Below are 105,767 nucleotides of genomic sequence, written 5' to 3'. Positions count from 1 at the left end.
ATTCCACATTAAATATTGATTATTATAAATATTGATCTTTTAAAGATAAGGTAGTTTGTTCCGTTCTCTCGCGGAGCGACACAAGGTGAAACACATCGAAACAGCACTCTGATTCCACATTAAATATTGATTATTATAAATATTGATCTTTTAAAGATAAGGTAGTTTGTTCCGTTCTCTCGCGGAGCAACACAAAGTGAAACAAAGCGAAACAGCAGGGATAAATCACATCAGTACTGATTATTATAAGATACCGGTTTTTTGGGATAAGGCCGGCAGTTTGTTCCGTTCTCTCGCGGAGCAACACAAGGTGAAACAAGAGAGACAACGCAACCCCGGTATTTTTTAGGGGGATAAACAATTGTTTCGTTCTGTTCGGTCTGTGCCGCTCAATAACCGAACGGAACAACACATGTAATTGATCCGGGAAACATTAGCCGGATAGCCGCTGTTTCAAACCGCTTCGTCAGCACAATCTAACTTAATTAAGTCGATCAAGTCAATCAAGCAATTATAATTATCTTTGCTGCCCGATGAGCAAGACAGTTACTCCTTACCATAACCAGCAGGGCACTAAAAAGGAGCAGGTGGCCGATATGTTTAACAATATCTCGAAAACCTACGATTTCCTGAACCACTTTTTATCGCTCGGCATCGATATTATCTGGCGCAAAAAAGCAATCAACGAGCTGAAAAAAGATCAGCCAAAACTGATACTGGACGTGGCTACCGGTACCGGCGATTTTGCTTTTGAAGCGCTGTCGATATTAAAACCCGAGAAAATTATCGGGGTAGATATATCACAGGGCATGCTGAACATCGCGCAGCAAAAAATAGATAAGCGTACCCTTGCCGGTAAATTTGAAGTAAAACTGGGCGATTCTGAAAAACTGCCTTTTGATGCGGATGCTTTCGATGCGGTTACAGTGGCCTATGGCGTCCGTAATTTTGAGAACCTTGAAACCGGCCTTGCCGATATACGCCGCGTGCTGAAACCCGGCGGCAAAGCGGTAGTGCTGGAGTTCTCCAAACCAAGGGCGTTTCCCGTTAAGCAGCTGTATAACTTTTATTTTAATTATATTACACCCGGAATCGGTAAATTATTTTCGAAGGATGCCAGGGCTTACAGTTACCTGCCCGAGTCGGTAGCGGCCTTTCCTGATGGCGCTGCCTTTACCTCGCTGATGGATAAAGTAGGCTTTAAACATACCAAACACAGGCCATTAGCGTTTGGTATTTGTTCAATTTATACGGGTATTAAATGAGTAAAAACGGTTACCTGACCATTTTTTGTTTGTTTTTTTGCTGCAGCACTGCCATTGCACAGGTACCCGCGTGGGGTGGTGGCGCCGACCAAAACGATCTGAGTTTCGGTTTTAGTTTCTCGTATATTTCCAATTATTTTAAGATCAACAAAAAGCCTGACTGGCGCGACCCCTATTTCGACCCGGGGGTTAACAGCTATATTACCGATTCGCTAAAAAGCATCAGTTCAAAAAATGCCTCCGGGTTTGCCGTCGGCTTTATTACCCGTTACCGGCTTACCGAACATATCGAGGTGAGGACAACCCCGTCGCTGGTGTTTGCCGACCGGAGCATAAGCTATACCTATCCCAAATCTTCAGACGATGTAACCAGGCAGGTGCAAAGCACTATGGTTGATTTTCCTTTGGAGATCAAACTAAAATCAGACAGGATTGATGATTTCAGGGCTTATATACTTGGCGGAGTAAAATATTCGCTGGCGATAGGCTCAAAAAAGAATTCGGACGCCGGGCAGGACCCCTTGAGTAAAATGGTTAAAAACGTGGGGGGCTTTGGTTCGTACGAGGCCGGTTTAGGCTGCGATATTTATTTCGAATTTTTTAAGCTGTCGCCCGAAATAAAGATTTCCAATTCATTTGGCAACGTGCTGGTGCCCGAAAATCATCCGTATTCCGCTCCGTTAAGCAGCCTCGGTTTGCATACCGTTACCTTTAGTTTGCTGTTTGAATAGGCTGCACTGCCATTCATTGCCAATAAATGACAGGTTATTCCAATCAAAAAACATAATTTCGCTGCGATAGTTTACCTATATATGGCTAAGATTGCATTAATAACAGGAGCTACCTCGGGAATAGGCGAGGCCTGCGCCCATTTATTCGCCCGCGAAAAGTACGACTTGATATTAACCGGCCGCCGCGGCGACAGGCTGGAAAAGCTGGCGAAGAAGCTGAACGCTAAATACAACGTAGAGATTGCCGTTTCGCAGTTTGACGTGCGAAGCATGGCGGAAGTGGCTGATAATTTAGACGGGCTGCCGGCCAAATGGAAAAAGGTGAACGTACTGATCAACAACGCCGGTTTGAGCCAGGGGCTTGACCCGATTGATAAAGGCAGCCTTGATGATTGGGATACGATGATCGACACCAATATTAAAGGCCTGTTGTATGTAAGTAAGATCGTATCCAACTGGATGATTAAGAACGGGCAGGGGCATATTATCAATATAGGATCGATTGCCGGAAAAGAGGTTTATCCTAATGGCAACGTATATTGCGCAAGCAAGCATGCTGTTGATGCCTTAAATAAGGGTATGCGTTTAGACCTGTTGCCGCATGGCATAAAGGTTACGGCAATTCACCCCGGCGCAGTAGAAACCGAGTTTTCTGAAGTTCGCTTTAAGGGAGATAAAGAGCGCGCCAAAAAAGTTTACGAAGGATTTGAACCGCTGGTAGCCGATGATATTGCAGAAACCATCTGGTTTGTTGTGTCGAGGCCGAAGCATGTAAATATTAACGATATGGTTGTGATGCCAACCGCACAGGCCAATGCCGTAACGATCTTCAGGTCGTAGCCTGAAAGTGAGTAAACTCCGGAAAGTCAGTAATGACTTACGGCTAATTCTATATATAATCCCCCGGACTTTCGGACTTTTCCGGCTTTCCGGGCTAAAAACTATAAACATGTCACTAATAAACCAAATAGACCAGGATATCAAACAAGCTATGCTGGCCAAGCAGGCAGACCGCTTACGCGGGTTGCGCGCTATTAAATCAGCCTTATTACTGGCCCGTACCGAAAAGGGCGCGGCTGAAGAACTGAGCCAGGAAGCTGAAATAAAGGTATTGCAGAAGCTGGTAAAACAGCGTAAAGAGTCGGCCGAGATATATAAAGCGCAGAACCGCGAAGACCTGTACCAGATTGAAATGGACGAGATGAAAGTGATTGAACCCTACCTTCCGCAGCAAATGACCCGTTTTGAGATTGAAGGTTACCTGCAGGATGTTATCAGCCGTGTGGGTGCAACTTCTGTAAGCGATATGGGCAAAGTAATGGGCATCGCCAACAAGGAACTGGCAGGCCGGGCCGACGGCAGGACGATATCAGAAGTGGTAAGGCAGTTGCTGGGGTAGAGCGTTGAAACGTTTGCGAAAGTTGTAGTGGTTGCAAAGTTGGGGTTTGCTCACTTGTAATATCAACATTACAACTTTTCAACTTTCAAACATTACAACAAATAAAACTTGCATCTAACAGGCAATAACCTATTTTTATAGCGGAATAATTGATGATGCTACAACCAGCCGGAATACGGGCTGATTTTTTTAAAAATTAAACTTTACAAAGCGACTATATGGATTTCGTGCTTAAAGAGGAACATGGGTTCAGTTATATCGATGAGGGCGAAGGAGAGGTTCTGTTACTGTTACATGGCTTGATGGGTGCATTAAGCAACTGGGATAAGGTAATTGAAGAATTCAGGGGGCAGTACCGTGTAATTATACCTATACTGCCGATATATGATTTACCGTTATTAACCACAGGAGTAAAAGCCCTGGCCAAATACGTTCATAAGTTTGTAAAGTATAAAAAACTTAATGATGTAACATTGCTGGGTAATTCGCTTGGCGGGCATGTTGCGTTAATTTATGTGTTATCGCACCCCAGCTATGTTAAGGCAATGGTGCTGACGGGCAGTTCAGGGCTTTACGAAAATGCTTTTGGCGGATCGTTCCCGAAGCGTGAGAGCTATGATTTTGTAAAGGAAAAGGTTGAATACACTTTTTATGACCCAAAAACGGCAACCAAAGAACTGGTTGATGACGTATTTCGTATAATAAATGACAGGCACAGTGTAATACGGATACTGGCTATGGCAAAATCGGCAATACGCCATAACATGAACAAGGATTTGCATAAGATACAGATCCCGGTTTCGTTGATCTGGGGCCGCGACGATAAAATTACGCCGCCGGAGGTAGCTGTGGAATTTAACCAGCTGCTGCCCGACTCGGAACTGCACTGGATAGACAAATGCGGACATGCGCCGATGATGGAGCAGCCCGAAGAGTTTAATAAGTACCTGAGGGGATTTTTAGATAAGATAAAAGCAAAATAAAGGCATGCTGGCAATTGAACTGATAGCTGACGCGATACCACCGGTGCATACTTCGGATAGCATCCGTACTGCGCTTGCGCGGATGGTGGATTTTCGCGTGCGCCATTTGCCGATTGTGAACGAAGAGCAGTTTTTAGGGCTGCTGTCTGAAAGCGATATGGCTGCAGAAAGCGATATGCTTACACCTGTTGGCGCCCTGGCCTTGTCGCTGGCAAATCCGTATGTTTTGGAAGACCAGCACATTTATGATGTCATCAGGTTGTTTAACGAACGGCAGTTAACTGTTGTGCCTGTGTTGAATGCCGCGCATAAATATCTTGGGCTGATTACAATTAACGCACTGACATCATATTTTGCCGAACTGACTTCGGTTGAGCAGCCCGGAGCCATCATTGTGCTCGAAATAAATAATAAAAACAATTCGCTGGCCCACATGGCCCAGATTGTGGAGTCGGACAACGCCCAGATATTAAGCTCATACGTACGCAGCTTCCCCGATTCAACAAAAATGGAAGTTACCCTGAAGGTAAACAAGAATGATATATCAGCCATAACAGCTACATTTTTACGTTACGACTACGACATAAAAGCTACCTTTAACCATACCGAGGAAAACGATAATTCGCGGGACAGGTATAATTCTTTCATGAACTATTTAAACTTATAAGAATTATCATTAGTCACTGGTCATTAGTGATTAGTGTATGGTTGAAAACTAGAATATTTGTTATGATATTGCTGCTAAAGAACTAATGACCCATGACCATGAAGATAGCAGTTTACGGCAGGCAATTTAACGACCCGGTAGTTGTACCTTATATAAGGCAGGTGTTTGATAACCTGGCGATGCATGGCGCCGAAATTTATGTACATGCGCACCTCTGCGATTTTTTGAGGGAGAATGCCATATCAACCTCATTTAAAACACTCGAAAATGTTGATAAGCTTAAAGGATTCATCGATTTATTCCTGACGCTTGGCGGAGACGGTACGCTGCTTGACATGGTCGCACTTATCCGCGATTCGGGAATTCCGGTTATCGGCATTAATTTCGGCAGGCTGGGTTTTTTGGCCAGTATCAATAAAAACGACATAGATGCAGCTATTTATGCGGTGGTTAATAAACAGTTTACGCTGGACAGCCGCGAGTTGCTTTGCATTAATTCGGAGCAGGAGATATTCGGAAAGGATAACTTCGCTTTAAACGACATTACCATCCATAAGCGCGACGATGCCGCAATGATTACCACCCATGTATTCCTGAACAAAGAGTTTTTGAATTCGTACTGGGGTGACGGTATCATTATATCAACTTCTACAGGTTCCACAGCCTATTCATTAAGCTGCGGCGGGCCGATCATCTTCCCGGAATCGAACAGTATTGTATTGACGCCGAATGCGCCGCACAACTTAAATGTAAGGCCTATAGTACTGCCAGACACCAGCGTGCTGGCTTTTGATGTGGAATGCCGGAGCAATAATTACCTGGTATCCTGCGATTCAAGGACAGCCATCATCGAAAAAACCATGCGTTTCGAAGTAAAGAAAGCCGATTTCAGGTTGAATCTCATCAGGCTGAATAATGAAAGCTATTTATCAACGTTAAGGAACAAATTGTTGTGGGGGCTCGATGTCCGCAACTATTAATAATACCTGATGGCGAAACTTATACCGGTTTTATTTTTATTTCTCCTGTCATTAAGCGTAAGGGCGCAAACCTGGGAATTTGGCGTTGCGGGCGGTGGCGCTGGCTACCTTGGCGATTTAAACCCCAACAATCCTGTAAAAATAAGCGGCATAGCTTTAAGCGGCTTTGCGCAAAGGAATTTTAACGGATACCTTGGGTTGCGGCTTAATTACACCTACGGTAAGATAGCCGCAGCCGACAGTACTTCGTCCAGCCAGCAATTCCGCGACCGGAATTTAAGTTTCAATACCACCTTAAGTGAGTTAAGCCTGATGGGCGAGTTCAACTTTATGAGCTATATCCCCGATGCGGGTAAAAATAAATATACCCCGTACCTTTTTTTAGGGATAGGTGCTTTAAATTATACACCATACGCTACCTACAATGGCCGTAAGTATAAACTGCGTGATGCACAAACAGAAGGCGAACTTAGGCCGTACCCTACCATAGCGTTGGCGGCAATTTATGGCGCGGGCTTTAAATACAATATAAGCGGCAAGCTAACCATGGCTGCCGAGGTTGGCTACCGGCAGCCCAACACAGATTACCTGGATGATGTAAGCGGAAAATATGCCAACAGGGGCTCGCTGGCCCTGTACCCCGGGGCATTGGCCGACCGGTCCGGCGAAAAGACAGGTATATACATCGGTACGCCCGGCACACAACGCGGAGACCTGCGGCCACGCGACACCTATTTCTTTGCGCAGATAAAAATCTCCTATACGCTGGTTCCGCAGCGGTGTTATTTCCAGTAAACCAGGCTCAGCAGGTTTTTAAGATTGCAGGACTTCTTCCGGGAATATGGAATAATATTGTAAATGCGGGCGTCTTAAATTCTGCAACCCAGGTCATTAGCGGGCGTCGTTTTAAATGCTACTTTGTTGCAATAAATAACTATGGTTTACGTTATAAGGTAAATCAGCAGCATAAGAGTTGCGCTGACAACCGATTATTTAACCTTAAACTTTTAACATCATGGCCGAGCTAAATCAATCCACCGGAAAAACCGGGGGCAGGGGAGCTTTAAAACGTATGCCTGTCCGGGTAGACCTGACCGCAATGGTCGATCTTGCTTTTTTGCTGATCACTTTTTTCATGCTGACAACATCGCTTACCAAGCCAAAGGCAATGGATGTTGTTATGCCTGCAGACGGCCCTCCGGGTGCTGTGTCAGATAAAAGCACCATGACGATCTGTCTCGGTGCAAATAATAAAACTGTGTTTTTTTTAGGCATGGCAGCCAGTCCGCTAACCAAGCCTCAATTAAGTAAATACGGACAAGACATGCGTAAAGCAATAGTTGATATGAGTAAGCAGGTGTATGCCTCAACCGGCAGAAGGATGATGGTGTTGATTAAACCGGGCGAGCATTCGCATTATGAAAACCTTGTGGATGCCCTTGATGAAATGAATATCACAAAAGTGCGGTCGTATGCCATTGCAAAGCTTACCGCAGAGGATAGTAACATCCTGAAACAGCAGGGGATTTACTAAGACGTTTAAAAGCAGCACAATAACAAGACAGGAGCCGGTACGGCCGGCTTTGGTTGTTTTAGCCCGATATTTTTAAAGTGATTTTAAAGCAAAAACCACTCCCTTAACCCACTACTCACCCAATCAAACCTGTCAAATATTCTTTTCCATCGTCATAATAAAAAAACTACAATTAAGTTTTTACCTTTGTCCCCGTAAAAAAACGGCGCAAGTTGCTGAATATGGGGTTGAAACCGGGTTAGTTAATATAAATAATTAATCCCGGCTACTTATTTTTAGGCCATACCATGGCTTTATGAACGTTATAATGGGATTAAAGGAACAGATTGATTTGTTAAAATTGCCGGAGCACATAGCTATTATAATGGATGGCAATGGCAGGTGGGCAAAAGAAAAAGGCAAATTAAGAATTTTCGGGCATCATAACGGGGTACTTTCGGTTAGGGATGTGGTGGAAGGGGCAACGCTGCTGAATCTGAAATATCTTACTCTTTATACCTTTTCATCAGAAAACTGGAACCGGCCAAAGCTGGAGGTAATGGCTATTATGGAGCTGATGGTAAGCACCATCCATAAAGAAATAAAAAACTTTATGGAGAAAAATGTAAGACTGATGGCTATTGGCGACTTGAACATGCTGCCCGAAAAGGCGCACAGGGAACTGAACAATGCCATTGAAAAAACCAGCGGCAACACTGGCCTGGTGCTTACGCTTGCATTAAGCTACAGTTCGCGCCGCGAAATAGTAAGCGCTGCAAAAAGTATTGCGGCCAAAGTGCAAAGTGGCGAACTGGCTATAGAAGATATTGACGAAGACACATTTGAAAATAACTTATACACCAAAGGCATGCCCAACCCTGAGTTGCTGATAAGAACAAGCGGCGAGCACAGGATAAGCAACTACCTGTTGTGGCAGATTGCCTATGCCGAATTGTACTTTACCTCAAAATTATGGCCTGATTTCCGCAAGGAAGATCTGTACGAAGCTATACTTGATTACCAGAAACGGGAACGCCGTTTTGGTATGACGAGCGAGCAGGTTAACTAAATTTTTAACTTTAACACTTTTTAACAACTGTATAAATTATTTTTAGCCCGATAAAATATTCGAATGAATAAATATATTTTCGCTATACTTCTTTCTATTATCAGCACTGTTGCGCTGGCGCAAGTCCCGGGTAACCAGCCGAGGTACGCACTTCCAAAATCTCTGCCTGCAGATAGCTTAAGCTATTTTGATCCTAAAGAGTACATTATCGGCGGGGTTGAAATTACAGGTACCAAATCGCTGGACAAGGATGTATTGCTCACCATATCCAAATTGAATAAAGGTGACCGCATTACCTTACCAGGAGAGGCCAATGCTAACGTGATTAAGAATATGTATTCGCAGGGCCTTTTTGAAGATGTGCAGTTAAACATCACCAAGATCAACCTGGATACTATTTACCTGGAGATTGCTGTTACCGAGCTTCCGCGTTTGTCGCGCCTGCACCTGACCGGTATACGCAAAGGCGAAATTGACGATGTGCAGAAGAAACTGTCGGATAAGCAATATAAAATTGTAAATGCCAACCTGATCAATACCACTACTGCCATCATAAAAAAACATTTTGGCGAAAAAGGATTTTTGAATACTACGGTAACTATTAAACAACGGAAAGACCCGGGCGATGCCAATAGTATTATACTTGATGTAAAGATTGATAAGCATAAAAAGGTTAAAATAAGCGATGTTATTTTTGAGGGAAATAAAGACTTCTCGGACAAAAAGCTGCGTAAATATTTGAGCAAGACCCGTAAAAAGAAGTTTTACAACATTTTCGGTTCTCGCAAATTCAAGCAGGATAAGTACGAGGAAGACAAGCAGAACCTGATAACGAAAATGCAGGCTAAAGGCTACCGCGATGCTGAAATATTAAGCGACAGCGTTTATAAAACCGGCCCGAATACCGTGGCAGTTAAGATAAAGGTGTTCGAGGGTCATAAATACTACTTCGGTAACGTTAAATGGAGCGGCGATGCCAAATATCCGCCGGATGTACTGAACAAAATATTGCAGATTAAAAAGGGCGACGTATTCAGCGAAGAGGAAATGAACAAAAGGCTGATGGGACCGACACCGAACAATGATGACGTTTCTTCATTTTACCTGAATGACGGTTATCTTACCTTTAACGTAGACCCTGTACAAACCCGCATTTATCATGATACGGTTGATGTTGACCTGCGTGTTTACGAAGGCCCGCAATATACCATCAACAAGGTTACATTGAAGGGTAACGACGTAACCAATGACAAAGTGGTTATGCGCGAGATCAGGACTAAGCCCGGCCAAAAATTCAATAAGGAATTATTGATACGCAGTGCCCGCGAGATTGGCCAGTTAGGAAACTTTGATGAGCAGAAAACAGAGCCAAAACCTGTAAACATTAACCCGCAGGATGGTACAGTAGATTTAGTTTACAACGTAGTGGAAAAGCCATCCGACCAGATTGAACTTTCGGGCGGTTTTGGCGGAGGCCAGCTGGTGGGTACACTGGGATTAACCTTTAATAACTTCTCGCTGCGTAATATTTTCAATCTGAAATCTTACCGTCCGCTGCCAAAAGGCGACGGGCAAAAATTAAGCTTGCGCGGACAGTCAAGCGGGCATACTTACCAGAACTTTTCATTTACCTTCTCTGAGCCATGGCTTGGCGGTAAAAAACCGATCTACTTTGCGTTATCGGCCTATACCCAATTGAGCTCGACCGGAGATTACTACGCAAAGTCAAACCCGCTTTACAATAAATTGCGTATCAACGGTGTGGGTGTAACCTTAGGTAAACGTTTAAACTGGCCTGATAACTACTTCCAGCTGAATTACTCGCTTAACTTTGACCACTACAACCTGGATAATTATACCGGTTACCTTTTCCAGAACGGTACATCGTTCAACATTAAGTTAACGCAGGAACTTAGCCGTAATTCAGTTGATGCGCCTATATATCCTACTTCCGGCTCGAACATCAGGTTCACTGTGCAGGCTACGCCGCCATACTCATTGTTCAATAACATTAACTACCGCATAGCAACACCTGAGCAGCGTTATCACTTTGTGGAGTATTACAAATTTAAATACGATGCGCAATGGTTTACAAAATTAACCGGTAAGCTGGTATTGATGTCGCAGGTGAGGTTTGGCTTCCTGGGGCAGTATAACTCGGAAGTTGGCCCATCGCCATTTGAACGTTTCAAACTGGGCGGCGACGGTATGCAGAGCTACCAGTTTTTGCAGGGTAGTGAAATTATCGGCTTAAGGGGTTACCAGAACTTCTCTATCATTCCTGAAGGTACAAACTATACAGCAGACACCAACCCCGGCAGCGCCATTTATAACAAATATACAATGGAGGTAAGGTACCCGATTATACAGGGGCAGTCTGCAACGATATTTATGCTCGGATTTGCGGAAGGCGGAAATGTTTGGAATTCTTTTAATAAATTTGACCCATTCAACGTAAAACGTTCAGTAGGAGTTGGAGCCAGGATATTTTTACCTATTTTTGGTTTGCTTGGCCTGGATTATGGTTATGGATTCGACAAGATACCGGGCATACCGGATGCTAACAGAGGCCAGTTCCATTTCTCGATTTCGCAGAGCTTAAACGGCGGATTTAATTGATTTGCTATAAAATTTGTAATGAAGAAGGCAATTTTATTATTGGCATTTACGTTACTAACACTCACCGGTGCTTTTGCGCAGCGGTTTGCTTATGTTGATTCGGACTTTATTTTAAAACACATGCCCGAATATGCATCAGCTCAAAAACAAATAGAAGCGTTGAGCGTGCAGTGGCAAAAGGAAGTTGACCAGCGTTTCCAGGAAATTGACCGCTTGTACAAAGCGTACCAGGCAGACCAGGTGTTGATGACTGCGGACATGAAGAAAAGGCGGGAAGCCGAAATTGCCGACAAGGAAAAAACAGCAAAGGACTTTCAGCGCGAAAAATTTGGTCCGGACGGCGAACTGGCAAAAAAGAGTAATGCCATAATAAAACCGGTACAGGATAAAATGGCAAAAGCTATACAGGCCGTTGCCGAAAACGATAATTTAGATATGATATTTGACAAGAACAGCGAAGTGATAATGTTATACGCCAACCCGCGTTACGACAAAAGCAACGATGTTTTGGCAAAGCTCGGCCTCAAAGGCGGTTCTCCAGTAAAATAAATTTTTAATATATTAATCCCATTAATTTTAAACACAGAACAATAACAATGAAAAAACTATTTAAAGTTGCTTTAGTGGCGGTATGCTTTTTAGCGATGGGCAACTTTGCCAAAGCTCAAACGAAGATCGGGTATATCAACTATGAAGCATTACTTCAACAATTGCCTGAATTTAAAACAGTTCAGACTACTTTAGATACTTATCAAAAACAGTTTGTTGACCAGTTGACTGCAATGCAGACTGAGCTTCAGAGCAAAGGCCAGGAATACCAGAAAACACAGGCTACCATGACCGATGCAGTCCGTACTACAAAACAGGCTGAATTACAGGATATACAAACCAGGATTCAAAACCTGAACCAGAGCGCACAGCAGCAGGTTGAAGCAAAATCGAACGAATTGCTTAAGCCTTTGAGCGATAAATGCCGCACTGCAATAGAAGCTGTAGCAAAGGAAAAAGGTTATGCTTATGTGATCAACTCTAACCAGACACAATTGATCGTTTCGCCTCCGGGAGATGATCTGATGGGTGCCGTTAAATTAAAATTAGGCTTAAAATAATAAGCGAAAGGTAAATATTGAGAAGGCGCTCTGTTATTACAGGGCGCTTTTTTATTTTTGTGCAGATGGAAAACAAACCTATTGGTATCTTCGATTCGGGCTATGGCGGCCTTACTGTATTCAGATCGATATTTGAGCAACTACCGGATTACGACTATGTTTACCTGGGCGATACTGCCCGCGCACCGTATGGTAACCGCTCGTTTCAGACCATCCATCAATATACCTGGGAGTGTGTACAGTGGCTTTTTAAACAAGGCTGCCCGCTTGTTATCCTTGCATGCAACACTGCTTCGGCCAAAGCGCTGCGCAATATTCAGCAACTCGATTTGAAAAACGAAGATCCGGAAAAGCGTGTGCTGGGTGTGATCAGGCCGACGGCAGAGGTGATCGGCGATTATTCCAAAACAAAACAAATTGCGGTATTAGGTACCAAAGGTACGGTACAGTCAGAATCGTATGTGATAGAAATTGGGAAGTTTTTTCCCGATATAACCGTATACCAGCAGGCTTGTCCGCTTTGGGTGCCGCTGATAGAGAATGGCGAATATGACAAGCCCGGCGCCGATTACTTTGTTAAAAAGTACCTGGAAGAGGTACTGGCAAAATCAGATCAAATAGATACGCTGCTGCTGGCCTGTACACATTATCCGTTAATTCAGCAGAAAATCAAAGAATACCTGCCGGCCGATATACAGGTGGTAGCGCAGGGGGATATTGTAGCCCAAAGCCTGGCAGACTATCTGCAGCGACATCCTGAAATGGAGAAAAGCATCAGCAAAAATAAAACGCAGCAGTTTTTTACCACTACTGATGACACTGCCGATTTTGACCACTATGCAGAGCTGTTTTTTGGCGCAAAGGTACATTCGGGGTATGCAGAGATAAAGTGCTAGCTACTGCTGCTTCCCTTAAACTGTACGGGAAGATAACCGCAAATACTCGCCCATTTGCGTATGCAGGACTCATGCTAAAAAGGACATTCAGCCGGCCTGTTGCAAAAATGATGGTTTCATGTACTTCGCAGTTTCACCTGTCACCTTTAATTAAATAATTAATAGCCAATTTTTTATGATGAGACCTTACGGTTGCAGCTGGAACCATTATACCAGTGCCTGAATTTCATTATAATAACGTTATATACTAACTCTATCTTTTTAATCAACTATTTAATAACAGCTAACTTAATCGCTCAAAAATCACTAAGTTTGTACCCTATTACAGAGGGGTGAATTTCTACATTACATATTTCATCATTGCTATTGGGCTATTCGGTTTTTCGGCCCTGTTTGCGCTGTTTGGTGTATATGCAGAGCGTAAAGTTTCCGCTTTTATACAAGACAGGCTTGGCCCGACGGAAACCGGCAAGTTTGGTTCGCTGCAAACCTTTGCCGATATACTCAAAATGCTGCAAAAGGAGCTGATAACTCCCGCGGCTGCCGATAAGCTGCTTTTTATTCTGGCTCCGGCTATCATCTTCATCGCTGTGTACCTTGGTTTCGCCGCACTACCATGGGGGCCTGGCCTTGCACCTGCCAGGTTAAACCTCGGCCTTTATTACATTTTTGCGGTACTGTCAATTGAAACACTCGGTATCCTGATGGCGGGTTGGGGTTCCAACAATAAATATTCTATATTGGGCGCAATGCGGTCTGCCGCGCAGATTATTTCTTACGAGGTGCCTGCCGGGTTTGCTATTATATCAGTCGTGATGATAGCCCAAACGTTAAATCTGCAGGATATATCCGCTCAGCAGGGCATCCTGTCAACAGAAGAAGTAAAGTTTGCTGGCTTTTGGGACGTTTCGTCCATAGGCGGCCTTTTCGCATGGAATGTGTTTCGGGCGCCGCATTTGCTGATAGCCTTTGTAATTTACTTTATTGCCTCGCTTGCGGAGAGTAACCGCGCGCCTTTTGATATCCCTGAGGCAGAATCAGAACTGGTGGCGGGCTTCCATACAGAATACACCGGATTAAGGTTTGCGCTTGTATTTCTGGCTGAATACTCTATGATGTTCCTGGTGTCGATGATTGGGGTAATATTGTTTTTGGGCGCATGGAATACGCCATTACCAAATATTGGCCCGTTGCACCTGGCTGGCTGGACAACCGGCGCAGGCTGGGGCATTGTGTGGATAACAATTAAAACGCTTGCCCTGGTGGGTGTACAGATGTGGATACGATGGACGCTTCCCCGTTTCCGGGTTGACCAACTGATGAACTTGTGCTGGAAAGTGCTTACCCCGCTGGCCTTCCTTTGCATGTTGGTATCCGGGATATGGAGGGTGTTTTTAATGTAGTGTCATTAGGCATTGGTCATTAGTCATTGGTGAATTTAAACCAGGCTACCGGCCGATGATATGGATGGCAAATGACGAATGGCCAATGACGAACACGATAAAAGGTATTAAAACAACACTGAAAGGGTTATCCATCACCGTCAGGCACCTTTTTGCGTCGCATAAAAAGCGGGAATTGGTGCCGGCAAGCGATAACAACTACTTTAAGCAACTGGAAGGTACCAATACCATACAATACCCCAAACAGAAGCTGCCCTCGCCGGAAGTTGGACGCTATCAGCTGGATGTAGAGATTGACGACTGCATTGTATGCGACCTGTGCGCCAAAGTTTGCCCGGTGAATTGCATCGACATCGAATCGATAAAAGCAACTGAAGCCATTGGTCAAACATCCGACGGAACAACCAAAAGGCTGTACGCGGCTAAGTTTGATATCGACATGGCAAAATGCATGTACTGCGGTCTGTGTACTATCGTTTGCCCCACAGAATGCATTGTAATGACTAACCAGTATGATAAAAGCGTTTTCCAGCTGAGTGATCTAACTTACGAATTCTCGGATATGCCGCCCGAAGTGGCGGCGCAGAAAAGGCGTGAGCTTGAACAGCAGCAGGCAGATCGGCAGGCAGCCAAATTAGCTGCCATGCAGAAAAAGGAGGGCGGGGCATGAGTTTAGTACAGCTTTTATTTTACCTGATGGCGTTTATTGCAGTGGCTTCTGCCTTGTTTGTAGCCGCCACCAAAAACCTGGTGCGCAGTATCTTTATGTTTTTCGTTACCTTGTTTGCACTGGCTGGTTTGTATGTGCTGGCACTGGCGGATTTTGTAGCGATAACGCAGGTTGTTATTTATGTAGGCGGTATATTAGTGCTCATCCTGTTTGCATTTATGCTGTCGGGTAAAGAAACTTTAAATGCGGTTGGTGAGCTAAAGCGCAAATTCATCAATATCAATAAACTGCCCGCAATTATTTTAGCAGGGTTATTTTTAGCAGTGCTGATAACCGTTATTTTTAGAATAGATGCCGATAACCTTGCCTGGATAAAAAAAGCACAGTTCACGAAAAATGTAATTTTGCCAACATCAGCAACAACTGAAAATATTGGTGTAAATTTAATGACCAGATACCTGCTGCCATTTGAGGCGGTATCCGTATTGCTGATGGTAGCCCTTATTGGTGCGGCTCATTTATCGCGGAAGGAGGGAAGTTCATTATGATATCGTTAACAGACTTCCTGATTGTGGGGGCTGTTTTGTTTTGCACGGGCATGTATATGATCGTTTCTAAACAAAATGCCATCCAGGTACTGATAGGAATTGAGCTGATGCTGAACGCAGCCATCCTAAACCTTGTCGCCTTTGGCAAATATGACAGGATGGATAATGGCGGGCAAATGTTCTCGTTATTTGCAATTGTACTGGCTGCTGCTACTACGGCCGTGGCACTGGCCATCATCTTAAATGTTTATAAACGATTTAAAACCATTGACCCGGGCCAGGTTGATAAATTGAGGGACTAAAACATGAAAAAGCTGCACTGTTTACTAGGTTTATTGTTCATAGGGTTTGGGGCGCTTGCACAGGGCACAGACACCACACGCAACCAGTCACCGGCTAACACTTCGTTCGATGCCGGGTCGTTGATGAAACCGCTGTATGTTTTAGACGGCAAAATTTATGGCGGCAATATTAATACGCTTAATACCGATGATATCAAAAGCATCACCGTTTTAAAATCGCCCGACGCTGTTAAAAGATACGGAGCCGGCGGGGCTAATGGTGTGATAATGATAGAAACCAAGGCCAATAAAACATACTTGCCCATGCAACCGCAAAGCAGTAAATCCCACGCTGCATTGCCTGATAGCGTTACCTATGTGGTTGACGGCGTGGTAACAGATAAAAGTTTAGAAGACATCGATTCGCAGGATATAGAATCGATAAGGGTAGTGAATAATAATACTGCTACCCCTGTTATCGGCGTAGCAAATGGCAAAGTTATTATGGTTACCACCAAAGGCAGCGTGGCGAAAAAATATAAGCAGGCATTATCTGCAGCGTCGCCTGCTTATAAAAAATATCTGGATGCGCATAATAACGATGATTCTGCCTTGAATTACACGGTTGATGGGACCCATTGCGATAAAGGGCTGGATTGCCTGGCGAGATTATCTAACCTCACCAAAGAAAATATTTTAAAAGTTAAGTTCTCAAAACCGGGAACAGAAGTAGCCATCACGACGAAAAAATAAGCATTGGATTTTTTACAGGCAATAGATACTCTTACCATAAAATTTACGCTGGCGGCAGTATTACTGCCCTTACTGGCCTTTGCTGTTAATATATTTTTCCCGGCCAAAGGCAGCAAAGTATCAGGCTGGATGTCAACTGCGGCTATATTGTTCAGCTGTGCGTTGTCTGTATTTGTGTTTGCAAAAGTTTGGGATACCAATCATCTTGTTCATCAAAAAGTGCTATGGTTTACCATCGGAGACACCAAAGTGTACGCCGGTGTTTTGCTGAACAACCTTTCGGTGCTCATGCTGCTGCTGGTGAATCTGATCGCCCTGCCTGTTCATATTTACTCGTTAGCTTATATGAGGGGTGATGCCGGGTACAGCCGCTACTTCGCGTATTTGAGTTTGTTTTGTTTCAGCATGCTGGCGCTGGTGGTGGTGGATAACCTGGTGCTTTTTTACATGAGCTGGGAACTGGTTGGCTTTTCGTCGTATCTGTTAATCGGTTTTTGGTTTACGCGGCACAAGGCAGTGCAGGCAAATAAAAAGGCTTTTATTATGAACAGGATAGGGGATATAGGACTATTGGCCGCTATCCTTCTCCTTTTTTCTGCTTACCACACCTTTGACATTGATAGTTTGTTCGGGCGAAACACACCTGCAGCTTTAAACCCTGCTGCGCAGCTCCCCGTTATCTGGCAGTACGCGGCGTTTGCAGGCGTCTTCCTGGCGGTCGCCGCAAAATCAGCACAGTTCCCGCTGCATACATGGCTGCCTGATGCCATGGAGGGCCCCACATCTGTTTCAGCATTAATACATGCCGCTACTATGGTTGCAGCAGGAGTATTTTTATTGGGCCGGGTATACCCGATGTTTAACGACGCGGAACTTACCTTTCTGGCAGTTGCCGGCTGCTTTACCGCATTTATGGCGGCAACTATCGCTCTTACTCAAAATGATTTAAAACGGATCCTCGCTTATTCCACTATTTCACAGTTAGGCTACATGGTGATGGCCATGGGAGTTGGCGCATATTCGTCATCTTTGTTCCACCTGGTTACACACGCCTTTTTTAAGTGTCTGCTGTTTTTGGTTGCAGGTATCGTCATACATCAAATGGCGCACATCCGCGATGATAATAAGCTTGACATCGACCCGCAAAATATTCAGAACATGGGTGGTTTGCGCAAGAAAATGCCGCTTACTTTCATTACGGCGCTCGTTGGCGGACTGGCTTTAACAGGCCTGCCTCTAACTTCCGGCTACCTGTCTAAAGATGGCATATTAATACAGGCTTTTGAATGGTCGGAGCATAAGAGCCGGGCTTTAATGCTGGTGCCGGTATTTGCTGTCATCGCCACCTGGCTTACCGCATTTTATGTAATTCGTTTAATAGTAAAGGTTTTCTTTGGCAAATTTCGGTTGGCCGAACAATACAGCGCACTCTATCTGCATATCAGCGATGGCGGCTGGTTATATAAGGCGCCCCTGGTTTTTCTGGCCATTTGCAGTTTGTTCCCTTTGTTTTCGTTTAATCCGGTAGGTTACGAGCAATCGTGGTTATATACTGGTATGTCTTATCCGGGCAAAACAGCAGAAGCAGGTTTTATCCATTTTATAGTACCGGTTTGCGTTAATATTTTTAGCTTACTGGTCATCTATGGCGCTTACACCATTTACGGAAAGAGAAAGCTAAGTCCATTTTCACAAAACAGCGCTTTATGGCAGTTATCGTTTAACGAATGGTATATCGACGCTTTTTATAAAAAGTACGTAGTAAAACCTGTGATTGTTTTGGGCCGAAGTACATTCTGGTTTGATAGGCGGGCTATCGACGGCTTTATACACGCACTGGGTAAGCTGGCTATAGCGGCATCCAAAACTGCCGCCTGGATAGATAAATTTATTATAGATGGATTTTTACATACCATAGCCGATGCTGTACACGCAATTGGTAACTTTGCGCGCCGTTTCCAGGGCGGCAAAGTGCAATATTACCTGTACAGCATGCTGGTAGTTATATTAGCAGTTTTTATTTTTCTTTTATTCAAATACTAGATGTTAGGTAAAAGGTTAAAGACGGATGGCGAATGCTTAAAGGTGAAAGGCGAAAGGTCTTTGACCGGGTTGCGTATATTTTCTCTTCCTGTATTGGCTCTTGATCCTTGGTTCCTGACTCTAACTCTTCTCTCAGCATGAACATCCTTAGCCTCCTCATATTTATTCCTGTACTGTTTGCGCTGGTGATAGCGGTATTGCCGTCGGCATGGAGACACAGCTTTAAATTTATCGCGCTGGGTGCTACGCTTGTACAACTAGGTTTGGCTGTATGGATTTATTGCAACTTTAAAACGGGCGCAGCATTTGCCGGCGTAAACCATGAAGAGCAATTTCAATTTATCCAAAAATTGCCCTGGATAAACCTCGACCTGGGCACATTAGGTAAAATGCAGATAGATTATTTCGTGGGGATAGACGGGCTTTCCATTGCATTACTGGTGATGAGTTCGGCTGTACTGGTTGTAGCCGCATTAGCTTCGTGGGAAATAAAAAGTAACCTGAAGGGCTTCTTTGTGCTGTTCCTGATCCTCGATATGGCCGTTATCGGCGTATTTTGTGCGTTAGACTTCTTCTTGTTCTATATCTTCTACGAATTGATGCTGCTGCCGTTGTACTTTTTGATAGGGATGTGGGGCGGAGCACGGCGCGAATATGCCGCCATCAAATTCTTTCTGTACACCTTGTTCGGTTCGGTGTTTATGTTGCTGGTGATGATTGGGCTATACCTTTCGGTTACCGACCCTGCCACGGGCAGGCATACCTTTAATATGATACAGATGATGAATCCGGCAAATTATCAGCCGGGTTCCGTATTCGCAGTGGTTAGCCAGCAATCAATTTTGGGCTTCTCCGCGCGATCGGTTGGTTTCATCGTATTATTTATTGCCTTTGCCATAAAGGTGCCGCTGGTGCCGCTGCATACCTGGCTGCCTGATGCTCACGTGGAAGCACCGACGCCGGTTTCTATTATTCTTGCGGGTGTTCTGTTAAAGGTTGGCGGCTATGGCATTATCCGCATAGCTGTCGGCATTTTTCCGGAGATCGCACACACCGGCGCTTACTGGCTGGGTTTGCTTGGTGTAATATCGATCATATACGGCGCATTGAACGCCCTATCGCAGCACGACTTAAAACGCATGATAGCTTATTCATCCGTTTCGCACATGGGCTTCGTACTGCTCGGCATAGCTTCCATGACGACCGAAGGCTTAAGCGGCGCGGTTATGCAGATGGTAAGTCACGGCTTTTTATCAACGATGCTGTTCTTCCTGGCGGGGGTAGTGTACAATCGTGTGCACGACAGGGGCATCACTCACTTCCGCGGCCTAACGACTATCATGCCTAAATATGCGGCATTCGTTATTGTTGCCTTTTTTGCCTCACTTGGTTTGCCAGGGTTCTCGGCATTTATTGGTGAAGCATTCTCGCTTACCGGAGCTTTTAAATCAGCATCGGTTAACGGTAACCTGCCGCACTGGATGGCCATCTGCGGATCGGTAGGCATACTGTTGAGCGCCGCCTATTTTTTGTGGACGCTACAGCGCATGTTCTTTGGTTCGCTGAATTTAAAAGGTGGTTCTGTATGGAAATCAGCTCTTACCGACCTGAATTTCCGCGAAAAGCTGACCCTGATGCCCCTGGCCTTTATTGCGCTTATATTAGGTATTATGCCTTCTTTGGTGTTCGATAAGATCAATGAATCGGTAATTACGTTTATAAATTTTCTGCAAGTGAAATAAATAGCCGTGCTGAGTTATGGAAAACCACAGGCACGCGCATCCTTTATGTACAATCCTTAAACCGGATTGAATTAACAGGATTATTTATTTAGACTAACGGATTATGTTTAAGAGATTGACGATTGCTGCGCTGGTGTTATTTGCAGCGTTGATGGTAAAGGCTGATGAAGGCCAGAAAGTAACATCAAAAGTTCAAAAAGTAACGGTTTTTTTGAACGGAGCACAGGTGACGCGCACAGCGATCGTGAATATCGTTGCAGGCACAACCGATTTAATATTTGAAAATATCTCACCAGATATCGACCCGCAAAGCATACAAGTTCACGCGAATGGTGAATTCACTATTTTATCCGTCAAGCACGAGATGAATTATTTGAGCAGCACTAGCAACAAAACCCAACAATTGCTCGATTTGCATACAAAACAGAAAAGCATCAATGACAAAATCACGATGCTAAACAATATGCTGGCGATTTACCAGGCGGAAGAAACTGTTATCGCAAAAAATCAGTCTGTTAAGGCTGAAAATGCAACGCTTGATGTTGTAAAACTGAAGCAGGCGCTTGACTTTCAAACCGAGCGGCTTACCATGCTGAAGCAAAAGGAGCAGGATGCCGGTAATCAAATAACAGTGTTATATACTGAACGTCAGCAATTTGATAACCAGATTAATGAGATAAATAATGGGCAAACTACTGCTACCAGCAATATTATAGTTGCCGTATCATCAAAAGCGGCTTTACAATCAACATTCGCCGTGAGCTATCTTACAGCAGACGCCAGTTGGTACGCCAGCTATGATATTCGTGCTAAAAACGTAAATACCCCATTAACCATTGCATATAAGGCCAATGTTTTACAGCATAGTGGCGAAGACTGGAAAAATGTAAAGCTCACTTTGTCGACTGGGTTGCCATCCAACAACGCTATTAAGCCAGAACTTATGCCATATTATCTCAATGTGTATAATGATGTTGAGCGAGCATTGCGGGGGCGGGTTGCAGGAGTTGCCATGAACAATGCCGGAGATAAGGAATCAAACCAATTGGCCGAGGTGGTAGTAGCAAACGGTAACGCAAAGTCTATCCCTGTGAGCGTGGATATGCAGGAAGCACAGACCAGTGTTGAATTTAATATCGATAATCCATACTCTGTAACAAACGACGGAAAACCTTGTCAGGTAGAAATAAACAACATAAATGTTAATGCCAGCTACCAGTACTACGCTGCACCAAAAATAAGCACAGATGTATTTTTGACCGCAAGCGTAACCGATTTAAATAAATACAACCTTTTATCGGGCGATGCTAATGTGTTTTTTGAGGGAACTTATATAGGTAAATCGAGAATAGATATGCGGGCAATGAGCGATACCCTTAACCTTTCGCTGGGAAATGACAAAGGGATTTTGATTAAGCGCACCCTCGAAAAAAATCTTACCCAAAATCAAACTTTCGGTTCCAATAAAAAAGAAACCAAAAGCTGGAGCATAGAGGTAAAAAATCGAAAAAGCCAAAAGATAGGCCTGTTGGTTGAAGACCAGGTGCCCGTTTCCCAGAATTCAGCAATCGAAGTCGAGGTACAGGAAACATCCGGCGCAAAACCAGATGCAACTACAGGTAAGGTTTCATGGAATTTAACACTAAATTCGCAGGACGATAAGAAGCTGCAATTAAAATACATGGTTAAATATCCCAAAAGCCAATCGGTAATAGTTCAATAACAATAATGCATAGCCTGATACCCTTTATACCCGGTTCCATAAACGATACGTTAAGCAGCATTCCGTTCTTTTTGCCGGAGATATATCTGACGGTATTGTTTATCCTGGTATTGGTAACAGACCTGCTTTTTGGCCGTAATTCCGAAAAGCTTTGCCGGATCATAGCATTTGCGGGGCTGTTGTTGGTGATTCAACGGGATTACCAGCAAATTTCATTGCTTTTTGTGAGCGGACGCGTTAACGGTCAATTTTTATTTGGCGAAATGTTGTTGCTTAACCGTGTAGCCATCAATTTTAAATTGATCATCGACGCACTGGCGGCTATAATGGTACTTTGTTTTGAATGGGACAACCGGCTGAAAGCCCACAGGAAAGGTCTTTCAGATTTGTATTCGATAGCCATAGGCTCCGTTCTCGCTGTACACCTAATGACAATGGCGGTGAATCTTTTATCGATTTATCTGGCTATCGAGATGGTGTCGATCGCTTCTTACCTGATGGTAGCCTATCGCAGCGAAACCAGGTTTAGTGCCGAGGCGGGATTAAAATACGTTTTGTTTGGCGCGGCATCGTCGGCCATAATGCTGTATGGCATATCGTTGCTATATGGCTTTGGCGGTTCCTTAAATCTGTTTAGCGGAAACCTGTTGCCGGGATTGATGCAGGCTAATCCGCTGGCGGTGGCTTTGGCCTTAGGGCTGGTATTAATTGGTATCGGGTTTAAGCTGTCTTTCGTCCCGGTTCATTTTTGGGTGCCCGATGTTTACGAAGGTGCGCCAACTCCGGTTACGGCGTGGTTGTCCACATTGCCAAAAATAGCAGCCTTTGCCTTATTAATTAACTTCCTGCGGCCCTTTATCTATTTTGAAAAATGGAACGGTTTTGATTTTAAGCTGGTATTAAGCATAATTGGCATCATAACCATGATAGCCGGCAACTTTGCAGCTGTATTGCAAAAGAATGTTAAACGTATGCTGGCTTACTCGAGCATAGGCCACACGGGGTTTGCACTAATGGCCGTGGTGACCTATAACTCGACAGGCGTGGCCGCTGTTATTTTTTATTTGGCTGTTTATGGGCTCGCCAACATTGGCGCATTGGCATTGGCTACCTATTTCGCCAACGCGCTTGATGCTGACGATATCAGTAGTTATAAGGGACTCGGACTTAAACATCCTGCGGCCTCTATCTGCTTTGTGATTGTGCTGATATCCCTAACAGGCTTACCGGTAAGCGCTGGCTTTACAGGGAAAGTGTTTGTTTTTTCTTCTGTATATTCAGTTTATCAGCATGATCACAACATTTGGCTCTTGCTGCTGATGATTACTGGTGCTTTAACTACTGTAGTATCGCTATTTTACTATATCAAAATCCCATTGAATTTATTTCTAAAACGTACGGAAATTTTAAAAAATACATTTACAAAATCCCAAAACGTAGTGGTTTTTGGCGTTTTTATATCTGTTCTGATTATTTTGCTGGGAATTTGGCCGCAAATGCTAAGTGATCTTCTTTAAAAACCAATGCATGGCAATATTTTTTGAATAAAACCTATTTTTTATTTGGTTTTTAATAAATAAAAATCTAATTTCAGCAACTTTTTCATCCAAAGCTTATTTGTGAGACTGTGATGAAAATTAGCTAAACAGACCAAACTAAACCATTTATAAACCTATATTATGACGAACCCGGCTTTTTGGCCGGGTTTCTTTTTTATATCAGTTGTTTGATAGTTGTTTGTGTGTAAATATCATAATTTGAACAAAAAATGATTATGATTTTCTCTGAATTTTATTGCTAAAATTATAAAATAATCATTTTTTCGCTCGACTGATGCTTTGTAAATTTCATAATTCTAATTTTCGTACAGTATTAGTGATAATATATTAATTTTTTGCCATTTTATTTATGTATTTAACTTTTTTACGATTTTTACATCGTTATAAACCTCATTTTAACGATAAATTTTACAGAAGTTTAAAAATTGTATGAAAAGATACTTTCCGTTTGCGCTTATACTCTTCATTTTGGTTCTAACTTTTATTTTTCCATCCGTTGATTTCAAGAAAACGAGCGATCCGCATTATAATACCGGCGATATAGCCTGGATGCTGATGTCGACCGCGCTTGTTTTGATTATGACACCGGGATTGGCCTTTTTTTACGGCGGTATGGTGAATAAAAAGAACGTAATCTCCACCATGCTGCAAAGTATTGTATGTATGGTGATCATCACTGTGATTTGGGGGATATTTGGTTTCAGCCTTGCATTCGGTGACAGTATCGGGGGGATTATCGGTAATCCTGCTACTTTTTTTATGATGAAGGGTATGCTGGGTGATGCTACATGGAAATTAGCGCCAACTATTCCGCTGTTATTATTTGCTATGTATCAGCTTAAGTTCGCCATCATCACACCAGCGCTTATTACAGGGGCATTTGCCGGGCGTATCCGTTTCAACTCCTACATCATCTTCCTGGTGTTGTTTGCCATATTTATATTTTCGCCACTGGCGCACGTAACATGGCATCCGGATGGCATCTTAAGTAAATTAGGAGTGCTTGATTTCGCCGGAGGAACGGTTGTACACATGTCTGCAGGATGGGCGGCTTTGGCTTCAGCCTTATATTTAAAAAAGAGGAACGATGCTGACCATGCACCGGCCCGTATAACTTACGTTATGATCGGTACTGGCTTGCTTTGGTTCGGTTGGTTTGGCTTTAACGCAGGATCAGCATTCGGAGCCAACCACTTAGCGGTTACAGCGCTGGCCACCAGCACAACGGCATCGGCTGCCGCAGGTATCAGCTGGATATTCTTTGATATGCTGCGCGGCAAAAAGCCGTCAGCCATGGGGACCTGTATCGGTGCGGTGGTTGGTTTGGTAGCTATCACGCCTGCTGCGGGGTTTGTATCGGTGCCGCATTCGCTGGCTATCGGTATTATTTCGGCGGTGGTAAGTAACCTGGTGGTTGAATGGCGTACCCGAACTTCTATTGATGATACCCTGGATGTATTTCCTTGTCACGGCGTTGGTGGCATGGTAGGGATGCTGTTAACCGGTGTTTTTGCCAACCAGAAGGTAAATGCTGGTAATGCAACCGGCGACGGTTTATTCTTCGGCCACACGCACCTGTTTTTTGTTCAGTTGATTGCCCTGGTGGGTGTTTCGGTTTTTGCATTCTTTGGTTCGCTGGCCTTGCTTAAAATAACAGATATGATATCGCCATTACGTGTATCTGCCCAGGAAGAAGAGATCGGTCTGGATATCACGCAGCACGGGGAAAAACTATAAGGTGCTTGGCTTCTGCACGCAGAATTCTTGAAATATTTTGGTGGTCTTGCTGCAAACATTCTGGCGACCAAAAGACATATTGGTACAAAAAGTAACTTTAAACAATTTAAAGTTACTTTTTGCTCTTTCCGGTTCAAAAACCCCTTAAATTTGCATTTTGAGGCCTTTTCGGTAGATTTGTACAAACCAATTTTGTATGTACAACATGCTCGTTTCACCTAAAGATGTTCAAGCTTCGTTACAGAAGCACGTATTAGCCGACGGATTTGACCTGACTTTTGATATGGAAAAAAGTAAAGGCGTTTATATTTACGATGCGAAATATAACCGGACGCTGTTAGACTTTTTTACCTGCTTTGCGTCGGTTCCGTTAGGCTATAATCACCCCAAAATGGTGGACGACGAAGCGTTCAAAAAGAACCTGATGCTGGCGGCATTGACCAACCCCTCCAACTCGGATATTTATACTACACAATACGCCGAATTTGTTGAAACCTTTGGCCGTATCGGTATCCCGGATTACCTGCCCCACGCCTTTTTTATAGCCGGCGGCGCGCTGGCCATTGAGAATGCACTGAAGGTGGCGATGGACTGGAAAGTACAAAAGAATTTTGCGAAAGGATATACCAAAGAGCGGGGCTTTAAAGTCATCCACTTTGAGCAGGCATTTCACGGGCGTTCCGGCTATACCTTAAGCCTTACCAACACCCAGCCTGTTAAAACCAGGTGGTTCGCGAAATTCGACTGGCCGCGGGTATCGGTTCCGAAAATGAATTTCCCGTATAGCGATGCCAATCATGAAGATTTGTTAAAAAGGGAAGAACTCTCGATTGCGCAAATAAAGAAAGCCTTCGAGTTGAACAAAGACGATATATGTGCCATCATCATTGAACCCATACAGTCTGAAGGCGGAGATAACCACGTACGCAAAGAGTTTTTAGAGCAGCTGCGTATACTGGCCGATGAAAACGAAGCCATGCTGATCTACGATGAGGTACAAACAGGGGTAGGCCTCACCGGTAAATTCTGGTGCCATGAACACTTTGGCGAAAAAGCACGTCCTGATATATTGGCTTTTGGTAAAAAGATGCAGGTATGCGGCATCCTGGCAGGCACTAAGGTTGACGAAATTGAAAACAATGTATTTCATGTTTCATCGCGGATCAATTCAACCTGGGGCGGGAGTCTGGTAGACATGGTACGGTCGTCTAAAATCATGACTATTATTGATGAGGATAACCTGTGTGATAATGCCGCTAAAATGGGAGCTTATTTACAGCAGCGGCTTACCGGGCTTTCTGAAAAATATTCAATTATCAGCAACGTTCGCGGCAAAGGCTTGTTAACCGCCTTTGACTTTCCTGATACAACTACAAGAAATAAGTTGATCGCCAGGGGGCTTGAGCAAAATGTAATGTTTTTAGGCTGCGGCGAGCAGAGCATCCGCTTCAGGCCCGCACTTATTATTGAGCAAAAACATATCGACCAGGGCCTGGAAATACTTGAAAAAATATCCGCCTCACTCTAATTTCAATGTAAAACAATTGATACAAAAACCTGTTTTTAATAGAAATTAGGCATATTTCCGATAATTCTGCAATAAAATGGTCAACCGGCGTTAATTACATATATGCCGGATAACATTTACTATTTTTTTTCCAATATCGGCATATTATGGGGTATTATGCTGACGGCATTGATTTAGTGCACAGTTATTATTTTAACAGGGTATTTGAAACATGAGTAAGCACATTGAAAAGTTAAAGAAGCAGCTTGTAGAGATTTCAGAAGTTGTAAATTCGTTCCAATCAGAAGCTGTACAGGTTAGAGTAGTTGACCGATTGCTGGACGCGATGATTGAAGCAGAAAGGGTAGAGCTGGAAAACTCCGACCTGCATTTAAAGAAGGCCTTTAAGCTACGCGAAAATGGTGAAAGCCACACTCAGATGAGGAATGGCAAAAAGCCCGGTGCAACCAAGGTATTGAACCAGTTACTCGCTACCGATTTTTTTGAGACGCGTCATACCATTGCTTCCATAGCCGATTACTGCAAGGAAAACTTTGATTCAGATTTTAAGACCTCGGAATTATCAGGAATATTGCTGAAACTCTCCAATGAGAATAAATTAAAAAGAGAGCGTAGCCAGGAAAATAATCGTTTTGAATACGTTAAAGCGTGATTTAGTTAATCAAAGAATAGTTAATTAGAGATTAGTTTCAGCATTTGGTTGCTAACCTCTAATTAACTTAATCAACCAACCCTTTACCGCAAATCGAAGAGACTATCCACACCCAGGATTTTTCTGGATGTAAAGCCTTCTGCATATTTAACGTTTATACTCTTACCAAACTCTCGTGCCCGCGCTTCAACTACCTGTATAAATTCAGGTGATGATATGTAAGTCTGTGGCTCTTCTGCCCACTCAGGGTTGTGAAACTGTGAGCCAAATGCCCTGATGCTTTCAATTTTTTTATCCCAGAAATCTGTTACATCAACCAGTATATCAGGCCGTATGTAGTTATCCTGTATAAAGTGCAGCACTTGCGTTGGGCGCCAGGCTTCCTGTAATTGCCCGCTGTCAGTATAGGTTTCAATCTTCCTGAGCCCTGCCAAAAATGCGGATTCTTCAACCAACTTGTTCGCACGCCCATGGTCGGGATGCCTGTCATGATAGGCGTTGGTAATCAGTATTTCCGGTTGGAATTTGCGGATCGCCCCAATAATTTTTAATTGGTATTCCCTTGTATTCTCAAAAAAACCATCAGGTATGGCCAGGTTCTCGCGGATGGATAAGCCAAGTATGCGTCCGGATTCGGCTGCTTCTTTGTCTCTTATTTCAGCAGAGCCCCTGGTGCCAAGTTCACCGCGGGTGAGATCGACAATTCCCACTTTTTTCCCCTGGGCAATATGTTTCAGGATGGTGCCTGCACAACCAAGTTCGGCATCGTCGGGATGAACCGATAAAACTAAAATATCTAATTTAAGCATGTACAATTATATGAATTATGACTGCTACCAATCAAGGTGCAAGCGTCAGCACAAAATCAAAAGAATGACATCTTTCGCGAATTGGTTTATTTTACCAGCAACTTCGATATCCGTTTTTTTACTTTAGATGTAGTTGGCTTAGTGAACGGGAAAAAGAAGTCAACTACCTGGCCGGACTTATTGATTAAAAATTTATGAAAATTCCAGCGGGGGACCGAGCCTAGCTTTCCGTTTTGTTTCTTGTCGGCAAAAAAGCTATACAAAGGATGCGCGTATGGCCCCCGGACCCTTATTTTCTCAAAGACGGGGTAGTTAACCTCCTGCACCTGGCAAAAGTCTTCCAACGCTTTTCCATCAAGCGGCTCTTGGTTGCCAAAATCATTTGAAGGAAAAGCGAGTATTTCAAAGTCGCCGTTTGGAAAATCCTTTTTTAATTGAGCAAGCTCTTTTAGCTGGGGGGTAAAACCGCACTGAGAGGCGGTGTTAACTATGAGCAGAACTTTATCCTTAAATTCAGATAAACTAATTTCCTCACCGTTTAACTGCAAAACGTTAAACTGGTAAATGGTTTTATCGGTCATTATCAATTGTTAGATGAAACATAGCCCGCCTGGTTCAGGATGGCTTCAATATCTTTTTGTTCAGCGGGGTCGTATTCTTCTTTTAAATTATGTCCGAAAATACGGGCGGCGGATTGAAGCAGGAATGCTTTGAAACCGCCTTTCAGCTCGTGTACCATTGCATAGCTGGTGTAACCGGTTTCACGGTCAATAAGTTTAATTAATACCTCGCCCTGACTAATTGTCAGGTCTTTTATTTCTTTATTAAAGATGCCTTTTATTTCAGTTTCGCAAGTGTTGATCAGTTGCTTTTGCTTATGCTTATCACCGGTTAAGGCCAGGTCTCGCTGCAGCTGCCGATAGCGCTGCCCCGCATAACGTGCATAGGGCAACACCTTCAGCACATTATAGCGCAAACGGCGGTAAGCATCAAGGTCAGCCTGACTTTTAAAAATACGTTTTTCTTCAATCTTAACCTCGTTTAAAACAATCCAGGGAGTGAGCCGGCCGCTGTCGATGGTGAGATAGGTGCGTATGGTATCATTTTTGCCTAAAATTAATGGAGCAGCCTGTTTTGTTTGAGCGCTGGACGCACCCATTAAACAACAAAACAACAGCAATAAGCCAATTAATTTCATAATTTTACGTAGAACAAAAATAATGCAAATTATTTTGGTAATTGTTATAACCGCCAATTATAATTTTTATTGCAAGGTTGTGATATTTAACGCAATAAAGGATAAATCTACACGATGAAGGAATTAGTGATAGACGTTGAAGCCGAAAAAAACGAGATACTAAAAAGATACCGGGCGTTGCTGCGGGCGTCGAAATCTACCTTGCAAAAAGGCGATAAGCGAATGATACGCAAAGCGTTCGAGATGGCGCTGGAAAGCCATAAAGACATGCGCCGCAAATCGGGTGAGCCTTACATTTATCATCCTATAGCGGTTGCGCAGATAGCCGCCGAGGAAATTGGATTAGGCACAACCTCGATAGTCTGTGCCCTGCTGCACGACGTAGTTGAAGATACCGACATGACCCTTGAAGACATTGAAAGGGAATTCGGGAAAAAAGTGGCCATGATTATTGATGGCCTGACTAAAATTTCGGGAGTTTTTGATACAAACAGCTCTTTACAGGCCGAGAACTTTCGCAAGATGCTGCTTACGCTGGCCGACGACGTAAGAGTTATCCTGATAAAGCTTGCTGACCGGCTGCACAATATGCGCACTATGGAGTTTATGCCCCGTGACAAGCAGCTTAAACTTTCATCAGAAACGGTGTACCTGTACGCCCCATTGGCACATCGCCTTGGTTTGTATGCTATAAAATCTGAACTGGAAGACCTTTCCATGAAATACATGGAAAGGGAGACCTATCAGTTTATAAAAAATAAGCTGAACGAGAAAAAAACTGAACGTGAGAAGTTTATCAGGGATTTTATCGAGCCGGTTAAAAAAGTACTTGAAGGACAAGGTTTACACGCAGATATATTCGGCAGGCCAAAATCCATTCATTCCATCTGGAATAAGATGAAAAAGAAGGCCATCCCTTTTGAGGAAGTTTATGACCTTTTTGCCATCAGAATTATTTTAGACAGCGCACCGGAAGCTGAGAAGGCCGATTGCTGGAAAGCATATTCTATTGTTACGGACCTTTACCGGCCCAACCCGGACAGGCTGCGCGACTGGATATCTTCGCCAAAGGCAAATGGTTATGAGTCGCTGCATACCACGGTGATGGGTCCGCGGGGCCAGTGGGTGGAGGTTCAGATACGTACTAAACGCATGAATGAAATTGCGGAGAAGGGCTTTGCCGCGCATTGGAAATATAAAGAATCATCTACCGATAGCGGGCTCGACCAATGGGTGCAAAAAGTGAGGGACATGCTTAAAAATCCAGACTCAAACGCGCTCGACTTTCTGGATGATTTTAAAATGAACCTGTTCTCTGACGAGATATTTATTTTTACGCCAAAAGGTGCACTGATCCAGTTGCCGTTGAACGCAACCGCCCTCGACTTCGCCTTTGAGATACACACTGACGTAGGGGCGAGCTGTATTGGTGCAAAAGTTAACCATAAGCTGGTACCGCTGGGGTATAAGCTGCAGAACGGCGACCAGGTAGAGGTAATTACATCAAGCAAGCAAACACCAAAGGAGGATTGGCTGAATATAGTCGTTACCGCCAAGGCAAAGGCTAAGATCAAATCGGCGCTTAAGGAGGAAAAACGTAAGGTAGCCGAAGACGGCAAGGAAATTCTTGAGCGTAAAATGAAAACGTTAAAGATTACTTACAATACCGAAAATATACAGAAGCTGAGTTATTTTTTCAAGCTGCCGTCTACACAGGATCTTTTCTACAATATTGCCAAGGGCACTATCGATATGAAAGACCTGAAGGAGTACCAGGCTTCAGAAAAAACGATCGAGAATAAGCCGCAGGACAGGATAGAAGCAGAACAACTGCAGGGGCTGATGCGCAGCATAAAAGCCAAAGACAGTGATATGCTGCTGATTGGCGAGGATATGCAAAAGATCGATTATAAACTGGCTAACTGTTGCAACCCGATTCCGGGCGATGATGTGTTTGGCTTTGTAACCGTGAGCGATGGCATAAAAATACACCGCACCAATTGCCCCAATGCAGCTAAGCTGATGGCCAACTATGGGTATAGGATTGTAAAGGCTAAGTGGACAAACCAACAGGAGCTGGCCTTTTTAACCGGCTTAAGAATTACAGGCATCGACGAGGTCGGCCTTATCAACCAGTTAACTACCGTAATTTCGCAGGATTTTAAAGTGAATATACGCTCTATCACCGTAGATAGCGACAATGGTATTTTTGAAGGCTCGATAATGGTATATGTGAATGATACGAATCACCTGGATAACCTGATAAGAAAGCTGAAAACTGTTAAAGGTATAACCGGTGTAAACAGGTTTGATTCGGCGATTGAGAAAGCGTCTTAATAAGTTGATTGGGTGAGTTGTTGATCGAGTTGACCGGGTTTGATAACGCAATCAACATAATAAACTTAATCAACTTTAAACTAATTTCAATAACTTTGTCCTTTAATACAGAAAAATGTCTCAACAGGAAACCATACCCATGGTTAAAAAGATTTTCGAGGCGTACCTTGAAAATAAAAACCTCAGGAAAACCCCCGAGCGTTTTGCAATACTTGAAGAAATATATTCCCGGTCTGACCATTTTGATGTGGAGTCGTTGTATATCCACATGAAAAATAAGAAATACCGTGTTAGCCGCGCAACGGTTTACAATACTCTTGAGTTGCTGGTATCGTGCGATTTGGTGACCAAGCACCAGTTCGGGAAAAACATGGCGCAGTTCGAAAAATCGTATGGTTATAAACAACACGACCATATTATCTGTATCGATTGCGGCAAAGTAGTGGAGTTTTGCGATCCGCGCATACAGCAGATACAAAGCATGATGGGCGGCCTGCTGAAGTTTGAGATAAAGCACCACTCGTTAAACCTGTATGGCAATTGCGAAAAGCTGCGAGCCGGTTTTTGCGATAGGAAAGTTCAATAAACATGAATAAGCCGGAATTAAGTAAGCAGGCGTTTTGGGATGTCGATATGGATAAGATTGACTATGAAAAAAATGCAGCGCATGTTGTAGAAAAGATTATAGAACGTGGCAGAACCGAAGACTTTGATAACCTCTTGAAATTTTACGGGTTCAAAAGAGTCGGAGAATTAGCGTTACAGGCAAATTGGTTATCAGATATTAATATAAGTTTTTGTTGCGCCCTGTTCAAAGTCAAACCAACTGATTTTAAATGTTACGAGAAGAAACAGTCGAACCGGCAACACTGGGATTTTTAAAGGCCCTGGTTTCTAGAAGATTTAATCGCTTTAAAACTCAATGCTATAAAAGGAAGGGGCGCTAAGAAAGACTTTTGGTATGTGGCGCGGCTGTTGCGAGAGTATTGTATGGATGATTTGTTAAAATTTTATCAAAATAGATTTTACTATGACGACACTTTTGCCATATTAAGATCTATCACCTACTTTGCGGATGCTGAGAGTGATATAGATCCTGAGTCCTTAGATGGCATGACTTGGGAGAAAGTAAAAAAGCCGTCGTTTTTGGAATTGACGAACGTTATAAAAAATATAAAAATTAATGGCTGTTGACGTATTATTAGGGCTCCAGTGGGGCGACGAAGGTAAAGGAAAAATTGTTGATGTATTGAGCGCAGGGTACGACCTGATCGCGCGTTTCCAGGGCGGGCCGAATGCCGGGCATACATTGGAGTTTGACGGTAAAAAGTTTGTATTGAATACTATCCCTTCCGGAATATTCTTTGAAAATACCATGAACCTTATTGGTAATGGCGTTGTGATTGATCCGATCACCCTAAAAAAAGAATTAGATAAATTGAAGGATGCCGGCCACGATTTGCTGGCCAAAGGCAACCTGATGATAGCCAAAAAGGCGCACCTGATTTTACCAACGCACCAGTTGCTCGACGCTGCCTCCGAAAAGAAAATGGGCGAAGGGAAGATCGGCTCTACCTTAAAAGGTATTGGTCCGACTTATATGGACAAAACCGGCAGGAACGGTTTACGGGTTGGCGATATTACTTTACCGGATTTTAAAGAGCGTTATCAAAAACTGGTGGATAAACACCTTTCGATGTTAAAATCGCTTTATAACGAAGCTCCTGATTTTTCGGAACGCGAAGCTGCATTTTTTGAGGCGATTGACCTGATCAGTAAATTCAAGCTGGTTGACTCTGAGCACCTGGTGAATGATTACCTGCAAAAAGGGAAAAAGGTTTTGGCCGAAGGTGCACAGGGCACTATGCTGGATATTGATTTTGGCTCGTATCCGTTTGTAACCTCATCAAACACCACTACTGCCGGCGCTTGTACAGGTTTAGGCATAGCACCTAATAAAATAGGCGAGGTGATAGGTATTTTTAAGGCTTATTGCACCCGTGTTGGCGGCGGTCCTTTCCCAACCGAACTAAATGATGAAACAGGTGAAGAACTGCGCCGTATAGGTCACGAATTCGGCGCAACTACGGGGCGCCCGCGCCGTACCGGCTGGATTGACCTGCCTGCGCTTAAATACGCCATCATGTTGAACGGTGTTACGCAAATGGTGATGACGAAAGCAGACGTGTTGAGCGGCTTCGAAAAAATTTACGCCTGTACGCATTATAACTACCAGGGCGAACAGATAGATTATATGCCTTATGATATCTGTGGCGTTGAAGCAACTCCAGTGTTAAAAGAAATAGACGGCTGGAACGAAGACCTGACCGGCATAACCGAACTCTCTGAAATACCTGCCAAACTGCAATCTTACATAGATTATCTGGAAAAAGAATTAGGTGTACCGGTTAAATATCTTTCGGTTGGTCCGGACAGGAAGCAAACGTTAACTTTGCATCCATAAAAAAATTTTATTTAACTTGATTCAAAGGCTCCGTTCAGGGGCCTTTTGATTTTACTTTTACAGCGTGATTCAATACCTGGTAAATACGGCGGAATACAAGAGGAAAGCCCTGCAATGGGCTGAAGGGTTCGATGTTTGCTGTTACCTTGACTCCAACGACTTTAATGACAACTACAGTAAGTTTGATGCCCTGATAGCTGTATCAGTGAAAGCTGAACTTAATGCGGAGCCCGGCTCTGCCTTTGAGCTGTTGCAGCAATTCAGGCAACAGCACACTGGCTGGCTGGCAGGCTTTTTTTCGTACGACCTTAAGAATGAAATTGAAGATTTGACTTCCGGTAATCCTGATAACCTCAATTTTCCCGGGATGTATTTTTTTGAGCCCGAATACCTGCTCATCTTTCAGGGTAATAAAGTTGAAATAATGGCAGCCGACCCCCATCTGACTTTCGAAGCCATTGGAAAACAGGAGATTGGCGGTAAGCGCATTTCCGCGGAATTAAATATCCAGCCACGCACGGGAAAGGCAGCTTATGTTAATGCTGTTGGAAAAATAAAGAAGCACATTAACCGCGGAGACATTTATGTAACTAACTTTTGCCAGGAGTTTTTTTCGGAAAATGCCGTAATCGATCCGCTTTCTGTATTTGTTGAGTTAAATAAGCTCTCACCAAATCCATTTTCAGCGTTTTTTAAGTTAAGAGATAAATATATACTCTGCGCCACACCTGAACGATTTTTAGCTAAGCGCGGGAATAAGCTGATATCGCAGCCAATTAAAGGAACCGCTAAAAGAGGCGTCACCGCGGCCGAAGATGAGGAGCTGATGACCCGGCTTCAAAATCATCCGAAAGAACTCCAGGAAAATGTAATGATAGTCGACCTGGTCCGAAATGATCTTACCCTGTCAGCTAGGCCCGGCACGGTTAAAACTGAAGAGCTTTATGGCATTTATAGTTTTGCCCATGTACACCAAATGATTTCGACCGTAGTATGTGAGATAGCGGATGGAATAAGCGACGCGGAGATCATTAAAAATACTTTCCCAATGGGCAGCATGACGGGTGCACCCAAAATAAGCGCGATGCGGCTGATGGAAAAATATGAGAGCAGCAGGAGGGGCGTATACTCGGGAGCTATCGGCTATTTCAGTCCTGACGGGGATTTTGATTTTAATGTGGTTATCCGTACCGTTTTGTATAATCAAGCCCGGCAATACCTGTCTTTTCATGCCGGCAGCGCTATAACCTATCATGCTGATGCTGAAAAAGAGTATGAGGAGTGTTTGCTTAAAGCACAGGCGATATTGGAGGTGCTTGGTGTAAACGGATTCAATTGGTAAATAAAATCGTTTTATTTATCTTTACATAAATGTAATGATTTAAAGTTATGGAACTCCAGTATGTTTCGGATAATGAGGGCCGGCCAACGGCAGTGCTCATTCCCATTGCTGAGTGGAATAATATTACGGCCAAACACGAGGATTTGAAAGAATTGGAAAAACCAAGGCAGGGTTCCTCTAAAGGTAAACCATCTGATTATGTAGGCTGTATATCGAAGGAAACAGCTCTTAAAATGATTTCCGATATTGAACAAAGCCGTAACGATTGGGAAAGAAATTTTTAATTGACACGAATATCCTTTTGGGATATATCGGGGGCGTTCTCCCAGCCAATGCTCATGAACTGGTTGAAGAAGCGATCTCAAGTGATTTTAACATTTCAGTAATAAACCGAATTGAAGTTTTAGGTCATCATTCCGCCAATAAAAGCCTTTGCTCCTTTCTTGACTTGTCCAAACAATATGAGTTAAGTTTACCCGTTGTCGAGCAGACAATTTTAATTCGAAAAGTCGTGAAAATTAAGTTGCCGACGCAATTATAGCTGCCACAGCTATTGTTCATAATTTTGTTTTATTAAGCCGAAATACTAAGGACTTTAAAAATATCGATGGTCTGAAAATATTAGATCCATACTCTTTATAATATTAATGGGTCACTGAAGAATCAACTCCTCCATTATCTTCTCACCGATCCTCACATTTACGGCCGATCCGTTTGCGAAAAATGCTGAATATGGCTGAGCGCTTAAAAATGGAACAAACTCTTCACCATAAAGCGCGGCTATATCACCATCAAACACAGGGTTAGTAACATTAGCCACCTGCCAGCTGATATGTTCCACCTGGTACTGCATGGTCGAAGCAGCCGTCAGCTTATTGTAGCCCCAGTAATGCTCGAAAATAAATTCTTCCTGACTGCCGGGTTGTATATCATTAAATTGAGTGCTCACTGTAGCGCCAAGTTTGTTCCATCGGCCTTTTAATTTCCACTCATATAAAAAGTTCAGATGGTTATCACCTGCCGGCGTTTGTGAATGACGCATCGGCAGGGCGCGGTAATGCTCATTGTAAAGATTATTGGCTATCAAAGCAATCATGTTTTTTGGCACAATCTCGCTGATGAAAACCGCGCCCCTTTTCCATTCCCGCCCGTCGAAATATTTTACATAGAAGCGCAGGTTTACTTCTTCAAAATCCACATGAAAAGGCCACTTTACACCCAATACCCTGGTTTGCAAAAATTCGAAGCCAACCATGCTGACCAATGCTTTGCCTTGCCAGTAATCAAGAACCGTATATGGAGGAAGGTAGGGCTCTAAAATTTCAGGCGGCACTTCGTAGTTAAGCATCAGGAGATTTTCCCAGCGCGCTTCCATGAACTTTCTTTTCGCCATATACCGGGTGTTAATGTCTGGTGTAATACTTCATTGCCTCCGGCAGCCGTTTCTGAATATCTGCAATACGGGTGGCATCGGCAGGGTGCGTGCTCAGCAGTTCGGGCGGAGCGCCGTTTTTGTTTTGGGCGGCCATGTGTTGCCAGAAGGTAAGTGCTGCATGAGGGTCGTAGCCGGCAAGCGCCATGAAAGTAAGCCCGAGGCGGTCAGCTTCTGACTCCTGGTCGCGCGAGTATTTTAGCAGGGTTAGCTGGCTGCCTACGCCGTAAAGGTTGCTGATGATGGCCTGTGTAGCCGCGCTTTGGTTAGATGAAGCTACACCAACCGCGCCTCCGATACCCTGTGCCACCATTTGCTGAGATATTCTTTCGGCTGAGTGGCGTGCTATGGCGTGGCCGATCTCGTGACCCATAACGGTGGCAAGTTCAGCATCCGTTTTTGCCAGGGGCATTAAACCGCTGTACACGGCAACCTTGCCGCCGGGCATACACCAGGCGTTTACTTCGCTGCTTTTTATGAGGTTAAATTCCCATTTGAAATTGTACTGATCGGCATAGCCATTCGTCTTTAAGTAGCCCTCAATTGCTGTTGCCAGCTGACTGCCGACATGTTTTACACGCTGGGCGTCGCTGGTGTTATTAATAACAACCGTTTTAGGGTCAGATAGTAGCTGGCTGTAGCTTTGCGCCGCCGATTGATTGATCTGGGCATCATCGGCCAATGACAATTGTTTACGCCCGGTTAACGGAACGGTTGAACAGGAATAAAGGATAGCGGAAAGCAATAAAATTGCACCAAAGGATAATTTTTTCATACGGCAGTTTTTTTCTTAAACAAATTTACGCGGGACTCTTTGCCTTTCAGTAGCCTTTCGATGTTTTTTTGGTGCGTAACCAATATCAAAAGGCATATCAGCATCCCGAATATAACAACAAGATTACTTGTGTATTTGTTGAAAAAAAATGTAACACCCACCAGGTATGCGAAACCGGCGGTGATGGAACTAAGGGAAACATAGCGCGTAATCAACAGCACTACAATAAATACAGACACGCAGAACAAGGCCGCATCGAGGTTAACTGCCAGCACCATGCCAAACAAAGTAGCTATACCCTTACCGCCCCTGAAGCCGGCAAAAATAGGAAACAGGTGGCCCATAACAGCAGCTATTCCCAATGCCAGCTGATAGCTTATTAAATTGGAATGGGGGCCTCCGGTTGTTGATACACCGATAAAATACGCAAGGCTGGTTGCTGTCCATCCTTTTAAAATATCAATAAGCATAACCGGGATGCCTGCTTTTTTTCCCAATACCCTGAATGTGTTGGTTGCTCCGGCATTACCGCTGCCGTATTCACGTACATCAACTCCGTAAAATGCCAGGCCTATCCAGACAGCTGTAGGGATAGACCCGCAGAAATAAGCCAGAATAAGCGCTGAAACAGAGTAGGTAGTTATCATTTCACCGCAATATTAATAATTTGAAGTCATATTTGAAGTTAGAAAGTCGGTAAAGTCCGTAAGCCGGAATGAAGCGTTGCAGCGGATAATTCGTTCGTTCTTCACAAAAAAGTATGTCCTTCAGCTTCCTGGAACAAGCCTTAGCTTACCGCCTTCAAACTTAAATCAATGCTTTTTACGGAATGAGTTAGAGCACCTACTGAAATGTAATCAACACCACATGCTGCATAATCGCGTATATTATCGATGGTAATGCCGCCGGAAGCCTCCGTAACAAAACGCCCGTTGATAAGATTAACTGCGTCGCGCAGACTTGCGGAATTGAAGTTATCCAGTAAGATACGGTTTACCCCCCCTGTTTCCAATACCTGCTGCAGCTCTTCCATATTTCTTACTTCAATCTCGATAGCCAGCTTTTTGTTTTGGTTTTTGAGGTATTGCTGTGTGTTTTCAATTGCCTGCCGGATACCGCCTGAATAATCCACATGATTATCTTTTATCAATATCATATCATACAAGCCGAAGCGGTGGTTAACACCGCCTCCGATTCTGACAGCCCACTTTTCGAGGTACCGTAAGCCGGGTGTGGTTTTTCGGGTGTCTAAAACTTTGGTGTTGGTGCCTTGTAAAAGATCTACTATCTGGCGGGTTTTCGTAGCGATACCGCTCATGCGCTGCATGCAATTTAGCACCAGGCGCTCCGCCTTTAAGATGTTTTGAGCATCACCTTCAACCTCAAAAGCTACATCTTTAGGTTTAACTTTAGCACCATCATTTATAAATACAGAAACTTTAAGCGCAGGATCAATAATGTGAAATATTTCCTGTGCAAGTTCAACGCCGGCCAGGATGCCTTCATCCTTTACCAAAAGTTTTGCTTTGCCTTGCGTGCCTGCAGGGATTGTGGCGAGGGAGGTGTGGTCGCCATCGCCCACATCTTCATTAAGTGAATTTAAAATAAACTGGTCGATAAGTTGCTTGTCCAAAACCTGTATATGTTAGTGTCGGGCCAAAAGTAAGAATAGTTCATGGTTCATGGTTCATAGTTCATAGAAAAAGTGATAGCGGGCGCAGATGCATATTCTGGCGACTACGGAGAGCGGATATTACTTATGCACTACTTCACCTTCTCGGTTTCGATGCGCAATTCGGTCAGCTCTGACGTGCCTCCTGTTTGCTTCAAAGTAACAGCAATGCGGTAGGGGCCTTTTTGAGTATTAAGGATCAGCACGCCAAAAACATAATTCTGGCTGGAGTTGATTTTATGCAGCACCTTTACAGAAACGGGTTTATTTTGACTAAAGAATTTATCGAGAATAATGCCTGCCTGCGTTTTGGAATACAGGTTTTCATCGTTCTGCATTGTTATTTCAACATTGGCAGCGAATAACTTAGTGAGTTCGGCTACATTTGCCTGCCGGAAAAGTTCGGCAACTTTCTCTAAAGGCCCCGTGGTAACAGGTAGCAGGTAAAGCAATATTAGTACCGGCATGTATAAAAGTTTCATAAGATATCTCCCTAAGTATTAAAACGAGCAGTAAATAATTTGGTTTTACGCCTTATTGCGATAGCTTAAGCATACTAAGTTTTGAGGCGGGGGTTTAGCGGAGATGCAATTGCGGCCGCTCGCCGGTGTAACTTAATCAATAATTATTACTAACTAAGAACGTTGCTTTTTATATTTGCATTGTGGAAAGACAAAAAAAAATCGCTTTAATTATTCTGGATGGCTGGGGTTTCGGCCGTAACGACGCCTCGAATGCTATACTCGCCGCCCAAACGCCGTTCTTTGATTCGATGCTGCAAAAGTATCCAAATTCTAAATTGGAAGCGTCGGGCACGGCTGTTGGCTTGCCCGCAGGACAAATGGGCAACTCAGAAGTGGGCCATATGAACCTTGGAGCGGGCCGCGTGGTTTACCAGGAATTGGGCCGGATACATAAGGCGGTTGATGATAATGAATTCCCGGCTAATCCGGTTATAAAGGAAGCATTTGACTACGCCAAACAAAATAATAAAGACGTACATTTTATAGGCCTTGTTTCTGACGGGGGGGTGCACTCTCATATTAAACATGTGAAGGGTTTATGCGATGCTGCCGGGGTGTACAATTTGGAAAAGGTATTTATCCATGCTTTTTTAGATGGCAGAGACACCGATCCTAAATCAGGTGGGGGGTTTATTGCTGATTTAGAGCAGTACATAGAGAACTCGAACGTAAAACTGGCATCGGCAATAGGCAGGTATTACGCAATGGACAGGGACAACCGCTGGGAGCGCGTAAAGCTGGCTTACGATCTTATGGTTAACGGCATAGGCCAACCAACAAAAGATATTGTTCAGTCTATCAAGCAATCGTATTTACAAGAGGTTACCGACGAATTTATTAAGCCAATAATCAAGGTTGACGAAAACGGCAACCCGCTTGCGGTGATTAAGGAAGGCGACGTTGTGATCTGTTTTAATTTCAGGACCGACAGGGGGCGTGAAATAACGCTTGCCTTAACTCAGAAGGCGTTTCCCGAGTATAACATGCACCCGCTGGACCTGCATTATATAACTATGACCACTTATGACGAAACGTTTAAAAATGTAAAGGTGGTTTTTACTAAGGATGATCTTTCCAAAACGCTTGGTGAAGTTTTACAGGATGCAGGAAAAAATCAAATCCGGATAGCGGAAACCGAGAAATACCCGCATGTAACGTTCTTTTTCTCCGGAGGGCGTGAGAAGGAATTTGACAATGAAAAGCGGCTGCTGGTACCCTCGCCGAAAGTGGCGACCTATGATTTGCAGCCGGAGATGAGTGCTGAAGGCATACGCGATGCGATAATTCCGGAATTGAAAAGTGGCTGGGCGGATTTTATTGTGCTTAATTTTGCAAATACCGATATGGTGGGCCACACCGGCGTATTCAGCGCCGTAGTTAAAGCTGCTGAAACAGTTGATGGCTGTACAAGAGAGGTGGTTGAAACCGGTTTGGCGAACGGATATTCGTTTATAATTATTGCAGACCATGGTAATGCTGACTATATGATTAATGATGATGGCACGCCCAACACTGCGCATACTACCAACCTGGTTCCGTGTATTGTTATTGATGACGATGTGAAACATGTGAATGACGGCAAACTGGGAGACATAGCGCCAACCATATTAAAAATTTTAGGGATCGCTATTCCTGAACAAATGGGCGGCAATGTATTGGTTTAAACTAAGGCCATATTTAGTTATCGCTATTGTTACGACCCTGGCGGCCTTGTGTTCAGGTTGCAAACCTGAGGCAAAGCAAAGCGGCGGGAAGGCAGGATACTTCGATATCAAAGGCTTTTTTACCAATGAAGCACAAGACCTGCAAAGGGTTAAGCCCCCGGTGTTAAAAACTATTGTACATAATGGCGTTAGCGAAACAAAAAAGGTGGCTATTGAAAACTGGGGGCAGGAGCTGGAGTCATTTGTCGGAGGAGATATCAACCGTCCCGCCTGGAAAAATAGTTACACCACATCAACGGGTGATGGCATTACATTGTATAAGGCTATTGAGCCCGGGCTTACAGTCCGCGAAATTATAATCAAGAAGGATGCGGATAAGATCAAGTGGATAATTATTTACACCAAAACACAAAATATCTTATACAGGAATATCGAGAAGCTAAGCTACTATCCCGACTCTCTCTACCGGATTGAAAAAAGTCAGCACGTTAAGCTGATGGGGAACAATAATTATAACATTACGGGAGTAATTATTAAATAATTATACGAAGACCTGAATAGGCTATCAAAATAAATCCCGGCTTACGATTATTTGTGGGCCAGCGCTTCGTTAAGTTTCTGCTTTGAAAGATCGATAAGGGTAGAGATGTCAGTCCGGCCGGGGTTATCTGCCAAAACTTTTTCCAGGTCAGCCACAGACGCACGCAGCGAGTTGATCGCCCTTACTTTATCGAATTGTTTTCCGGTTGCCTGCAATTTAAACACGCCATATTCGCGGTAGGCAATACCCCTCACCTGGTAATATTTGTTCCGGGTAAGATCAGGATCTATAGCGATGGCTTTAGTCAAATCAAAAATTGCACCGAGAAGATATTTTTCTTTGTCTGCGGGGCTAGTCTGATTATCTTTTCCCAGGTAGCCTTTTGCCCTGGCCCTGTAGTAATAAGCGGTTGCATCTGCAGGATTTAAGGCAATTTCCTTGGTATAGGCAGCAATGGACTTTTTATAATTTTCGCTGTGGTAATATGAATATCCCAGCATTAGCAAGGCGGTGGAGTTTGTAGAGTCTATCAGGCAGGCCCTTTCGAGCTGAGATACTGCCGCCTTAAAATCCCCATCCATTAAAGCCTGCTGTCCCAATTTTATATAGGAGTTTTGGGCAGATATGGTTTCAACGGAAGAAATTATAAGTAAAGATATAATTACTGAAATCCTCATTAACGGCCAACTAGTGATAATCAAAACAGTATAATATTAACTGCCATAGTTAGAAAATATTATGCCAGCATTGTATTTTTTGTACAGATGCCCGTAAAATAATTTATCAAAACAGAGTGCTATTATATGACTTTTTTTCATATTTATCAATAACTTTATTTTTTGGTTTTAATCCGGTTGTTTGTTTAACCTTCATGTTCTCAGTGTTTTACAAACCAACCTGATTTGCGGCGCCTGATTTGCCGGTACTTGGCATAGCAATTGAAATATTGAATAACCCGCAGGAAAATTCCTTTTTATCCTGTGCAAAAATGCCTGTATCTTTGCAGGCTGACATATTGACGTTTTTTACAAAACATAAAAGGTAGTTGATGAATTTTGATCCGTTTGATTTTAATAGTGCTTTACCGGTTATAAATGAGGATTCGGAGTTTTTTCCCCTTATGTCTACCGAAGACGAAGAGGAAATGAACAATGAGGCCATACCGGATATTTTATCGATACTGCCGCTGCGTAATACCGTACTTTTCCCCGGCGTGGTTATTCCGATAACTGTCGGCCGTGATAAATCAATTAAATTGATCCGCGATGCCAATAAAGGCAGCCGCATGATTGGGGTAGTTGCTCAACAGGATGTAGCAATAGAAGACCCTTCATTTGCCCAGTTGAACAAAATCGGAACCATTGCATTAATTGTTAAGATGCTGCAAATGCCCGATGGCAACACTACGGTTATCCTGCAAGGCAAAAAAAGGTTTATCTTAAAAGATGAAGTGCAGAGCGTGCCTTATATAAAGGCTACCATTGAACCGTTTAAAGAAGCTAAGCATAAAGAGGATAAGGAATTTAAGGCTATGGTTTCGTCGATAAAAGACATGGCCATGAGCATTATCCAGCTTTCGCCAAATATTCCGAGCGAAGCGGGGATAGCTATCCGCAACATCGAAAGCACCTCGTTCCTGATAAATTTTATCGCGTCGAACATGAACGCCGATATGATGGCGAAGCAGCGATTGCTGGAAGAACCCAGCCTGCGTGCGAAAGCTAACCTGGTGCTGGAACACTTAACCCTTGATTTGCAGATGCTGGAACTTAAAAACCAGATACAAAGCAAAGTCAGGGTTGATTTGGATAAGCAGCAGCGTGATTATTTCTTAAACCAACAACTGAAGACGATCCAGGAAGAACTTGGCGGGAATACGCCTGACCTTGAGATTGACAGCCTGAGACTACGGGCATCAAAAAAGAAGTGGGCCAAGGAAGTTAACGATCATTTTAACAAAGAGATCGAAAAGCTGGCGCGCATTAACCCTGCCGCTGCAGATTATTCCGTGCAGATAAACTACCTTGAATTGCTGCTCGACCTGCCCTGGAACGAGTTTACCAAAGATAACTTCGACTTAAAGCGTGCACAAAAAGTACTTGATAAAGACCATTTCGGCCTTGACAAGGTGAAGCAACGCATAATTGAGTACCTGGCAGTGCTTAAATTAAAGCACGATATGAAGGCGCCGATTCTTTGTTTAGTAGGCCCTCCCGGAGTTGGCAAAACTTCCCTGGGAAAATCTATAGCCAAAGCGCTCGGCCGTAAATATGTGCGTATGGCACTGGGTGGTATCCGCGATGAAGCCGAGATACGCGGCCACCGTAAAACTTATATAGGCGCAATGCCTGGCCGTATTATCCAGTCGATAAAAAAGGCAGGGGCTTCAAACCCGGTGTTTATTTTAGATGAGATTGATAAAGTAGGTAACGATTTCAGGGGCGACCCGTCTTCGGCTTTACTTGAAGTGCTCGACCCCGAACAAAACAGCACATTTTACGACCACTATGTTGAGATGGATTTTGATTTGTCAAATGTGATGTTTATTGCAACGGCAAATTCATTAAGTTCCGTACAGCCCGCTTTGCTCGACCGTATGGAAATAATAGAGGTTAACGGCTATACTATTGAAGAGAAGGTTGAAATTGCTAAACAGCACCTTTTACCAAAACAGCGGGAAGCACATGGCCTGAAAACCAAAGATGTGGTGGTGAGGCCTGAGGTGATTGAAAAACTGATTGTCGATTATACGCGTGAATCCGGTGTGCGCGCACTCGAGAAGAAAATAGGCTCGCTGGTACGCGGGGTGGCTAAGAACATCGCCCTGGAAGAGCCTTATAACCCTACCGTAAGCGCGAAAGAGGTGGAGAAAATATTGGGCGCGCCGATATATGATAAAGACCTGTACGAAGGAAACGACGTTGCAGGTGTGGTTACCGGCCTGGCGTGGACATCGGTTGGCGGAGATATTTTATTCATCGAGGCTAGCTTAAGCCCCGGTAAAGGCAAGCTAACACTCACCGGCAGCCTGGGTGATGTAATGAAGGAATCGGTGACTATCGCCCTGGCTTATCTGCGTGCTCACGCAGCCAATTTCAACATTGACCCAAGGTTGTTTGACTTATGGGATGTTCACGTGCATGTTCCTGCCGGGGCTACGCCTAAAGATGGCCCATCGGCCGGGGTAACTATGCTCACCGCCCTTACATCAGCCTTTACGCAGCGTAAAATCAAACCGCACCTGGCCATGACCGGCGAGATAACCTTGCGCGGGCGTGTGTTGCCGGTTGGTGGCATAAAGGAAAAAATACTTGCAGCTAAACGCGCCAATATAAAAGAAATAGTGCTTTGCGCATCGAACAGGAAAGATATACAGGAAATTAAGGAGGATTACATAAAAGACCTTAAGTTTCATTACGTGACTGAAATGCATGAGGTTATAAACCTGGCGCTGCTGGATGAGAAAGTAGATAACCCTCTTGACTTTACAATAAAAGAAGACAACAGGCAGCCCGTTGCCTGATCTCATTTTTGGTGGCAATATTTTGTTAATAATTCTGAATTTTTACTGAAATGTTTCAGGCGCCGGCTGGCCGGGGCGTGAAACATTTCAGCTTTAACAAGCGTATTAGGTGGTATCGTAATTGTAAATTAATTGTAGTACTATTTAAAAACCTCCTAAAGCCCCACCAAAGTGAAGAAAACTTTTGCGCTAAAAGCTCTTTTTTTATTGTTCCTTGTTACGTCATCTTTCTACCTAAAGGCACAAAACCTTGAGGCAAATCCTATTAAAAGAGATACCGTTCAGGAAGAATTTATAAAACCCCGGACCATATTTCTGGAGGCGGGTGGCCCGGGTTTAGCGCTTACCTTAAATTACGATACACGTTTTGGCGACAGGCGCGATAAGTTTGGCTACCGAGTAGGTGCGGGTTACTATAACACAGGCGCTAACTGGGTGGCATCGGTCCCCCTGCAAATAAATTATTTAGCACCATTAGGCCGTGAGGGCGGCAGCAGCTTTGCCGAGTTTGGCGCAGGTACAACGTTCGTTCGTTCTCAAGGCTCAAATAAGGGTACATTTTTTGAGTTCGACAATGTTACCGGCTTTATCGGCACCGCAACTGTTGGCTATCGTTTTCAGCAGGACAATGGGGGTATTAATTTCAGGATAGCGTTTGTGCCGGTATTGTATGATGATGGTGTAATAGCTGAAGGCGGTTTGAGCATTGGCTATACGTTTTAATTGTTGCCTTTAAAAATATTTGTAAAAGCCCTGAATTACCGGGGCTTTTACTATTTTAGACGGTTATTGCAAACAAACCGGATGAGATTTAAATTATTGCTGTTCGCCATTTGCTTTTTTTGCGCCGCGAACGTTTTTGCCCAGACACACAGTACCGAAATAGGCTTACAAACGGATAATGATTCCTACCTGATGCAGGGTTCGGACAGGTATTACACCGACGGCATCTTTTTTTATTACAGGCATGCCCAAAAGGTAAATGAAAGCAGTAAGCTTGCTAACAAAGTACTTGGTCTTGAAATAGGCCAAAAGATATTCAATCCACAGAGTGGCAGTGTTAATTATAAGGGCGCTGATCAGGCGTATCTGGTGGATCGGCCATTTGCGGGCTATCTGTATGCCGGCGCCACTTTAAACTTTTTATATAAAAATGAAGGCGCCTTGAAATTTGGGGCGCAGATTGGCATTATTGGCCCCGGGGCATTTGGTAAAGAAGTGCAGGATTACGTGCATGACCATTTCGGCTTTTATCACCCGGGGGGCTGGGAATACCAGATACATAACGAGGCCCAGTTAAATTTATCGGCAAATTACACCAAATTAATTGCACGCGACAGTTGGATAGACGCTTCATTTACCGGGTATGCAAACCTGGGTAACGGCTTTAGCGGTGCAGGCGCAGGTGGTATAGTAAGGATCGGTAATTTTAACCAGTTGTTTAATTCTGTAATTACGCAAAGTTCGGCCATACAAAAGCAGGCGGCAGAGCCGCTTCACCAGCACGAGATATTTTTTTACTACAAGCCTTTGCTCAATTATGTGCTGTATGATGCCACCATACAAGGCGGCTTGTTTGCCAGCCACGATGACCCCAATAGTCTTGAAATAACGCGTAATAAAGAACCTGTAATTTTCAGCAATCAGTTTGGTGTGGCGTTTACCACCGGACGGTTCGCTGTGGATGCTGCAGCAATTTTTCACACCAAAGAAACCAAAGAAATGGTGCGCTCGGAGCAGTGGGGCAGTGTAACCGCGTTGTATAGGTTTAAGTAGATGCTAGAGATTAATTGATTAGAGATTAGTTGATTAGGTTAAGAAAATAAAACCGGCATCTAACTAATCTCTATCACTAAATAGTTAATCCTTAAAAAGTCAATAAACAACCGACAAGTATATTTTGGAGGCTCGGTTTAGATTTGTAGTTAGCTTGATAATTTCATAAACAATCGCCAAAAGATGATTTTTCCAGAGATTCATCATCCTTTTGAAATTCATTGCGGCAGCAGCTAGCATCACATTGATGTTATCGCCTTTGATGCCTTTGTAAAAGTTACGACTTAAACGGTGATCTGCTTTCAGATGACCAATTTTAGGTTCAATGGCAGCTCTGTTTGTAAAGCCTTCCTTCAACTTTGATTTTCGATAGTTTGTTAGTTTGCTACCAAAGGTTTTGGGCGTATGGATAAGGGTACCCTCGACTTCTTTTCTACCCCGGTAGCCCCGGTCAACGAAGGCTTCTTTGAGTTTATGACCTGTAAGTCGCTGCTGTTGCTTGAGCGCCGCATCAAGCGTATGTCCGTCGTAATCATTTCCCGGGATATTCAGCGCCCCAATGATTACGCCACTATTTTGGGTGACCGTAATGGATACTTTACTGCCAAACTCATATTTCTTATGCTCTTTACCTTTGCTGATGCATACCACTTCCGGTTCGTGGAGGCTATAGACCTTGTTTTTGTCATGCCGCTTTTGTCTAAGTACCCGCTCGAATAACTCCAGTTCGCTGCTGTAACTTTCTGCAGGTAATTTTCTTTTTAGTTCTCTTACCAGTCTGCCAGCTATTGTTTTTACTTTTTTGTCTGCCTTACGTGCTTTTGCACCATTTTTAGGATGGTTCCTGAATCGCTGGTCAATACCTAGCTTCTTTAAAGTGCGGCTGTAACTTTGACGAAGTACAAGCTGTTCTTTTTCAGCTATTGCTGAACATTTTTTAATGATCTTCCGGTGTAGCTTGCTGTCAGTAGGATAAGTGATATTCTTTTCCTGGACTGTGGTATCTATGCTGGCTTTGTTTTCTTTACCGCCTTTGCCATTGATACGGATACTTTCCTTAAGGATGAGCTCAACGCCATCGGCACCGATACGGTTGCGAAAATGAACCAATTCTGATGCCTCACACGGGGCTTTTGCCGTAAAGATCTGCTCCACGCTAAAATATTGGTAATAAGCATTCTCTGCCCACTGTTCTACCACGCTTTCATCGCTCAGGTTACGGATGTGTTTCAGCATCAACAGTGCTGTCATCAACCGTATTGGTTTGGCAGGACGGCCAAAGTTTTCATTGTAATGTTTTTTGAAACTGTCCTCAAACATCTGCCAATTAATCACATCAGCCAAAATGTATAAGGGATGTTTATTAGATAATTGTTCTTTCAAGCCAGGCTGTAAAAAGCTCAATTGGGAGGAAATTACTGGTCTGTTAAGCATAAATAACTGCAAGTTTCTGACACTAATATCTATAAATCCTGCAGATTTAAACAACTAATAGTACTAACAAAATGTTGATAATCAATTAATTATACACTTTTTAAGGACTGACTAATTAACTAATCGCTATCTCCCCAATTCCCTCTTCTGCCTTCTTTTTTTGCTGAATTTATTTTTTTGGAGTCAAGCCGTGCCGCTTTAGCGGCTTTGCTTACTTTAGCAGGCTTGCGTATTTTGGGTTTTTGCAGCGACCTGGTAAGCAGCGCCACCAGTTTTTCTACAGCTTTTTCCTTGTTGAGATATTGGCTGCGCTCCTCGTCGCAAATTATTTGTACGAGGCCATCCTTGTTCAGGCGGCTTTGTAATTTAGAACTGATGAGGGATTTTTCTTCTTCAGTAAACAGCGCTGAATTCTCTACTGAGAAAAGAAGCTCAACCTTGGTAGATACCTTATTGACGTTCTGCCCGCCCTTTCCGCCACTTCGGGATGTTTTGTAAGTAATTTCTTTTTGCAGGCCGGCGCGGGTAAAATTCATTTGCAAATTTAGCGAAATAGCCGGAAATCCGCTTTTTTTAAGTACATTCATCCAATTAAGCCGCCGGGATATTGAACTACTATCTGCCCTGACCCGTTACACGGCTTCGATGATCTGTTCCTCAAAATCATTATATAAAAGTTATTAGCTAATCCGTGAAAACATACCTGCTTAAAACCGAACAAGCTATCCCTGTGAGCCTCCATGAAGCCTGGGATTTTTTCTCATCACCGCTCAACCTGGCAAAAATTACGCCGGATGATATGAAGTTTATAGTTACATCCGATTATAACGGGGATACCAAAATGTACGCAGGAATGATAATCACCTACAAGATTACGCCGGTAATGGGTATCAAAATGAATTGGATGACCGAAATAACCCACGTAAAAGAGGGTCAGTATTTTGTGGACGAACAGCGCTTTGGCCCCTATGCCTTATGGCACCATCAGCACCATTTTAAAGAAATTGAAGGCGGGGTGCTAATGACTGATATTTTAAATTATGCAATTCCCTACGGCGTGATCGGCAGGTTTACCAATGCTGTATTCGTCGGCAACAAAGTGAAGCAGATATTTGAGTTCAGGAAAAGGGCGATTGACGAATTATTTGGGGTGATGAAGCAGGCTAAAGGTTAAAGGCGAAAGGTAAAAGGTTTAGAACGGTCTTTCGCCTTTAACCTTTTACCTTTCACCAAAATTTCTACCTATAATCCAGCCTGTAAATAAAGGCCAGGGATACTGATGTGCCTACGCCGGTATTGCGGCCTGTAAGAAATCTGCCGCCGCTCAAAAACAGCGAAGTTTCCCTGGTAAACGAATGGCCAAAGCCAATGGAAGCCTGCAGAAATGAAAAATCTTTATTGGTTTCGGGTATTGCTGAAAACCGCTTGTCGTCGCTTTGTGAATAGATGCCGCTTACAGTTGCTGAAACCTGGTTTTCATAGTCGCTATCCAGCGTAATACCAAAAGTTGCATTGTAACGGTTCTGGATAGGGCCGTTGGTTCCGAAATATTGGCGCACGCCGTCGGCGGCATTAAAATAAGTTGTAAGGCTGCCCAGGTGACCGGTGCCCGAAAAAGCAAGCTTTAATTCAGCGCCTTCCTCGCCGTAACCAAGGCTGGGGTTATTGCTGTACATTGGGGTAATGGCAGTACCCTGCAATGAGAAGTAATAAACGAAATCAATATTCGCCAGGTAATACCGTAAACCGGTCTCCAGGTCGGCGAGGCCCGAACTTGTTACCGGTGGATTTGAGGCGGAAGTGTACCTGTTAAATACCAGCGGTAACGACGCTACCACTGCAAATTTGCGGCTGATGCCATATTCGCCATATAAAGTAGTACCTACCGACGAAAATCTGCCATTATCAGCAAATGGTGTCTTTACACTATTTTGGTCCCAGCCCGAATTGGCCCAGAAGTAAGCAACCGATGGCGCCAGCAACAAACGCCCGGGGCGTACGGGGAAACCGCCGTCGGCATAGCTCAGGCTATTGGCGGTAATTAAAAATATCAGCGAGAAAAGTAAAGTTCTGGTAATAGTTTTCAAAAGGCTCATGATTAATGGTTAATATTAAAACAATGCAAATGTATCCCTCATCCAGCGGCCCTCGTACACCACGTACTTTTTGCCGATTTCGTGCGCCAGGTCCCTGAAAATGATCAGGTGCTTATCCGCCGGGATTCCGTTATAAAGTATTTGTACTGTGTTTGGCGGTGCAATGTTATCCAGCATGCCCATCCCCACCAGGGTACGGCATTGCAAGGTTGATGCGAAGTTTTTCGAATCAAAATAATCCAGGTTGTTTAACACATGCTCATAAGTTAATCCCGGCCTGGTATTAACATATTTTTTAATGTCGATAAACGGCCAGTCCACTTCGTACTGCAAATCGCGTACATCGCTTAATATCGGGTTCGCTGCCGAACAGAAGTTTATACGTTTATCCACCGAAGAAGTTGCAATAGCTAAAAATCCTCCCAGGCTACCACCCACGGCAATAATGTTATCATGCCTTAATTCGGGGCGGGTATAAATAAAGTCTACCGCGCGTACACAGTCCATAATGGCGCCGCGAAGTACATATTTGTTTTTGTCTTCAATACCAAGTGTTATATAAGTTTCCTTGCGGACGTTGATGACGTCCCGACTATTGCCTTGTCCGCGAATGTTGAGCGAAAGTATAGCAATATCAGGGTCGACGCCGTATAGCGGCATTAGATTAACCTGGTAACCCGGCAATGCCAGCATCACAGCAAATTTTTTCTTTTTATTGGTTGTTTTGGGTTCGGTAAGCCAGCCGCGAATGGTCATGCCGCCGAGTGACTTCATTTCGACCAGGTAAACATTACGGTTGTCTTTGCTCGAATCGGGCATTTCCGTTACTGTAAATTCAGGGTCGACTTTGGCAAGTTCGGCCTTAGTATTATTCCAGAATTTTTCAAAATCAGATGGCTTTGCATGCTGCGAACGTACTTCGTGGGGCCTTATACCAAATGCCCTGCGGGTAGTATCGTCATAGTCAGATACGTTGATCATGAAGTTGACTTTGTAAAAACCGCTTTGCAAGCCTGAAATATCAAAACTGTAGCTGGCGGAGCTGCGCGGGCCGATATTTACATGAACTGAGTCCGACTTCATCTTCTTGCCAGCCTCGGTAGTCACCACATATTTTACACTGCCCACCTGCGGCGTGTTGTAGGTGCTTTGTACTGAAAATGTATAAGAAGCAGTTGAGCTGAAGATAGCATCACTGCTATGGGTGGTTAACTCTGTAGTTACCGTTTCTTCCTGTGCAAAAACGTGTACTCCGGTCAGCATAACCAGTGCAATTGCCATTACCAGTATCTTATTCGTAAATTTTGCCATCATATTTTCAACTCAATAATTGGGTGCCGGCTAAGGCCGCCATAAAGATAAATGCCCCGTTGTACATTTAACGGTCAGGTATGGCTATTACCGTGCCGAAATTCCCAATTTTCCACAGTGTGTAAATAAAAATGCCTGTTGTATGTTTATTGCCCGTTAAAACGGTGATATCATTAATTAATTATTGCCTCTCAGTTATCATAAGTGGGAAAACAAATCAACAGTTGTTTCCCTAAGGTATCCGGAATTTCTCGCGCAGCCACAGGTTCTGAAACATAAAATAATTAAAATCAACCTCGTGTGTGGAGTTCGGTACACATACAAACTCCTTGTTTGTGCTGCTGATATGGTTATATAACGCCATACTGCAGCGGGGCGGACAAAACTGGTCAAGCAAACCTATGCCCATTAGTACCGGGCACTTAACCATCGGCGCAAAGTTCTGCGGATCGTAATAATCGAACGTCGCATAAAATTTTTCCCATGAGAAACCCGGGTGCTGGCTCTGGTATTTGCGAAAAACCTTAAACGGAAATACCTGGTGTCCATAAGATTCAGATATACTGTAACCGTCGCGAATATCAGCGTAAAGTGGTACCTGCATTGTAAGCAGCTTCACCCTTTTATCAAGTGCTGCGGTTATCAGTGCCAGCGAGCCGCCCTGGCTGCCACCTTCCACAAAGATTTTTGATGTATCAATACCTAAATTGCTGTGCGAATATAAAAAATCGACACCCCGAAGACAATCCATATACACGCCGCGGTAAATGTATTTATCCTTATTTTCGATGTTGATCACCGAATAATTATCTGTGCCGACGTTAATTACATCCCTGCTGTTGCCGTTTCCCCTGACATTTAGATCAAACGCGATAAAGTCGTCGTTATCCATATTAGGTTTCAGGGTAACAACATAGCCCGGCACCCGGTAGTGTACCGGGAACTTGCTCCCATCGCGCGGAATAACCAGCCAGCCCCGGATCACAATCCCGCCAAATGAACGCATCTCGACTGAATAAACTTTTTTTGCGTTAGTCGAAAGGTCCTTTCGCTCTGTAACGTGGTATTCTGGTGGTACCGCTGCCAACTGAGCCCGGGTTTGATCCCAAAAAGCGTCAAAATCTGCAGGCTTATGCAGCCGCGACGTAATCTTTTCGGGGTTAACGCCAAATACCCGGCGCAGGGTATCGTCATATTCCGGCATATTTACCATAAAGCTGATACGGTAAAAGCCGGTTTGCATTTTTGGAACGGTAATGCCGATGTCTCTGCCGGCGCCGCCTTTCAGATTAACGCGAAGTGAATCTTCCGCTACTTTTTTACCTTCGTCGGTTGTCACCAGGTACGAGATATGGCCGTTTTGATGCTGTTTGGTGTTATTGCGTACCTGGAGTTTATACCTGATGGGTTCGTTACCGTTAAATAAGGCATTTTTATTTTGCGGGATTGCCGTCAGTACCACATCCCCGGTTTCCTCTGTCTGTTGGGCAGCCGCTTTAAACGACGATGCCGCGAGGATAAACGCAGATAAATAAATTAAATAGTTAACTCTTTTCATAACTATAACTTTATAACTGCCAGCAGTGAGCCTCCGTAGCCTACGCCGGTGTTTACGCCAAATGGCACATAGAAGCCGCCCACAAACGCAGAAAACCGCCGGGTAAATGTATGCCCGTAGTTTAACTGTGGTTTAAAGAAGGAATAATCGTGCGCCGCAAAAATATTTTCATTAAACTCTTTGTTCGAGCTGAAGGATCTCCACAATAAAATATCGAGGCTAAACTGGTCATGCCTTGATACCGGGTAGCCCACGCTACCTAACAGGCTGACCTGGTCGGGGCCCTGGGTATCGTAATACTTGCGGTAGCCGAGTTCAAGGTTGAAATAACCTTTTTTAGATACATCTTTCGGCAGGTTGCCGCAATACATCAGCTTAACCTCGCTGCCGTAAGCGCTCAAGCCCAGTGGCGAGGGCCCGTTGTGAATGTTATATAAGGGCACGATAGCCGAGACGCCGATCGAAAAAAATCTTACAAAATTAGTGTTTACCAGGTTATAGCTAAAGCCAACAACTGCATCTCCCAACCCGGCGTCTACCAATTTATAGCCGGGAGCCACTATGTTTTGCTGATATAGATAAGGTATGGTGGCAATAACATCCAGGCGGCGCGATATGCCATAGCCAATAAACAAATTGCTGGAGTACGATGTAAAGCTGGTTCCGGGCGCACCCTTAATTACATGGTCCTTATCGTCAAATCTGTCTGTCTGGCGATAATAGGAAAAAGTAGGCACTATAACATTACGATATTTACCGATAGGAAACCCGGCAAATGTTTTAAAAGGCAATATTAAAACAAAAAACAAGTAAGCAAAAAGGCTTATGATGAAAGATCTTTTCATTACAAATTGATACCGCGGTTTACAGTTTTAGTCGGTAATGCCTTTGGGGCGTGGCTTATATTTTACTAAAAAGTTCGACCGCCTGATATAATGGTTTAATGGTTCCTCAACTAATTTAAACAGTGTTACTGAAATGATGTTTAATACGATAAAAATGAGTATAAGGTTCACTGTATCATTTTGAAACGGGGATATCCAGTCTTTTTGCCACTTATCATACATCTCAAAAATCGAGTCGTTCGCTTTATTGATATTACTGAGAAGTACGTCATATATCCAGCCTAAGTGGATCAGGTAAAAGATATAGGAGCTTTTGCCCAGTAATTCTATAAATGGCAATGCCAGGAATTTTTTAAACAGGGTTTCTTCTGTAAGGATGCCATAAAAAAAGAAGGCTACCATTATGCAAAGCACATAATTGTTGGTGATAATGCCTATTGGGGTTTCCAGCCCGGCCAGCCAGGGCGCTATAGGTTTTTGCAGCGCCATTATGAATACGCAAACAAATATCATAATAAACCCGCCGTAGGTAAAGCTGATTTTATTAGTGCGTGTAAAGCCATTTTTTAATACATACCTGGCCAGCTGCACGCCTACAAAAAATTCGAAGCACCGGCCAAAGAAAGTAAAACACAGCACAAACGTATAGTTGCCAAAAAAGCCATGCCAGTTAACATCTTTAAAGATGAACGTCATCATGATGGCAAACAGGGTAATAACAACCGGCTGAATGTAAAATTTATTATACTTTTTGGCGATGAGAAAGATGATTGGCGCGGAGAAATAAAAGCATTCCTCGACAGTTAGGCTCCAGCCCTGCGCTATGCCTGTATCCCAATATTGGTAAAAAAAGCCGCGCACAAAGGTGATGTTCATAAACATCAGTCCAACCGGGTGCGAAGACCCTTTGGTTATTTTTACATCGCCGGTTGCGAAATAATAAACAAATGCCGCTACCGTAAGCAGGAAGTACATCGGGTAAATACGTGCCACGCGGTTTTTTAGATACTGCAGAAACCACTCTTTGGTTAAATGAAAACTGTTGTAATAGCGGAACGTGATCAGGAAACCCGACAATACAAAGAAAATGCTTACGCCGATATGGAACTCAGCAAAAAAACGCTGGAAAATATGGGGAAATCCGCCGTCGAAAATATAAGAAAAGTGGGAGATGAACACCAGGTAAGCCGCCATTGCGCGTACACCTGTAAGGGCGGGGATGTAATTCTGTAATGATTTTTGTGACAAACCGCTAAAATGTTTAATTTTTCTAAGATAAACCTATTAACGGCCCGTATACGCAAAAAGTTAATCTAAGGGTGTGGAAAAGTTAATTTTTTTACTGAGGAGAAAGTATCATTACTTATTCATTAATGCCATAGGGTGATTTCAAAAACAATACAAGGGTGTGTTTCCGTACAGTTCACTTCCTGAACTCCACTTCATATTCTGAAACATAATCATTCTTCCCTCCATCGTTGTCCTTAAAAAATAACCGTGCTTTTTGCCCCATTTTTAGAGATGAATATTTGTTAGCCGGATTGGCTTCCTGGCTTAATGGTTGAAGCGATGGATACCAAAGAGTGTGGCCTGGTTTATCTATCAGCAAAACAGGATTTGTCCATTGCTGAGAGTTTGTCCCGGCGCCAAGATCGCGGTTTTTATTGAAAGATATATAGATACTGCTGCCTTTCCATGAAGGGCCTTCGGCTTTAGCCATCAACATCACCCAGCAGTTTAGGTATGTGTTCCAGCTGACGGATGGACCCCAGTAGTATTTAGCGGCAGGAGAGGATGCCGGGCCGCCGCCGGCTGATTGCGGGATCTGTATCGTTGTGACAGGTTTACCAACTCCGTTGTATGGAACGGTAAATGCCTTACCATCCCAGCGTTTGGCCTTGCCTGCCGGATTATCTAAATCAGAAAGGGCAATGCGGGCTATGCTTATGCACTGCCCTTTCCACTCATCAGCTGGTTTGTATGTTTTCTCGTTATAAACCCCGGGGTAGCCATATTCGCCGTAAAATAAATACAAATATTTGCCGCTGGCAACGGCTGATGGGTCGCCGGTGCCGCCCGCAAAATTCGCTGCCGTGTTATACGGGCGCAGGATCAGCCGGGGCTGCTCGTCCTCTATAAAAATACCCAGGTCTTTCCAGCTCAGGCCGCCATCAACAGATTTCATAATACCAATGCGGCACACTGCAGAAGGGGATGACGGCCCTTTTAAGCCCTGCGGCCATTTATAGTTTTTATAACCTTTCCCGGTTTTTGCATCGTAAGGCAGGGTTTCCGGATAGTTCTCGTTATGATACAAGGCATAAAGCGTTTTATCAGACCTGTCTCTTACATCCTGGTAAACCGACTCAAACCAGACCGCCCCATGCAGGCCCGGACTCAGTTTGGGAGCGTTGGGCGGAAGCTTAGGCTCTGTAAAATGCCGCTCTTTGGTGTTGAAGACTTCATCGATGTTGCTGCCAATTGCATATTTTAAATTGTGCGACTCGCCCCAAAGCGGGTCCTCACCATACTTGCCCGGGAATATCATAAACTTATCACCCACCCAAACCTCCGACATATTGCAATCGACGAAGGATTTAAAAACAAATCTAGCGGTATGCCTTAGCCTAACCTGCGGCTTGAAGGGGGCGGGCTTTGAAATAAATGAATAGACTGTGATTAAGCCAAACAAAATTACTGCGACATATATTCCTTTTTTCATAAATGCAGCGTTAAAAATGCAACTTCGGTACAATGTAATTATTCTGCAAATAAAAAGGCCCTGAGCCTGAAGTTGTTTTTAAAAAAAGACTTCAGCCTCAAGGCCAACGGTTCTATACTTTGAATTATTGTCCGCTTCTGCCAATCCTCCGCTTCAGCTCAGCTATAGGCATAGTGATCATCCTTCCCACCGGTTCCTTACCACGGTAGGTTATCACTCTTAACTGGGTAGCGTCCTCAGGCACCTCCAAAGCGGACATATATTTAGGATAAAACCTGTCAGGATATGAATTATCAAAACTGTAGTAAATATCCAGGTTGGGTATTTCGGTGGTCAGCTCAACATTCATCTTGTCGCCGTTCATGGTGGCTTTAAAGTCCGGATCATACATGGCCGGTGCGTATTTTATTTCAGCCTCGTTTAAACGTGCGAACTGTTTTTCAACCTTTGGATAAAAGTTATTCCAGTCCTTTTTAGCCTTTGGCGACCAAACAGACTCTGATATAGCCATGCCCCGCGGCCAGGTCATGTACTCTACCTGGCGGAAATTAAATACCTGTTCAGTCCACAGGTTAGCTTGTCCGCCTAAAATTAATTTCGCGTCCGCGCTGTCAGGAACCGGCTCAAACTGGTATGATTTATTTAAGCGCAGGGTAGCGTATACATGAGGCTCCATTACGCGGTCGCTTTGCATATAATCCAGGTAAGCGAAGGTGGTTGGGCTCATAACTACCTCGTGACCCAGCCTCGAGGCGGTGATGCCGCCTTGTATACCGCGCCAGCTCATTACCGCTGCTTTAGGGCCAAGGCCGCCTTCTATGATCTCGTCCCATCCCATGAATTTTTTACCTTTTGATTCAACGATGGTTTCCAGGCGTTTTTCAAAATAGCTCTGCACCTCTTCCATATTTTTGAGGTTTTCCTTCGCCATTAAAGCTTTAACGTCAGCGCTCTGTTCCCAAAAATTCTTAGCGCATTCGTCGCCGCCTAAGTGTATGTAATCAAATGGAAACAACTGAGCAATTTCGCCCATCACTTTATCAAGAAACGCATAAGTTTTTTCGCTGGCAGGGTTAAGGGTATTGTCAACCAAAGCTTTGATACCCTCCTTGCTGAAATCCATCATATGCTCGCCCGAGCGTACCTGATAGTTTTCGGCGCCAGGTGTGCATGACAATTCAGGATAAGCAACTACAGCTGCTAAACTATGACCGGGTACGTCAACTTCCGGCATAATATTCAGGAAATGCTCTTTGCCGTATTTAACCAGCTCCTTAATATCATCCTGTGTATAAAAGCCGCCATAAGTGCGGGGCTCATCGGGTGTTGGTTTAGAAAAAGTACCAAACTCGCCTACCTTTTTAACGTTGTAGGCGCCAACGGTAGTCAGGCGAGGCAGGCTTTTAATTTCTATGCGCCAGCCTTCATCGTCGGTTAGGTGCATATGCAGCAGGTTAAATTTGTAACGCACCATCTGGTCAATGTATTGCTTAACTTCTTCTTTGGTGAAAAAGTGGCGCGAAACATCTAACATCAGTCCCCGCCATGCAAAACGCGGGTAATCGGTTATCTCAACATGGGGGATCGTCCACCTCATGTGATGTACCTCGGCGCTTTCAATCTCTTTAGGTAACAGCTGCATTAAGGTTTGTACACCATAAAATAAACCTGCGGGCTCGTTGGCGCTGATAACCACTCCTTTGCCGCTTACCCATAGCTTATATCCTTCTTTACCTAAGGTAGTATCGGTTTTTGCTGTCAGCAAAAGCTTGATGGTTGCCGGCGCAAACGAATTACCTTTAATTGTTACCATTGCGCCGGTGGCAGTGGTCAGCTTTTTGCGCAGGTAGTTGGTTACAGGCATCACGTCTTTGTTGAGCTTTGCCTGTATGGTAATGTTTTTTGGCAGTATAAACTGGCCGGGCTTTGTAACTGTCTTTACCGGCTCCGGTATGATGGACAGCGTGCTTTTGACAGCCTGTCCAAAGGATAAAAATGAAACAAAACAGCAACAGAATGCTAAGGATAGTTTTTTCATAATTGAATTATAAAGAGGTTTTATTGGCAGGGATATCTGACTGCAAATTAAACTTTTTAATTTTATTTAAAAAGGGTTGGGTGTATAAAAGTTGACAGAGCCTGACAATGCCGCTAACCAGGCAATGGTTGTTCGGAAATAAGGCTCCGAAAAATCGTCAGCCGGATAAAGACGAATACGAATTTATGCTGAGCCAGGCGGAGAAGCAGTTGGATTAAGCTGAATGAGATTAAATGATCAGAGAAGCCCCTGAGTTCAAGGGCCCGGACTTTTAAAACTTAATCTATTGCAAACACCCCAATCAACTTAACCGACAAATTTCCTACCTTGCTTTTCCAACTAATAAAACCCATATATGTCATCTGATAGAAGAAAATTTATTAAGCAGCTAGGCGGCACGATCATGCTCACCTCTGCTTCACTTTCAAGTTTAGCAGCGCAGGAAGATCATGAACGCCGGCTTTTACAGGCGCAGAAACGGTACAGTGCCAATGATAAAATAAGGATTGCCACCATAGGGATGGGAATAATGGGTTTTAATGATACGCGTGCGGCATTGACTTGCCCGGGTGTTGAACTGGTTGGCGTTTGCGACTTATACCAAGGGCGCTTGCAGCGGGCAAAAGAAGTACACGGCAGCAATATATTCACTACAAATAATTACCACGAAATACTCGACCGCAAGGATATAGATGCCGTTATTATAGCCACCAGCGATAACTGGCACAGTACTATTGCCAATGCAGCCATGCGCAAAGGTAAGGCGGTATACAGCGAAAAGCCTATGGTACATTACCTGAACGAGGGGCTCGGCGAAATAGCAACCCAGCGGGAAACTAAAGCCGTTTTCCAGGTTGGCAGCCAGCGCGTAAGCAGTATTGCCTTTCAGAAAGCTAAAGAGCTTTACCAGGCCGGCGCTATCGGGCAGATCAATTCTATCGAAGCCTCTTTTAACAGGCAAAACTCTTTGGGCGCCTGGCAATATACCATTCCGCTTGATGCGGGGCCGCAAACTGTAGATTGGGCGGCATTCCAGGCCCATGAAAAAATTAAACGCCCTTATGACAGCAACAGGTTTTTTAGATGGCGAAACTACCGCGAGTATGGAACCGGTGTAGCCGGAGACCTTTTTGTACACCTGCTGACCGGTATTCATTTTATTACCAATTCAAAAGGGCCGGACAAGATATATGCTATTGGCGGTACCTATTACTGGAAAGACGGACGGAATGTGCCCGATGTAATGACAGCAGTTATTGAATACCCTGCGACAAAGGAGCATCCGGCATTTCAGGCAAACCTGCGGGTGAACTTCATTAGAGGAGAGGGCGAGCGCTCGTCTACCAAAATTATCGGTTCGGAAGGGGTGATTGACCTGCAGGACGACCAGGGCTTTACCATCCATAAAAGTAAGATGCCTGCCGCGCCGGGCATAGGCGGATGGGATTCGTTAGATACATTTCCGCAGGCCATGCAAAAGCAACTAATGGATAATTACAACGCCAAATATCCGGCAGCCGATCAGCGTGCCCCAAATCTTCCGGATGTAACCTATCACTCGCCCGAAGGCTATAATTCATCAAACGACCATTTTGCCAACTTTATGGATTCCATCCGCACCGGCAAGCCTGTGGTAGAAGATGCGGTGTTCGGTTTCCGCGCTGCTGCGCCTGCGCTGGCCTGTAACGAAAGCTATTTCCACAACAAAGTTATCCACTGGGATGCAGAAAAGATGATGGTAGTTGGCAAGTAATCAGTTGATTATTTGTACTCCGGCGCGCCTGCCTGCGATCTGTCAATACAAACTTTATTTTGCGGCCTGTAATACTGTAATTGTTTTAACGGTATATTTAGAGCTTAAAACCGGTGTGCTTAAATAAAATATGAATAAAATATACGCGGCAATTGGCATGCTTGCGCTTTTATTGTGCCTTGCCGGCGAAGGATACGCTCAGCAGGCTTTAATTAGTGCAGGCAACAAAAAGGAGCTAAACAGGCTTGCCGGCCAATCGCGGCAAAAGTTCAATTCAGCCCGCAAAAAAGCGCTGATTCTTGCAAAAAAAAATCGCTGGCCGGTTAAAACCTACACTCCTGATGGCGGTGTCATCAGCCTGCAGGGTGTAAACAGCCTAGGCTTTCCAATTTATTTAAAGACCGATAACAATACTACTGCGGCGGCAACCACTCAAACAAATGCGGTAAACCCGGGCGGAGCAGCAGGTTTAAATCTTTCCGGCTCAAGTACAGCGTTAAACAATAAGCTGGCCATTTGGGACGGCGGTTCGGTTTTTCGTACTCACCAGGAGTTTTTTGGCAAAACCATCACGCTGCATGATTCAACATCCGGCGTGATCGACCATGCCACGCACGTGTCCGGCACTATGATAGCAAAGGGCGTTTACGCTCCCGCAAAAGGAATGGCCTATAATGCCAGCACCCTGCAATCATACGACTTTGATAACGATGTATCCGAAATGAGTACGGCCGCCACCGGGGGGCTATTGCTCTCTAATCACTCCTATGGCGATGCTGCCGGATGGTATTATAACAGCTTGCAGAGCCGCTGGGAGTGGTATGGCCTGCCTGGCGATACAGTGGATTATAACTTCGGATTTTATGGAAGCCGTACGCAGGACTGGGATAAAATAGCCTACAATGCTCCGTATTACCTGATCGTCGAGTCGGCGGGCAACAGCCGGTCAGAAAATGGCCCGGCAGTAGGACAGGATTATTATGGCTATGCCAGTAAAACTAATCAAACCTTTGTAGATAAAGGCGCCCGCCCGGCAAATATCAGCAGTAACAATGGCTATGATATTATCGCCACAACAGCTAACGCCAAAAATATCCTCACGGTCGGCGCCATAAATCCGCTTCCGAACGGACCCGCATCGGCAAGCGACATCAGCATAGCTTACTTCAGCGGGTACGGCCCTACTGACGATGGCCGTATTAAACCCGATATAGTAGGCGACGGTATTGACGTGCTGTCTGCAGGCAGCAGTAGTACAACCTCGTACATTACACTGTCGGGCACCTCAATGTCAGCTCCTAACATTACGGGTTCGCTATATCTCCTGCAGGAATATTATGCGCAGAAAAATGGCGGCAAGTTTATGAAAGCAGCCACGCTGAAAGGCCTTGCCTGCCATACCGCATTTGATGCCGGAAATGCAGGTCCCGATTACATCTACGGTTGGGGACTGCTGGATATGCGCAAAGCTACCCAGGCCATCACCGACAATGAAAATAAAAGTCTGGTAAGAGAAAATACATTACAGCAAGGGCAGAAACAGACTTTTAACGTTGTTGGATCAGGCCAGGGGCCGCTGGCAGTAACCATTTCCTGGACGGATCCGGCCGGGACAGCAACCCCCGAGGGCACGGTAAACAGCCGCACGCCAAAGCTGGTGAACGACCTTGATATTATGGTAAGCGACGGGACGAACATATTTAAGCCATGGGTACTGGACCCATTGCATCCGTCGCTTGCTGCAAAAACGGGGGATAACATCCTGGATAATATCGAACAGGTTTTTATCCCTAACCCAGTGCCCGGCAGGGCGTACACCATAACCGTATCACACAAAGGCACGCTGCAATCAGGCTCGCAGGATTACTCACTTATCACTACCGGGGCAGGAGGTGCTACCTACTGCGCGTCAATGCCCCTGTCAACGGCTGATTCACGGGTAAATAACCTGACCCTGGCTAACCTTAACTTTACCCCACCGGCAGGCTGCACCAGCTATTCAGACCATACGGACAAAATCATCCAGCTTGAGCTGGCAAAAACATATCCGCTAAGTTTAACGCTTGGTACCTGCGGCGCCGATTTTAACAAAGCCGCAAAGGTTTATATCGATTGGAATGGTAATGGTGTGTTTGATAATAACGAACTGGTTGCAACCTCGGGCATTATAAATGGCACGGGTACCTACTCCGCCAACATTACCGTACCTGCTACGGTGGCGGTTGGTAACCTTACCATAATGCGGGTCGTACTGGTTGAAACCAGCGACACATCTGTGATAAAACCATGCGGTACTTATACAAAGGGCGAAACGCAGGACTATACCGTTCAGTTTTTACAGACAGGAACGGATGCCGGTATCACAGGTATAGTGAGCCCCGCAGCGACCGGTTCCTGTGCGGCCTCAGCAACAGTTACCGTCGCCATAAAAAACTTTGGCAGGTTACCTGTCAGTAATGTTCCGGTTACGGTAACGGTTACTGCGCCTGATCATACGGTGACCACGCTATCGCAAACCTATACGGGCACATTACAGCCCAATGCTCAGGATAACTTCACACTTGATGCGCCTTTTAACGCGGCTGCCGGCGCAACCTATATTATTAAGGCCACCGCAAACCTGGCGGGCGACCCGGTGACTGTTAATAATTCTGCGTCGGCTACGGTTGTGATCAGTCGGCCACCGGTAGCTGATAACCTGGCGGCTTATTATTGCAGCGACAGTAAAAAATACGTACTTACCGGATCCGGCGATGGAGAATTGTTATGGTATAAAAATGAAGGTGACGCCATACCCATAGCTTATGGTGCAACCGCACTTACAGATCAGGTTCCGGTAAACAGCACCTATTACGCCGGACTAAATGATTTTTCGGGAACGGTTGGCCCTGCTACAAAAAGTGTATTTACAGGTGGAGGGTATGACCAGTTTACGCCGGGTATAAAGGTAAGTACGCGCATTCCGCTTGTTATTGAAAGCGCCCGGCTTTATATTGGCAATGCAGGGAAGATAACTTTTAATGTTACTGACGCAAGCGGGCGGACCGTATCAACCACTACCATCAACGCTGCCGCTACCCGTACCACTCCCGGCGCGGGAACACAGCCCGATGACCCTAACGACCAGGGTAAGTTGTATAACCTGAATTTGCTGTTACCGGCAGCGGGTAATTACACTATTGGTATCAGTTACGATGCGACGGCAACCATCTATCGCAATAATGCCGGCGTAACAGGGTACCCATTCAAAATAGGCGACGTGTTCAGTATTTATGGTAACGAAGCTACCGATGCGAGCGATACGGCTATTTATAAAGAATATTACTATTACCTGTACGATATAAAGGTGAAAAGTGCAGCCTGCCCGTCGGCCACCAGGCAGGCTGTGGTTGTAGCCAAACCTGCGATAACGCAGAGTAACGGCGTATTAAATTCGAGCCTGCAGGCAAATAACCAATGGTACCTGAACGGACAGCTCATTCCCGGCGCTACAGGAACCAGTTACACGCCTAAACAAAGCGGTAATTACCAGGTTGCGTTGGTGGCGGCGACAGGTTGTATGGTACTATCAGAAAATTATGTATATGTAATGGCTGGTGGCGGGCCGGCTGGAAAAGGGGATATCGGGCTGGTTGTTTTTCCGATCCCGGCAGATACGCAGCTTCATATCTTTTTCTCGGCCAAAACCAATGATAATTTAACGCTGTCGCTGATAAACGCTTCAGGGCAAAAAGTATACTCCAGCAAGCAGACTATAGCCGCAGGTAATTTCAGCACGGTGGCCGACGTTAGCAATATGCCGCCCGGAACTTACGTCCTAAAGGTGCAACTGGGGCAGAAGATCTATGCGGTGAAGGTGATTGTATTAAGATAGTAAGTAAAATCCGAAAAGTCCGAAAGACACTTCCTGTCAGCATGGCAATTGTGCCGACTTTATTTTTTCCGGACTTTTCTGACTTTTCTAACTTTCGGACTAAAAAGTATACTTCAGCCCCAACCCGGGCGCTATGTCGAAAAACGGACCTGTGGCCAGTTCAGCCCGCGGGTTAAGGTCGAGGCTTACAGCGATCGGGGATTGCGGGATCAGGTATTCCAGCCCTAAAACACCGTCGATACCAAAAAGGATATGGTCATTGTTATATAGCTGGTCATCGCCATTAAAGCGGCGGTAAATGCCCTTGCCTTCCGCGCCGATGTGGATACCGGCGCCATAGTAAAACTTCAATTCTTTTACCCCGAATGCCACCTGGTGAAATTCATATAAGCCGGTAATCACCACGCCGTGTGAGCGAAAGCCTAAAAGGCCTTCGAGAGCTACATCTGGTGTGGTAAAATATTTACCGGAAAAGCCATTTTCGTAACCGCCGAATTTAAGGCCAACGGCTGCCTTGTAATCCTGTGCCTGTGTTCGGAAGCTTAATAATAAAAATGCTGACAGGACAAGGGTACTGCTAAGTAATTTTTTCATTCGATAAACTGTTTTTTCAAGGTTGATGAAATAAATAACGGTTTTGATACCGCATAATATTCCATGATATGTAAAGCAAAGTAACGGCAGAATTAATAATTTATTGGAATTTAAGTTTGATAATCACTTTTCGGGTTAACAACCGGTTGATTTACAATTGGAAATATTTAAGGATGGATGATATTAAGCGATAAGTAACTAACCGTGATAATAAACTAAAGATGTTTCATTCAGCGTTAATAATCGTATATTTGTTTCGGTAGGAATAACACCTGGTTTATGACAACTATAACATTTCAAATACCAGACAACGAATTAGAAGCTATATCACAGCTAATAAATAAAAAAGGTGGTACCTTATTTGTTTCAACTAAAGATAAGCTCTCAAAAAAGGAACAAGCGTCATTAAACAGGGCATTGGATGAGGCACAAAAAATAAAATCTGGCGAAGCCAAAGCGCTTAATTTTGACGAACTTTGGGATGAGTAATTTTGTACAATACTCTACAGAATTTAAACGTAACCTTAAACCACTTTATAAGAAATATCCCACAATAAAGAACAGCCTAAGGATATTACAGGAAGAGCTTGCCAAAAATCCTTATCTGGGCGATTCTTACGGCGATAAAATATATAAGGTCAGGCTTGCTGACGAAAGCAAAGGAAAAGGCAAAAGCGGGGGATTTCGTGTAATGTATTACCTATTAAACGAAACTACTCAAGGCACAAATATTTTATTGCTTTCCATTTTTAATAAAAGTGAAGCAAATACCGTCAGTAAAAAATCTGCTGTCCGACTCAAAGATTATATCTTAAATTCAATGGGTATGAACCCTGATAAAAAATAGCCGCCATTAATCTTAGTGGCGAAAATCTATCATATCATTTTTACATCTAAATAATATAAATTAGCCGGATTAATTATAAACCGGATGAGCCGTCATTTCCTGCCACCTAAATTATTGTTATTGTCCCTTTGTTATCTGTCTTCGTTCCGTCTTTATGCGCAGGACACTGCGGCAGAAACGGGTAACGGCCCTTATCAAAATGGGATGGTGGTTTGCGCAACGCCCGGTGCGTCTAAAATTGGTGCTGATATCCTTAGAAAAGGTGGTAACGCTGTTGATGCAGCAGTGGCAGTACAATTTGCATTGGCGGTAACCCATCCCGAGGCGGGAAATATCGGCGGGGGCGGCTTTATGGTTTACCGCTCGAAAAAAGGGAAAACAAACACGCTTGATTTTCGGGAAAAAGCCCCGGCGGCAGCCCGTGCTGATATGTATCTCGACAGTGCAGGGAATGTGATCCCTAACATGAGTTTGGCTACGCACCAGGCATCGGGTGTGCCAGGCTCTGTTGATGGCATGGTGAGGGCGCATAAAAAGTATGGCAGATTAAAATGGGCCGAGCTGGTACAGCCTGCTATCGACCTGGCACGCAATGGATTTACCATAACAAAAAAGCTGGCCGGTGCGCTAAACTGGGGTGGCCCGCAGTTTAAAAAACTTAATCCGGGTAAAACTTACTTTTTAAAAGATACGCCCTGGAAAGAAGGCGACCTGTTAGTACAGGAAGATCTCGCCAGGACGCTCGAATTTATCCGCGACAATGGCAGGAATGGTTTTTACAAGGGTAAAGTTGCTGATGAAATTATTGCCGAAATGCAAACCGGCAAGGGTATCATCACCAAAAAAGATCTGAAAAATTATCACTCCGTTTGGCGTAAAGCCATTACCGGCAAGTATAAAAACTATAAGATGATCACCATGCCGCCGCCATCCAGCGGCGGGATAGCCCTGCTGCAGCTGCTGCATTCGGTTGAAAAATATCCGCTGCATCGTTGGGGACATAACCAGGATTCTACCGTGCAGCTGATTGTGGAGGCCGAGCGCCGCGTGTATGCCGACCGCTCCAAATACCTGGGGGACCCTGACTTTTATAAGGTGCCGGCAGACAGCCTGCTCAACCTGGCTTACATTGATGCCCGGATGAAAAATTTTAGCTGGAATGCGGCTACACCAAGCAGCAGCATACAGCCCGGTTCATTTGCGGGCTATGAAAGCGACCAGACTACCCATTATTCCATTGTAGACAAGGATGGTAATGCTGTATCTATAACTACTACATTAAACGGTTCCTTCGGCTCTAAAATAATTGTTGGCGGCGCAGGTTTTTTACTGAACAACGAGATGGACGATTTTAGCGCCAAGCCGGGTGTGCCGAACATGTTTGGGTTGATTGGCGGCAAGGCCAACAGTATACAACCGAACAAGCGCATGCTTTCGTCAATGACGCCAACCATTATTGAAAAAGATGGCAAATTGTTTATGGTGGTGGGTACGCCGGGCGGCTCTACAATTATCACGTCCGTTTTTCAAACTATTTTAAATGTTATTGAGTTTGATGAAAATATGCAGCAGGCCGTGAGTGACAAACGTTTTCACCACCAATGGCTGCCGGATAATGTTACTGTAGAAAAGGATGGCTTCAGCCAGGCTACTATCGATAACTTGACCAAAAAAGGCTATAAAATAATACCGGGCGGCCCAAGCGGCAGAGTAGACGCTATTTTAATTACTAAAGATGGCTACTACGGCGGCGCTGACCCAAGAGGAGACGATACGGCGACCGGATATTAGCCGATAGTCCATGGACCACAGGCCATGGTTGATGGTGGCAAATATTGAATGTTTCACCATGGTATATGGGCCATGGACTCAAAAACAACTATGAACTAAAATATGAGTCAGACAAAACCCCAGGAGACGATCGATTACTTTTTAAAAGTAGTATGGCAAACCGTAGCAAACCGTTACAACCAATTGGTGGCCGGGTTCGGTATCACACAGTCTATCGGGTATTTGCTGATCAATATCGACGAAAAAGAAGGTACCACGGTTTCGCAGGTGGCGGCATTACTCGGGTTAAAGTCTACCAGCTTGTCGCGAATGCTGGCACAACTGGAAAAATCGGGCCTGATATACCGCGAATCCAACGAGGGCGACAAGCGCTCCGTAAAAATATACCTTACCGAACTTGGCAAAGAAAAACGCCACCAGGCGCGAGTAATCGGCAAACTTTTCAATAATTACCTCAACGATCACATCAGCGAACAGGATCGGGAATACCTAATTAAAATGCTGAAAAAGGTTAATCAGCTTACCCTGAACTTTAAACCGGAAGAAGGGGAGAGGTTGGTTAAGTGAATGGTTGATTCAGTTGAATTCCCGAAATCAGAATCAGGCAATCAGCGTTAGCGATAGGAGCGGATACCGGCCCGCGCCCAAGGCCTGGAGGTGTATGAGCGGATAGCTCGGGCCGCAGGTAACGCCATTGTTAACTTGTTTAAGTTTTGAATAATTGATTATGTGCGACATGCTACCAGGGCAGACTTTTATTTACGACCGGACCCTGCAAATCCAAAATCGGTTTATCTCCTGTTCAGATCACTGACTCAACCAACTCAATACGATCACCCTGTCCCTCCCACACTTTTCCATCAAAATCCCCGTTATCAGTAGCAAAACCGGGCTTGAAAACGTAACGTTTATGGCGCACAACACTAATTATTTGTTAAAAAATGTTAAGCTGCTGTTTTTGAAAGATAAAAGAATAAATTTGCCGATTAATACAGGGTGGGCATTTTGCACCTGCTGCCTGTTTAAAGGCAAACAAACTGAATGTACGATGAACAGGATCCTGTTGTTTTTATTGCTTTTAAGCGCTTGTTTTGCAGGCTGTAAAAAGGACAACAATGTAAAATCCCAGATTAAAGCCCAGCTTGCGGTTGACAGTAAAATTATAAGCGACTATTTAAACACGCACAATATTACTGCAAAGCAGGTGGACTCTGCAGGAGTGCCCCTGGGTATTTATTATGTGGTTGACACAGTTGGCACCGAAGATGTGGTGATTACCAGCTCAACCAACATTACCGTTGGTTATACAGGTACGCTGTTAACTACCGGGACCCAGTTTACATCTACGGATAATTTTCATCCGTCGTATATATTGGGGCAAACCATAAAGGGATGGCAATATGGCATATCGGCATCAAAGGTTAAACTGGGCGGGGTGATAAGGGTGTTTATACCTTCGCATTATGCTTACGGGCCTTTTCCGCAGCCCACGCTGGGGCTGCCGGCAAACGCGGTGCTGATTTTTAATATTAAGTTTTATAACATAACAAACTAAAAAACTCGCCAGGGAAATGGTGATGTGGGGCGGACAGCCCGCCGAAACAGGAATAACAAATGAGACAAAGAATTTTTACCCTTCTTTTTATTGCCGCCGTAGCTCTTGTATCATGCAGGAAAGACCACGTTGATGTGGATATTAAGACTTATGACCAGCAACAGATAGAGAACTATATTAACGTGCATGGCCTTACAGCAATGAAGAGGGATACTACCGATGGCGATACAACCGGTATATACTATCAACTGTTACTTCCGCCTTCACCCACGGCTACTGCGCCGCTGGAATATTCCGAGCAGGTATCGTTTGTGTTTACTGTACGGTCGGTAGATGGTAAGTACATATCCTCAGACACTATTCAAAATCACTACGAGGAATACTTAGGCCATCTAAGCAATATCGCTTTGCCCAAAGGCTTGCAACTGGCTATTCATAACTTGCTTAAATATAAAGGCGCCAGCGCCCGGTTTTTAATACCATCGCACCTGGGCTATGGCGTTAATGGTTACCGAACGGCTGGCAGCTCTACGGTGGTAAACGCCAATATCGCCGGTAACCAATGCCTGGACTATTATGTGCATGTAATTGATGATTATAAGACTTATGACCAGCAGTTGATAGCCAGCCGGGTTTCAGACTTGTCGACCTACACAAAAAAAGAGAGCACAACAAAGCCGGGTTACTTTTATTACTACAAAATTTTGGAGCCGGGGACCGGATCAACACCACTTACCGACAAGAGTTACTATACCTCAACCTATACCGGGCAGCTATTAAATGGCTCAATTTTCGATGGCAGTTACAATGGGAGTAATATTTCGCCGGTTCAGGCGGTATCGGGCTTAACGGCCGGGGTGCATGATGCATTTACCCAAAATCGCGTTGTAGTAGGCACTAAGATTGCCATAATTGTGCCCTCGGATTTAGGGTATGGTGATGGAACTGCAAGCTCGATACCTACCAACAGCTGTTTAAGGTTTACATTTGTAATTGTGTCGGTAACGCAATAGGCTGTATAAGTATTACAGACTTAGCAGGCAGATTTGCAAAAGAATCCTGTCTGCTGGTGGTATTTTGATGTTTTTTATCCATTATATGGGATATAAATTAATATTTCGTCTGAACTTTATTTAAAATATTTCTGCAACAATCCCCAAACAATCAACATGGTTACAGCTAACTTACCCTGGGTTGAATCCCCGTTTTTTGAAGAGGCTATCAAATCAAAAAAGCTTACTGCAAAGCAGGCCGAAATAGCTGAAACGTATCATCGTGACGGTTTTGTTGTTTTGCAGGGCGTTTTGTCCGAAAGCCTGATCGACGCAGTGCTCAACGATGCGAAAACGAAAGCCTTTAATCCTGATTTCCGCCTCAACACCCAACGCGACGAGGTGCGTGTGCAGGATTTCTGGCAGGTTTCTGAAGCCGCCAGGGAGTTAGCTTGTCATCCCGAAATACTGAAAACGCTTGAATTTTTGTATGAAAGGGAAGTAATACCTTTTCAAACACTTAATTTTAGCGTAGGCACACAGCAACGGGCTCATTCAGACACCATTCACTTTAGCTCCCTGCCGGCAAGGTTCATGTGCGGCGTTTGGGTAGCGCTGGAGGATATCACCGAAGAAAACGGCCCGGTATTTTATTACCCAGGCTCGCATACGCTGCCCGAATACGATTTTTCGCATATCGGGAATACACCTGTTACCACATCCTATGAAAATTACAAGGAATACGAAGACTTTATTGAAAAGATAGTCGAAGCGAATAAGCTGGAAAAAAGAAAGTTCCTTGCAAAAAAAGGCGACCTGCTCATCTGGTCGTCAAATATAATTCATGGCGGCTCACCGGTTACCAAACAGGGTGCTTCGCGCTGGTCGCAGGTTACGCATTATTTTTTTGCAGATTGTTACTACTACACCCCAATGCTATCAAATATGGTTACCAGAGAGCTTTTTCTGCGTAATGGGTTGAAAAATATAAAAACGGGCGAAGAGGTTGTACAAAGTTATAATGGAAAAAAATTCCACCTGCTGCCAACAGCTAAAAAGCTATACTTTTTGAGCAGCCATTTAAAGGTGATGCCTAATATTGTTAAAACGATAAAAAATCTTTGGAAATAACGTTTGCCGCTGCTATCTGTTTAAGGCTTCTTTAAAAGCTTTTAAACACCGCTCACGCGCAAACGTATGATCGATAATGGGTTTTGGGTACTTGCTGAAATCAGCATATTCCGGAACCCATTTTTTTATGTATTCCATCTTAGGGTCGAAACGCTTGGTTTGTGAATCCGGACTAAAAATACGGAAATATGGTGCGGCATCAGTGCCCGACCCTGCGGCCCATTGCCAGTTCCCCACATTACTGGCCATTTCGTAGTCCAGCAGCTTGCGGGCAAAATAACGTTCGCCCCAGCGCCAGTCTATCAATAAATCTTTAGCCAAAAAGCTGGCCACTAACATACGCACGCGGTTATGCATAAAGCCGGTAGCATTCAGTTCGCGCATACCGGCGTCTACCAGCGGATAGCCGGTCTCACCGTTGCACCATGCTTTAAACTGTTCTTCATTATTTATCCATTTAATGCGGTCGTACTCCGGGCGGAAGGCGTGGTCTGCAGTTTGAGGGAAATGATATAGTATCATCATAAAAAACTCACGCCATACCAGCTCATTCAGCCAGGTTTTGTTATGATGGGTATTGGCCTCACGTGCCAGCTCACGGATGCTTACCGTACCAAACCGCAAATGCAAACCGATATGCGTGGTGCCTTTTACTGCCGGGATATCGCGCTTGTCGGCATAGTCCTGGATGTATTCCTTGTAATGAATTTTCGGGAACTGCTGGTTGCTTTTCTCAAACCCGATTTCTTTTAAAGAGGGTAAATTGAATGCTTTACTTTGATGAAAATTCTTAAAATATTTCTTGTTCGGATAGGCTTTCAGGTAAAACGGTTTTAGCTTTTGATGCCATTTGCGCATGTATGGCGTGTAAACCGTGTATGGGGTACCATCATCTTTGGTTACCTCATCGCGGTCGAATATTACCTGGTCCTTGTAGGTATTAAAGGTAATGTTATTCTTTTTTAAGAGGGTAGCTATAGCATCGTCGCGCTGTTTGGCATACGGCTCATAGTCATGATTGGTAAAAACAGCAGCTATCTTATAGTCCTTTAGCAAACCGGTCCAGGCATTGTCCGGCTGGTTATACAACACCAGCAGACTGCTGCCGTGCCGGCGTAATTCCGTATCAAGGGCCACTATTGTTTCGTAAATAAAGGTAACCCGTGCATCGTCCTTATCATCCAGTTGCTTTAAAATGTGCTTGTCGAAAATAAAGATGGGCAATACCGGGTTGCCACTCTTAAGGGCATGGTAAAGCCCTGCATTATCATCCAACCGTAAATCGCGCCTGAACCAGAATACCGAAACCGGCTGTTGTTTATCCATAGATCTGTTTTAATGCCGGGCCAATATCCGGGTATTTAAACCGGTAACCCGCGTCTTCAATTTTTTGTGCCGATGCCCTGGTGCTTCCTAATACGATGGTGCTCATCTCGCCCAGCAGCAGCTTTAGTAAAAAAGCCGGAACATTTGGCGCCCACAGTGGCTTTTGCAATTGTTTGGCAATGGCTTTAATAAGTTGCGCATTGGTTACCGGGTTTGGGGCAACCATGTTGTATGCGCCGGAAAAGTTTTCGTGTTCAATTCCCAGCATATACATATCCACCACATCCTGCCAGTGTATCCAGGGCACCCATTGTTTGCCGTTGCCCAGGGCCGAGCCCACATACAGCTTAACCGGCCGCGCCATCAGCTTTAGCGCGCCTTCTTCATCCAGCACAACGCCCGTACGAAATTTAACTATGCGCAGCTCTAAGTGCTGCCCCTCATCCACCGCCCGTTCCCATTCCACACAGCAGCGGCCCATAAAATCAGTATTTGGCGGGCTCTCCTCCGTCTGCAGTTCATCCCCCCGATCGCTGTAGTAGCCTATTGCCGATGCTGATACTATTGATTTTACCTGGTGTTTCCTGGTTCGTAACAGTCCATAAATCAGCTCAATAGATTTAACCCGGCTGTTAATAATCTCTTGTTTACGCTTTTCGGTCCAGCGGCTATCGGCGATGCCGGCGCCTGCAAGGTGCACTACTGTATCAACCCCATCAATGCAGCCTGCATCAATTTCTCCCTTGTTTACATCCCACAAAAAAGTTTTAACCCGCGGGTCGCTGCCGGGCTTTCTGCTCAGCATATTTACCGTATAGCCTTTCGCAAGCAATTGCTCCGTAAGCTTTTTGCCGATCGCGCCCGTACCGCCGGTTAGAAGAATGGTCTTTTTGTTAGAGTTCATGGTTAATGGTTCATAGCCGGAGCGCGCATGTAGTTGATAGATAGTTAATAATCGCGCTAACTTTTTGTCTTAATTCCTGGTTGATTACTCCCGGTTCTTTCCTGCCTTCAACTATCAACCCTGAACTACACGTTCACGCTATCGGCAACAACAACTTTACTGCAAAGCGGTTTGGCGTAGTTTTCGGCAAATATTACATGGGTCGGGTCAACCTGGTAGGCTTCCTGCTCGGCAGGGCCGTCAAAAAGCAGTAAAAGAGATACGTCATACGAGCGATCAACCACATCCCGGAAGGTTTCGGCAGGTACGCCGATGTGAATTTGGCGGATGTGTCCGATTGGCTTCAGCAGGTTGAGGCCTTCAATCAATTTCGCTTTATCGGCTTTATCTTTCAGCCAGAAATGTACGTGGTGCACAAAGGTGTTTTCGAGTAGCATAGTAATGATAAATGTGTTTTACAATCATACAAAATAATGTTGTGAATTGATGAATTTTATGACGGCATATAGAGATACAACATTTATGTCTGTAGCCATGATCATTGGGCGGAATCCAAAATGCAGATGGGTAAAACCCGTTTAGCCTGTAACAAAAAACCACCCCAAAAACGGGCTAAATGCGTTTTGCCCGTAACAAAAACTGAGGTAAAAACGGGCAAAAGCGGTTTTGTCCGTCTACAAAAACACCTTAAAAACGGGCAAAAACCATTATGACCGTTCGGTATAAAAACAGTGGTTTTGATAGCTGGGGAATTGAATAGAGGCTGTTTTAAAAGTTATTTGCTAATATTGATGGGTGAAAAGCAAAAATTTAAAACCGATAAGTCAGCGGCACAGGGGTTACAATATCCCAAAGGGCAAAAATTTCAAAGAATAGGAGGGAATACACAAAGATAGCGATTGCAAACGTGAAAAGTGCTGACAGAGTTTTGGCGATTCCCGGTTTCACAGGCTGAGATTGATTCAGTATTTTTTAAAAACGAACGATGGCGCTTTACCGGCTATCCTGTAAGTCTTTAATCCCTCAAATCACTCCTTTAAATCGGTTAATCATAACTTAAACAAATTGCTCAACCACATGCGGCTTAAATGTATCCGTCTTCACCTCTGCCTTTAACTCATGTAAGATGTTATACAACCCGAAATTAGTGCGGTTTACATAGATAAAATGTTTTACGCCGCGGGCTTGCTTAAACTCCGGCATTTTGGAAACCTTTTCGCCAAAGCCATATAGTTCATCAAAGAATGCGGTCTGGCCGAAATCAAAATGGTCGGTAATATAAGGCTTGGCAAACAGGCCGATCATCTGGCGGTACATCCCGTAGTAAAATTCTATCTGCACCGGGGTATCGTTGGAATGTATCATTTCCAATTGACGAAAGGCTTTGATCGTTTCCTCTTTATTATTCATCAATCCTGTTGAAGTGAGCGAAAAGAACGGGAGGTAAAAGTCCTCCGGCATTTCTTTAATGCATCCAAAATCAATGATGCCAAGCTTTTCATCGGCGGTGATCAAAAAATTACCAGGGTGCGGGTCGGCATGAACGGCACGGAGTTCATGCTGCTGAAAGTTGTAAAAATCCCATAAGGCCTGCCCGATTTTATTACGGACTTGCTGCGACGGGTTGGTCTGCAAAAATTCGCGCAGGTGTTTACCCTCAAGCCAGTCCATGGTGATGATACGCTTGCTGGACAGTTCGGGATAATATTTAGGAAACACGACATTGCTGAGCCCGGCGCAGGCGTTGGAGAACTCTACCGAACGGCGAACTTCCAGCTCATAATCAGTTTCTTCTAACAGGCGCTCTTCTACCTCTTTCATATAAACATCCAATTCCCGCTCGCTCATGCCCAGCAGCCGGAATGCAAATGGTTTTACTAGCTTTAAATCGGATGAAATAGAATCGCCCACTCCGGGATATTGAATTTTTACAGCCAGCTTTTTTCCATTTAGCTCTGCCTGGTGCACCTGGCCGATAGAGGCCGCATTGGAGGAGCGGACATTAAACTTTTCGTAAATCTTATCCGGTGTTTTACCGAAGTATTTTTTGAAGGTTTGAACAATCAATGGCCCTGACAGTGGAGGAGCATTGTATTGCGATTGCGAAAACTTGTCGGTATAAGCTTGTGGCAGCAGGTTCCTATCCATGCTGAGCATTTGCGCAACTTTCAACGCACTGCCCTTCAGTTCGCTTAGCGATTCGTATATGTCACTCGCATTATCCTCGTTCAGCTCGCTTTTATCCAAATCCGGATTGAATAGTTTTTTTGAATAATGCTTGATATAGTTGCCGCCGATTTTGAAGCCTGTTTTTACAAATTTGGCCGAGCGTTCAACCTTGCTGGTGGGTATGCTGTTTTGTTCTTTCGGTGTTTTATCACTCATTTTTGGTGTTCCTTAAATAAGGTGGCAAGCTTTTGCACTGTTAAGTCTGTGTAGTCGGTAATAACGAGATCGACCGGGTGCAGTTCGTCAGCCGTGTGCCCCGTAGTTATACCGGCAACTTTCATGCCTGCACTATTTGCGGCCCTGATACCTGCCAAAGAGTCCTCAAATACCACGCAATCAGCGGGTTTTCTGCCAAGCCTCCCGGAAGCTTTTAAAAATATCTGCGGATCTGGCTTTGGTTTGCTCACCATTGTTGAATTGATGATAACCTCAAAATTATTGCGGATAGGTATCCGGTCGAGTATGAAATTGATGTCCTGTATAGTGGCTGACGTTGCCATCGCCATTTTTACGCCGGCATCTTTCAGTTCGGTCAAAAAATTTTCTAAACCATTTACCGGGGCCACAAACGGCGCATACGCCTGCCGGTAATATTCTTCTTTTTCATTAAGCAGGGCCCTCAGCCCAGCCTCATCATGGTCGCTGCCAAATAACCTGCGAATAGTTTCCATTACCGGCACGCCGCTTATCTCGGTATAGTAGGTTTGCCTGGTCAGTTGCCCCCTTCCATATTTTTTAAAGAGGGCCTGCCACGACTTGAAGTGGTAAGGAGTATTGTCGATCAGCGTTCCGTCCATATCAAAAATGGCTGCGAACTGAACATGGCTTTGAACCCTATTTAAATCTCCCCCCGCAGGGGAGACTTGAGCTGCATTGTTTTTTAAGTCCTTCTCCTTTGCAGAAGGATTTAGGGTCAGGCCCTGCTTAGTTGCTTCCAAATCCCATGCTTTCTTTTACGCGTCCGTGCCTCACCAGGAACCTGCCATAATCAAGCAAATTATCAATAGGGGAGCGCTGGAATAAGTCGAACGTTACGTTGATGCCTTTCTCAATAGCTTCATCGGTCTTTTCAAAACCGGCAGAGCTGTCGTTTATCCAAAAATTAAGGATAAAAACCAGTTGCACCCAAAGGGCGTCCTTATAACGGTTGCTAAAGAATTTACGCTCAGATAATTCGTTTGATTCCAGCCCCTCGGTAATCAGGTCATTACAGAATGACTCAAAAACGTCTTTTAGTCCGGTGAACGTCATGGGCGTAGCAAAGCTTTTGGGCTGTTTGCGCACGCTGTAAACCACAAAGCTGCGGCTGCTCTTTAACAGTTCAAAGAAGCTGTAAAAAAACGACAATGCCTTTTCGCGGGCCGAATACTGGTTCCATACCTCCTGGGTTCTTATTTCGGCGATGGTGCGCACGCCAAAGTTCGTCCATAAATGCTGTTCAATTGCGTCAAACGAGCCAAAGAAGCGGTAAAATTCCTCTTCGGACATTTTATTTTTTTTGGCAAAAACGTAAACAGATTTTGGCTGATGCCCTTCAGTAAGCACATAATCGATGTACGCTTTCTGGATGCTCTCTATCGTAGCCATATGTTGTGTGTTAAATTGTTGGATAAAATTATGACATAGTTTGCAAACAAATGTCATCCGTGTATTATAATTAACGATAGGATTGGGGGGATAGTACAGATAGACCGGCTTACTTTGATAAGCGGCTATCAAATGGTATCGTTTCGATCGAGATTATGATTAATCTGTTATGATACCCGGGGAATAATGGATTTAAAAGAATATTGTGCTCTGACGGATTTACGGCTGACCGCACTTTTATTCCAAGATATTCTTTATCATTCATCCACTTGTCGCCAAGAATTTTATTTGAAAGATTTTCTTTTTGTTGCCAGTCGTGGGGGTATTTATTATCCGGCAATTGATAGATACTTGAGTCGTCATCTATTTCAATTTCAACAACATGTAAATTTGGCGGAGTATCGGTTTCAAAATGCACAAGATTTTCAAGATAGGCTAATGAACTGTTTACACTCGTGTACAGCATATAAGTCCCTTTGCTATTCCAGCGGCCTCCGTTTTTGAAAGCTCCCATACCTGATAAGTCTTTTACACGCTTTAGCGATTTTACCACCCGGTAAACTTTCATATTATCAGGAATAAACGCCTTCCTCAATCCTGCCTAAAATATCGTTAACCATACCAAGCCCGGTTGGCAGGTAGAATAAATCGATAGGTTTAATATTATTCAGAGCTCTGTTGGGTGAATTAAGCCAATGCTTAACCTTTTCTTCATCTTCAAATACTTCAAAAGCATGCTCAACTACTTTAGTAATTTCAATTATATGCGATGATGTGCGCCTGTCAAGTTTGTCGGTGCTCTTTTTCCGCTCAAGGGTTTTAACAGAGGTATCCAGGATGTTTTCAGAAAAGGATTTTTTAGAAATGCCAAGATGGCTTATCAGGGCATCAAGAGATGCTTTCGTAAGCCCTTCACTGCTTAAGGTAATAAGATCAAAATCGGACTGGACCGGACTATTTACAATAGTTTTTCCGCCAAGCAAATTAACAAAACTCAAAGCGTGATTTTTTTCACTGATTTTTTCTGCAACTTTCATTTGCGACAATTTTACCAAATATAAGGATAAAATGTCGTTTAATTCAAAATGTTTTGTTAATTTCCAATGTTTCCCCCATGTCAAATATTAATCGCAGCTATTGTTAACCATTAAATAAATTGCAAATTTGTACACTGCAATAAAGTTAATCCCCTGTTTAACTATGAGTGAAAGAACGATACTGGTATGGTTTAGAAACGACTTGCGCATTCACGACAATGAAATTTTATTGGAAGCGGTGCGTAAAGCGGATAAAATACTGCCGGTATACTGCTTTGACCCTTTTTATTTCAGGCAAAACCCCTCTGGGAATCCCAAAACAGGTAACATCCGGGCCCGTTTTCTTATTGAGTCTGTCGCAAACCTGCGGAAAAATCTGCAGAATATTGGCGGTGAACTGATTGTAAGGGTGGGTAACCCGGCAGAGTTGTTGCCGCAGCTTGCCGAAGAATATCATGTTAGTGAAGTGTACCACCATCGCGAGGTAGCGCGCGAAGAGACTGATATTTCTGAACAGGTTGAAGCTGCCCTGTGGAAGATAAGGCTTAACCTGAAACATTTTATTGGCCATACGCTATATCATAAAGAAGACTTGCCCTTCCCGATAAAAGATATTCCGGATAGTTTCGCGGTATTTAAAAAGAAGGCCGAACGCGACAGCAACGTTCGTCCCTGTCTGGATACTCCTGAACATCTGTCAATCCCTGAAATTAGTGAGGCAGGTGAAATACCTACGCTGCAAACGCTTGGTCTTACTGAGCCGGTGGACGACCCGCGCTCAGTGAACCGGTTTGTTGGCGGCGAAGATGAAGCCCTGGCGCAGCTCGCCCGCTTTTTTGAGGAGAACAGTCATTTGGTGATCGGTAAAAAGGGGGCACAGGTTAACTTGTCCAGGTTGTCGCCCTGGATTGCCCTGGGTTGTATATCGTTGCGTAAGGTATATTGGGAAGTGGTTAAACACCAGCAGTTAAACAACACCCAATACGGTAATATTTTGCTCGACCTGCTTTGGCGCGATTACTTCAGGTTTATGTTTAAAAAACACGGGCAGAAATTTATCGCCCGTAAAGATAGTGAGGATAATACTGCCATTGAAAATGATGCACTGTTTGAAAGCTGGAAAAATGGCAGCACCGGCGTGCCGATAGTGGACGCGATAATGCACGAGCTAAACGCTACCGGGTATATCAGCAGTCAAAGTCGTCAGATCACAGCGGTTTTCCTGGTGAACGAGCTGAAGATCGACTGGAAAAAAGGCGCTGCTTATTTCGAGGAAAAGCTGGTAGATTATTCTCCTGCAAGCAACTGGGGCAACTGGGCCTTTATAGCAGGTGTTAATGATGCGCGTGAAAGCCGTTACCAGGTTGCCGCCTTACCCGAGAACACTTCACCAAGCGGGTACATCGACACCTGGTTGCCTGCGCTGATATGATATTTATTCTTCTTCCGTAATAATCTCCTCCTCCCGGCGTCATATAAGTGATTATGAACCTGTTTGAACAATTTACGGTTATTATCGGCGCGCTTGCCATCCTGTTTGAAGGGCTGGGCTATTTGCGTAATTTCTTCCGCCGGATATTTCATTAAAAACAGCGTGAGAGGTCGTTGTAATTTTATTTTGAAAATAAAATCAGTAAGCCTATTTTGACCTATCCAATTATAACATTTAATGAAAAAAATATACTGGTATACTTTTGTAACCAATATTTGCGGAAATTACCTGTAAACGGCCGGTCATTAACTCAAATTAAGCCGCACTTCGAAAAATTACCGCATACTTTTATAAATAAATTACAAAGTTTCCGGGTACATATGTTTACTTTTGTACCGTTTTAAAGATTGGTTTTCTCATGGATCGTCTCAATTATATCAACAGCGGCAACGCTGCATACATCAATTCCCTATACGAATCATACAAACAAGACCCTGAATCAGTTGACTTTGGCTGGCAGAAATTTTTTGAAGGGTTTGATTTTGGCAGGGAAAACCCGGCGCCCGCAGCTACTGCAGGCGGCGAAACCCCCGAGCATTTTTTAAAGGAAATTAACGTGCTTAATATGATAGATGGCTACCGTACGCGTGGCCATTTATTTACTAAAACTAACCCCGTTCGGGAGCGACGCAAGTACTTTCCGGGTAAAGAATTAGAGACATTTGGCTTAAGTGAAGCCGACATGGACGCCGTTTTTAATTCCGGTGTCGAAGTTGGGCTTGGTGCGGCCACCTTGCGCGATATCCGTCAGCTGTTAGAGGAAACCTATTGCCAGTCGATAGGCGCAGAGTACCGGTACATCCGCAATCCAATCAAGTTGAAATGGTTTGAAGACAGGATGGAAAGCAGGCGTAACACGCCGTCATTCTCGGTAGACGAAAAAAAGCTGATGCTGGATAAGCTGAACGAAGCTGTGGTGTTCGAAAGCTTTTTGGGTACCAAGTTTTTAGGCCAGAAGCGTTTCTCGCTCGAAGGCGCTGAGGCGTTGATCCCCGCACTGGATTCAGTGATCCAGAAAGGGTCGGAATTCGGCATACAGGAGTTCATTATCGGCATGGCCCACCGGGGCAGGCTGAACGTGCTCACTAATATTATGGAGAAACCTTATAAGGAGGTGTTCTCTGAATTTGAAGGTAAAAACTACGACGTAGAAGCCGGCATCGGCGGCGACGTTAAATATCACCTGGGTTATTCAACTGACGTAGTAACCAAAGGCGGCAAAAAAGTACACCTGAGCCTTTGCCCCAATCCCTCGCACCTGGAGGCGGTGGACCCGGTTGTGGAAGGCCTGACCCGTTCTAAAATAGACTTTAAGTACGGTGGCGACGAAAGCAAAATCGCCCCGATATTGATACACGGTGATGCTTCAGTAGCGGGCCAGGGCATTGTTTATGAAGTGTTGCAGATGGAGAAACTGGACGGTTACCGTACCGGCGGTACTATCCACATGGTAATTAATAACCAGATCGGCTTTACCACCAACTTTAAGGATGCACGCTCGAGCACCTATTGTACCGACGTGGCCAAAACGGTCTTATCACCGGTTTTCCACGTAAATGGCGATGATGTTGAAGCCCTGGCTTACGTGGTAAACTTAGCGATGGAGTACCGCCAGGTATTCCACGAAGATGTGTTTATCGACATACTTTGCTACCGCCGCTATGGCCATAACGAAGCTGATGAGCCGAAGTTTACCCAGCCGCTGTTATACAAGGCCATCGAGGCACACCCCAACCCGCTTGAAATATACAAGCAGAAATTGCAGGCCGAAGGCAGCATAGACGCCAACCTGGCAACCGAAATGGAAAAGAAATTCCGTGCCGAACTGCAAACCAGGCTGGATGAATCAAAAGCCGAAGAGAAATTCACCGAAACCGTGCATATGTTTGAAGGCGCCTGGCAGGGTATGCACCTGGCCACAACCAAAGAATTCTTTACGCCTGTAGAAACCGCTGTGCCCGAAGAGGAACTGCTTGATATAGGTAAAAAAATAACGGTGCTGCCCGAGGGTAAACAGTTTTTTAAGAAAATAGAAAAACTGTTTGAAGAACGAAGCAAAATGGTGACTACAACCCACGTGTTCGATTGGGCAATGGGCGAGTTGCTGGCTTATGGCACGCTGTTAAAAAATGGCCACCCTGTAAGGTTGAGCGGTGAAGACGTAAAACGTGGTACCTTCTCGCATCGCCATGCGGTGTTAACCCTGGCAGATTCGGAAGATGAATATGTTCCGCTTGATACGATCGATACACCTGCAAAATTCAGCATCTATAACTCATTATTGTCCGAATACGGCGTTTTAGGTTTTGAGTATGGTTATGCTTTGGCAAATCCGAATGCTTTAACTATTTGGGAAGCACAATTTGGCGACTTCTTTAACGGGGCCCAGATTATTGTTGATCAGTATATAGCCAGCGCCGAAACCAAATGGCAGCGCGGCAATGGTTTGGTGATGCTGCTGCCGCATGGCTACGAAGGCCAGGGGCCTGAGCACTCGTCGGCGCGTGTAGAGCGCTTTATGGAGCTTTGCGCCGAAAGCAATATACAGGTGGCCAATTGTACCACTCCGGCAAACTTCTTCCATTTGTTAAGGAGGCAGATGCTGCGCGATTTCCGTAAGCCGCTGATCGTTTTTACACCGAAGAGCTTATTGCGCAGCCCTAAATGCGTATCGAAACTGGAAGACTTTACCAAAGGCAAGTTCCAGGAAATGATTGACGACCAATATGCCGACCCTAAAAAGGTTAAACGCGTATTGATGTGTACCGGTAAGATCTATTACGATTTACTGGAGAAACAACAAGCCGATAAGCGTAAGGACGTAGCAATTGTGCGGATTGAGCAATTGTATCCAACACCAACAACGCAGATAAAGAAAATGATGGCTAACTATGCCAAAGCCGATGAGTTTTTCTGGGTTCAGGAAGAACCTGAAAATATGGGCGCATGGCCATATATCTGCCGCAAGTTCTATAGCCACATGACGGTTAATCTGGGTATCATATCACGGCCGGAAGGCAGCAGTACTGCTACAGGCTTCTCCAAACAGCATGCGGCGCAACAGCTGCATATTGTGGCTAAAGCTTTTGAGACGCCTGCCGGCAAAAAAGTTAAAGCCGTTGTTAAGGAAACCACCGAGAAAATGGCGAATGTTGGAGCAGATTAATTAATTTGAAAAATTTGACGATGTGTCAATTTGAAGATTGGCCCTTATCAGATTTTAAAATTATAAAATATTAAATTTAAAGATTTGCGTTTGACTTAAATCCATTCGATAGTCATTTTCAAATCTTCAAACCACCAAATTTTCAAATCGAAAAAATGAGTTTAACTATCAAAGTTCCGCCGGTTGGCGAATCGATTACCGAAGTAACACTGTCGAGCTGGAAAAAGAAAGACGGCGACACCGTGCAGATGGATGAGGTAATTGCTGAATTAGAATCAGATAAAGCTACTTTCGAGCTAACGGCCGAACAAGCCGGTGTCTTAAAACTATCGGCCAAAGAGGGTGATGTATTGCCTATCGGCGCCACGGTTGCTGTTATAGAAGATGGCGGTGCTGCCGCCCCTGCAAAAGAAGCAGCACCCGCAGCCCAGCCTCAGCCTGAAGTTGTTGCTAACGCCCCGGCTCCTGCACCTGCAGCCGCAACCCCTGCTGCTGCTGCAACAGGTTCTTTAGAAGTAAAAGTTCCTCCGGTTGGTGAATCTATAACGGAGGTAACATTATCCCGCTGGATTAAGAAAGATGGTGATGCGGTAGCAATGGACGAGGCGATTGCTGAGCTGGAATCAGACAAAGCGACATTCGAGCTAACGGCTGAAAAAGCGGGAACATTGAAGACTTTAGCTAAAGAAGGCGATGTATTGCCTATCGGCGCGGTGGTTTGCACTATCGAAGGCGCCGGCGCTGCTGTCCCGGCCCCTAAGCCTGCGGAAGCTGCATCCACTTCTGCACCGGTAAGCAACGGAAAGGCAACTACCTATGCGTCGGGCACCCCTTCGCCTGCTGCAGCAAAAATACTGGCCGAAAAAGGTGTTGAAGCAAGCTCGGTAAGCGGCACCGGTGTTGCCGGGCGTATCACCAAGGAAGATGCCCTGCTGGCTCAAAAAGTTTCAGAAAATCCACAGGCTCCAAAAGAAATGTCGGGAACTGCGGCTGCTCCTGCCAAACCTGCCGCTGCTCCTGCCGCTAAGGCCGAGACCGTTGCGTCTGGTCCGCGGTCTGACCGTCGCGAAAAAATGTCGTCGCTGCGTAAAACAGTAGCAAAAAGGCTTGTATCGGTAAAGAATGAAACAGCGATGCTGACCACCTTTAACGAAGTGGATATGTCGCCGATTATGGAGCTGCGTGCTAAATATAAAGACAAATTTAAAGAGAAACATAACGTAGGCTTAGGCTTTATGTCGTTCTTTACCAAAGCTGTTTGCGAGGCATTGAAAGACTGGCCCGCCGTTGGTGCACGTATTGAAGGTGAGGAAATTGTTTACAGCAACTTTGCCGATATATCTATTGCCGTATCGGCCCCTAAAGGCCTGGTGGTACCCGTTATACGTAATGCCGAAAGCATGAGCCTGGCCGAAATAGAAAAAGCTGTGGCCGCGCTTGCCGTTAAAGCCCGCGAAAACAAACTCACACTGGAAGAAATGACCGGCGGTACATTCACCATCACTAACGGTGGTGTGTTTGGCTCCATGATGTCGACACCGATATTGAATTCGCCGCAATCGGCCATATTGGGTATGCACAACATCATTGAGCGCCCCGTTGCTGTAAACGGACAAGTAGTTATCCGCCCGATGATGTACCTGGCCCTATCCTATGATCACCGCATCATTGACGGCCGTGAGTCTGTAAGTTTCCTGGTACGCGTTAAGCAATTGCTGGAAGACCCTGCAAGATTGTTATTGGGGGTATAACCTAAGATTTGCAGGAATTAGAGGATTTATAGTATTATAAAATAGTAAACCCGGCTTAGGCCGGGTTTTTTGTTTATCACCGTTATTTAGCTGGAAAGATTCGGCAGAAATTCACATTCTGCATAACGTAACCTTTTCTATGTATGGCTGTAAGGCGTTTTATATTGCCTATGGCTATCGCTCACATAACTGAGATATTTTTCGAACCAATGACGATGGTTGTAACGTCCCATTGGTATTTATGCGTACCGTTGCCGGACCTTTCTATTCATTTTTCTGCTCGTCAGATTTTTATTCCCTTATGTTTTAAATAGATTTATATATTTATTAATCAATTATATATTTTCAAATCATAAAATTATCAACTTCAATGATTCTAATCCTCTGTAGCATCCTCATAGCAGAAATATGGAAGAGATGCCGGGGAAACTTATCTATTCGCGAACTATGAGACAAATACTTACCCGTCTTTTTTTTGTAATTATCTTATTCCACGCATCATTAGCGTTAGCTCAGGAAGATAAAGCCGTTGCAAAGGCTCTTTATGAGAAAGCGGCGGGAATGCGTAAAAATGCGAATAAGTATATTAGTAAAGATCCAGCTTTAGCCGACAGGCTATATGCAGAAGCCAACGAGGTTTATCCGGGAGAGCCGGACAATTCTGACGGAGAATGGAAATATATCGATTACCTGCCCCGGATCCGACTGGAAAGAGGCGATATGAGGGGTGCGAATAAAGCGGGGCAAACTGCCCTGGACCGTTATGCTAAAATGACAATGGTCTACGGCGTGAAGGGGTTGTCGGAAGGCCTGAAGCCGGTTGAACCCTATATTTTCCTGGTACTGCTTAACCGGGCAAGCGCTAACCTTACTTATGGCGATGTGAAGGTTGCCTATGCGGATATTGAAAAAATTATCCAAATGGGCGTTAATGAAAAGAATTATAAATCAAAGCACTCGGGTTGGGAGGGCATGATCGGCGGTGTATCGGTACGGAGCGTTTTCCAAAGGGCACAGTACGTTGCTTTTTTAAATAACGACGGGGATATAATTCAAAAAATGCAGCCGGTTTTAAGCCAGATGGGCGAGAAAGACATGGTTGCGACGGGGGATATTTACTTAAGCATTATCACAAAAAATTATGACAAGGCCATTGACTTGGCCACAGCATTTTTACAAACGGGGGGGAGCAACCGCGTTAACGGGCGCTTCCTCCTCGCGTGGACATACGCCTTGAAAGGAGACACCGTAAAATCTGCTGAATACACGAGGCTGGTTGTAAAAAATTTATTTATCACCGAAAGGATGGTAGCCCGCATCAGGGCAGTCAATGCTATAACGCAGCATCAGTATAATAAAGCGCTGGAATATGCAAGTGAAGGGCTAAAGCCATACCGGTACCTGTATCTCAAGTTCGATCAGCCCGGCAAGTCCTTTTACTATGGGCTTCGTGGCGATGCCTATACGGGGCTTAAGCAATATGAGAAGGCGCGCGCCGAGTACGAAAAAGCCCTGTTGTATAACGAAGGTTATGACGTAGCAATGCAGGGCCTGGCTAATATTGAGGTACTGGTGGCTAAAGAGCGTAAGGTGGACAAAACCGGGCCGGAGATTGTGATAACTGAACCTGCATCTGCCCGAGGACTGAAAGTAGTAGCTGCAGGTAATGACATCACTGTTCGGGGATCAGCAAATGACCCTTCCGGCATTAAAGAAGTAAAAGCAAACGGGCAAAACCTGTACTTCCAGCCTAACGGCACTTTCTGGGGTAGCATAAAGCTTGCTGAAGGCAACAACAAAATCGAAATTGAGGCGGTCGATATGGCCGGTAACAGTGCTCAAACATTTGTTGAAGTGGAGAAAAAGGCAGAAATAAAGCAAGATGAGCAGATAGTGCCGGTGGTAAAGGCGGAGGCAAAGAACTATGCCCTGATCATTGCTGCTCAAAATTACGATGACCCCAATATTCCATCGCTGGAGCATCCGGTGGCAGACGCTATTAAGCTTAAACTGGTGCTGAAAAATAATTACAGCTTTGCCGACGACAATATATACACACTTTTTAACCCGGCAGTTAACGACTTTAAGAAGAAGTTTGCAGAACTTACAGATGTGATTCAACCAGACGATAACCTGATTATTTTTTACGCAGGTCATGGTATTTGGGTAAATAAAGAGAAAAAAGGGTATTGGCTGCTTACCGATGCGCTCCGGAATGATGTTAACACCTGGCTGCCTAACAAAACAGTGCTTGAAATGATAGCTAAAATACCTTCGCGGCATACACTGCTTATTACAGATGCTTGCTTTTCGGGCTCGGTGTTCCGAACCCGTGGTTTAGGCGCCGATGCGCCCCCTGCCTTGCGCGAGATGAGCGAAAAGGTAAGCCGCGTGGCTATTACGTCGGGCAATGACACAGAAGTGCCTGACGAAAGTGTATTTATGAAGTACCTGATCAAGGCTTTGTATGAAAACAAGGAGAAATACTTAGCAGCGCAAAAGATGTTCATTAACCAGATTATTGAAGCTGTAATAGCTGAGACGAAAACGGAGCCGCGTTATGGAACGCTGGAATTGGCCGGGCACATCGGTGGAGATTATATTTTCATCCATAAATAATGAAGTCCGGTAATAAGTGGTTAATCAGTTTTCTGCATGCGTTTGTTTTGCTGCTGCTTACCGCATGGTGGATTAATAGTGATTATACCTATGGCGATGAACGCATGCTTATTCAGCAGGCTTCGATCTTTAAAAGGGTTGTACTTGGCTTGGATGAAGATCCGCCCAAAAAGGATTTTCTTTTTATCAACCTTGCACATGACAAAGCCTTAATCCCCATCGCCGATGGCCTGGGTAATGACGTAATTACCGACCGTGAAAAGCTGGCGTCTTTTTTTGAAATTTTTAAACGTCATCAAAAAGAGATTAGATTTGGGTTGTGCGATGTTTTCCTGAAGGGGCATTCTGATTATGATGTGCAGTTGGAGCGTTCTGTGGCGGGCATCCATAACATTATATTCCCGACACATTACGATGAAAACGGAAAAGTTGAGCCGTTGAGCCTGAGGGTTCCGCATGCGATGGCTGATTACAGGATGGCCAACAGCGGATTTTTCAAGTTCAAATTATTCCAGAATGACTCTATACCCTCAATCCCTGTCTATCTTTACCAACAGCTAACAGGCAATCATTTCACCTGGTTATATGGCTGGCCTATGGATAATGGCCGGTTAACAATGAATTCGATGATAATCGATTATCCTATCCGAAGTTATGAACTTTTTCAGCAGGCGGAATATCCGGTAGTTAATCTTTCAGAACTTATGATTTTGCCTGAGCAAACCATAGTAAACGAGTTTCTTAAAAACCGGATAGTATTGCTTGGCGACTTTGAAAATGACGTTCACGACACGATCTACGGAAAAACGCCCGGGACACTCATTCTGCTAAATGTTTATCTAACTATGATGTCGGGCCGCCACCTGGTCAGTTTGTGGTGGCTTTTATTTTTAATTGGCGGTTATACCATTTTCTCCAGGCTAATGTTATTTCCACAATACGGAAAAGCAAAACATATGCGCTGGTTTGCGCCATTGCTGGCGAGTGCTACGTTTTTAGCTTTTCTTTCGGTGATATCATATTTAATGTTTCATCAGCCTGTGCAGGTGCTGGTTTTAACCATCTACATAAACTTTCTTCGGTTTTTGATACAACTACGGCAGCAGGAATGGAACCGGCACAAGTTAAAGGAATATTTGATTAACTTACGTGAAACCTATCTTAATTTTAAATAATAATGCGATTAATATTTGTATTGATGTTTGTCACGCTGTCCTCTTTTTTTCAAAATGAAAAATATTACGTGACGTTTGTAAAAGGAACAGTTAAGTTACAGCGTAACAGGAGCCCGGTTAAAATCGGTGATGCCCTCGGTCCCACCGATCAATTAATTTTTGTCGGGAAAGATGCGAAGGTCTCTTGTATCAGTCCGGGAAAAGGCCGGTTTGATTTAAGCGCCGGCAGTGCAAAAACCACACCCGATGGAGAAGCGCTGGCCACACTAAAAAATGCCCTGATTCCGGCGCCAGGCAGCTATCATTTAAGTACCCGGGCTTTAGGCTCAACCGAATACGATCCGAAAAGTTATTTTCGTTGTGCAGAGACGGGTGACCGTATATGTCTGGTGACTGACGAGCCTTTGGCCATTACTTCAGATTACAAACGCGATAATCAAAATTTTTTCTTTTTGCAATATGCCATCAACGGTAAAACACTAGCCCGAAAGGTAAAGCAGAATGCATCAGGCATTACTTTTACCGATGATCTTTTTCCTGAGGGCATTCCATCTAAAGCAATGTTGTGTTATCAGTCCATATCTGCCGGAAGGCCGGTTTCCTCCATCGTAGCGGAGTTTCAGCCGGCAATGGTTTCTAAAAGTACGCTAAAACAAGAACTTGAGGTCATCGCTCATAACAGCGGGTTATCTGATCAAAAAATTCTTAAACAAGAACTTGCAGCGCATGTGTATGCGAACTATGGTAAAATCGGTAGTGAAGTTTTAACAACTATCTATCCATGACCGGCGGTAAATTTACAATCAACAATGGTAGTGTGTTTGGCTCCATGATGCCGACACCGATATTGAATTCGTCGCAGTCCCCATCCTACGATCACCGCATCATTGACGGCCGCGAGTCTGTAGGCTTCCTGATACGCGTTAAGTAACTATTGGAAGCCGGCAAGATTGATATTGGGGGTATAGTCTGAGATTTGTGGGACTAGCGGATCGAAAGATTATAGCGTTATAAATAGTAACCCGGTTTAGGCCGGGTTTTTTGTTATATTTTAATTAATAGGTATATTTGTTTATGGCGAAAATAATTGAAGTTAACAAGTCGACCGGACGACGTAAGGTTGATGAAGAATTAACTAAGCTTCAAGGGAAAAAGAAGCCCATAGATTTATCAAAATATTTTGGTAAGATAAATTTTGGAGAAGACGGCCTGACCTATCAACTAAAGATTCGTGATGAATGGCGATAGAATAGTCGCTGATACCTCCCTTATCATCAATCTATTTAATGGTGTTGAAGAGGTTAGAGAGTTAATAACAGGGCGTAACTTATTTGTTTCTATAATCTCAGAAATCGAGGTTTTAAGCCACTCCAAACTTACTCCCGCAGATAGCCGGCTTCTGAAAGATTTTCTGTCTAAGTGTTATATTGTTGATATTGAGCCATCTATAAAGGATATTACTATACAGATTAGAGTGAAGTATAAAACCAAGCTGCCAGATGCTGTAATTGCTGCCACAGCTATATATTTCGATTTGCCTCTGTTTACAATGGATACGGGATTTAAGACGATTATTGATTTGCAAGCTGTGGTTTTGTCGCTCTAATCCTTTATACCTTAACCGATAGACCATACCATATTACATTAGAAAATGATAGGAAGAAAATCCCTTTGGAAAAGTGACAGACAGTTTATTAAAGCGATTTCTCTTACCTTTACAGCCTGAAAATATCAGGTAAAACATGCCCTCATCTGCCTTAAAGTCCATCCACCCCAATAAGCTTGTCTGGTATTTCCTGCTGGGCTGGACGGTGCTAAACCTGGTGCAAGCCAGCACGCTTGAACTGCAGGGCGATGAGGCCTATTACTGGATGTACTCCCGCTACCTCGACTGGGGCTATTTCGATCATCCGCCCATGGTGGCCCTGCTCATTCGCATCGGCGACAGCATTATGCATAACGAGCTTGGGCTACGGCTGTTTACCGTACTTACCAGCTCGGCATCCATTTGGCTGCTTTGGCTTACGCTGAAACAATATGCCGTGGATGCACTTGCATTTGTATTAGTGGTATCCGGCGTATTTATTTTCCATATTTATGGGTTTACCACCACCCCTGACGGGCCGCTGTTCTTTTTTACAGCTCTGTTTTACTTTCTTTACCAACGGTATCTTAAATCGGATAGCTGGGCATTAGCCGCATTGCTCGGCTTTACTATCGCCTGTTTGCTATACAGCAAATACAACGGCATACTGGTGGTCGGATTCACTTTACTGGCTAATTTGAAATTGGTAAGGCGTCTTTCTTTTTGGGGAATCGTAGTAATTTCTGTAGCGCTTTTTGTGCCGCATATTATCTGGCAGGCCAATCATGATTATCCATCCATCAATTATCACCTGTTTGAGCGGTCGTCTGATAAATATGATTTCCTGAATACCTTTTCCTATATACCCGGCCAACTGCTGATGGCTGGTCCGCTGATAGGATGGTTCCTGTTTTACAAAGCTTACACCGTTAAAATTACGGATGCGTTTATCCGCTGTTTAGTGGTTAACTGTTTGGGCACTTTCCTGTTTTTCCTCATCAGCAGCGTCAAAGGCGAGGTGCAGCCGCAATGGGCGTTTATCCTGTTTGCCCCGCTGGTAATGCTGGCTCTTATCCATTTTAAACAGCAAAACGGTTGGCCCAAGTGGCTGCTGCCGCTGGCGATCGTCAATGTGAGCATTATTGTCATCGTCAGAATTATCGTAATCGGTGGCTTTGGCTTTGCCCGCACTTATGGTCACCTTAAAAGCTATTATGGTTTTAAAGAGTGGACGCACCTGGTAAAACAAAAAGCCGGAGATAACTACGTGGTGATGGCAGAGGGTTTTCAAAATCCGTCAAAATATAATTATTATACCAACAGCCTGAAATGTTTTGCATACGACAGCCGCTATTACCGGGCAACCCAATATGACATCTGGCCGATGGAAGACAGTATCCAGCATAAAAAGGTGCTTTATTTAACCATCGAACCCATTCCCGGCCTCGCTAATGACTCGATAAAAAACGAGGCTGGCCGCTGGTATTACAATTGGGTGCAGGATGTGCGCACTTATCAGAAAGTGATGATTGAAACCGGACCACTTAAGTTAAGTACAACTCCCGGCGCGACAACCAACTTCAATCTGACTATAAGCAATCCATACCCTTATCCCATCAGCTTTACCGACAGCGGTTATACGCACCCGGTAAAACTGGAATATTGTTTTTTTAGGGATGACGTGCTGACCGGTGTGGTTGAGGCGAAGGACACTTATAAAAAAATAACTTTACAGCCCGGTGAGCAAACCCATTTTACTTTTCCCGTAACTTCGCCGAAAGAAAAGGGGGATTATAGTCTCATTTTTTCCCTGCGCACTGAGCCTTTTTATGGGAGTAAAAATAGCCGCGTAATAAAATTAACTGTTAAATAACATCGCCCCGTGATAAAAAAGATTTACCTCACTATTTTCATTTCGCTGACAGCAATTACCGCCTCGATGGCACAAAGCCTCGACATACATTTTAACGGACTCGGCTTTTTGGATAACCGCGAGTATAAAGATTTTACAGCGCGCTCGCGTACCTATTCAGGTACCCGTGTCGCTCTTGATTTGGGCCTTAACCTTGACAGCGTAAATCACTTTATTGTGGGTGTGGATGGTATACACGAGTTCGGTGCAAAGCCCTATTTTTTAAAGGCGAATCCGGTAGCCTATTATAAATACGAAAGCAAGAACTGGCTTTTTGATGCCGGTGAATTTCCGCGTATTGGTTTGCTGGATAATTATCCGCGCGCCTTGTTGAATGATACCCTACGTTACTACCGACCAAACATAGAAGGTCTGCTGGCGCGGTATCAAAACCCACATTTTACCGAAACCGGCTGGATTGACTGGGTAAGCCGCCAAACCGCTACCGATCGTGAGCAGTTTTTATTTGGTTTTGAAGGCAAGTGGCGGCCATCGCTAACGGGTCCGTTTTATATTTCGCACTATGTGCTGATGCTGCACGATGCAGGGGCGGAGATATTATTACCAAACGACCATATCGGCGATGACGGCGGCGGACAAATAAAACTCGGTCTCGATTTTAGTCATAAGCAAACCACATTTGATTCGCTGTCTGTTGAGGCAGGTTTCATGGGCTCTTTTCAACGCAGGAGAGGCGTTGATGGTGGTAAGTTTCAAAAAGGTTTTGTCGCCAGCGCCTATGTCAGCTATCATCGCTTTGCTGCCTTTAACGAATTTTATGCCGGGCAGGGCTCTGAACTAAGCTTCGGCGATGCCTTTTACGAAAAGAAATTCTATGACCGCCTGGACTTAATGTTTACCCCTTTTCTGTTCAACCGCATCAAAGGACAGTTTATCTTCAGCATACACCGCACGCCGGGCTTTACCAGTAACCAGGAAGCATTCAGGGTAACCTATGATTTGGGAAGAAAAACCCTGGTGAGGTGGAAGTATAATTAGACCTCGAAACAAACTTAAAGCCTGTCATTGCGAGGAACGAAGCAATCTCGTTGCCATACTTAGCCCGCTATGCATCGTCTACAATACCTGTGATGAGGCTGCCGCGCTCGGTCCTCGCTAGCAAATTGATTTATAACGCCGAGCCTTGCACCACCCCTCTATCCAATATCCTTTTATCAATAAAATGCTGTATCTCTGACTTTTTAAATCCCCAGTTAGGAGCGATCAGCAATTCACGGTCACTTAGCCCGAACAGACGTTGAATAACAACATCAGGGCGCACAAGAGGTAGCAATTCACATAAAAAATCCGCATACTCATCCAGCTCAAAAAGTTTAAACGGCTCGCGCTTATATTTTACGCCCATAACTGAGCCTTCCACAATATGCAGGTGATGGAATTTTACAAATTTTATCTGGGGAAAACGGTTGATCTCATCAGCATAGCGCAGCATCATTTCCTTAGTTTCCCACGGGAAACCGAAAATAGTATGCACGCAGATATCCAGCTTGCTGTTCTCTGTCAGCTTTAATGCCTTTATCAAATCATCATGACTGCATCCCCGGTTTATCTGCATCAGGGTGTCGTTGTAGATAGACTCCATGCCCATTTCCAGATCAACGTCGAAGCGGTCGGTATAGCTTTCCAGCAGGGCAATTTTTTCGGCGTCGATGCAATCCGGCCGGGTGCCAACCGAAAGACCCACAATATCTTCAGTACCGTAGCTCAAAGCCTCGTCGTACAGCATTTTAAGATAATGCGCCGGCGCGTAAGTATTGGTATTAGGTTGAAAGTAGATAATAAATTTATCTGCTTGAGTGGTCCTGCGGGCGCGTTCCATGCCCTGAATAACCTGTTCGCGCACGGTAGGAGCACTACGCGACACCGATGGAGTAAAGGAGTCGACATTACAATAAGTGCAGCCGCCATAGCCTTTAGAACCATCCCGGTTGGGGCAGGTAAAGCCGCCATCAACAATCACCTTAAACACTCGGTGCCCCTTGTATTTTTCCTTAAGCCACGGGCCATAATTGTTATAGCCTTTCTCCCAAACTGTTGTTATTGCTGATTCCACCGATTATTAATTGATTTCACCGATTAGTTGTGAAATCATTGATTGCTGCAAAGATACAGATTTTTGCAGCATCGGCGGATTGTTGCTTAATTGGCTGTTATAGAACAGATCACCCGTTTGTCATTGCAATGGACAAAGTTTATTAGGAATGTTAATGCTTCTTTTGTACCGCCACACTCACCAACCCAATCCCCGCAAGCAAAATCACGTACCCAAACCAATCCCCAAAGCGTGAGTAAATGGTATCGATGTGCTCCATTGAAACATCGCCAACCAGCGTTGCCGCTTTGCTGTTAGAGCAGCTGGTCTCATGAGTAACCCGGCCGTAATAATCGTTGATGGTTAACCGGCCGAGCCTCGCCGTGCGGACTTGTGAAAAACCGTTCTCGACGCTGCGTAAGATGGCCATGCGGGAATGCAGCCAGTCGTCAACAATAAAATCCCAGGCGGGCACAAATACAAAACCTGCTTTAGCTGCCCCATAGCGATTGATATACTGCTGAAAATCCAGATCCTTGCAAATGGCGACACCCGCTTGCTTGCCCTGGTAGTTGAACAGGCCGATATCTTTTCCCGGTGTAAACTGCTGCTCGAAGCCGACAACCAAATGGACCTTGTTATAATCGGTAGCGGTTTCGCCTTCATCGTTAATGACCACAGCCGAATTACGCTCCTTGTCACCTTTAAAGTTGGTATAGCCGGTGATAATGAAGATATGATTTCGCCTGGCCACAGCGCGGAGCTTACCTGTAATACTGTCGTCCATCTGTTTGCTTGCGGCAATGGCTCTTTCAGGAAAGACGACCACCCTAGCACCCCGGGCCGCCAACAAGGACGCCTGTTTGGCATATTCGGCGGCTACAACTTTTTGCTTTCCAAAATCAGGATCGTCATTGGTGCTGTGGATGTTTTCAGTCAGCGCCGCTAAGCCAACCCTCACCATGTTTTTATCAGCCGGAGAACCTATGCGTATAACTCCCCATATAAGCGTTACGGCAATAATTCCCCCGCCGATACTTAGGGTGCGAATCAGTTTATTCTTTTCCGCACGGTAATGCCAGACCAGTGCGATCACCGATGGAATAAAAGTCACCATAAAAGTTACGCCCAAAATACCGGTGATGGCTGCAATTTGAATAATGGGCAAACAGTTCAGCTGTGTATAGGCCAGGCTGGTGGCGGTGCCGTCGGGCGAGAAGCACATCATAACAAACTCGTACAGGGTAATAAAAACCGGGAATACAAATATGGCAGACCACGCATTTATCCGCAGTACAACCCATCGCGTTAGCAAAACAATCAGCGCGAATATGAGCGGAAGCGCGATGGTGTAAATAATAGCCGGCACCAAAGCAGCAACCCGTTCCAAATAGCTGAACCAGCTTAGCCTGCCAATAATATTAGCCAAAAATGCAATAAGGAATGCAGTTCCTGGTCGTACCCGTAGCGCCAATATCAACACAGGAACCGGGGCGACCCAAAGTATAAACCACAAATCGCCGGTCAACCCATTGGAAAAATACCATGCGAAACCGGAAAATAAAATACCTGCGGCTATCCATAATTTTGAAACGGGTGCGGGCGGAGTTATCGGTTGATTGACAGTCATAAACGGTTTAAATTCATGACAAAGGTAGGCCGCGGGAAGCTATTGGTGTGTTGACAAATGTCAATAAATGAAGCTTTAGTTTGGTTATGCCGCTAAGCGTGCGCTTCTAATTGCTTAGCGATAAACAGATCGTACTCCATTTGCAGGCCAAGCCAATAATGCGAGCTGATGCCTAATATTTTTTCAAGCCGTACGGCTAAACGTGCCGATATATTTCTTTTGCCCGCAAATATTTCGCTTAAGTGGTGCGGCAGAATGTCCAGTTGTTTTGCCACCTCCTTTTTCAGTAAATCTCTTTCCTCAATTTCCTCCAGTAAAAATTCACCGGGATGATAGGCTTCGATCTCTATTTCATTACCGTTATGATCTAATACCTGATTGTTCATAAAAGTATAAGCCCTCCTTGGGCATAAGTTTAAGCATAGTGGTTGCTGATCTCTTCAATGCAAATTATTTCAATCTTGCCACCGCCTTCTAAGTTTTCAATGCGAAATATCAGGCGGTAACTAATATTCAAACGAATTGAATATTTGCCCTCGTATTTCTTTCCTTTTAATTTTTCGAAGTGAAGGCTTTTTATCGCTCTTAAATCATTGCTGTTATGCGCAACTTTGATTTTGAACAGGCATTTTCTGAACGCCTTAATCACTTCAATTGGATATGGCGATTTACCACTCCAGTCATACCTCGCCATCTCTCCTAGAGAGCGGTCTTCAATAACAACTTGCATGTTAGGTAATATTATGAATCCGGTTTTTCAATTGCTTTGCCATTCTCTGCTTTAAATAATGTTTGAACTTATAGCAAATTTACAAATCATAAATTAATTACCAAAAAAAGGTTACTAAATCTGGCAAAAGATAAAAATGGAAATTACCAGACTAGAGATAGCATATAGAGAATCTGTCATCGAGGGTGGTTTTGGGTTAGGTTCGGTCTAATTGCAAGTGACTAAAGACTACTGTCTTGGGACTCAAGACTAATAATATTATGCACGCATAGTTTTTGATGCATTATTTATATTAATTTTGCGTTTTATCAATTATAGCCTGCATGGAAACCGTAGCTCCCTATAAATCGAAACACAAGATCCGTTTTGTAACTGCCGCGTCATTGTTCGACGGGCACGATGCGACTATCAACATTATGCGCCGCATTTTGCAGTCGTCAGGGGCTGAGGTAATTCATTTGGGGCATAACCGCTCAGTTGAGGAGGTAGTGAATTGCGCCATACAGGAAGACGTACAGGGGATTGCTTTAACCAGCTACCAGGGCGGCCACATGGAATATTTTAAATACATGTACGATTTGCTGAAAGAGCGGGGTGCAGGCCATATTAAGATATTTGGCGGTGGTGGCGGGGTATTTTTGCCTGATGAAATCACCGAGTTGCAGGCTTACGGTATTGCAAAAATTTATTCGCCTGATGATGGCCGCACCATGGGCTTGCAGGGCATGATAAATGATATGCTGATAAAATGCGACTTTCAGCATAAAATAAAACTGAACGGCGAACTGAAGCATTTGCCCGAAAAAGATGCGAAATCAATTGCTACCGCCATCAGCGTGGTGGAAAATTATCCATCGGAAGCTGATGCATTTTTAAGTGATGTACATAAAATAATAGGTACTTGCCATACGCCGGTATTGGGTATAACGGGAACCGGTGGTTCGGGTAAATCATCATTAGTGGATGAAATTGTTCGCCGGTTTTTGATGGAGACCGATAAAACCATGGCCATCATTTCGGTAGACCCATCCAAACGTAAAACAGGCGGCGCATTGCTTGGCGACAGGATAAGGATGAATGCCATTAACAGCCCGCGCATTTATATGCGGTCGTTAGCTACCAGGCAGGCTAACCTTGCTCTGTCAAAACACGTGCAGGAATCCATAGATATATGCAAGGCCGGTGGTTATGATTTGATTATTGTAGAGACTTCGGGCATCGGGCAATCAGATACGATGATTACCGATTACTGCGATTTGTCGCTTTACGTAATGACACCGGAATTTGGCGCGGCTACCCAGCTGGAAAAAATCGACATGCTTGATTTCGCGGATTTGGTGGCCCTCAACAAGTTCGATAAACGAGGCGCTTTAGATGCCATCCGCGATGTGCGCAAGCAGTACAAGCGCAACCACATGCTGTTTAATGCCAAAGACGAGGATATTCCCGTGTATGGCACCATGGCTTCGCAATTTAACGACCCCGGCATGAACATGCTGTTTGCTGCGCTGATGAAAGCCATCAAAACAAAAACGGGTGTCGATCTTTTTGAGGGAAAAGATGAAAGGTTAAAGGCGAGCGGTGAGGAATCGGAGAAGATATACATTATACCGCCGGACAGAAGCCGTTACCTGGCAGAAATTGCCGAAAGCAGCTACGCCTACAACGAATGGGTAAGTGAGCAATGTAAAATAGCGCAGCAATTGTATGCGATCAGCTTAACGCAAACTCTTTCCAAAGGAGAAGGGTTAAAAGAAGGATTACTGGAAATTAAAAACCACCTGGAAGAACATCTTCACGCAGATTGTAAGCGCCTGCTGCGGGAATGGCCAGAGACTGTTGCCAAATACAAGGCCGAAAATTTTATTTATAAGGTGCGCGATAAAGAGATCAGGCAACCGCTGTATTATACCTCATTATCTCAACTGCAAATACCCAAAATATCCCTGCCGAAATATGAAGCCTGGGGCGATATTCTCCGCTGGCTCCTCACTGAAAACGTGCCGGGCGAGTTCCCCTATGCTGCAGGCGTCTTTCCGCTAAAACGCGAAGGCGAAGACCCTACCCGTATGTTTGCCGGGGAGGGTGGTCCGGAGCGTACCAATAAGCGTTTCCATTATGTGTCATTCGGCCAGCCGGCACACCGGTTGTCGACCGCGTTTGACTCGGTGACCCTTTATGGTGAAGACCCGCATACCCGCCCGGATATTTATGGTAAGATCGGTAACTCTGGCGTTAGTATTGCCACGCTGGATGACGCTAAAAAGCTGTATTCAGGATTTGATTTGTGCAGCCCGTCTACATCCGTATCCATGACGATAAACGGTCCGGCGCCCATGTTGCTCGGCTTTTTTATGAATGCCGCCATTGACCAGCAATGCGAGAAATACATTAAAGAAAATAACCTTGAACATTTGGTAGAAGCAAAGTTTAAGGAATTGTATGACGACAGGGGATTGGAGCGACCGGTTTATGGGGTTCGCCTCAATTCAGGTCTCTCCAAAGGAGAGTGTTCTGAAGGTCCGGAGGCCGCAAGCGCAGCTCAAGTCCTCTCCTTTGGAGAGGATTTAGGTGAGGCCACAAATAACAACAAGGGTGCTGCCTCTCAACCAGACAGGCAAGCCTTACCCCCCGGCAACAACGGCCTTGGCCTAATGCTCCTCGGCCTCACAGGCGACCAGGTGCTCCCTGCCGATATCTATGCTAAAATAAAAGCCCACGCTATCTCAACCGTTAGGGGCACCGTGCAGGCGGATATACTAAAAGAAGACCAGGCACAAAATACCTGTATTTTTTCAACAGAGTTTGCCCTGCGTATGATGGGCGATATCCAGCAGTATTTTATTAACGAGAAGGTTCGGAATTTCTATTCGGTGTCTATCTCAGGTTACCATATTGCCGAAGCCGGCGCCAACCCGATAACACAGCTGGCTTTCACGCTGTCGAATGGTTTTACTTATGTAGAGTATTACCTCAGCCGTGGTATGCATATCGATGATTTTGCGCCCAACCTCTCGTTCTTCTTCAGCAACGGCATCGATCCGGAATACTCGGTGATTGGCCGCGTAGCGCGCCGCATCTGGGCAAAGGCTATCAAAAACAAATATAAAGGCAACGATCGCTCGCAAAAACTAAAATATCACATCCAAACCAGCGGCCGCTCATTGCACGCGCAGGAAATTGATTTTAACGATATCCGTACCACTTTGCAAGCGCTGTACGCTATTTATGATAATTGCAACTCGCTGCATACCAACGCTTATGATGAGGCCATTACCACGCCGACAGAGGAATCCGTTCGCCGTGCAATGGCCATCCAGCTCATCATTAACCGTGAGCTCGGCCTCGCCAAAAACGAAAACCCGATACAGGGCGCTTTCATTATCGAAGAGTTGACCGACCTGGTAGAAGAAGCCGTTTTAAAAGAATTTAAGGCTATTAACGATCGCGGTGGCGTACTTGGTGCAATGGAGACCATGTACCAGCGCAGCAAAATACAGGAAGAATCCCTTTATTACGAAACCCTTAAACATACCGGCGAATACCCCATCATCGGCGTAAATACTTTCCTTAATAAAAAAGGCTCGCCAACCATTGTACCATCCGAAGTTATCCGCGCCACCGAAGAAGAAAAGCAATACCAGATTGCTGCCCTGCAAGCATTTCAGCAACGTAATGAAGACATCGTGCCAGCTCTTTTAAAAGGCCTGCAGCACAAAGCCATTGCCGGCGAAAATATCTTCGAAAGTTTAATGGAAGCGTGTAAGTATTGCTCGCTGGGGCAGATATCGCATGCATTGTATGAGGTAGGGGGGCAGTATAGGAGGAATATGTAAAGTGTTGGTTAATTAGAAAACAGAGGTTAGTGATTTGGTGGAAAGTTGTATTTTGCGGCTTTCGATTCAAATGCCAAGCCTATACATCATAGCAGGCTGTAACGGCGCGGGTAAAACCACCGCGAGTTACACCATTTTGCCTGAAATGCTGAATTGTAAAGAGTTTGTAAATGCGGATAGTATAGCGGCAGTACTCTCTCCTTTTAATCCGGACTCGGGAAGTTTGGGATACAAGATTACTTCGGTTTATTTTTGGCTTAGTTCGCCAGACGAGGCTAAACAACGAGTGGCAACCAGGATGGAAAAAGGCGGGCATTATATTCCCGATGATGCCATTAAAAGAAGAAGATATTATGCTGGAATTATGCCCTTCATCATTTATACATGCCGGTTTGCGATTTTTGGATCATCTTGAATAATACAACAGGTAGCCCGGATTTTATAGCTGAAGGAGAGTTGAATAAATCTAAAATTGTTTATAGCAACGATATCTGGAGCATCATGAAAAATCAGAGTGATGAAAATTAAGCCAGAGAATATTGAACTTCGTAATAAGATAATAGAAGGAGCGAATAAGGCTTATAGAAATTTAGTAGTCAATAGCGCGGAAAAAAACAAAGTCTTGTTGTGGCAGATAAAGAAGGCAATATCCCCCACGTCCCGGCTAAAGAGTTACTAAAAAGCTTTCAGAATAACCCTGAAAGCTTTTTTAGTAACTCAGGCTCTTTTAAATCGCCTCTCAATTCACACTTGTACCAAATGTATTCCTTTCTATACCCACATACCTCATCATTACCGCTTGTCTGATTAGTGCCGGAGGCAGAATGCCCTGCGACAGTATAAAGTCATGGAAACGCTGTGCGTTAAATTTTTTGCCGAGGGTTGCTTCCACTTCTTTGCGCAGTGCAATCATTTTGGTGAAACCATAAAAATAGCTGTTGGCCTGGCCGGGTGCATTCAGCGTGTAGCGCTGTACTTCCTGGGTTGCAAAGGCGTGCGATTGTACCACATCGGTCATGAGTAGGTTAAGTGCTTGTTCCTGGGTGATGGTGCCGGCCTGCAGCTCAGGGTCTAAAAAGGCGCGGGCAGCACGCAGCAGGCGGTAATCCAGCGATACCAGCTGACCCTCAATCGGAAAGAACGGACGGGTGATGTATTCAGAATATAATCCCCAGCCTTCAACATTGGTGGAGTTGAAAGCATACAGGGCGCGTGCCTGCGAAACGCCTTCTTCAACCATCTTATCAAATTGCAATTCATGACCGGGGCGCGCTTCATGCGCAATGATGGTCCATGAGGCGGCATCGAAGGTAAAGTCGTCGTATTTGTCAACTTTTTGACCTGGGGCAGGCGGCATGTTCAGCGGCAACACAAAAACGCCGCGCTGACCGGTATTATTCAAAAACGGCGGCGGCACCATGTGCGGTGCAGGCGACTGTGCAGTTTCTGCCTCGGTGGCCAGCCGGATGATGGCCGGGCGTTCCGGAAGGGTCACGAGATGTTGTTCTCTGATAATTTTTTCGATATCGGCCAGGTGTCTTTTGTAGATCGGCATGATAGAGTCGCCAATGATCTGTTTTTTCTTTAGATATTTTATCACCTCGCGGTAGTCGCTTGATGGCAGGTTATATTTTTTGGCTACCTGCTCGGCCAGCGGCTTCATTTGGTTTTGAATGTCGGTGAAAGCTTCATGCGCCATTTTTGCAATCTCAGCAGGGGGAATATCAATGCCATATCCTTGCAGGTTCAGTGCATATTCCTCCGGCGGCAAGCGGAAATCGGTGCGGGCTTTGGTTAATACGTTGGCTTTCGCCCATTCATCGTAAGCCTCCAGTTGCTTTTTGATGGCAGCGAAAGCAGTTTCCCAACCGGTTACTTTATATTTCTTAAACAGCTCCGGTATGCCTGCGAGCATACTGGCGTTGCGCGACATTTCAACTTCCATCGCCTGTTTGGATGGATAGATCATGTTGGGCTTGCCAATCTGCTCCATGGTGCGCTCCTTGTAAATGGCGCTGATGGACTGATAGCCCTGCTCCAGTCCGGCATATTTTTTTAAACGGACAACTGCCGACGGCCGCCGCTCAGCCGGCGTCTGGTCGTCAAGTAAAGTCTGTAGTCCGCTAAAAACTGTGGCCGTAGGGTTGAGGTACGATACCTCGCGGGAATCGCTGAAATCTTCGTTTTTGAAACCCAGCTCCAATTGGTTGATCAATATATCCAGGTCCTGCCTGATGAAAGCGTTTGTTTCGGTTCTCTTTGCTTTTTGAAAACCGGCGAGGGCTGCTTCGCGTTCCTTACGCTGCGCTTTTTGATTAGCAATGGTTGGCACGGCTATCAATTTATCATACTGCGCCAAACCCTGCGACGAGCCAAATTCAGGAGAATACTTTTTAGAGATATCAATAAGTACCTTGGTGTATTCGTTGGATTTTGCCACCCAGGCCTTGTTGCCGGTTTGAGCGTTGGATATAATGGGTGTTAAGACACATGCCGCGCTAATCATAACGCTCAGTATGCCATTTTTTAATAAGGTCATTTACTTTTTTAGATTTATGGAGGGTAAAAATAGGGATTAATGCGCTTAACAGGCAATAAACTACACGATTTTCTAACGGACTTTAAACGTAATGGGTACGCTATACGGTTATTCGTCAATGGTCCCTTCTGCCTGCTCAATCATCATGCGATAGCGGGGTATTAAATTGCCATCGACGCGAATGGATTTAAGTGTACCGGTTAGCCGGCAGATCTTGCCTTCGCTTTTTTCAAATTTTTCGTTGCTAAAAGGTTTGGACATTACTATATATTCAAAACACAATATTTGAGTTTTAGCCCGATTGGACGCGGTTATAAACAGGGTGTCCGTTTTTCCCGAAGACCTGTCGATCGTATTGAAACCTTGCTTCAATGCGATAGGGTGTCCGGGTAATTTAACTTTCATGCCAACAAACTCTTTTACATTATTCAATGCTGTTTCATGACTTATTCTTCCGTCATTCATCAAACCGGAATTTGAAAATATGTACATATACCTGAGGTTAGCAGCGTCATAATCATTCAGTTTTTCTTTTGGGATTTTCTGAAGGTATTGTTTAGAAAGTTTAGAAGCTCCCGGCCAATCTTCTTTTTCGAGGCAATTTATTACTTTACCCCATTCGTCGTCGGTTATTACGCCTTGTGACCGGCCGGTTTGTATGAAGATGATAATTAGCGATAAGGCGAGAATGACTTTTTTCATGTGTTTAAAGTTGCATTAAAATAAAACTTTTTCAAGGTTTTAGAAATTCTATTTTTTTATTTAATATGTTTGGAGATGTATGTATCAGCTGTTTACTCCAGGATTAAGACTCTCAGTTGGCATATTGCTTTTTCTATTGTCTGGCACTTCCCATATCAGGGTAGACAAACCGGAAATGCCGTTAAGTCAACCTTCGGTTGGTAAAGATACGATCCCCTACAACGCCCAAAAACTCATCGCCGCCTATCCCAACTTTGTTAAAGGCTATGCAGACGACCACATCATTCTAAAAGACGGCACCAAATTATTATGGGATGACGGCGTCAAAAACAAATCGCCCCAACAGCTATTGGATAAATCCGACCTTGACGATATGTTCGCGCAGCATTACGACATAGGCGAAATAAAAGCCAACCCACCCAAAAACTTCGACCCCGGCCGGATAAGAAACGAAGTATTCTTTTTAAAAATGTACGGCAGCAGCGAATCCGAAGTGCGTAAAAACCTGACAGAAATTGTTTGGTGTCCGAAACTGGTCAACCAGAAAATAACGGTAACCCGTATTAATGGGGTCGATAAAAAGATTCAGCAACTCTCCGCCGAGTTGGATAATCACCCCGAATTAAAAAAATACCTCACCAACATCGGCGGAACCTTTGCCTGGCGTAATATTGCCGGCACGCACCGCCATAGCATGCACAGCTATGGGATGACGATTGATATCAATACTACTTATTCCGATTATTGGGAATGGGCCTGCAAATGCACTAATGAAAATGCAACGCTTATATACAAAAATCGAATACCTAACGTTATAGTTCAGATATTCGAGAAATACGGATTTGTATGGGGTGGCAAATGGTACCATTATGACACCATGCATTTTGAATACCGGCCTGAGCTGCTAATTTGAGCCGATAACTCTTCGCACCTCACCTAAATCCTCTCCAAAGAGTAATAGCCCATTAAAAGACAAATAAAACATGTATCTTTATGGGAATGAATATCATAGATACAATAAAGCGC

92 protein-coding genes and 2 pseudogenes are annotated in these 105,767 nt (G+C 44.4%); 61 read left to right on the top strand and 33 right to left on the bottom strand.

Features of this window, described 5'->3' with window-relative positions; all coding sequences use genetic code 11:
* Positions 1-533: 533 nt before the first annotated feature.
* The 26 genes from ubiE to Q3W13_RS21005 all read left to right on the top strand — a co-directional run bounded on the left by ubiE (position 534) and on the right by Q3W13_RS21005 (position 27,870).
* The gene (ubiE, locus tag Q3W13_RS21130) at positions 534-1,265 is read left to right on the top strand and encodes a bifunctional demethylmenaquinone methyltransferase/2-methoxy-6-polyprenyl-1,4-benzoquinol methylase UbiE (protein WP_302867321.1); all 732 of its coding nucleotides are present in this window, start codon (positions 534-536) and stop codon (positions 1,263-1,265) included.
* Positions 1,262-1,996: an outer membrane beta-barrel protein gene (locus Q3W13_RS21125; RefSeq protein WP_302867318.1), complete on the top strand. Its 735-nt coding sequence runs from the start codon at positions 1,262-1,264 to the stop codon at positions 1,994-1,996. The genes ubiE and Q3W13_RS21125 overlap by 4 nt, the downstream gene beginning before the upstream one ends.
* Positions 1,997-2,077: 81 nt before the next feature.
* Positions 2,078-2,836, top strand: coding sequence for an SDR family oxidoreductase (locus tag Q3W13_RS21120; RefSeq protein ID WP_302867316.1), 759 nt, complete (start codon positions 2,078-2,080; stop codon positions 2,834-2,836).
* A 109-nt stretch (positions 2,837-2,945) separates the two neighbouring features.
* Positions 2,946-3,395 carry a GatB/YqeY domain-containing protein gene (locus Q3W13_RS21115; protein WP_302867314.1) on the top strand — a complete coding sequence of 150 codons (450 nt, stop codon included), beginning with the start codon at positions 2,946-2,948 and terminating at the stop codon, positions 3,393-3,395.
* Between the two features lie 218 nt (positions 3,396-3,613).
* On the top strand, positions 3,614-4,378 hold the full coding sequence (locus tag Q3W13_RS21110) for an alpha/beta fold hydrolase (RefSeq protein WP_302867311.1): 765 nt from the start codon (positions 3,614-3,616) through the stop codon (positions 4,376-4,378).
* Positions 4,379-4,382: 4 nt separating this feature from the next.
* Positions 4,383-5,045 (top strand): CBS domain-containing protein, encoded by a 663-nt coding sequence (locus Q3W13_RS21105; protein ID WP_302867308.1) that lies wholly within the window; start codon positions 4,383-4,385, stop codon positions 5,043-5,045.
* A 98-nt stretch (positions 5,046-5,143) separates the two neighbouring features.
* Positions 5,144-6,025, top strand: coding sequence for an NAD kinase (locus Q3W13_RS21100; protein WP_302867307.1), 882 nt, complete (start codon positions 5,144-5,146; stop codon positions 6,023-6,025).
* A gap of 9 nt (positions 6,026-6,034) precedes the next feature.
* On the top strand, positions 6,035-6,820 hold the full coding sequence (locus Q3W13_RS21095; protein WP_302867305.1) for a DUF6089 family protein: 786 nt from the start codon (positions 6,035-6,037) through the stop codon (positions 6,818-6,820).
* Between the two features lie 220 nt (positions 6,821-7,040).
* The gene (locus Q3W13_RS21090; RefSeq protein ID WP_302867303.1) at positions 7,041-7,559 is read left to right on the top strand and encodes a biopolymer transporter ExbD; all 519 of its coding nucleotides are present in this window, start codon (positions 7,041-7,043) and stop codon (positions 7,557-7,559) included.
* Positions 7,560-7,866: 307 nt separating this feature from the next.
* On the top strand, positions 7,867-8,607 hold the full coding sequence (locus Q3W13_RS21085; protein WP_302867324.1) for an isoprenyl transferase: 741 nt from the start codon (positions 7,867-7,869) through the stop codon (positions 8,605-8,607).
* 63 nt (positions 8,608-8,670) lie between these two features.
* Entirely contained in the window at positions 8,671-11,226 is a 2,556-nt protein-coding gene (bamA, locus tag Q3W13_RS21080) for an outer membrane protein assembly factor BamA (RefSeq protein WP_302867300.1), read from the top strand.
* Between the two features lie 18 nt (positions 11,227-11,244).
* On the top strand, positions 11,245-11,775 hold the full coding sequence (locus tag Q3W13_RS21075; RefSeq protein ID WP_302867298.1) for an OmpH family outer membrane protein: 531 nt from the start codon (positions 11,245-11,247) through the stop codon (positions 11,773-11,775).
* 47 nt (positions 11,776-11,822) lie between these two features.
* A complete protein-coding gene (locus tag Q3W13_RS21070) occupies positions 11,823-12,335 on the top strand; it encodes an OmpH family outer membrane protein (protein WP_302867296.1) in 513 nt (170 codons plus the stop codon).
* A 65-nt stretch (positions 12,336-12,400) separates the two neighbouring features.
* Positions 12,401-13,231 (top strand): glutamate racemase, encoded by an 831-nt coding sequence (murI, locus tag Q3W13_RS21065; RefSeq protein WP_302867294.1) that lies wholly within the window; start codon positions 12,401-12,403, stop codon positions 13,229-13,231.
* A 332-nt stretch (positions 13,232-13,563) separates the two neighbouring features.
* Entirely contained in the window at positions 13,564-14,634 is a 1,071-nt protein-coding gene (gene nuoH, locus Q3W13_RS21060) for an NADH-quinone oxidoreductase subunit NuoH (protein ID WP_302867292.1), read from the top strand.
* A gap of 64 nt (positions 14,635-14,698) precedes the next feature.
* On the top strand, positions 14,699-15,304 hold the full coding sequence (locus Q3W13_RS21055; RefSeq protein WP_302867322.1) for an NADH-quinone oxidoreductase subunit I: 606 nt from the start codon (positions 14,699-14,701) through the stop codon (positions 15,302-15,304).
* The gene (locus tag Q3W13_RS21050) at positions 15,301-15,852 is read left to right on the top strand and encodes an NADH-quinone oxidoreductase subunit J (protein ID WP_302867289.1); all 552 of its coding nucleotides are present in this window, start codon (positions 15,301-15,303) and stop codon (positions 15,850-15,852) included. The genes Q3W13_RS21055 and Q3W13_RS21050 overlap by 4 nt, the downstream gene beginning before the upstream one ends.
* A complete protein-coding gene (gene nuoK, locus Q3W13_RS21045; protein WP_302867287.1) occupies positions 15,849-16,154 on the top strand; it encodes an NADH-quinone oxidoreductase subunit NuoK in 306 nt (101 codons plus the stop codon). The genes Q3W13_RS21050 and nuoK overlap by 4 nt, the downstream gene beginning before the upstream one ends.
* Positions 16,155-16,157: 3 nt before the next feature.
* Entirely contained in the window at positions 16,158-16,886 is a 729-nt protein-coding gene (locus tag Q3W13_RS21040; RefSeq protein ID WP_302867284.1) for a TonB-dependent receptor plug domain-containing protein, read from the top strand.
* A gap of 3 nt (positions 16,887-16,889) precedes the next feature.
* Complete coding sequence (gene nuoL / locus Q3W13_RS21035) at positions 16,890-18,929, top strand: NADH-quinone oxidoreductase subunit L (RefSeq protein ID WP_302867282.1); 2,040 nt, start codon at positions 16,890-16,892, stop codon at positions 18,927-18,929.
* Between the two features lie 137 nt (positions 18,930-19,066).
* Complete coding sequence (locus tag Q3W13_RS21030) at positions 19,067-20,671, top strand: NuoM family protein (protein WP_302867281.1); 1,605 nt, start codon at positions 19,067-19,069, stop codon at positions 20,669-20,671.
* Positions 20,672-20,774: 103 nt separating this feature from the next.
* Positions 20,775-22,394, top strand: coding sequence for a DUF4139 domain-containing protein (locus Q3W13_RS21025; RefSeq protein ID WP_302867279.1), 1,620 nt, complete (start codon positions 20,775-20,777; stop codon positions 22,392-22,394).
* A 5-nt stretch (positions 22,395-22,399) separates the two neighbouring features.
* Positions 22,400-23,911, top strand: coding sequence for an NADH-quinone oxidoreductase subunit N (locus Q3W13_RS21020; RefSeq protein ID WP_302867277.1), 1,512 nt, complete (start codon positions 22,400-22,402; stop codon positions 23,909-23,911).
* Between the two features lie 471 nt (positions 23,912-24,382).
* Positions 24,383-25,690: an ammonium transporter gene (locus Q3W13_RS21015; protein WP_302867275.1), complete on the top strand. Its 1,308-nt coding sequence runs from the start codon at positions 24,383-24,385 to the stop codon at positions 25,688-25,690.
* A gap of 196 nt (positions 25,691-25,886) precedes the next feature.
* A complete protein-coding gene (gene lat, locus Q3W13_RS21010; RefSeq protein ID WP_302867273.1) occupies positions 25,887-27,218 on the top strand; it encodes an L-lysine 6-transaminase in 1,332 nt (443 codons plus the stop codon).
* 211 nt (positions 27,219-27,429) lie between these two features.
* Positions 27,430-27,870, top strand: coding sequence for a hypothetical protein (locus Q3W13_RS21005; RefSeq protein ID WP_302867272.1), 441 nt, complete (start codon positions 27,430-27,432; stop codon positions 27,868-27,870).
* 83 nt (positions 27,871-27,953) lie between these two features.
* Here Q3W13_RS21005 and bshB1 read toward each other — a convergent pair whose 3' ends face one another.
* The 3 genes from bshB1 to Q3W13_RS20990 form a co-directional block, all read right to left on the bottom strand.
* Positions 27,954-28,679: a bacillithiol biosynthesis deacetylase BshB1 gene (gene bshB1 / locus Q3W13_RS21000; RefSeq protein ID WP_302867270.1), complete on the bottom strand. Its 726-nt coding sequence runs from the start codon at positions 28,677-28,679 to the stop codon at positions 27,954-27,956.
* 86 nt (positions 28,680-28,765) lie between these two features.
* On the bottom strand, positions 28,766-29,260 hold the full coding sequence (locus tag Q3W13_RS20995) for a glutathione peroxidase (protein WP_302867268.1): 495 nt from the start codon (positions 29,258-29,260) through the stop codon (positions 28,766-28,768).
* Between the two features lie 2 nt (positions 29,261-29,262).
* The gene (locus Q3W13_RS20990; RefSeq protein ID WP_302867266.1) at positions 29,263-29,877 is read right to left on the bottom strand and encodes a DUF4294 domain-containing protein; all 615 of its coding nucleotides are present in this window, start codon (positions 29,875-29,877) and stop codon (positions 29,263-29,265) included.
* Positions 29,878-29,991: 114 nt separating this feature from the next.
* Here Q3W13_RS20990 and Q3W13_RS20985 point away from each other — a divergent pair, with 114 nt between their 5' ends.
* The 6 genes from Q3W13_RS20985 to Q3W13_RS20960 all read left to right on the top strand — a co-directional run bounded on the left by Q3W13_RS20985 (position 29,992) and on the right by Q3W13_RS20960 (position 36,304).
* The gene (locus Q3W13_RS20985; RefSeq protein WP_302867264.1) at positions 29,992-32,214 is read left to right on the top strand and encodes a bifunctional (p)ppGpp synthetase/guanosine-3',5'-bis(diphosphate) 3'-pyrophosphohydrolase; all 2,223 of its coding nucleotides are present in this window, start codon (positions 29,992-29,994) and stop codon (positions 32,212-32,214) included.
* Positions 32,215-32,329: 115 nt separating this feature from the next.
* The gene (locus tag Q3W13_RS20980) at positions 32,330-32,800 is read left to right on the top strand and encodes a Fur family transcriptional regulator (protein WP_302867262.1); all 471 of its coding nucleotides are present in this window, start codon (positions 32,330-32,332) and stop codon (positions 32,798-32,800) included.
* A gap of 2 nt (positions 32,801-32,802) precedes the next feature.
* A complete protein-coding gene (locus Q3W13_RS20975) occupies positions 32,803-33,096 on the top strand; it encodes a hypothetical protein (RefSeq protein ID WP_302867261.1) in 294 nt (97 codons plus the stop codon).
* Between the two features lie 301 nt (positions 33,097-33,397).
* Positions 33,398-34,678 carry an adenylosuccinate synthase gene (locus Q3W13_RS20970; RefSeq protein ID WP_302867259.1) on the top strand — a complete coding sequence of 427 codons (1,281 nt, stop codon included), beginning with the start codon at positions 33,398-33,400 and terminating at the stop codon, positions 34,676-34,678.
* A 64-nt stretch (positions 34,679-34,742) separates the two neighbouring features.
* Complete coding sequence (locus tag Q3W13_RS20965; protein ID WP_302867257.1) at positions 34,743-36,020, top strand: anthranilate synthase component I family protein; 1,278 nt, start codon at positions 34,743-34,745, stop codon at positions 36,018-36,020.
* 47 nt (positions 36,021-36,067) lie between these two features.
* Positions 36,068-36,304, top strand: a complete 237-nt coding sequence (locus Q3W13_RS20960; protein ID WP_302867256.1) for a hypothetical protein — start codon at positions 36,068-36,070, stop codon at positions 36,302-36,304.
* Positions 36,305-36,672: 368 nt separating this feature from the next.
* On the opposite strand, the gene Q3W13_RS20955 is transcribed toward Q3W13_RS20960, so the two are convergent.
* From Q3W13_RS20955 to Q3W13_RS20935, 5 genes are all read right to left on the bottom strand, one after another.
* Positions 36,673-37,413, bottom strand: a complete 741-nt coding sequence (locus Q3W13_RS20955; protein ID WP_302867255.1) for a YqjF family protein — start codon at positions 37,411-37,413, stop codon at positions 36,673-36,675.
* A gap of 10 nt (positions 37,414-37,423) precedes the next feature.
* On the bottom strand, positions 37,424-38,227 hold the full coding sequence (locus Q3W13_RS20950; protein ID WP_302867253.1) for a M48 family metallopeptidase: 804 nt from the start codon (positions 38,225-38,227) through the stop codon (positions 37,424-37,426).
* A complete protein-coding gene (plsY, locus tag Q3W13_RS20945; protein WP_302867252.1) occupies positions 38,224-38,874 on the bottom strand; it encodes a glycerol-3-phosphate 1-O-acyltransferase PlsY in 651 nt (216 codons plus the stop codon). The genes Q3W13_RS20950 and plsY overlap by 4 nt, the downstream gene beginning before the upstream one ends.
* 140 nt (positions 38,875-39,014) lie before the next feature.
* Positions 39,015-39,860: a carboxylating nicotinate-nucleotide diphosphorylase gene (nadC, locus tag Q3W13_RS20940; protein ID WP_302867250.1), complete on the bottom strand. Its 846-nt coding sequence runs from the start codon at positions 39,858-39,860 to the stop codon at positions 39,015-39,017.
* A gap of 131 nt (positions 39,861-39,991) precedes the next feature.
* Positions 39,992-40,381 carry a DUF4783 domain-containing protein gene (locus Q3W13_RS20935; protein WP_302867248.1) on the bottom strand — a complete coding sequence of 130 codons (390 nt, stop codon included), beginning with the start codon at positions 40,379-40,381 and terminating at the stop codon, positions 39,992-39,994.
* 182 nt (positions 40,382-40,563) lie between these two features.
* Between Q3W13_RS20935 and gpmI the strand changes: the two genes are divergently transcribed.
* A complete protein-coding gene (gene gpmI / locus Q3W13_RS20930; protein WP_302867246.1) occupies positions 40,564-42,087 on the top strand; it encodes a 2,3-bisphosphoglycerate-independent phosphoglycerate mutase in 1,524 nt (507 codons plus the stop codon).
* Positions 42,074-42,628, top strand: coding sequence for a hypothetical protein (locus Q3W13_RS20925; protein WP_302867244.1), 555 nt, complete (start codon positions 42,074-42,076; stop codon positions 42,626-42,628). Before gpmI ends, Q3W13_RS20925 begins: the two co-directional genes overlap by 14 nt.
* A gap of 47 nt (positions 42,629-42,675) precedes the next feature.
* Here Q3W13_RS20925 and Q3W13_RS20920 read toward each other — a convergent pair whose 3' ends face one another.
* A complete protein-coding gene (locus Q3W13_RS20920; protein ID WP_302867241.1) occupies positions 42,676-43,305 on the bottom strand; it encodes a tetratricopeptide repeat protein in 630 nt (209 codons plus the stop codon).
* A gap of 371 nt (positions 43,306-43,676) precedes the next feature.
* Between Q3W13_RS20920 and lon the strand changes: the two genes are divergently transcribed.
* The 3 genes from lon (at position 43,677) to Q3W13_RS20905 (ending at position 47,927) form a co-directional block, all read left to right on the top strand.
* Positions 43,677-46,151, top strand: a complete 2,475-nt coding sequence (gene lon, locus Q3W13_RS20915) for an endopeptidase La (protein WP_302867240.1) — start codon at positions 43,677-43,679, stop codon at positions 46,149-46,151.
* Between the two features lie 171 nt (positions 46,152-46,322).
* The gene (locus Q3W13_RS20910) at positions 46,323-46,874 is read left to right on the top strand and encodes a hypothetical protein (RefSeq protein ID WP_302867239.1); all 552 of its coding nucleotides are present in this window, start codon (positions 46,323-46,325) and stop codon (positions 46,872-46,874) included.
* Positions 46,875-46,955: 81 nt separating this feature from the next.
* Entirely contained in the window at positions 46,956-47,927 is a 972-nt protein-coding gene (locus tag Q3W13_RS20905; RefSeq protein ID WP_302867238.1) for a lipid A deacylase LpxR family protein, read from the top strand.
* A 201-nt stretch (positions 47,928-48,128) separates the two neighbouring features.
* Here Q3W13_RS20905 and Q3W13_RS20900 read toward each other — a convergent pair.
* A pseudogene (locus Q3W13_RS20900) lies at positions 48,129-49,361 on the bottom strand (IS5 family transposase); the annotation flags it as partial.
* Between the two features lie 119 nt (positions 49,362-49,480).
* Positions 49,481-49,867 (bottom strand): annotated as a pseudogene (gene arfB, locus Q3W13_RS20895) (alternative ribosome rescue aminoacyl-tRNA hydrolase ArfB); the annotation flags it as partial.
* A gap of 185 nt (positions 49,868-50,052) precedes the next feature.
* On the opposite strand from arfB, the gene Q3W13_RS20890 reads away from it, so the two are divergent.
* Positions 50,053-50,535, top strand: a complete 483-nt coding sequence (locus Q3W13_RS20890) for an SRPBCC family protein (protein WP_302867236.1) — start codon at positions 50,053-50,055, stop codon at positions 50,533-50,535.
* A 64-nt stretch (positions 50,536-50,599) separates the two neighbouring features.
* Here Q3W13_RS20890 and Q3W13_RS20885 read toward each other — a convergent pair whose 3' ends face one another.
* The 7 genes from Q3W13_RS20885 to Q3W13_RS20855 form a co-directional block, all read right to left on the bottom strand.
* Complete coding sequence (locus Q3W13_RS20885) at positions 50,600-51,457, bottom strand: hypothetical protein (RefSeq protein ID WP_302867235.1); 858 nt, start codon at positions 51,455-51,457, stop codon at positions 50,600-50,602.
* Between the two features lie 15 nt (positions 51,458-51,472).
* Positions 51,473-52,771: an acetylxylan esterase gene (locus tag Q3W13_RS20880; protein WP_302867233.1), complete on the bottom strand. Its 1,299-nt coding sequence runs from the start codon at positions 52,769-52,771 to the stop codon at positions 51,473-51,475.
* A 229-nt stretch (positions 52,772-53,000) separates the two neighbouring features.
* The gene (locus Q3W13_RS20875) at positions 53,001-54,326 is read right to left on the bottom strand and encodes an acetylxylan esterase (RefSeq protein ID WP_302867232.1); all 1,326 of its coding nucleotides are present in this window, start codon (positions 54,324-54,326) and stop codon (positions 53,001-53,003) included.
* Between the two features lie 2 nt (positions 54,327-54,328).
* Positions 54,329-55,171 (bottom strand): hypothetical protein, encoded by an 843-nt coding sequence (locus Q3W13_RS20870; protein WP_302867230.1) that lies wholly within the window; start codon positions 55,169-55,171, stop codon positions 54,329-54,331.
* Positions 55,172-55,198: 27 nt separating this feature from the next.
* Positions 55,199-56,419, bottom strand: coding sequence for an acyltransferase (locus Q3W13_RS20865; RefSeq protein WP_302867228.1), 1,221 nt, complete (start codon positions 56,417-56,419; stop codon positions 55,199-55,201).
* A 175-nt stretch (positions 56,420-56,594) separates the two neighbouring features.
* Complete coding sequence (locus Q3W13_RS20860) at positions 56,595-57,893, bottom strand: hypothetical protein (RefSeq protein ID WP_302867226.1); 1,299 nt, start codon at positions 57,891-57,893, stop codon at positions 56,595-56,597.
* Between the two features lie 124 nt (positions 57,894-58,017).
* Positions 58,018-59,931 carry a beta-N-acetylhexosaminidase gene (locus tag Q3W13_RS20855; RefSeq protein WP_302867225.1) on the bottom strand — a complete coding sequence of 638 codons (1,914 nt, stop codon included), beginning with the start codon at positions 59,929-59,931 and terminating at the stop codon, positions 58,018-58,020.
* Positions 59,932-60,286: 355 nt separating this feature from the next.
* Between Q3W13_RS20855 and Q3W13_RS20850 the strand changes: the two genes are divergently transcribed.
* Both Q3W13_RS20850 and Q3W13_RS20845 read left to right on the top strand, forming a co-directional pair.
* Positions 60,287-61,684, top strand: a complete 1,398-nt coding sequence (locus Q3W13_RS20850; RefSeq protein ID WP_302867223.1) for a Gfo/Idh/MocA family protein — start codon at positions 60,287-60,289, stop codon at positions 61,682-61,684.
* Positions 61,685-61,814: 130 nt separating this feature from the next.
* Positions 61,815-65,558, top strand: a complete 3,744-nt coding sequence (locus tag Q3W13_RS20845; RefSeq protein ID WP_302867221.1) for a S8 family serine peptidase — start codon at positions 61,815-61,817, stop codon at positions 65,556-65,558.
* Positions 65,559-65,657: 99 nt separating this feature from the next.
* On the opposite strand, the gene Q3W13_RS20840 is transcribed toward Q3W13_RS20845, so the two are convergent.
* Positions 65,658-66,152 (bottom strand): hypothetical protein, encoded by a 495-nt coding sequence (locus Q3W13_RS20840; protein WP_302867219.1) that lies wholly within the window; start codon positions 66,150-66,152, stop codon positions 65,658-65,660.
* 279 nt (positions 66,153-66,431) lie between these two features.
* Between Q3W13_RS20840 and Q3W13_RS20835 the strand changes: the two genes are divergently transcribed.
* The 7 genes from Q3W13_RS20835 to Q3W13_RS20805 all read left to right on the top strand — a co-directional run bounded on the left by Q3W13_RS20835 (position 66,432) and on the right by Q3W13_RS20805 (position 72,468).
* Positions 66,432-66,641, top strand: a complete 210-nt coding sequence (locus Q3W13_RS20835) for a hypothetical protein (RefSeq protein ID WP_302867217.1) — start codon at positions 66,432-66,434, stop codon at positions 66,639-66,641.
* Positions 66,634-66,999 (top strand): addiction module toxin RelE, encoded by a 366-nt coding sequence (locus tag Q3W13_RS20830; RefSeq protein ID WP_302867215.1) that lies wholly within the window; start codon positions 66,634-66,636, stop codon positions 66,997-66,999. The genes Q3W13_RS20835 and Q3W13_RS20830 overlap by 8 nt, the downstream gene beginning before the upstream one ends.
* A gap of 84 nt (positions 67,000-67,083) precedes the next feature.
* Positions 67,084-68,790 carry a gamma-glutamyltransferase gene (gene ggt / locus Q3W13_RS20825; RefSeq protein WP_302867212.1) on the top strand — a complete coding sequence of 569 codons (1,707 nt, stop codon included), beginning with the start codon at positions 67,084-67,086 and terminating at the stop codon, positions 68,788-68,790.
* A gap of 102 nt (positions 68,791-68,892) precedes the next feature.
* Positions 68,893-69,357, top strand: coding sequence for a MarR family winged helix-turn-helix transcriptional regulator (locus Q3W13_RS20820; protein WP_302867209.1), 465 nt, complete (start codon positions 68,893-68,895; stop codon positions 69,355-69,357).
* A 481-nt stretch (positions 69,358-69,838) separates the two neighbouring features.
* Positions 69,839-70,345 carry an FKBP-type peptidyl-prolyl cis-trans isomerase gene (locus Q3W13_RS20815; protein ID WP_302867206.1) on the top strand — a complete coding sequence of 169 codons (507 nt, stop codon included), beginning with the start codon at positions 69,839-69,841 and terminating at the stop codon, positions 70,343-70,345.
* Positions 70,346-70,404: 59 nt separating this feature from the next.
* Positions 70,405-71,358: an FKBP-type peptidyl-prolyl cis-trans isomerase gene (locus Q3W13_RS20810; RefSeq protein WP_302867204.1), complete on the top strand. Its 954-nt coding sequence runs from the start codon at positions 70,405-70,407 to the stop codon at positions 71,356-71,358.
* 156 nt (positions 71,359-71,514) lie between these two features.
* The gene (locus Q3W13_RS20805; RefSeq protein WP_302867202.1) at positions 71,515-72,468 is read left to right on the top strand and encodes a phytanoyl-CoA dioxygenase family protein; all 954 of its coding nucleotides are present in this window, start codon (positions 71,515-71,517) and stop codon (positions 72,466-72,468) included.
* A 12-nt stretch (positions 72,469-72,480) separates the two neighbouring features.
* Here the strand turns inward: Q3W13_RS20805 and Q3W13_RS20800 are convergent, their stop codons facing one another.
* The 8 genes from Q3W13_RS20800 to Q3W13_RS20765 form a co-directional block, all read right to left on the bottom strand.
* Positions 72,481-73,794: a deoxyribodipyrimidine photo-lyase gene (locus Q3W13_RS20800; RefSeq protein ID WP_302867199.1), complete on the bottom strand. Its 1,314-nt coding sequence runs from the start codon at positions 73,792-73,794 to the stop codon at positions 72,481-72,483.
* Positions 73,787-74,698, bottom strand: coding sequence for a TIGR01777 family oxidoreductase (locus tag Q3W13_RS20795; protein ID WP_302867197.1), 912 nt, complete (start codon positions 74,696-74,698; stop codon positions 73,787-73,789). The genes Q3W13_RS20800 and Q3W13_RS20795 overlap by 8 nt, the downstream gene beginning before the upstream one ends.
* 125 nt (positions 74,699-74,823) lie before the next feature.
* Positions 74,824-75,135 carry a Dabb family protein gene (locus tag Q3W13_RS20790; protein WP_302867196.1) on the bottom strand — a complete coding sequence of 104 codons (312 nt, stop codon included), beginning with the start codon at positions 75,133-75,135 and terminating at the stop codon, positions 74,824-74,826.
* A gap of 619 nt (positions 75,136-75,754) precedes the next feature.
* A complete protein-coding gene (locus tag Q3W13_RS20785) occupies positions 75,755-77,083 on the bottom strand; it encodes an AarF/ABC1/UbiB kinase family protein (protein ID WP_302867195.1) in 1,329 nt (442 codons plus the stop codon).
* Positions 77,080-77,865, bottom strand: a complete 786-nt coding sequence (locus tag Q3W13_RS20780; RefSeq protein WP_302867193.1) for an HAD family phosphatase — start codon at positions 77,863-77,865, stop codon at positions 77,080-77,082. Before Q3W13_RS20780 ends, Q3W13_RS20785 begins: the two co-directional genes overlap by 4 nt.
* A complete protein-coding gene (locus tag Q3W13_RS20775; protein WP_302867191.1) occupies positions 77,852-78,514 on the bottom strand; it encodes a TetR family transcriptional regulator C-terminal domain-containing protein in 663 nt (220 codons plus the stop codon). The genes Q3W13_RS20780 and Q3W13_RS20775 overlap by 14 nt, the downstream gene beginning before the upstream one ends.
* 109 nt (positions 78,515-78,623) lie before the next feature.
* Complete coding sequence (locus Q3W13_RS20770; protein ID WP_302867189.1) at positions 78,624-79,082, bottom strand: RES family NAD+ phosphorylase; 459 nt, start codon at positions 79,080-79,082, stop codon at positions 78,624-78,626.
* Between the two features lie 4 nt (positions 79,083-79,086).
* A complete protein-coding gene (locus Q3W13_RS20765; protein ID WP_302867187.1) occupies positions 79,087-79,551 on the bottom strand; it encodes an antitoxin Xre/MbcA/ParS toxin-binding domain-containing protein in 465 nt (154 codons plus the stop codon).
* Positions 79,552-79,714: 163 nt separating this feature from the next.
* Between Q3W13_RS20765 and Q3W13_RS20760 the strand changes: the two genes are divergently transcribed.
* The 11 genes from Q3W13_RS20760 to Q3W13_RS20710 all read left to right on the top strand — a co-directional run bounded on the left by Q3W13_RS20760 (position 79,715) and on the right by Q3W13_RS20710 (position 94,250).
* A complete protein-coding gene (locus tag Q3W13_RS20760) occupies positions 79,715-80,983 on the top strand; it encodes a DASH family cryptochrome (RefSeq protein ID WP_302867185.1) in 1,269 nt (422 codons plus the stop codon).
* A gap of 418 nt (positions 80,984-81,401) precedes the next feature.
* Positions 81,402-84,209 (top strand): 2-oxoglutarate dehydrogenase E1 component, encoded by a 2,808-nt coding sequence (locus tag Q3W13_RS20755; RefSeq protein WP_302867183.1) that lies wholly within the window; start codon positions 81,402-81,404, stop codon positions 84,207-84,209.
* Between the two features lie 155 nt (positions 84,210-84,364).
* Complete coding sequence (gene odhB / locus Q3W13_RS20750) at positions 84,365-85,960, top strand: 2-oxoglutarate dehydrogenase complex dihydrolipoyllysine-residue succinyltransferase (RefSeq protein WP_302867181.1); 1,596 nt, start codon at positions 84,365-84,367, stop codon at positions 85,958-85,960.
* Positions 85,961-86,407: 447 nt separating this feature from the next.
* Positions 86,408-88,579, top strand: a complete 2,172-nt coding sequence (locus tag Q3W13_RS20745) for a caspase family protein (protein WP_302867180.1) — start codon at positions 86,408-86,410, stop codon at positions 88,577-88,579.
* Complete coding sequence (locus tag Q3W13_RS20740; protein WP_302867178.1) at positions 88,579-89,754, top strand: CHASE2 domain-containing protein; 1,176 nt, start codon at positions 88,579-88,581, stop codon at positions 89,752-89,754. The genes Q3W13_RS20745 and Q3W13_RS20740 overlap by 1 nt, the downstream gene beginning before the upstream one ends.
* A gap of 2 nt (positions 89,755-89,756) precedes the next feature.
* The gene (locus Q3W13_RS20735) at positions 89,757-90,539 is read left to right on the top strand and encodes a hypothetical protein (protein ID WP_302867176.1); all 783 of its coding nucleotides are present in this window, start codon (positions 89,757-89,759) and stop codon (positions 90,537-90,539) included.
* A complete protein-coding gene (locus tag Q3W13_RS20730) occupies positions 90,536-90,685 on the top strand; it encodes a hypothetical protein (RefSeq protein WP_302867175.1) in 150 nt (49 codons plus the stop codon). Before Q3W13_RS20735 ends, Q3W13_RS20730 begins: the two co-directional genes overlap by 4 nt.
* Before the next feature lie 143 nt (positions 90,686-90,828).
* On the top strand, positions 90,829-91,002 hold the full coding sequence (locus tag Q3W13_RS20725; protein WP_302867173.1) for a hypothetical protein: 174 nt from the start codon (positions 90,829-90,831) through the stop codon (positions 91,000-91,002).
* Complete coding sequence (locus tag Q3W13_RS20720) at positions 90,989-91,360, top strand: type II toxin-antitoxin system VapC family toxin (protein ID WP_302867171.1); 372 nt, start codon at positions 90,989-90,991, stop codon at positions 91,358-91,360. The genes Q3W13_RS20725 and Q3W13_RS20720 overlap by 14 nt, the downstream gene beginning before the upstream one ends.
* Before the next feature lie 136 nt (positions 91,361-91,496).
* Positions 91,497-93,212 carry a glycosyltransferase family 39 protein gene (locus tag Q3W13_RS20715; protein WP_302867170.1) on the top strand — a complete coding sequence of 572 codons (1,716 nt, stop codon included), beginning with the start codon at positions 91,497-91,499 and terminating at the stop codon, positions 93,210-93,212.
* 9 nt (positions 93,213-93,221) lie between these two features.
* Positions 93,222-94,250, top strand: a complete 1,029-nt coding sequence (locus tag Q3W13_RS20710; RefSeq protein ID WP_302867168.1) for a hypothetical protein — start codon at positions 93,222-93,224, stop codon at positions 94,248-94,250.
* 130 nt (positions 94,251-94,380) lie between these two features.
* Here Q3W13_RS20710 and Q3W13_RS20705 read toward each other — a convergent pair whose 3' ends face one another.
* The 4 genes from Q3W13_RS20705 to Q3W13_RS20690 all read right to left on the bottom strand — a co-directional run bounded on the left by Q3W13_RS20705 (position 94,381) and on the right by Q3W13_RS20690 (position 97,664).
* The gene (locus Q3W13_RS20705; protein WP_302867165.1) at positions 94,381-95,325 is read right to left on the bottom strand and encodes a TIGR01212 family radical SAM protein; all 945 of its coding nucleotides are present in this window, start codon (positions 95,323-95,325) and stop codon (positions 94,381-94,383) included.
* A gap of 151 nt (positions 95,326-95,476) precedes the next feature.
* Entirely contained in the window at positions 95,477-96,934 is a 1,458-nt protein-coding gene (locus Q3W13_RS20700; RefSeq protein WP_302867162.1) for a nitrilase-related carbon-nitrogen hydrolase, read from the bottom strand.
* A 92-nt stretch (positions 96,935-97,026) separates the two neighbouring features.
* Positions 97,027-97,320: a HigA family addiction module antitoxin gene (locus Q3W13_RS20695; RefSeq protein WP_302867159.1), complete on the bottom strand. Its 294-nt coding sequence runs from the start codon at positions 97,318-97,320 to the stop codon at positions 97,027-97,029.
* A gap of 29 nt (positions 97,321-97,349) precedes the next feature.
* Entirely contained in the window at positions 97,350-97,664 is a 315-nt protein-coding gene (locus Q3W13_RS20690) for a type II toxin-antitoxin system RelE/ParE family toxin (RefSeq protein ID WP_302867157.1), read from the bottom strand.
* Between the two features lie 323 nt (positions 97,665-97,987).
* Here Q3W13_RS20690 and Q3W13_RS20685 point away from each other — a divergent pair, with 323 nt between their 5' ends.
* Both Q3W13_RS20685 and Q3W13_RS20680 read left to right on the top strand, forming a co-directional pair.
* Positions 97,988-101,500 (top strand): methylmalonyl-CoA mutase family protein, encoded by a 3,513-nt coding sequence (locus tag Q3W13_RS20685; RefSeq protein WP_302867155.1) that lies wholly within the window; start codon positions 97,988-97,990, stop codon positions 101,498-101,500.
* A gap of 70 nt (positions 101,501-101,570) precedes the next feature.
* The gene (locus Q3W13_RS20680) at positions 101,571-101,915 is read left to right on the top strand and encodes a hypothetical protein (protein ID WP_302867152.1); all 345 of its coding nucleotides are present in this window, start codon (positions 101,571-101,573) and stop codon (positions 101,913-101,915) included.
* Positions 101,916-102,239: 324 nt separating this feature from the next.
* On the opposite strand, the gene Q3W13_RS20675 is transcribed toward Q3W13_RS20680, so the two are convergent.
* Positions 102,240-104,039 (bottom strand): DUF885 domain-containing protein, encoded by a 1,800-nt coding sequence (locus tag Q3W13_RS20675; protein WP_302867150.1) that lies wholly within the window; start codon positions 104,037-104,039, stop codon positions 102,240-102,242.
* 108 nt (positions 104,040-104,147) lie between these two features.
* Positions 104,148-104,741, bottom strand: coding sequence for a hypothetical protein (locus Q3W13_RS20670; RefSeq protein WP_302867149.1), 594 nt, complete (start codon positions 104,739-104,741; stop codon positions 104,148-104,150).
* 79 nt (positions 104,742-104,820) lie between these two features.
* Between Q3W13_RS20670 and Q3W13_RS20665 the strand changes: the two genes are divergently transcribed.
* Complete coding sequence (locus Q3W13_RS20665) at positions 104,821-105,654, top strand: M15 family metallopeptidase (protein WP_302867146.1); 834 nt, start codon at positions 104,821-104,823, stop codon at positions 105,652-105,654.
* Positions 105,655-105,767 lie beyond the last annotated feature (113 nt).

The sequence above is a fragment of the Mucilaginibacter sp. L3T2-6 genome (assembly GCF_030519355.1).
In the GTDB taxonomy this organism is placed as follows: domain Bacteria; phylum Bacteroidota; class Bacteroidia; order Sphingobacteriales; family Sphingobacteriaceae; genus Mucilaginibacter.
This window is presented reverse-complemented; position numbering and strand designations above follow the sequence as displayed.

What these genes read in the sequence shown, in the direction of transcription:
- Q3W13_RS20880 (WP_302867233.1), bottom strand. Translation starts at nt 52,771, where the DNA reads ATGATGGCAAAATTTACGAATAAGATACTGGTAATGGCAATTGCACTG.
- Q3W13_RS20845 (WP_302867221.1), top strand. Translation starts at nt 61,815, where the DNA reads ATGAATAAAATATACGCGGCAATTGGCATGCTTGCGCTTTTATTGTGC.
- Q3W13_RS20805 (WP_302867202.1), top strand. Translation starts at nt 71,515, where the DNA reads ATGGTTACAGCTAACTTACCCTGGGTTGAATCCCCGTTTTTTGAAGAG.
- Q3W13_RS21115 (WP_302867314.1), top strand. Translation starts at nt 2,946, where the DNA reads ATGTCACTAATAAACCAAATAGACCAGGATATCAAACAAGCTATGCTG.
- ubiE (WP_302867321.1), top strand. Translation starts at nt 534, where the DNA reads ATGAGCAAGACAGTTACTCCTTACCATAACCAGCAGGGCACTAAAAAG.
- Q3W13_RS20695 (WP_302867159.1), bottom strand. Translation starts at nt 97,320, where the DNA reads ATGAACAATCAGGTATTAGATCATAACGGTAATGAAATAGAGATCGAA.
- Q3W13_RS20790 (WP_302867196.1), bottom strand. Translation starts at nt 75,135, where the DNA reads ATGCTACTCGAAAACACCTTTGTGCACCACGTACATTTCTGGCTGAAA.
- Q3W13_RS20810 (WP_302867204.1), top strand. Translation starts at nt 70,405, where the DNA reads ATGAGACAAAGAATTTTTACCCTTCTTTTTATTGCCGCCGTAGCTCTT.
- Q3W13_RS21085 (WP_302867324.1), top strand. Translation starts at nt 7,867, where the DNA reads ATGGGATTAAAGGAACAGATTGATTTGTTAAAATTGCCGGAGCACATA.
- Q3W13_RS20820 (WP_302867209.1), top strand. Translation starts at nt 68,893, where the DNA reads ATGAGTCAGACAAAACCCCAGGAGACGATCGATTACTTTTTAAAAGTA.
- murI (WP_302867294.1), top strand. Translation starts at nt 12,401, where the DNA reads ATGGAAAACAAACCTATTGGTATCTTCGATTCGGGCTATGGCGGCCTT.
- Q3W13_RS21100 (WP_302867307.1), top strand. Translation starts at nt 5,144, where the DNA reads ATGAAGATAGCAGTTTACGGCAGGCAATTTAACGACCCGGTAGTTGTA.
- Q3W13_RS20815 (WP_302867206.1), top strand. Translation starts at nt 69,839, where the DNA reads ATGAACAGGATCCTGTTGTTTTTATTGCTTTTAAGCGCTTGTTTTGCA.
- Q3W13_RS20960 (WP_302867256.1), top strand. Translation starts at nt 36,068, where the DNA reads ATGGAACTCCAGTATGTTTCGGATAATGAGGGCCGGCCAACGGCAGTG.
- Q3W13_RS20980 (WP_302867262.1), top strand. Translation starts at nt 32,330, where the DNA reads ATGTCTCAACAGGAAACCATACCCATGGTTAAAAAGATTTTCGAGGCG.
- Q3W13_RS21030 (WP_302867281.1), top strand. Translation starts at nt 19,067, where the DNA reads ATGAACATCCTTAGCCTCCTCATATTTATTCCTGTACTGTTTGCGCTG.
- bshB1 (WP_302867270.1), bottom strand. Translation starts at nt 28,679, where the DNA reads ATGCTTAAATTAGATATTTTAGTTTTATCGGTTCATCCCGACGATGCC.
- Q3W13_RS20850 (WP_302867223.1), top strand. Translation starts at nt 60,287, where the DNA reads ATGTCATCTGATAGAAGAAAATTTATTAAGCAGCTAGGCGGCACGATC.
- Q3W13_RS20755 (WP_302867183.1), top strand. Translation starts at nt 81,402, where the DNA reads ATGGATCGTCTCAATTATATCAACAGCGGCAACGCTGCATACATCAAT.
- Q3W13_RS20770 (WP_302867189.1), bottom strand. Translation starts at nt 79,082, where the DNA reads ATGAAAGTTTACCGGGTGGTAAAATCGCTAAAGCGTGTAAAAGACTTA.
- Q3W13_RS20740 (WP_302867178.1), top strand. Translation starts at nt 88,579, where the DNA reads ATGAAGTCCGGTAATAAGTGGTTAATCAGTTTTCTGCATGCGTTTGTT.
- Q3W13_RS20700 (WP_302867162.1), bottom strand. Translation starts at nt 96,934, where the DNA reads ATGACTGTCAATCAACCGATAACTCCGCCCGCACCCGTTTCAAAATTA.
- nuoK (WP_302867287.1), top strand. Translation starts at nt 15,849, where the DNA reads ATGATATCGTTAACAGACTTCCTGATTGTGGGGGCTGTTTTGTTTTGC.
- Q3W13_RS21015 (WP_302867275.1), top strand. Translation starts at nt 24,383, where the DNA reads ATGAAAAGATACTTTCCGTTTGCGCTTATACTCTTCATTTTGGTTCTA.
- bamA (WP_302867300.1), top strand. Translation starts at nt 8,671, where the DNA reads ATGAATAAATATATTTTCGCTATACTTCTTTCTATTATCAGCACTGTT.
- Q3W13_RS20720 (WP_302867171.1), top strand. Translation starts at nt 90,989, where the DNA reads ATGAATGGCGATAGAATAGTCGCTGATACCTCCCTTATCATCAATCTA.
- Q3W13_RS20800 (WP_302867199.1), bottom strand. Translation starts at nt 73,794, where the DNA reads ATGGATAAACAACAGCCGGTTTCGGTATTCTGGTTCAGGCGCGATTTA.
- Q3W13_RS20975 (WP_302867261.1), top strand. Translation starts at nt 32,803, where the DNA reads ATGAATAAGCCGGAATTAAGTAAGCAGGCGTTTTGGGATGTCGATATG.
- Q3W13_RS21025 (WP_302867279.1), top strand. Translation starts at nt 20,775, where the DNA reads ATGTTTAAGAGATTGACGATTGCTGCGCTGGTGTTATTTGCAGCGTTG.
- Q3W13_RS21040 (WP_302867284.1), top strand. Translation starts at nt 16,158, where the DNA reads ATGAAAAAGCTGCACTGTTTACTAGGTTTATTGTTCATAGGGTTTGGG.
- Q3W13_RS20840 (WP_302867219.1), bottom strand. Translation starts at nt 66,152, where the DNA reads ATGAAAAAATTACTTAGCAGTACCCTTGTCCTGTCAGCATTTTTATTA.
- Q3W13_RS20995 (WP_302867268.1), bottom strand. Translation starts at nt 29,260, where the DNA reads ATGACCGATAAAACCATTTACCAGTTTAACGTTTTGCAGTTAAACGGT.
- Q3W13_RS20795 (WP_302867197.1), bottom strand. Translation starts at nt 74,698, where the DNA reads ATGAACTCTAACAAAAAGACCATTCTTCTAACCGGCGGTACGGGCGCG.
- Q3W13_RS21095 (WP_302867305.1), top strand. Translation starts at nt 6,035, where the DNA reads ATGGCGAAACTTATACCGGTTTTATTTTTATTTCTCCTGTCATTAAGC.
- Q3W13_RS21070 (WP_302867296.1), top strand. Translation starts at nt 11,823, where the DNA reads ATGAAAAAACTATTTAAAGTTGCTTTAGTGGCGGTATGCTTTTTAGCG.
- odhB (WP_302867181.1), top strand. Translation starts at nt 84,365, where the DNA reads ATGAGTTTAACTATCAAAGTTCCGCCGGTTGGCGAATCGATTACCGAA.
- Q3W13_RS20985 (WP_302867264.1), top strand. Translation starts at nt 29,992, where the DNA reads ATGAAGGAATTAGTGATAGACGTTGAAGCCGAAAAAAACGAGATACTA.
- lat (WP_302867273.1), top strand. Translation starts at nt 25,887, where the DNA reads ATGTACAACATGCTCGTTTCACCTAAAGATGTTCAAGCTTCGTTACAG.
- Q3W13_RS21105 (WP_302867308.1), top strand. Translation starts at nt 4,383, where the DNA reads ATGCTGGCAATTGAACTGATAGCTGACGCGATACCACCGGTGCATACT.
- Q3W13_RS21050 (WP_302867289.1), top strand. Translation starts at nt 15,301, where the DNA reads ATGAGTTTAGTACAGCTTTTATTTTACCTGATGGCGTTTATTGCAGTG.
- Q3W13_RS20760 (WP_302867185.1), top strand. Translation starts at nt 79,715, where the DNA reads ATGAGTGAAAGAACGATACTGGTATGGTTTAGAAACGACTTGCGCATT.
- Q3W13_RS20950 (WP_302867253.1), bottom strand. Translation starts at nt 38,227, where the DNA reads ATGAAAAAATTATCCTTTGGTGCAATTTTATTGCTTTCCGCTATCCTT.
- Q3W13_RS20955 (WP_302867255.1), bottom strand. Translation starts at nt 37,413, where the DNA reads ATGGCGAAAAGAAAGTTCATGGAAGCGCGCTGGGAAAATCTCCTGATG.
- Q3W13_RS21075 (WP_302867298.1), top strand. Translation starts at nt 11,245, where the DNA reads ATGAAGAAGGCAATTTTATTATTGGCATTTACGTTACTAACACTCACC.
- Q3W13_RS21090 (WP_302867303.1), top strand. Translation starts at nt 7,041, where the DNA reads ATGGCCGAGCTAAATCAATCCACCGGAAAAACCGGGGGCAGGGGAGCT.
- Q3W13_RS20855 (WP_302867225.1), bottom strand. Translation starts at nt 59,931, where the DNA reads ATGAAAAAACTATCCTTAGCATTCTGTTGCTGTTTTGTTTCATTTTTA.
- Q3W13_RS20675 (WP_302867150.1), bottom strand. Translation starts at nt 104,039, where the DNA reads ATGACCTTATTAAAAAATGGCATACTGAGCGTTATGATTAGCGCGGCA.
- Q3W13_RS20875 (WP_302867232.1), bottom strand. Translation starts at nt 54,326, where the DNA reads ATGAAAAGAGTTAACTATTTAATTTATTTATCTGCGTTTATCCTCGCG.
- Q3W13_RS20680 (WP_302867152.1), top strand. Translation starts at nt 101,571, where the DNA reads ATGCCAAGCCTATACATCATAGCAGGCTGTAACGGCGCGGGTAAAACC.
- Q3W13_RS20885 (WP_302867235.1), bottom strand. Translation starts at nt 51,457, where the DNA reads ATGAGCCTTTTGAAAACTATTACCAGAACTTTACTTTTCTCGCTGATA.
- Q3W13_RS20775 (WP_302867191.1), bottom strand. Translation starts at nt 78,514, where the DNA reads ATGGCTACGATAGAGAGCATCCAGAAAGCGTACATCGATTATGTGCTT.
- Q3W13_RS21110 (WP_302867311.1), top strand. Translation starts at nt 3,614, where the DNA reads ATGGATTTCGTGCTTAAAGAGGAACATGGGTTCAGTTATATCGATGAG.
- Q3W13_RS21020 (WP_302867277.1), top strand. Translation starts at nt 22,400, where the DNA reads ATGCATAGCCTGATACCCTTTATACCCGGTTCCATAAACGATACGTTA.
- Q3W13_RS20735 (WP_302867176.1), top strand. Translation starts at nt 89,757, where the DNA reads ATGCGATTAATATTTGTATTGATGTTTGTCACGCTGTCCTCTTTTTTT.
- Q3W13_RS20860 (WP_302867226.1), bottom strand. Translation starts at nt 57,893, where the DNA reads ATGAAAAAAGGAATATATGTCGCAGTAATTTTGTTTGGCTTAATCACA.
- Q3W13_RS20665 (WP_302867146.1), top strand. Translation starts at nt 104,821, where the DNA reads ATGTATCAGCTGTTTACTCCAGGATTAAGACTCTCAGTTGGCATATTG.
- Q3W13_RS20685 (WP_302867155.1), top strand. Translation starts at nt 97,988, where the DNA reads ATGGAAACCGTAGCTCCCTATAAATCGAAACACAAGATCCGTTTTGTA.
- Q3W13_RS21120 (WP_302867316.1), top strand. Translation starts at nt 2,078, where the DNA reads ATGGCTAAGATTGCATTAATAACAGGAGCTACCTCGGGAATAGGCGAG.
- Q3W13_RS20870 (WP_302867230.1), bottom strand. Translation starts at nt 55,171, where the DNA reads ATGAAAAGATCTTTCATCATAAGCCTTTTTGCTTACTTGTTTTTTGTT.
- Q3W13_RS21125 (WP_302867318.1), top strand. Translation starts at nt 1,262, where the DNA reads ATGAGTAAAAACGGTTACCTGACCATTTTTTGTTTGTTTTTTTGCTGC.
- lon (WP_302867240.1), top strand. Translation starts at nt 43,677, where the DNA reads ATGAATTTTGATCCGTTTGATTTTAATAGTGCTTTACCGGTTATAAAT.
- Q3W13_RS20725 (WP_302867173.1), top strand. Translation starts at nt 90,829, where the DNA reads ATGGCGAAAATAATTGAAGTTAACAAGTCGACCGGACGACGTAAGGTT.
- Q3W13_RS20920 (WP_302867241.1), bottom strand. Translation starts at nt 43,305, where the DNA reads ATGAGGATTTCAGTAATTATATCTTTACTTATAATTTCTTCCGTTGAA.
- ggt (WP_302867212.1), top strand. Translation starts at nt 67,084, where the DNA reads ATGAGCCGTCATTTCCTGCCACCTAAATTATTGTTATTGTCCCTTTGT.
- Q3W13_RS20835 (WP_302867217.1), top strand. Translation starts at nt 66,432, where the DNA reads ATGACAACTATAACATTTCAAATACCAGACAACGAATTAGAAGCTATA.
- Q3W13_RS20670 (WP_302867149.1), bottom strand. Translation starts at nt 104,741, where the DNA reads ATGAAAAAAGTCATTCTCGCCTTATCGCTAATTATCATCTTCATACAA.
- Q3W13_RS20765 (WP_302867187.1), bottom strand. Translation starts at nt 79,551, where the DNA reads ATGAAAGTTGCAGAAAAAATCAGTGAAAAAAATCACGCTTTGAGTTTT.
- Q3W13_RS20730 (WP_302867175.1), top strand. Translation starts at nt 90,536, where the DNA reads ATGACCGGCGGTAAATTTACAATCAACAATGGTAGTGTGTTTGGCTCC.
- Q3W13_RS21005 (WP_302867272.1), top strand. Translation starts at nt 27,430, where the DNA reads ATGAGTAAGCACATTGAAAAGTTAAAGAAGCAGCTTGTAGAGATTTCA.
- Q3W13_RS20935 (WP_302867248.1), bottom strand. Translation starts at nt 40,381, where the DNA reads ATGAAACTTTTATACATGCCGGTACTAATATTGCTTTACCTGCTACCT.
- Q3W13_RS20785 (WP_302867195.1), bottom strand. Translation starts at nt 77,083, where the DNA reads ATGAGTGATAAAACACCGAAAGAACAAAACAGCATACCCACCAGCAAG.
- Q3W13_RS20925 (WP_302867244.1), top strand. Translation starts at nt 42,074, where the DNA reads ATGTATTGGTTTAAACTAAGGCCATATTTAGTTATCGCTATTGTTACG.
- Q3W13_RS20905 (WP_302867238.1), top strand. Translation starts at nt 46,956, where the DNA reads ATGAGATTTAAATTATTGCTGTTCGCCATTTGCTTTTTTTGCGCCGCG.
- plsY (WP_302867252.1), bottom strand. Translation starts at nt 38,874, where the DNA reads ATGATAACTACCTACTCTGTTTCAGCGCTTATTCTGGCTTATTTCTGC.
- Q3W13_RS20990 (WP_302867266.1), bottom strand. Translation starts at nt 29,877, where the DNA reads ATGAAATTAATTGGCTTATTGCTGTTGTTTTGTTGTTTAATGGGTGCG.
- Q3W13_RS20690 (WP_302867157.1), bottom strand. Translation starts at nt 97,664, where the DNA reads ATGCAAGTTGTTATTGAAGACCGCTCTCTAGGAGAGATGGCGAGGTAT.
- Q3W13_RS21055 (WP_302867322.1), top strand. Translation starts at nt 14,699, where the DNA reads ATGGCAAATGACGAATGGCCAATGACGAACACGATAAAAGGTATTAAA.
- Q3W13_RS20745 (WP_302867180.1), top strand. Translation starts at nt 86,408, where the DNA reads ATGAGACAAATACTTACCCGTCTTTTTTTTGTAATTATCTTATTCCAC.
- Q3W13_RS20830 (WP_302867215.1), top strand. Translation starts at nt 66,634, where the DNA reads ATGAGTAATTTTGTACAATACTCTACAGAATTTAAACGTAACCTTAAA.
- Q3W13_RS20970 (WP_302867259.1), top strand. Translation starts at nt 33,398, where the DNA reads ATGGCTGTTGACGTATTATTAGGGCTCCAGTGGGGCGACGAAGGTAAA.
- Q3W13_RS20715 (WP_302867170.1), top strand. Translation starts at nt 91,497, where the DNA reads ATGCCCTCATCTGCCTTAAAGTCCATCCACCCCAATAAGCTTGTCTGG.